At 67.4% G+C, this 113,195-nt stretch carries 100 protein-coding genes (1 of these 100 running past the window's edge); 43 read left to right on the top strand and 57 right to left on the bottom strand.

The features are described from left to right. Window positions 1-191 precede the first annotated feature (191 nt). The 3 genes from DID96_RS20955 to DID96_RS20965 form a co-directional block, all read right to left on the bottom strand. Window positions 192-1,316, bottom strand: a complete 1,125-nt coding sequence (locus DID96_RS20955) for an OpgC domain-containing protein (protein WP_124601275.1) — start codon at window positions 1,314-1,316, stop codon at window positions 192-194. A gap of 356 nt (window positions 1,317-1,672) precedes the next feature. Continuing rightward, window positions 1,673-2,575: an EamA family transporter RarD gene (gene rarD / locus DID96_RS20960; RefSeq protein WP_124601180.1), complete on the bottom strand. Its 903-nt coding sequence runs from the start codon at window positions 2,573-2,575 to the stop codon at window positions 1,673-1,675. A gap of 7 nt (window positions 2,576-2,582) precedes the next feature. Continuing rightward, complete coding sequence (locus tag DID96_RS20965; RefSeq protein WP_124601181.1) at window positions 2,583-2,879, bottom strand: acylphosphatase; 297 nt, start codon at window positions 2,877-2,879, stop codon at window positions 2,583-2,585. Between the two features lie 208 nt (window positions 2,880-3,087). On the opposite strand from DID96_RS20965, the gene hpnA reads away from it, so the two are divergent. Both hpnA and DID96_RS20975 read left to right on the top strand, forming a co-directional pair. Further along, window positions 3,088-4,095, top strand: a complete 1,008-nt coding sequence (gene hpnA / locus DID96_RS20970; protein WP_124601182.1) for a hopanoid-associated sugar epimerase — start codon at window positions 3,088-3,090, stop codon at window positions 4,093-4,095. Window positions 4,096-4,324: 229 nt separating this feature from the next. Continuing rightward, entirely contained in the window at window positions 4,325-5,494 is a 1,170-nt protein-coding gene (locus DID96_RS20975; RefSeq protein WP_124601183.1) for a phage tail protein, read from the top strand. A 138-nt stretch (window positions 5,495-5,632) separates the two neighbouring features. Here DID96_RS20975 and DID96_RS20980 read toward each other — a convergent pair whose 3' ends face one another. Continuing rightward, a complete protein-coding gene (locus DID96_RS20980) occupies window positions 5,633-6,820 on the bottom strand; it encodes a glycosyltransferase (protein ID WP_124601184.1) in 1,188 nt (395 codons plus the stop codon). 431 nt (window positions 6,821-7,251) lie between these two features. Between DID96_RS20980 and ispH the strand changes: the two genes are divergently transcribed. From ispH to DID96_RS21000, 3 genes are all read left to right on the top strand, one after another. Continuing rightward, complete coding sequence (ispH, locus tag DID96_RS20990) at window positions 7,252-8,193, top strand: 4-hydroxy-3-methylbut-2-enyl diphosphate reductase (RefSeq protein ID WP_124601185.1); 942 nt, start codon at window positions 7,252-7,254, stop codon at window positions 8,191-8,193. Window positions 8,194-8,205: 12 nt separating this feature from the next. Continuing rightward, a complete protein-coding gene (gene hpnH / locus DID96_RS20995) occupies window positions 8,206-9,366 on the top strand; it encodes an adenosyl-hopene transferase HpnH (protein WP_124601186.1) in 1,161 nt (386 codons plus the stop codon). Between the two features lie 149 nt (window positions 9,367-9,515). Beyond that, window positions 9,516-9,869 carry a DOPA 4,5-dioxygenase family protein gene (locus DID96_RS21000; protein ID WP_124601187.1) on the top strand — a complete coding sequence of 118 codons (354 nt, stop codon included), beginning with the start codon at window positions 9,516-9,518 and terminating at the stop codon, window positions 9,867-9,869. A gap of 39 nt (window positions 9,870-9,908) precedes the next feature. On the opposite strand, the gene trhA is transcribed toward DID96_RS21000, so the two are convergent. After that, window positions 9,909-10,529: a PAQR family membrane homeostasis protein TrhA gene (trhA, locus tag DID96_RS21005; protein WP_124601188.1), complete on the bottom strand. Its 621-nt coding sequence runs from the start codon at window positions 10,527-10,529 to the stop codon at window positions 9,909-9,911. A 255-nt stretch (window positions 10,530-10,784) separates the two neighbouring features. After that, the gene (locus tag DID96_RS21010; protein ID WP_124601189.1) at window positions 10,785-11,171 is read right to left on the bottom strand and encodes a helix-turn-helix transcriptional regulator; all 387 of its coding nucleotides are present in this window, start codon (window positions 11,169-11,171) and stop codon (window positions 10,785-10,787) included. 78 nt (window positions 11,172-11,249) lie between these two features. On the opposite strand from DID96_RS21010, the gene DID96_RS21015 reads away from it, so the two are divergent. Continuing rightward, window positions 11,250-12,482: an MFS transporter gene (locus DID96_RS21015; RefSeq protein WP_221624594.1), complete on the top strand. Its 1,233-nt coding sequence runs from the start codon at window positions 11,250-11,252 to the stop codon at window positions 12,480-12,482. Between the two features lie 143 nt (window positions 12,483-12,625). Here the strand turns inward: DID96_RS21015 and DID96_RS21020 are convergent, their stop codons facing one another. After that, window positions 12,626-12,832, bottom strand: a complete 207-nt coding sequence (locus tag DID96_RS21020) for a YbdD/YjiX family protein (protein ID WP_124601190.1) — start codon at window positions 12,830-12,832, stop codon at window positions 12,626-12,628. Window positions 12,833-12,844: 12 nt separating this feature from the next. Continuing rightward, window positions 12,845-14,923, bottom strand: a complete 2,079-nt coding sequence (locus DID96_RS21025) for a carbon starvation CstA family protein (protein ID WP_124601191.1) — start codon at window positions 14,921-14,923, stop codon at window positions 12,845-12,847. A 304-nt stretch (window positions 14,924-15,227) separates the two neighbouring features. Here DID96_RS21025 and DID96_RS21030 point away from each other — a divergent pair, with 304 nt between their 5' ends. Next, on the top strand, window positions 15,228-15,929 hold the full coding sequence (locus DID96_RS21030) for a hypothetical protein (RefSeq protein ID WP_124601192.1): 702 nt from the start codon (window positions 15,228-15,230) through the stop codon (window positions 15,927-15,929). Window positions 15,930-16,037: 108 nt separating this feature from the next. On the opposite strand, the gene DID96_RS21035 is transcribed toward DID96_RS21030, so the two are convergent. From DID96_RS21035 to DID96_RS21045, 3 genes are all read right to left on the bottom strand, one after another. Then, entirely contained in the window at window positions 16,038-16,466 is a 429-nt protein-coding gene (locus DID96_RS21035; protein WP_124601193.1) for a PRC-barrel domain-containing protein, read from the bottom strand. Between the two features lie 298 nt (window positions 16,467-16,764). Then, window positions 16,765-17,895 (bottom strand): 3-deoxy-7-phosphoheptulonate synthase, encoded by a 1,131-nt coding sequence (locus DID96_RS21040; protein WP_124601194.1) that lies wholly within the window; start codon window positions 17,893-17,895, stop codon window positions 16,765-16,767. Window positions 17,896-18,003: 108 nt separating this feature from the next. Then, window positions 18,004-18,711, bottom strand: a complete 708-nt coding sequence (locus DID96_RS21045) for a YceH family protein (protein WP_124601195.1) — start codon at window positions 18,709-18,711, stop codon at window positions 18,004-18,006. 376 nt (window positions 18,712-19,087) lie between these two features. On the opposite strand from DID96_RS21045, the gene DID96_RS21050 reads away from it, so the two are divergent. Together DID96_RS21050 and hutC are read left to right on the top strand one after the other, a co-directional pair. After that, a complete protein-coding gene (locus DID96_RS21050) occupies window positions 19,088-19,855 on the top strand; it encodes an SDR family oxidoreductase (RefSeq protein ID WP_124601196.1) in 768 nt (255 codons plus the stop codon). A gap of 118 nt (window positions 19,856-19,973) precedes the next feature. Next, window positions 19,974-20,711 (top strand): histidine utilization repressor, encoded by a 738-nt coding sequence (hutC, locus tag DID96_RS21055; protein ID WP_124601197.1) that lies wholly within the window; start codon window positions 19,974-19,976, stop codon window positions 20,709-20,711. Between the two features lie 28 nt (window positions 20,712-20,739). On the opposite strand, the gene DID96_RS21060 is transcribed toward hutC, so the two are convergent. Further along, on the bottom strand, window positions 20,740-21,591 hold the full coding sequence (locus DID96_RS21060) for a phytanoyl-CoA dioxygenase family protein (RefSeq protein WP_124601198.1): 852 nt from the start codon (window positions 21,589-21,591) through the stop codon (window positions 20,740-20,742). A 56-nt stretch (window positions 21,592-21,647) separates the two neighbouring features. Further along, window positions 21,648-22,433, bottom strand: coding sequence for an ABC transporter substrate-binding protein (locus DID96_RS21065; protein WP_124601199.1), 786 nt, complete (start codon window positions 22,431-22,433; stop codon window positions 21,648-21,650). A 496-nt stretch (window positions 22,434-22,929) separates the two neighbouring features. Between DID96_RS21065 and DID96_RS21070 the strand changes: the two genes are divergently transcribed. After that, window positions 22,930-23,409 (top strand): helix-turn-helix domain-containing protein, encoded by a 480-nt coding sequence (locus tag DID96_RS21070; protein ID WP_124601200.1) that lies wholly within the window; start codon window positions 22,930-22,932, stop codon window positions 23,407-23,409. Window positions 23,410-23,719: 310 nt separating this feature from the next. Then, entirely contained in the window at window positions 23,720-24,583 is an 864-nt protein-coding gene (locus DID96_RS21075; RefSeq protein WP_124601201.1) for a LysR family transcriptional regulator, read from the top strand. Between the two features lie 45 nt (window positions 24,584-24,628). Here DID96_RS21075 and DID96_RS21080 read toward each other — a convergent pair whose 3' ends face one another. Together DID96_RS21080 and DID96_RS21085 are read right to left on the bottom strand one after the other, a co-directional pair. After that, a complete protein-coding gene (locus DID96_RS21080) occupies window positions 24,629-25,813 on the bottom strand; it encodes an amidohydrolase family protein (RefSeq protein WP_124601202.1) in 1,185 nt (394 codons plus the stop codon). Between the two features lie 79 nt (window positions 25,814-25,892). Next, window positions 25,893-27,092 (bottom strand): amidohydrolase family protein, encoded by a 1,200-nt coding sequence (locus DID96_RS21085; RefSeq protein WP_124601203.1) that lies wholly within the window; start codon window positions 27,090-27,092, stop codon window positions 25,893-25,895. 340 nt (window positions 27,093-27,432) lie between these two features. Between DID96_RS21085 and DID96_RS21090 the strand changes: the two genes are divergently transcribed. Continuing rightward, complete coding sequence (locus DID96_RS21090; protein WP_124601204.1) at window positions 27,433-28,044, top strand: glycine zipper 2TM domain-containing protein; 612 nt, start codon at window positions 27,433-27,435, stop codon at window positions 28,042-28,044. Window positions 28,045-28,140: 96 nt separating this feature from the next. Here the strand turns inward: DID96_RS21090 and DID96_RS21095 are convergent, their stop codons facing one another. Together DID96_RS21095 and DID96_RS21100 are read right to left on the bottom strand one after the other, a co-directional pair. Continuing rightward, window positions 28,141-29,532 carry an amino acid permease gene (locus tag DID96_RS21095; RefSeq protein ID WP_124601205.1) on the bottom strand — a complete coding sequence of 464 codons (1,392 nt, stop codon included), beginning with the start codon at window positions 29,530-29,532 and terminating at the stop codon, window positions 28,141-28,143. A gap of 222 nt (window positions 29,533-29,754) precedes the next feature. After that, the gene (locus DID96_RS21100) at window positions 29,755-31,005 is read right to left on the bottom strand and encodes an FAD-binding oxidoreductase (RefSeq protein ID WP_124601206.1); all 1,251 of its coding nucleotides are present in this window, start codon (window positions 31,003-31,005) and stop codon (window positions 29,755-29,757) included. Window positions 31,006-31,361: 356 nt separating this feature from the next. On the opposite strand from DID96_RS21100, the gene DID96_RS21105 reads away from it, so the two are divergent. Together DID96_RS21105 and DID96_RS21110 are read left to right on the top strand one after the other, a co-directional pair. After that, window positions 31,362-32,000 carry a helix-turn-helix domain-containing protein gene (locus DID96_RS21105; RefSeq protein WP_124601207.1) on the top strand — a complete coding sequence of 213 codons (639 nt, stop codon included), beginning with the start codon at window positions 31,362-31,364 and terminating at the stop codon, window positions 31,998-32,000. Window positions 32,001-32,128: 128 nt separating this feature from the next. Beyond that, window positions 32,129-32,635, top strand: a complete 507-nt coding sequence (locus DID96_RS21110) for a GNAT family N-acetyltransferase (protein WP_124601208.1) — start codon at window positions 32,129-32,131, stop codon at window positions 32,633-32,635. A 124-nt stretch (window positions 32,636-32,759) separates the two neighbouring features. Here the strand turns inward: DID96_RS21110 and DID96_RS21115 are convergent, their stop codons facing one another. Continuing rightward, window positions 32,760-33,071: a hypothetical protein gene (locus tag DID96_RS21115; RefSeq protein WP_260463967.1), complete on the bottom strand. Its 312-nt coding sequence runs from the start codon at window positions 33,069-33,071 to the stop codon at window positions 32,760-32,762. 259 nt (window positions 33,072-33,330) lie between these two features. Here DID96_RS21115 and DID96_RS21120 point away from each other — a divergent pair, with 259 nt between their 5' ends. Next, window positions 33,331-34,689, top strand: a complete 1,359-nt coding sequence (locus DID96_RS21120) for an aspartate aminotransferase family protein (protein WP_124601210.1) — start codon at window positions 33,331-33,333, stop codon at window positions 34,687-34,689. Window positions 34,690-34,734: 45 nt separating this feature from the next. Here the strand turns inward: DID96_RS21120 and DID96_RS21125 are convergent, their stop codons facing one another. The 4 genes from DID96_RS21125 to DID96_RS21140 all read right to left on the bottom strand — a co-directional run bounded on the left by DID96_RS21125 (window position 34,735) and on the right by DID96_RS21140 (window position 39,675). Continuing rightward, the gene (locus DID96_RS21125; protein WP_124601211.1) at window positions 34,735-36,453 is read right to left on the bottom strand and encodes a tannase/feruloyl esterase family alpha/beta hydrolase; all 1,719 of its coding nucleotides are present in this window, start codon (window positions 36,451-36,453) and stop codon (window positions 34,735-34,737) included. 28 nt (window positions 36,454-36,481) lie between these two features. Then, window positions 36,482-37,627, bottom strand: a complete 1,146-nt coding sequence (locus tag DID96_RS21130; RefSeq protein ID WP_124601212.1) for a porin — start codon at window positions 37,625-37,627, stop codon at window positions 36,482-36,484. A 62-nt stretch (window positions 37,628-37,689) separates the two neighbouring features. Beyond that, window positions 37,690-38,895 (bottom strand): 3-(3-hydroxy-phenyl)propionate transporter MhpT, encoded by a 1,206-nt coding sequence (mhpT, locus tag DID96_RS21135; protein ID WP_124601213.1) that lies wholly within the window; start codon window positions 38,893-38,895, stop codon window positions 37,690-37,692. Window positions 38,896-39,180: 285 nt separating this feature from the next. Continuing rightward, complete coding sequence (locus tag DID96_RS21140) at window positions 39,181-39,675, bottom strand: MarR family winged helix-turn-helix transcriptional regulator (protein WP_185732315.1); 495 nt, start codon at window positions 39,673-39,675, stop codon at window positions 39,181-39,183. A 334-nt stretch (window positions 39,676-40,009) separates the two neighbouring features. On the opposite strand from DID96_RS21140, the gene DID96_RS21145 reads away from it, so the two are divergent. The 3 genes from DID96_RS21145 to DID96_RS21155 all read left to right on the top strand — a co-directional run bounded on the left by DID96_RS21145 (window position 40,010) and on the right by DID96_RS21155 (window position 43,007). Continuing rightward, window positions 40,010-40,780, top strand: coding sequence for a GntR family transcriptional regulator (locus tag DID96_RS21145; protein WP_124601215.1), 771 nt, complete (start codon window positions 40,010-40,012; stop codon window positions 40,778-40,780). A gap of 87 nt (window positions 40,781-40,867) precedes the next feature. Further along, entirely contained in the window at window positions 40,868-41,911 is a 1,044-nt protein-coding gene (locus DID96_RS21150; RefSeq protein WP_124601216.1) for an aromatic ring-hydroxylating dioxygenase subunit alpha, read from the top strand. 79 nt (window positions 41,912-41,990) lie between these two features. Beyond that, window positions 41,991-43,007: a PDR/VanB family oxidoreductase gene (locus tag DID96_RS21155; RefSeq protein ID WP_124601217.1), complete on the top strand. Its 1,017-nt coding sequence runs from the start codon at window positions 41,991-41,993 to the stop codon at window positions 43,005-43,007. Between the two features lie 47 nt (window positions 43,008-43,054). Here the strand turns inward: DID96_RS21155 and DID96_RS21160 are convergent, their stop codons facing one another. The 10 genes from DID96_RS21160 to DID96_RS21205 all read right to left on the bottom strand — a co-directional run bounded on the left by DID96_RS21160 (window position 43,055) and on the right by DID96_RS21205 (window position 57,187). Beyond that, on the bottom strand, window positions 43,055-44,848 hold the full coding sequence (locus DID96_RS21160; protein WP_124601218.1) for an acyl-CoA dehydrogenase family protein: 1,794 nt from the start codon (window positions 44,846-44,848) through the stop codon (window positions 43,055-43,057). 41 nt (window positions 44,849-44,889) lie between these two features. Next, window positions 44,890-46,803 carry a feruloyl-CoA synthase gene (locus DID96_RS21165; protein WP_124601219.1) on the bottom strand — a complete coding sequence of 638 codons (1,914 nt, stop codon included), beginning with the start codon at window positions 46,801-46,803 and terminating at the stop codon, window positions 44,890-44,892. 169 nt (window positions 46,804-46,972) lie between these two features. Then, window positions 46,973-48,424, bottom strand: a complete 1,452-nt coding sequence (locus tag DID96_RS21170; protein WP_124601220.1) for an aldehyde dehydrogenase — start codon at window positions 48,422-48,424, stop codon at window positions 46,973-46,975. A gap of 43 nt (window positions 48,425-48,467) precedes the next feature. Continuing rightward, window positions 48,468-49,295 carry a p-hydroxycinnamoyl CoA hydratase/lyase gene (locus DID96_RS21175; protein WP_124601221.1) on the bottom strand — a complete coding sequence of 276 codons (828 nt, stop codon included), beginning with the start codon at window positions 49,293-49,295 and terminating at the stop codon, window positions 48,468-48,470. Window positions 49,296-49,539: 244 nt separating this feature from the next. Then, entirely contained in the window at window positions 49,540-50,460 is a 921-nt protein-coding gene (locus DID96_RS21180) for an SMP-30/gluconolactonase/LRE family protein (RefSeq protein WP_124601222.1), read from the bottom strand. A 65-nt stretch (window positions 50,461-50,525) separates the two neighbouring features. Next, entirely contained in the window at window positions 50,526-51,545 is a 1,020-nt protein-coding gene (gene araH, locus DID96_RS21185; protein ID WP_124601223.1) for an L-arabinose ABC transporter permease AraH, read from the bottom strand. A gap of 138 nt (window positions 51,546-51,683) precedes the next feature. Continuing rightward, window positions 51,684-53,216 (bottom strand): L-arabinose ABC transporter ATP-binding protein AraG, encoded by a 1,533-nt coding sequence (gene araG / locus DID96_RS21190; protein WP_124601277.1) that lies wholly within the window; start codon window positions 53,214-53,216, stop codon window positions 51,684-51,686. A gap of 83 nt (window positions 53,217-53,299) precedes the next feature. Next, window positions 53,300-54,304 carry an arabinose ABC transporter substrate-binding protein gene (locus DID96_RS21195; protein ID WP_124601224.1) on the bottom strand — a complete coding sequence of 335 codons (1,005 nt, stop codon included), beginning with the start codon at window positions 54,302-54,304 and terminating at the stop codon, window positions 53,300-53,302. A gap of 155 nt (window positions 54,305-54,459) precedes the next feature. Continuing rightward, entirely contained in the window at window positions 54,460-55,389 is a 930-nt protein-coding gene (locus DID96_RS21200; RefSeq protein ID WP_124601225.1) for a dihydrodipicolinate synthase family protein, read from the bottom strand. Window positions 55,390-55,435: 46 nt separating this feature from the next. Beyond that, complete coding sequence (locus tag DID96_RS21205; RefSeq protein WP_124601226.1) at window positions 55,436-57,187, bottom strand: IlvD/Edd family dehydratase; 1,752 nt, start codon at window positions 57,185-57,187, stop codon at window positions 55,436-55,438. 116 nt (window positions 57,188-57,303) lie between these two features. Here DID96_RS21205 and DID96_RS21210 point away from each other — a divergent pair, with 116 nt between their 5' ends. Then, on the top strand, window positions 57,304-58,254 hold the full coding sequence (locus tag DID96_RS21210; RefSeq protein ID WP_124601227.1) for a LysR substrate-binding domain-containing protein: 951 nt from the start codon (window positions 57,304-57,306) through the stop codon (window positions 58,252-58,254). Between the two features lie 45 nt (window positions 58,255-58,299). On the opposite strand, the gene DID96_RS21215 is transcribed toward DID96_RS21210, so the two are convergent. Both DID96_RS21215 and glcC read right to left on the bottom strand, forming a co-directional pair. Next, window positions 58,300-59,802, bottom strand: coding sequence for a nitronate monooxygenase (locus tag DID96_RS21215; protein ID WP_124601228.1), 1,503 nt, complete (start codon window positions 59,800-59,802; stop codon window positions 58,300-58,302). Between the two features lie 197 nt (window positions 59,803-59,999). Continuing rightward, entirely contained in the window at window positions 60,000-60,770 is a 771-nt protein-coding gene (gene glcC, locus DID96_RS21220; RefSeq protein ID WP_124601229.1) for a transcriptional regulator GlcC, read from the bottom strand. Window positions 60,771-60,994: 224 nt separating this feature from the next. Here glcC and glcD point away from each other — a divergent pair, with 224 nt between their 5' ends. From glcD to DID96_RS21260, 8 genes are all read left to right on the top strand, one after another. Next, complete coding sequence (gene glcD / locus DID96_RS21225) at window positions 60,995-62,494, top strand: glycolate oxidase subunit GlcD (protein WP_124601230.1); 1,500 nt, start codon at window positions 60,995-60,997, stop codon at window positions 62,492-62,494. Then, a complete protein-coding gene (gene glcE, locus DID96_RS21230) occupies window positions 62,494-63,573 on the top strand; it encodes a glycolate oxidase subunit GlcE (protein ID WP_124601231.1) in 1,080 nt (359 codons plus the stop codon). Before glcD ends, glcE begins: the two co-directional genes overlap by 1 nt. A gap of 63 nt (window positions 63,574-63,636) precedes the next feature. After that, on the top strand, window positions 63,637-64,866 hold the full coding sequence (glcF, locus tag DID96_RS21235) for a glycolate oxidase subunit GlcF (protein ID WP_124601232.1): 1,230 nt from the start codon (window positions 63,637-63,639) through the stop codon (window positions 64,864-64,866). A gap of 23 nt (window positions 64,867-64,889) precedes the next feature. Then, window positions 64,890-65,294 carry a heme-binding protein gene (locus DID96_RS21240; protein ID WP_124601233.1) on the top strand — a complete coding sequence of 135 codons (405 nt, stop codon included), beginning with the start codon at window positions 64,890-64,892 and terminating at the stop codon, window positions 65,292-65,294. A 37-nt stretch (window positions 65,295-65,331) separates the two neighbouring features. Further along, a complete protein-coding gene (locus DID96_RS21245; protein WP_124601234.1) occupies window positions 65,332-67,506 on the top strand; it encodes a malate synthase G in 2,175 nt (724 codons plus the stop codon). A gap of 458 nt (window positions 67,507-67,964) precedes the next feature. Beyond that, on the top strand, window positions 67,965-69,521 hold the full coding sequence (locus tag DID96_RS21250; protein WP_124601235.1) for a sensor domain-containing diguanylate cyclase: 1,557 nt from the start codon (window positions 67,965-67,967) through the stop codon (window positions 69,519-69,521). 137 nt (window positions 69,522-69,658) lie between these two features. Next, window positions 69,659-71,041, top strand: coding sequence for a cache domain-containing protein (locus DID96_RS21255; protein WP_124601236.1), 1,383 nt, complete (start codon window positions 69,659-69,661; stop codon window positions 71,039-71,041). 129 nt (window positions 71,042-71,170) lie between these two features. Then, window positions 71,171-71,776: a response regulator transcription factor gene (locus tag DID96_RS21260; RefSeq protein WP_185732319.1), complete on the top strand. Its 606-nt coding sequence runs from the start codon at window positions 71,171-71,173 to the stop codon at window positions 71,774-71,776. A 99-nt stretch (window positions 71,777-71,875) separates the two neighbouring features. Here the strand turns inward: DID96_RS21260 and DID96_RS21265 are convergent, their stop codons facing one another. Further along, a complete protein-coding gene (locus tag DID96_RS21265; protein WP_124601237.1) occupies window positions 71,876-72,472 on the bottom strand; it encodes a phospholipid-binding protein MlaC in 597 nt (198 codons plus the stop codon). A gap of 366 nt (window positions 72,473-72,838) precedes the next feature. Here DID96_RS21265 and DID96_RS21270 point away from each other — a divergent pair, with 366 nt between their 5' ends. Both DID96_RS21270 and DID96_RS21275 read left to right on the top strand, forming a co-directional pair. Further along, window positions 72,839-75,472, top strand: a complete 2,634-nt coding sequence (locus DID96_RS21270; RefSeq protein ID WP_124601238.1) for an MMPL family transporter — start codon at window positions 72,839-72,841, stop codon at window positions 75,470-75,472. Further along, the gene (locus DID96_RS21275; protein WP_124601239.1) at window positions 75,465-76,394 is read left to right on the top strand and encodes a VacJ family lipoprotein; all 930 of its coding nucleotides are present in this window, start codon (window positions 75,465-75,467) and stop codon (window positions 76,392-76,394) included. Before DID96_RS21270 ends, DID96_RS21275 begins: the two co-directional genes overlap by 8 nt. 153 nt (window positions 76,395-76,547) lie before the next feature. Here the strand turns inward: DID96_RS21275 and DID96_RS21280 are convergent, their stop codons facing one another. The 5 genes from DID96_RS21280 to DID96_RS21305 all read right to left on the bottom strand — a co-directional run bounded on the left by DID96_RS21280 (window position 76,548) and on the right by DID96_RS21305 (window position 81,951). Continuing rightward, a complete protein-coding gene (locus tag DID96_RS21280; protein ID WP_124601240.1) occupies window positions 76,548-77,255 on the bottom strand; it encodes a phosphorylase in 708 nt (235 codons plus the stop codon). A 3-nt stretch (window positions 77,256-77,258) separates the two neighbouring features. Further along, window positions 77,259-79,232: a squalene--hopene cyclase gene (gene shc / locus DID96_RS21285; protein WP_124601241.1), complete on the bottom strand. Its 1,974-nt coding sequence runs from the start codon at window positions 79,230-79,232 to the stop codon at window positions 77,259-77,261. Window positions 79,233-79,243: 11 nt separating this feature from the next. After that, window positions 79,244-80,497 carry a hydroxysqualene dehydroxylase HpnE gene (hpnE, locus tag DID96_RS21290; RefSeq protein WP_124601242.1) on the bottom strand — a complete coding sequence of 418 codons (1,254 nt, stop codon included), beginning with the start codon at window positions 80,495-80,497 and terminating at the stop codon, window positions 79,244-79,246. Between the two features lie 4 nt (window positions 80,498-80,501). Continuing rightward, entirely contained in the window at window positions 80,502-81,350 is an 849-nt protein-coding gene (gene hpnD, locus DID96_RS21295; RefSeq protein WP_124601243.1) for a presqualene diphosphate synthase HpnD, read from the bottom strand. Between the two features lie 268 nt (window positions 81,351-81,618). Next, entirely contained in the window at window positions 81,619-81,951 is a 333-nt protein-coding gene (locus DID96_RS21305) for a hypothetical protein (RefSeq protein WP_124601245.1), read from the bottom strand. 182 nt (window positions 81,952-82,133) lie between these two features. Between DID96_RS21305 and DID96_RS21310 the strand changes: the two genes are divergently transcribed. Beyond that, window positions 82,134-83,030 (top strand): alpha/beta fold hydrolase, encoded by an 897-nt coding sequence (locus DID96_RS21310; protein ID WP_124601246.1) that lies wholly within the window; start codon window positions 82,134-82,136, stop codon window positions 83,028-83,030. A 4-nt stretch (window positions 83,031-83,034) separates the two neighbouring features. Here the strand turns inward: DID96_RS21310 and DID96_RS21315 are convergent, their stop codons facing one another. The 3 genes from DID96_RS21315 to DID96_RS21325 are packed head-to-tail and all read right to left on the bottom strand — an operon-like array spanning window position 83,035 to window position 85,002. Then, complete coding sequence (locus tag DID96_RS21315) at window positions 83,035-83,979, bottom strand: diguanylate cyclase (protein WP_124601247.1); 945 nt, start codon at window positions 83,977-83,979, stop codon at window positions 83,035-83,037. Next, a complete protein-coding gene (locus tag DID96_RS21320) occupies window positions 83,976-84,641 on the bottom strand; it encodes a chemotaxis protein CheC (RefSeq protein ID WP_124601248.1) in 666 nt (221 codons plus the stop codon). The genes DID96_RS21315 and DID96_RS21320 overlap by 4 nt, the downstream gene beginning before the upstream one ends. Beyond that, window positions 84,634-85,002 (bottom strand): response regulator, encoded by a 369-nt coding sequence (locus DID96_RS21325; protein WP_124601249.1) that lies wholly within the window; start codon window positions 85,000-85,002, stop codon window positions 84,634-84,636. Before DID96_RS21325 ends, DID96_RS21320 begins: the two co-directional genes overlap by 8 nt. Before the next feature lie 494 nt (window positions 85,003-85,496). Here DID96_RS21325 and DID96_RS21335 point away from each other — a divergent pair, with 494 nt between their 5' ends. Both DID96_RS21335 and DID96_RS21340 read left to right on the top strand, forming a co-directional pair. Then, the gene (locus DID96_RS21335; RefSeq protein ID WP_124601250.1) at window positions 85,497-87,743 is read left to right on the top strand and encodes a hybrid sensor histidine kinase/response regulator; all 2,247 of its coding nucleotides are present in this window, start codon (window positions 85,497-85,499) and stop codon (window positions 87,741-87,743) included. 81 nt (window positions 87,744-87,824) lie between these two features. Next, window positions 87,825-88,976, top strand: a complete 1,152-nt coding sequence (locus DID96_RS21340) for an IS110 family transposase (protein WP_124601251.1) — start codon at window positions 87,825-87,827, stop codon at window positions 88,974-88,976. A gap of 552 nt (window positions 88,977-89,528) precedes the next feature. Here the strand turns inward: DID96_RS21340 and DID96_RS21350 are convergent. Next, a complete protein-coding gene (locus DID96_RS21350; protein ID WP_124601253.1) occupies window positions 89,529-90,083 on the bottom strand; it encodes an NADPH-dependent FMN reductase in 555 nt (184 codons plus the stop codon). 351 nt (window positions 90,084-90,434) lie between these two features. Here DID96_RS21350 and DID96_RS21355 point away from each other — a divergent pair, with 351 nt between their 5' ends. Both DID96_RS21355 and DID96_RS21360 read left to right on the top strand, forming a co-directional pair. After that, a complete protein-coding gene (locus DID96_RS21355) occupies window positions 90,435-91,031 on the top strand; it encodes an RNA polymerase factor sigma-70 (protein ID WP_124601254.1) in 597 nt (198 codons plus the stop codon). Further along, window positions 91,012-91,215 (top strand): zf-HC2 domain-containing protein, encoded by a 204-nt coding sequence (locus DID96_RS21360; RefSeq protein ID WP_124601255.1) that lies wholly within the window; start codon window positions 91,012-91,014, stop codon window positions 91,213-91,215. Before DID96_RS21355 ends, DID96_RS21360 begins: the two co-directional genes overlap by 20 nt. Window positions 91,216-91,289: 74 nt before the next feature. Here the strand turns inward: DID96_RS21360 and arsC are convergent, their stop codons facing one another. Then, complete coding sequence (gene arsC / locus DID96_RS21365; RefSeq protein WP_124601279.1) at window positions 91,290-91,646, bottom strand: arsenate reductase (glutaredoxin); 357 nt, start codon at window positions 91,644-91,646, stop codon at window positions 91,290-91,292. Between the two features lie 831 nt (window positions 91,647-92,477). Here arsC and parA point away from each other — a divergent pair. Together parA and DID96_RS21375 are read left to right on the top strand one after the other, a co-directional pair. Then, a complete protein-coding gene (parA, locus tag DID96_RS21370) occupies window positions 92,478-93,140 on the top strand; it encodes a ParA family partition ATPase (protein ID WP_124601256.1) in 663 nt (220 codons plus the stop codon). Between the two features lie 23 nt (window positions 93,141-93,163). Further along, window positions 93,164-94,228, top strand: a complete 1,065-nt coding sequence (locus tag DID96_RS21375; RefSeq protein WP_124601257.1) for a ParB/RepB/Spo0J family partition protein — start codon at window positions 93,164-93,166, stop codon at window positions 94,226-94,228. A gap of 55 nt (window positions 94,229-94,283) precedes the next feature. Here DID96_RS21375 and DID96_RS21380 read toward each other — a convergent pair whose 3' ends face one another. Next, the gene (locus tag DID96_RS21380) at window positions 94,284-95,648 is read right to left on the bottom strand and encodes a replication initiation protein (protein WP_124601258.1); all 1,365 of its coding nucleotides are present in this window, start codon (window positions 95,646-95,648) and stop codon (window positions 94,284-94,286) included. 1,858 nt (window positions 95,649-97,506) lie between these two features. Here DID96_RS21380 and DID96_RS21385 point away from each other — a divergent pair. Continuing rightward, the gene (locus tag DID96_RS21385; RefSeq protein ID WP_124601280.1) at window positions 97,507-98,697 is read left to right on the top strand and encodes a DNA-binding protein; all 1,191 of its coding nucleotides are present in this window, start codon (window positions 97,507-97,509) and stop codon (window positions 98,695-98,697) included. 125 nt (window positions 98,698-98,822) lie between these two features. Here the strand turns inward: DID96_RS21385 and DID96_RS21390 are convergent, their stop codons facing one another. From DID96_RS21390 to DID96_RS21400, 3 genes are all read right to left on the bottom strand, one after another. Continuing rightward, complete coding sequence (locus DID96_RS21390; RefSeq protein WP_124601281.1) at window positions 98,823-99,845, bottom strand: tyrosine-type recombinase/integrase; 1,023 nt, start codon at window positions 99,843-99,845, stop codon at window positions 98,823-98,825. A gap of 52 nt (window positions 99,846-99,897) precedes the next feature. Then, complete coding sequence (locus DID96_RS21395) at window positions 99,898-100,275, bottom strand: DUF2471 family protein (protein ID WP_124601259.1); 378 nt, start codon at window positions 100,273-100,275, stop codon at window positions 99,898-99,900. Between the two features lie 178 nt (window positions 100,276-100,453). Then, window positions 100,454-101,065 carry a helix-turn-helix domain-containing protein gene (locus DID96_RS21400; RefSeq protein WP_124601260.1) on the bottom strand — a complete coding sequence of 204 codons (612 nt, stop codon included), beginning with the start codon at window positions 101,063-101,065 and terminating at the stop codon, window positions 100,454-100,456. A 160-nt stretch (window positions 101,066-101,225) separates the two neighbouring features. On the opposite strand from DID96_RS21400, the gene DID96_RS21405 reads away from it, so the two are divergent. Both DID96_RS21405 and tdh read left to right on the top strand, forming a co-directional pair. Continuing rightward, window positions 101,226-102,425: a glycine C-acetyltransferase gene (locus DID96_RS21405; RefSeq protein ID WP_124601261.1), complete on the top strand. Its 1,200-nt coding sequence runs from the start codon at window positions 101,226-101,228 to the stop codon at window positions 102,423-102,425. Window positions 102,426-102,438: 13 nt separating this feature from the next. Next, window positions 102,439-103,467: an L-threonine 3-dehydrogenase gene (gene tdh, locus DID96_RS21410; protein WP_124601262.1), complete on the top strand. Its 1,029-nt coding sequence runs from the start codon at window positions 102,439-102,441 to the stop codon at window positions 103,465-103,467. Between the two features lie 69 nt (window positions 103,468-103,536). Here the strand turns inward: tdh and DID96_RS21415 are convergent, their stop codons facing one another. Together DID96_RS21415 and DID96_RS39000 are read right to left on the bottom strand one after the other, a co-directional pair. Next, window positions 103,537-103,827: a hypothetical protein gene (locus tag DID96_RS21415; protein ID WP_124601263.1), complete on the bottom strand. Its 291-nt coding sequence runs from the start codon at window positions 103,825-103,827 to the stop codon at window positions 103,537-103,539. Window positions 103,828-103,879: 52 nt separating this feature from the next. Then, window positions 103,880-104,011: a hypothetical protein gene (locus DID96_RS39000; protein ID WP_260463968.1), complete on the bottom strand. Its 132-nt coding sequence runs from the start codon at window positions 104,009-104,011 to the stop codon at window positions 103,880-103,882. 91 nt (window positions 104,012-104,102) lie between these two features. Between DID96_RS39000 and DID96_RS21420 the strand changes: the two genes are divergently transcribed. Further along, window positions 104,103-104,717 carry a TetR/AcrR family transcriptional regulator gene (locus DID96_RS21420; protein WP_124601264.1) on the top strand — a complete coding sequence of 205 codons (615 nt, stop codon included), beginning with the start codon at window positions 104,103-104,105 and terminating at the stop codon, window positions 104,715-104,717. A 48-nt stretch (window positions 104,718-104,765) separates the two neighbouring features. Continuing rightward, window positions 104,766-105,245, top strand: a complete 480-nt coding sequence (locus DID96_RS21425; protein ID WP_124601265.1) for a nuclear transport factor 2 family protein — start codon at window positions 104,766-104,768, stop codon at window positions 105,243-105,245. Window positions 105,246-105,540: 295 nt separating this feature from the next. On the opposite strand, the gene DID96_RS21430 is transcribed toward DID96_RS21425, so the two are convergent. After that, window positions 105,541-106,626: a tartrate dehydrogenase gene (locus tag DID96_RS21430; protein ID WP_124601266.1), complete on the bottom strand. Its 1,086-nt coding sequence runs from the start codon at window positions 106,624-106,626 to the stop codon at window positions 105,541-105,543. Window positions 106,627-106,878: 252 nt separating this feature from the next. Here DID96_RS21430 and DID96_RS21435 point away from each other — a divergent pair, with 252 nt between their 5' ends. Next, complete coding sequence (locus tag DID96_RS21435; protein WP_185732316.1) at window positions 106,879-107,802, top strand: LysR substrate-binding domain-containing protein; 924 nt, start codon at window positions 106,879-106,881, stop codon at window positions 107,800-107,802. Window positions 107,803-108,016: 214 nt separating this feature from the next. On the opposite strand, the gene DID96_RS21440 is transcribed toward DID96_RS21435, so the two are convergent. The 5 genes from DID96_RS21440 to DID96_RS21460 all read right to left on the bottom strand — a co-directional run bounded on the left by DID96_RS21440 (window position 108,017) and on the right by DID96_RS21460 (window position 112,542). Then, window positions 108,017-108,685 (bottom strand): HAD family phosphatase, encoded by a 669-nt coding sequence (locus DID96_RS21440; protein ID WP_124601268.1) that lies wholly within the window; start codon window positions 108,683-108,685, stop codon window positions 108,017-108,019. After that, window positions 108,686-109,702: an ABC transporter ATP-binding protein gene (locus DID96_RS21445; protein WP_124601269.1), complete on the bottom strand. Its 1,017-nt coding sequence runs from the start codon at window positions 109,700-109,702 to the stop codon at window positions 108,686-108,688. Between the two features lie 8 nt (window positions 109,703-109,710). Continuing rightward, window positions 109,711-110,493: an ABC transporter permease gene (locus DID96_RS21450; protein WP_124601270.1), complete on the bottom strand. Its 783-nt coding sequence runs from the start codon at window positions 110,491-110,493 to the stop codon at window positions 109,711-109,713. After that, window positions 110,483-111,373 carry an ABC transporter permease subunit gene (locus DID96_RS21455; protein WP_260463969.1) on the bottom strand — a complete coding sequence of 297 codons (891 nt, stop codon included), beginning with the start codon at window positions 111,371-111,373 and terminating at the stop codon, window positions 110,483-110,485. The genes DID96_RS21450 and DID96_RS21455 overlap by 11 nt, the downstream gene beginning before the upstream one ends. Window positions 111,374-111,483: 110 nt before the next feature. Continuing rightward, window positions 111,484-112,542 (bottom strand): ABC transporter substrate-binding protein, encoded by a 1,059-nt coding sequence (locus tag DID96_RS21460; protein WP_124601271.1) that lies wholly within the window; start codon window positions 112,540-112,542, stop codon window positions 111,484-111,486. A gap of 215 nt (window positions 112,543-112,757) precedes the next feature. On the opposite strand from DID96_RS21460, the gene DID96_RS21465 reads away from it, so the two are divergent. Next, window positions 112,758-113,195 carry the 5' portion of a UTRA domain-containing protein gene (locus tag DID96_RS21465; RefSeq protein ID WP_124601272.1) on the top strand. Its footprint extends 309 nt past the window's final position, so 438 of the gene's 747 nt are visible here — the first part of the coding sequence; it begins with the start codon at window positions 112,758-112,760; the stop codon falls past the right edge of the window.

Here is a 113,195-nt window from a genome sequence, read left to right on the forward strand (position 1 = left end):
GTCGTATCCTGTCCACGGAGGGCTGTGTCAGGCGTATTCATATGCGTGCTCCTTCGGAGAAAACGAGTGTGCAACTCCGTTTTACTCCAGTCGGGCTTCTGTCACTGCCCTCCCACATAGCATCTAGCATTCACGCCACACGTGCGCCGGCCCCGAACGGGCCCGGCATCGCCTGCGCCGCGCCGCGCCGCTCACGCGGCCGCTCTGCGCCATCGCGCAATCCACATTCCCGAACTCGCGAGCGCCATCATCAGGCCGAGCGCACACGCATCGGCGGCGAGCCCGACGCCGACCAGATGCGCCACGCGCGCGCCTTGCGACAGCGGATGCAGCAGCGAATCGAGCACCAGCGAGATCGCGGCCCCCGCGACGAAGCACGGCAGCCCGCGCTGGCCGATCGCGACGACCGGGCGCACGGCCCGCGCGATCCGCGCGATCCAGCCGTAACGCACGCAATCCGCCATCAGCCATGCGATCGCCGCGAAGTTCACGATGCGCGCGAATGCGAGGTCACGCTTGAGCTCGCCTTCCGGTAGCGGCAAGCCCGAGAACAGCTTGTAGCTCGCGCAGGCCAGCACGATTGCGCACGCGATGCCGGTCGCCGCGGCGCTCCAGCGGCCGAGCGCGATCCGCCGGTAGACGGGCTGGCAGCGCGCGAGCACGCCGGCGACGAACATCAGCTGCCACGCGAACGGGTTGAAGCTCCAGCGGAACGTGTCGGTATACAGCAGCTCGGGGCCGAGCCAGCCGGCGGCGAGCCACGACGCTGCGCTGAACGCGACGAGCAGCCACGGGTGGCGGTGCGCGAACGGCACGATCGCCAGCGCTGCCAGCGCGAACAGCACGTACATCGGCAGCACCGACGCGAGATACGGCTGGCGCTGGAACGTCAGCAGCTCGGCGAGGCCCGTGAGCGGTGAAGCGAGCATCACGCTGACGTCGTCGAGCGCGAGGTTCGGCGCATCGATCCCGTAATGGGCGAGCACCGCGGACACGACGAGCATCAGCGTAGACGTCGCGAGAAACGCGCGATAGATCTGCATTGCGCGGCGCATGAACCGCCGCTGCGCGGCGCGCGCGCCGTGCCGCTCGGCGATCGCGACATACGCGCTCGCGGTCGCGAAGCCGCCGAGGAACACGAACACTTCGGCTGCGTCGCACAGCGCGAACGCATGCAGCGTCACGCGCGACAGCATGCTCGTGCTGATGTGATCGACGACGATCATCAGCAGCACGATCCCGCGGAAGAAATCGACTTCGATCAGGCGGCCTCCACGGGGCGGCCGCAGCGCGGCGGACGGCATGTTCACGGACATGATCGCGCCCGCGAAATGCTGGCGCAGCATTCGCCGGGGATCGTCAGGAAAGGATGGCGCGCGCAGCCGGCGGCGATACACGTATGCCTGTATCGCGCCAACCCGGCTGGCCAGGCAGGGGGATGACCGTTCATCGGAAAGCTGCATACGGAGGAAAGACTGTCCGTTCAGTCTAATGGCCGATCAGGGCATACCCTAAGTAACAAAATGCAACGGAATCTTCTGTTCGATTACACGCGCGGGATCGGCAACGCATCGCGCGCGCAATGCGGGCGGCACGGTCAGTGCACGGTCAGGTTGCCGTCAGCATGCGAGCGATGCGCAATCGCGTCGCCGTCGTCGCAACGGCCCGCACGCTACGCGCGACGCGCAGGCAAACGCCGCATCAGCATCGCGCTGTGCCACGCGGTCAACGCGACCGCGACCCAGATCGGCCCATAGGTCGCGAGCTTCGCGACCGTGAGCGTCTCGCCGAGCAGCAGCAGCGACACCGCGACGAGCAGCACCGGCTCGACATAGCCGAGAATGCCGAACAGCGCCATCGGCAGCATCCGGCTCGCCTTCAGGTAGCTCGCGAGCGCGAGCGTGCTGAGCACGCCGAGCCCCGGCAGCAGCGCCGCCCACAGTGCGGGATGGTCCGCAACCTGCGTCGCGCTCGTCGCGACCATCGCGGCCGCGACCGGACACAGCAGCGCCATCTCGAGCGCGAACGCGGCCAGCGAATCGGCGTTGATCCGGCGGCGCAGCACGAAATACGGCGGATAGCCGAGCGCGACGACGAGCGTCGGCCACGCGAACGCGCGCGTCGCCCACACCTCGTGCGCGACGCCGAGCGCCGCGCAGGCGACTGCCGCCCATTGCAGCGGATCGAGCCGCTCGTGATAGTAGAAGCGGCCGACGAGCACCATCGTCAGCGGCAGCAGGAAATAGCCGAGCGACACTTCGAGCATCCGCCCGTGCAGCGGCGCCCACAGGAACAGCCACAGCTGCAGGCCGAGCATCGCGGCGCTCGCGGGCAGCGCGATCACGAGGCGCCAGTCGCGCACGGCCCGGGCGGCGAGCTCGACGAGCGCCGGCCAGCGGCCGCGCAGCGCGATCAGCGCGAACGCGCCCGGCACGGTCCACAGAACCCGCCACGCGAAAATGTCGAGCCCCGTGAGTGGCTGCAACAGCTTTGCATACGCGGACATCAGCGCGAACAGCGTCGACGCCGTCACCGACAGCACGACGCCGCGCCCGGCCTCCGGATACCCCGTCATCGCCCGCTCACTGCTGCTGGAAGCGTTCGTAGCGCTTGTCGGTCTGCCGCTCCTCGAACGTCACCTCGGTCACGCGCGCGGCAGGCGGCCCGTGCCGCAGCCACGCGAGCATCCTGTCGATCTGTGGCCCGGGGCCCTGGATCATTGCCTCGACGCTGCCGTCGTCGAGGTTCGCGACCCAGCCGCGCAGCTTCAGTGCATGCGCCTCGCGGACCGTCGCATGGCGGAAGCCGACGCCCTGCACGACGCCGCGCACCCGTACGTGGTAAGTCTCGATCCGTTCGTCCAGTTCGTCGCGGCTCATCGTCGTCGCCCTCCAGTTGCGTCCAAGCCCGGCATTGTAGTCGTGTGGCTGCACCATGTCAGTGCCGGCCCGGCGCCGCCGCCGCACGCTGTCGCCCGAACCGTCGCCGCGTGCTGCCCCCCCTGACCGTCGCCGCTCACGCCGACCACGTACAATCTCGCACGACGCACAACTGCCGCTGCGCTCGCGCGCGGCCATGAGGACTTGCATGACTGATACATCCCGCGATCTCGTTCTGGTTACCGGCGCGTCCGGTTTCGTCGGCTCGGCCGTCGCGCGCATCGCGCAGCAGAAGGGCTATGCGGTGCGCGTGCTCGTGCGCCCGACCAGCCCGCGCACGAACGTCGCGGACCTCGACGCCGAGATCGTCACCGGCGACATGCGCGACGAGGCGTCGATGCGTACCGCGCTGCGCGGCGTGCGCTACCTGCTGCACGTCGCCGCCGACTACCGTCTGTGGGCGCCGGACCCACTCGAGATCGAGCGCGCGAACCTCGAGGGCGCGCTCGCGACGATGCGCGCGGCGCGCGCCGAAGGCGTCGAGCGGATCGTCTACACGAGCAGCGTCGCGACGCTGAAGGTCACGAGCGCCGGCGACCCGTCCGACGAGAACCGGCCGCTCACACCCGAGCAGGCGATCGGCGTGTACAAGCGCAGCAAGGTGCTCGCCGAGCGCGCGGTCGAGCGGATGATCGCCGACGAAGGGCTGCCCGCGGTGATCGTCAATCCGTCGACACCGATCGGCCCGCGCGACGTGAAGCCGACGCCGACCGGCCGCATCATCGTCGAGGCCGCGCTCGGCAAGATTCCCGCGTTCGTCGATACGGGGCTGAACCTCGTGCATGTCGACGACGTCGCGAACGGCCACTTCCTCGCGCTCGAGCACGGCCGTATCGGCGAGCGCTACATCCTCGGCGGCGAGAACCTGCCGCTGCAGCAGATGCTCGCCGACATCGCGCAGATGACGGGCCGCAAGGCGCCGACGCTCGCGCTGCCGCGCTGGCCGCTCTACCCGCTCGCGGTTGGCGCCGAAGCGGTCGCGAAGCTGACGAAGAAGGAGCCGTTCGTCACCGTGGACGGGCTGCGGATGTCGAAGAACAAGATGTACTTCACGTCCGCGAAGGCCGAGCGCGAACTCGGCTACCGCGCGCGGCCGTACCGCGAAGGGCTGCGCGACGCGCTCGACTGGTTCCGCTCCGCCGGCTACCTGAAGTGATCCGACGTGCGCGGAGCCGCGCGCGCCGCGCGTCGCGCCTGCGCAATGCGCGCGCATTTCACGCGGCGCGCGCAACACCGCGCACAACACGTCAATCTCCCCTGATACTCAAGCCCGGCGCCGGCAAAAACGCATGCGCCGGCATTGTGCCTGCACTTTGTTACACGCACGTGCGGACCGGCATCGGCGCAGCGGGTAAAATCGCGGGTCTTACGTAGAGAAAGCACGCATGAACCTGAACGATCAGATCGATGCGCTCAATGGCGGCATCGATCAGCTCCTCCATGATCACCGCGCCGCCCAGCAGGCGGCGCGCAGCGCGGATGCCTTCGCGCGCGCGGCCGCGGCCGAAGCCGAAGCGGCCGCCCAACGACATGCCGCGGCCGAGACCGAAGCGCAGGCTGCCGCGCAGCGCCATGCACAAGCCGCCGCCGAGGCCGAAGCCGCGCTGCAGCGCCACACCGAAGCGAGCGCAGAAGCCGAAGCCGCCGCGCAGCGCCACAACGACGCAACCGTGCACGCCGAAGCCGCCGTGCAACGTCACGCGGAAGCAACCGCGCTGACCGAAGCCCTCGCGCAGCGCCATGCGGATGCCGAAGCCGCATCGCAACGCCACGCGGCCGCGATCGCCGAGGCCGAAGCCGCCGCACAGCGCCATGCCGACGCGACCGCGCAAGCCGAAGCCATCACGCGGCGCCACGCCGCTGCGATCGCCGAAGCCGAAGCCGCCGCGCAACGCCATGCCGAGGCCACAGCCCAGGCCGAAGCCATCGCGCAGCGCCATGCCGAAGCGATCGCGCAAGCGCAAGCCGCCGCGCAGCGTCACGAACAGGCGATCGCCGACGCCGAAGCGCTGGTCGAAGCCGTCGTCAAGGAAGCCGTCACGAAGCAAGCCGCCGCGGCGGAAACGGTCGACGCAGCCGAGGGCGTTGAAGCGGAAGCGGTGAATACGCAGGACACAGCCGAGACCGTCGAAGCGGAAGTGGTGAATACGCAGGACGCAGCCGAGACCGTCGAAGCAGAAGCGGTGAATGTGCAGGACGCAGCGGCAGCAGACACCGACGCGCCTGCGGACAAATCGACGCTGCATGTCGCGCGCCCGTCCCAGAACGAACTGACGCTGACCGTCAACGGCGAATCGATCACGCTGCATCCGGAGCAGTTGAGCCAGCTGATCGAGGAGCTCGCGCACGTGCGCGCGTCGATGCAGCTGGAGCAACCGGCGGGCATCCCGGCGGGCTGGCGGTTCGTGTCGACGAAGAATCCGATGATGGCCGTGCAGAAGCAGCCGAACGGCGACCGCTTGCTGGTCGCGCGCCACACCGGCTACGGCTGGGTGCCGTTCACGTTCTCGCCGGACGTAGTGGTTCAAATGTACATGATGCTCACCCAACGGTAAGCACGGGGCGTCGATCCTGCGGCTATCCGCAGGCTAGCCGGCCGAAGGATGGCCAGCAGGGGCGGCGGCCTGCCGCCCCTCGGTCTGCCGCCCCTGATTTGCATCGGGCCCGCCCGCTGAGCGCGCGGGCCCCTGCGCTCAGCGGTCCACCGGCGCCTGCACGCGGGCCTTCCACTGGCCGCCCTTGCCGCGCCAGTAGCGCCACGCGGACGCGAAAGTCGCACCGACGTAGAACGCCGCGATGAGCGGCAGCGCGGGCGCCCACCACGGCGAGCGCCGGTAGTAGCGCAGCATCGGCGCGTACGCGGTGCACATCGACGCCCATGCGAGCCATGCGGGCCACGCGCGTGCACCGTAGGCGAGCGCCGCGACGGGCGGCACGAGATAGATGATCGCCATCCCGAGCAGCGTGCCGGCCAGCAGCCACGGCGAATAGTGAAGCTGCGTGAACGCGGTGCGCGCGATCATGTTCCAGATGTCGCGCCAGCTGTCGTACGGACGCAGCGACACGCTGCGGTCGGCGAGATCGAGGCGGATCGGATGGCGGCCGCTGCCGCGATGCTTGATCTGCGCGGCGAGGCTGCAGTCGTCGATCAGCGCGTTGCGGATCGACTCGATGCCACCCGCCTCATCGAGCGCCGTGCGCTTCACGAGCATGCAGCCGCCCGCGGCGCCGGCCGTCTTGTTGCGCGGATCGTTGATCCACGAGAACGGGTAGAGCTTCGCGAAGAAGAACACGAACGCCGGGATCAGCGCCTTTTCCCAGAACGAATCGCAGCGCAGCCGCACCATCAGCGACACGAGATCGCGGCTTTCGGCCTGTGCGCGCGTAACGAGCTGGGCCACGGCGTCCGGCGGATGGCCGATGTCGGCATCGGTCAGCAGCAGGTAATCGGCCGGCAGGCCGAGCGTCTGCACGGCGGCGATGCCCTGCGACTGCGCCCAGACCTTGCCCGACCAGCCGGCCGGCAGCGGCTTCGCGCCCAGCACCGTCAGGCGGTCCGCGCGATTGATCGCGAGCGCCGCCGCGCGGGCCGCGTCGGCGGTGCCGTCGTCGCTGTGGTCGTCGACAATGATCAGATGAAAGTCGCCGGGGTAATCCTGCTCGAGCAGCGACGTCGCCGCGCGGGCAATCACGTCGGCTTCGTTGCGCGCCGGCACGACCGCGACGACGGCCGGCCAGCCGGCCTCGGCGGCGGCGCCGCGCGCGGCGGGCGGCAGCGGCCGCGCCGGCTGCGCGCGCCAGAAGCCGCCGCGCGCGGCGAGCAGGACGATCCAGATCAGCAGCGACAGACAGGACAGCAGGAATGCGATCGCGAGCATCATCGACGCACCTCCCGCAATGCGCCGCCGCGGCGAGCCGCGGCACGCACGGACACCACAATTGGGGTCGGGTTGAAAGCGCCGGAAACGGCGCCTGCGGCCGGCCGCGGGCGCGGTCCGGCAGGGCAATACTCGTAGGAATCGACGGTCATCGACAGGCCTTGAAATGTGCTCGACGTCGGGCTACCGGGGGGAAGCCCGCGAAACCGCGTAGTTTACTGGGTTCCGCGCGCGCGGGCGCCGACCCGGGCCGTCCCCCGATTGCAACATGGATGAAACGGCACCAGAGCAAGGAAGGGCCGATAGAGTTAAAATGCGCGATTAATTCGGGGTGCCGGGCCGTTCCTGCATTCATAACATTAGTCGGGACGATCGAAGCAGCTGGCTTGCCGGCTCCCTCGAACCCCGCGTCTGTCGTCGGAGTTCGCTTGCCTATGCGAGTCATCCTTGCCCAGCCTCGCGGTTTTTGTGCGGGGGTTGTCCGGGCGATCGAGATCGTCGATCGCTCGCTGCAACAGCACGGTGCGCCGGTTTATGTGCGCCATGAAATCGTTCATAACCGGCACGTCGTCGAAAATCTGCGTAATAAAGGGGCACGATTCGTTGAGGAACTCGACGAGGTGCCTCATGGCGCTGTCGCGATCTTCAGCGCGCACGGTGTCGCCCAGACGGTCGAGCTTGACGCGCAAGCGCGCGGGCTCGACGTGCTCGACGCCACCTGCCCGCTCGTCACGAAAGTGCACGTGCAGGGCCGCCAGTATGTCGCGGCGGGCCGCCGGCTGATCCTGATCGGCCATGCGGGCCATCCGGAAGTCGAAGGCACGATCGGCCAGATTCCGGGCGAGGTGATCCTCGTCCAGAGCGAAGCCGAGGTCGACACGCTGACGCTGCCGGTCGATACGCCGGTCGCGTACGTCACGCAGACGACGCTGTCGGTCGACGACACGCGTGGCATCATCGAGGCACTGCAGCGCCGTTTCACCGACATCGTCGGGCCGGACACGCGCGACATCTGCTACGCGACGCAGAACCGCCAGGCGGCGGTGCGCGAGCTGAGCGCGCAGGTGGACGTGCTGCTCGTGGTCGGTGCGACCAACAGCTCGAACTCGAACCGGCTGCGCGAGATCGGCACCGAAAGCGGCGTGCCGAGCTATCTCGTCGCCGACGGCTCGGAAGTGAAGGCCGAATGGTTCGCGAACGCGCAGACGGTGGGGCTCACCGCCGGCGCGTCGGCACCCGAAGAGATGGTCGAGGATGTAATTGGCGCGCTGCGCGCGCTGGGGCCCGTCGAAGTCACGACGATGGCGGGCCGTGAGGAAAAAGTCGAATTCAAGCTGCCGGCGAAGCTTACGCAAGCTGTCGCCCGCGAAGTTTAAGGAGGACATCTCTTGTCTATTCCGCTGCTCCAGCAAGTCCGCGTCGGCGCATACATCACGCGCCAACACCTGTCCGGCAACAAACGCTATCCGCTCGCGCTGATGCTCGAGCCGCTGTTCCGCTGCAACCTCGCTTGCAACGGCTGCGGCAAGATCGATTACCCGGATCCCATCCTGAACCAGCGCCTGTCGGTCCAGGAATGCCTGGAAGCCGTCGACGAGTGCGGCGCACCGATCGTGTCGATCGCCGGCGGCGAGCCGCTGCTCCACAAGGAGATGCCGGAGATCGTCAAGGGCATCATGAAGCGCAAGAAATTCGTGTACCTGTGCACGAACGCGCTGCTGATGGAAAAGAAGATGGACGACTACCAGCCGAGCCCGTACTTCGTCTGGTCGGTCCACCTCGACGGCGACGCGCAGATGCACGACCACTCGGTGTCGCAGGAAGGCGTGTACGACAAGGCGGTCGCGGCGATCAAGGAAGCGAAGCGCCGCGGCTTCCGCGTGAACATCAACTGCACGCTGTTCAACGACGCGATCCCCGAGCGCGTCGCGAAGTTCTTCGATACGTTGAAGCCGATCGGCGTCGACGGCATCACCGTGTCGCCGGGTTACGCCTACGAGCGCGCGCCGGACCAGCAGCACTTCCTGAACCGCGACAAGACGAAGAACCTGTTCCGCGAGATCCTGAAGCGCGGCGAAGGCGGCAAGCGCTGGTCGTTCAGCCAGTCGTCGCTGTTCCTCGACTTCCTGGCCGGCAACCAGACCTACAAGTGCACGCCGTGGGGCAACCCGGCGCGTACCGTGTTCGGCTGGCAAAAGCCGTGCTATCTGGTCGGCGAAGGTTACGTGAAGACCTTCAAGGAACTGATGGAAGACACGAACTGGGACAACTACGGCGTCGGCAACTACGAGAAGTGCGCGGACTGCATGGTCCACTGCGGCTTCGAAGCGACCGCCGTGATGGACACGATGGCGCATCCGCTGAAGGCGTTCGCCGTGAGCCGCAAGGGCATCAAGACCGACGGCGCGTTCGCACCGGATATTCCGATCGACAAGCAGCGCCCGGCCGAGTACGTGTTCTCGCGTCACGTCGAGATCAAGCTCGAAGAAATCCAGCGCGCCGGCAAGGGCAAGCTGCAGAAGCCGGCGAAGCCGGCCGCGGCGGCTTAAGCCACATCGCGCTGCGACGCGATGCGCACGGCGTCAGCGCCGCGCGCATCGACCCCGACCAGTCAGCCGCACGAAAGGGTGCAACGGAATCGTTCCGTCGCACCCTTTTTCTTTGCACGACACGTGTCATCCATCCATTCGAGCACTCCATGTCTGCCATCGACATCACCACGATAGAAAGCTGGCACGCGCACGTCTACTTCGACGCCGCCAGCCGCGACACGGCCTGGGCGTTTCGTCAGATCGTCGACGAACGGTTTGGCGCGAGCATCCAGCTCGGCCGTTTCCACGAGCGCCTGGTCGGGCCGCATCCGGCGTGGTCGTATCAGATCGCGTTCGATGCCGCGCACTTTTCCGACATCGTGCCGTGGCTCGTGCTGAACCACCGCGCACTCGATATCTTCCTGCATCCAAATACCGGCGACGCGCTGCGCGATCACCGCGATGCGGCCGTGTGGATCGGGAAATCGTATGCGCTGAATCTGGCGGCGCTGGCCGAGTGACGCGCGGTGCGTCGTCACCCGTTCCGGGCCGCGATTCGATCACGCGACATACATCGCAACGCTGACGAACTGACACAGGCTGCCCGCGAGAACGAACAGGTGCCAGATACCGTGGCCATGGCGGATGCGCTCGTCGTTGATGAAGAAGTAGATCCCTGCGCTGTAAATGACGCCGCCGGCCACGAGCCAGGCCGTCCCGACCGGCGGCAACGCATGTATCAGCGGACGGATCGCAACGAGCGCAAGCCATCCCATCAGCACATACAGCACCATCGAAACCACGCGGGTGCGCCGCCCGAGCGTGAGTTCCTGCGCGATGCCCAGCGCGGCGAGCCCCCAGCTCACGCCGAATAGCGACCAGCCCCACGGCCCGCGCAACGTAACGAGGGTGAATGGCGTGTAGCTGCCGGCAATCAGCAGGTAGATCGCCGAATGGTCGCATTTCTGCAGAAGCGCTTTCAGGCGCGGCCTGCGCACGCTGTGGTACAGCGTCGAGATCGCATAGAGCACGCAGAGCATCGCGCCGTAGACGCTGAAACTCACCACCTTGTAGGGGTCGCCCTCGAGCGCGCCCATCGTCACCAGTGTTGCCAGCCCCGCCACCGATAGCACCGCGCCGACGAGATGGGTAATGCTGTTGAAACGCTCACCGACATGCACGACGTCGTCCTCCTGCGCGAGTTCATCGGGGCCAATACGTCATATGATACCGGCTCGTGAACGATGCCGGGTTGCTGACAGATCAAGCCCGACACGCGGACGACACGCGGGCGACGAAGCGATGATCCGGAGGACCGCGCGTATCCCGATCCGGGCGAGCGCGCGGCGGGGGTCAGCGTCTGGATGGGATGCGACGGCGAACGAGCGCGCTGTGCAGATGCGCGCGGTGAACCGCGGAGGGCCTCTCGCTGGCCGTCAGCCCGCGTTGCCTGCAGGCGGTTCCCACTCGGCCACGAGTTTCAGCAGGCCGGGAAATCGCAAATCGAGATCTTCCGTGCGCACGCGGCTGCGCCGCTCGAGTCCGTATTGACGCTGGCGCAGCACGCCCGCATCGCGCAGCGCCTTGAAATGGTGGGTCAGCGACGATTTCGGGCGATCGAACCCGAACCAGCCGCATGGATGATCGTAAGCGTCGGATTCCAGCATCAGCTTTCGCACGATCGTCAGCCGCAACGGATCGGCCAGCGCGCCGAGAATGGTTTCGAGGCGAAGCTCGGCGACGCCCGGCTCCGGCAACGGATCGGGCAAATCCGCAGGCACCGGCACGATGCCGGCCTCACGTTCATGGTTGGCTCGTTTCATGTCCGCAAGCATATCACCCTGTACGAGTTTTCTCGAACTAAGATATAGTTCGAGAAAACTCGTACAAGGAGAGCGTTCATGTCCGACACCGCCGTTCCCCCATCACGACACACTGCCACGCGCGCCATGCCTCGCATGGCGCACGCCGCGTGGATGGTCACCGCCGTCTTCATGCTGTCCAACTCGCCGACGCCGCTTTACGTGTCCTGGCAGCGCGCACTCGGTTTCTCGTCCGGCACGCTGACCGTCATCTTCGCGCTCTACATCGCCGGCCTGCTGGGCACGCTGCTCGTCGCCGGCCAGCTTTCGGACCGTTACGGGCGCAAGCCGGTCCTGCTGCCCGGCCTCGTCGCGGCGCTGATCGCGTGTGCGTTGTTCGCGACCGCGTCGTCTGTCGCGATGCTCGCGATCGCCCGCCTGCTGACGGGCATCGCGGTCGGCGTGATCGTGTCGGCGGGCATGGCGTCGGTGATCGATCTCGCGGGTGCCGAGCGGCGCAAGGCCGCGCTGCTCGCGTCGGTGGCCATGGTGTTCGGTGCGGGACTCGGGCCGCTGCTCGCCGGCGTCGCCGCGCAAACCGCCGCGCAAACCGCCGCGCATCCGGTCGCCATCGTCTTCGGCAGCGAGTTCGTGATCCTGCTGAGCGCGTTGGCCGTCGCCCTGTGGCTACCGCGCAATCGGCCCGCGCAGGTGCGAAGCGATGCCCCGCCGCTGCGTCTGCCGTCGGTACCGGCGCACAACCGGCGCCACGTCGCCAGCGGCATCGCCGTGTTCGGGCCGGGCATCACCGCGACCTCCTTCGTGCTCGCGTTGGGCCCGTCGTTGCTGGCTCGCCTGCTGCACGTTCGCAGCCCGCTGCTCGCGGGCGGGATGGCCTGCGCGATGTTCCTCGCCGCCACCTGCGTCCAGTTCGTTGCGCGGCGCGGCTCGATCCGTACGACGTTCGTGGCCGGCACGGTCGCCACCATGCTGTCGATGGCGATGCTGTGCATCGCCGTGCATGCGTCGTCGGCCGCTGTCCTCGTCCTTGTCGCGGCGGCACTCCTCGCGGGCGCCGGTCAAGGCCTCGGACAGCTCGGCGGCCTGACGCTGATCGGCCTGCACGTACCGGACGCACGGCGTGCCGAGGCAAACGCCGTCATGAACATCGGCGGCTACCTCCCGGCGGGACTGATGCCCGTGATGACCGGGTACGCGATCGATCGTGTCGGCTTCACGGCAGGTGCGACCGGTTTTGCAGTCGCGTTGGCGACGATCGCGATCGCCGCGGGTGCGGCGGCTGTGCTTGCGCTGCGTCACGACAACGGCTGACGGTCAGGATGACTGACCGTGGCCACGCGTGAGCGCATGGTGCATGCGTTGCGCAAGTCCGCCGGTTTGCCGTCGACAAGAAAAAGGCGTCATGGCCTGCAAGCCATGACGCCTTTTTGCTTCGTTCGTGCCGCTTCACCCGCTCAACAGCACTTCCCCGCCCCCGACCCATACCGCGCGTTCTGACGTTCGCGGAAGAATTCCTCGTACGTCATCGGCTCGCGGTCGGGGTGCGTTTCGCGCATGTGCGCAACGTAGGTGTCGTAGTCGGGCAGGCCGACCATCAGCCGCAACGCCTGCCCCAGGTAGCGGCCCGCGCTGCGCAGATCACTGCCGACATCAGAAAACATCGCGGCCTCCCCTTAACGTCCGCTGCCGAGCGCTTGCGCGGCCGGCATCGACTCGTACGGCGTCTCGCGCACGGTCGGCTTCGCTTCGCGGCGCGCGCGCTGGATCGCGAGCACACCGTACACCGCGATGCTCACTACGACGAGAATGAACAGCCCGGCAAGCGCGGCGTCGATGTAGTCGTTGACGATGATCCGCTGCATCTGCGCGATCGACTTCGCCGGCGCGAGCACCTTGCCCTCGTCCACCGCGGCCTGCAGCTTCGCGGCGTGCGCGAGGAAGCTCACCTTCGGGTTCGAGTCGAACACCTTCTGCCAGCCGGCCGTCAACGTACAGATCAGCAGCCACACGGTCGGCACGAGCGTGACCCACGCGTAGCGCTCGCGCTTCATCTTGAACAGCACGACCGTGCCGAGCACCAGCGCGATCGCCGCAAGCATCTGGTTCGAGATGCCGAACAGCGGCCACAGCGTGTTGATGCCGCCGAGCGGGTCGACTACGCCCTGATACAGGAAGTAACCCCACGCCGCGACGCACAGCCCGGTCGCGACCAGGTTCGCCGGCAGCGACTCGGTGCGCTTGAGCGCCGGATGGAACGTGCCGAGCAGGTCCTGCAGCATGAAGCGGCCCGCGCGCGTGCCCGCATCGACAGCCGTCAGGATGAACAGCGCTTCGAACAGGATTGCGAAGTGATACCAGAACGCCATCATCGCTTCGCCGCCGATCACCTGGTGCAGGATCTGCGCCATGCCGACGGCCAGCGTCGGCGCGCCGCCCGCGCGCGCGATGATCGTCGTCTCGCCGACGGCCTTCGCGGTTTGCGTCAGCATGTCCGGCGTCAGCATGAAGCCCCATTGCGAGACGGTGTTCGCGACCGCTTCCGGTGTCGAGCCGAGCACGGCGGCCGGCGCGTTCATCGCGAAGTAGATGCCCGGTTCGATCACGCACGCGGCGACGAGCGCCATGATCGCAACGAACGATTCCATCAGCATCGCGCCGTAGCCGATGAAGCGCGCGTTGGTTTCATTGTCGAGCAGCTTCGGCGTCGTGCCCGACGAGATCAGCGCGTGGAAGCCCGACACCGCGCCGCACGCGATCGTGATGAACAGGAACGGGAACAGGTTGCCCGACCACACGGGGCCCGTGCCGTCGACGAACTTCGTCAGCGCGGGCATCTTCAGTTCCGGCGCGACGATCAGGATGCCGATCGCGAGGCCGACGATCGTGCCGATCTTCAGGAACGTCGACAGGTAGTCGCGCGGTGCGAGCAGCAGCCACACCGGCAGCACCGATGCGACGAAGCCGTAGCCGATCAGGATCCACGTGAGCTGCGTGCCGTTGAACGTGAACCACGCGGCGAGCGTCGGCGAATCGTGCACGGTCTGGCCGAACGCGATCGACGCCATCAGCCCGACGAAGCCGATGATCGACACTTCGCCGATGCGGCCCGGACGGATGTAGCGCGTATAGACGCCCATGAACAGCGCGATCGGAATCGTCGCGGCGACGGTGAACGTGCCCCACGGCGAGTTGGTCAGCGCCTTCACGACGATCAGCGCGAGCACCGCGAGGATGATCACCATGATCAGGAACGCGCCGAACAGCGCGATCACGCCCGGCACGGTGCCGAGCTCCATCTTGACGAGATCGCCAAGCGAGCGGCCGTCGCGGCGCGTCGAGATGAACAGCACGATGAAGTCCTGCACCGCGCCCGCGAACACGACGCCCGCGAGAATCCACAGCATGCCGGGCGTGTAGCCCATCTGCGCGGCGAGCACCGGGCCGACGAGCGGGCCTGCGCCGGCGATCGCGGCGAAGTGATGGCCGAACAGCACGTACTTGTTGGTCGGCACGTAGTCGAGGCCGTCGTTGTGCCGGACGGCCGGCGTCATCCGCAGCCCGTCGAGCTGCACGACCTTGCTGGCGATGAAGCGGCTGTAGAAGCGATACGCGATCAGATACACGCAGACTGCGGCGATCACGATCCAGAGGGCGCTGACCCGCTCGCCGTGCGCGAGCGCGATGGTGCCGAACGCGAACGCGCCCAATAGCGCGACCGCAATCCAGATCAGGGTGCTGGAAGCCCGATTCATGGTGTCTCCTTTGGTTATCGATATCGCGCGGCCAGGCTGCCGCGCGCTCGTTTGTCGGTATTGCACGTGATACCGGCCTCGCAAAGGCCGGCATGATGGGCTACGTAGTATTCGCGTTCGGGGGACGGCTTACAAGCGGATAACTACGTATGCGACGCTACGTAGAATTACGTAGGTTGACTATCGGGAACGCAACCGGTCGCAGCGCAACGCAGTTCCGCGGAATAAAACCTAGAATGGAACGAAGCGCCGGTCGTCTTGTACAACCGGCCGGGCGCTTCTCCTTCCCTCGGAAGCAGCCGCCATGAACCTTCACGATGCGCGCGTCACCCGCCCTGCGCTGGGCGCCTTTTGCGTGGCTTCGCTGGCGGCGCTGTCCTCGTGCGGCGGCGACGCGTGCTTCGGTTTCAACGACGGATGCTTCAACGGAAACGGCAACGGCACGCAGTCCCTCACCGTCTCCGGCACGGCCGCCACCGGCCCGGCGCTGGCCAGCGCGACGGTCACCGCCCTCTGCGCGCAGGGTTCGGGCTCCGCGCTGTCGGACGGCGGAGGGAACTACAGCATGACGTTCAATGCGACGCTCCCGTGCGTGCTCACCGTGACGTCCGGCGGCAACACCCTGCATTCGCTCGCGTTCGCCGGCGGCACCTTCAATACGACGCCCGAAACCGAGCTGATGGTCGTCTACCTCGCGTCGCAGCTCGGCACGACTACGGGCGGCCTGATCGCCAACCTGCCGAACAGCACGCATGTGCAGCAGGTGCTGGAAAACCAGTCCGACGTGCAGGCCGCGCAGGCGGCGGTCGTCGCGAATCTCCAGCAGCACTATGCGCTCACGCTGACGACGCAAGCATTCCTGACGACACCGTTCGTGGTCGGCCAGCCCGGCGTCGACAGCGACCTCGTCGCGCTGGCGAAGGCAGGGGCGATCGACGCCAACGGCATGCCCGACCCGGCCGCCGTGTCGCTGTTGTCGCAGGCTGGCGCCGCTCATCCGCTATGAGCGACGACGTGATGTTCCATATGGCCGCACTGCGGCATTCGTCGCACGAAACATGACGGAAGCGGCGCACGGCGCGCCCGGACGACAGCCGTCATCCGCGGATCGGGTTCAGTGCTTGTCGTCGAGCTGCTTCGGCTTCGGCGGCGACGGCACCTTCGCGTACTGGAACGCCGGCGTCGCCTTCAGCGCTTCCTTCGTCGCGCCCGGCAGGTAGATGTTGCCGTTGCGCACGTCGAGCGACGCGATCGGCACCGCGACGTCGTGCGCGGCAACCCCGAGGAAGCCGCCGGCCGACACGATTGCCGCCGAGATCGAGCCATCCGGCGCGACGATCAGGTCGCGGATCGTGCCGACCTTCTGGTTGTCGTCGTTGTACACGCGCTTGCCGAGCACGCTCTTCTTCACGCTCCAGCCCTCGAGCAACACTTCCGATTGCTGGACGGTGACGCTGAGCTGCTGGGCGCCCGCGACCTGCGCATGCGCGCTGACGCTCGACGCGAGAACGGCGGCGACGACGACAGTCTTGTAGAAAGCCATGGTGATGACACTCCGGTTTGGTTGTCGTTGGTTCCGGGAGCGAAGCGGCGCAGGCGCCGTGGCGGATCGGTGAGCGCCGCACTTCGTCGATGGCGCGGCGGCCGGCACACGCCGCCGCTGCGTGTGCGCCCGGCCGGCTCGCATGGCCGCATCGCGTGGCGCAACACGGTTGTCATCTTAGCGACATTCGCCGCGTGCCGCCTTCAAATCCGATGCCGCTGCGGTTTGTCGAGCCGAATCAGGATCATCATCGGTGTCGACAGGCCGCAACGGCACCGTGCGGGTTGCGCGGGTGACATCACGCGTTGCGCGAATACACGCGCCGATGCCGCACCGCCTCGGCGAGCACGTCAAGCACGGGTTCGGTCTGCGTCCAGCTCAGGCATGCGTCGGTGATCGACACGCCGTACTTCAGCGGCACGCCCGGCTTCAGGTCCTGACGCCCGGCCTCGAGATGGCTCTCGACCATCACGCCGACGATCCGGTGCTCGCCCTGCGACAGTTGCCGCGCGAGATCCTGCGCGACGTCGATCTGGCGCTCGTGCGATTTGTTCGAGTTCGCGTGCGAGCAATCGACCATCACCTGCTCGCGCAAGCCCGCCGCGCGCAGCACCGCGCAGCTCGCCTCGACGTGCGCGCCGTCGTAGTTCGGGCCGCTCTTGCCGCCGCGCAGGATCACGTGCGCGTCGTCGTTGCCGCGCGTCTCGAAGATCGCGGCCATGCCCATCTTCGTCATTCCCATGAACGCATGGCTCGCGCGCGCGGCGACGATCGCGTCCGACGCGACCTGCACGCCGCCGTCCGTGCCGTTCTTGAAGCCGATCGGGCAGCTCAGCCCCGACGCGAGCTGCCGGTGGCTCTGGCTTTCGGTCGTGCGCGCACCGATCGCCCCCCACGCGATCAGGTCCGCGATGTACTGCGGGCTCAGCAGGTCGAGGAACTCGGTCGCGGCCGGCAGGCCGAGCGCGTTGACGTCGAGCAGCAACTGGCGCGCGGCGCGCAACCCTTCGTTGATGCGGAAGCTGCCGTCGAGCCGCGGGTCGTTGATGTAGCCCTTCCAGCCGACCGTCGTGCGCGGTTTCTCGAAGTACACGCGCATCGTGATCAGCAGATCGTCCTTCAGCGCGTCGGCGGCGACTTTCAGGCGGCGCGCGTAGTCGAGCGCCTGGTCGTGGTCATGGATCGAGCACGGGCCGACGACGAGCAACAGCCGGTCGTCGCGGCCATGCAGGATGTCGCCGATCGCCTTGCGGGTGTCCTCGACGAGCGTCTGCGTGGCGGCCGGCACCGGCAGTTCGTCCTGCAGCAGCGCCGGCGAAATCAGCGGACGGACGGCGCCGATCCGGACGTCGTCAATGCGCGTGGTGTCCTGCGTCGCGTCGGCTACGCCTACCTCGCGATCGTGCGAAGGATTGTCGAGGTTTTTCATGGTGATCTCCGGGGTCGTCTGGAATGACTGGCGTGACTGGCAGGCTCGATTATGGCACTCGCCCCACCCGCGGCCCAGCGGACGCATCGGCGGGGCAGCCCGTTCCGCTCAGGACGGCTCGCCCGACGATTCGACGTCGATCCCGAGTTCGGTCGCCATCCGCTGAACGAGCGCGCTGAGGCGGGTGACTTCGTCCGCGAGGCGCTTCTGTTCGGCCTTCAGCGCCTCGAATTCCGACGGCGGCACGGAATCCGCGCCGCCCGCGTCCGGCCCCGCGATGTCGCTTGCACTCACTTCGCCGCACATCAGATGCATCCAGCGGTTCTCGCGCGCGCCGGGCGCACGCGTGAGCCGGACGACGAGCGGCGGCTGGCGCGTCGCCAGCTCGTCCAGGAACGCCTCGACCGACGAGATATCGGCGAAGCCGTGCAGGCGCGCGGTGTTCAGGCGCAGCTCGGCGGCCGTTTGCGGGCCGCGCAGCAACAGGATCGTCAGCAGCGCGATCGCCTGGCTCGGGATGCCGAGGACGCGGTTCACGTTGTGCTCGAAGCGCGGCACGCGGCTGCTGCTGCCTTCCATCACGAGGCTCAGGTGCTTCAGCGCGTCGATCGCAGTCGTCACCTCGGCCTCGGTGACGTTCATCACCGGCAAGCGCGCGGTTTTCTGGTTGCAGCCAGCGGTCAGCGCATTGAGCGACAGCGGGTACGTGTCGGGCACAGTGTGCTGTTTCTCGACCAGCACACCGAGGATGCGCGCCTCGAGCGGCGTCAGTTCACGGAGTGGGCGTGGCGTAGGAGTATCCGGCGTGGTGTTCATGAGTCGGGTGGCGTCGCGGCAAGCTGCGGGTGAAGGGGATGCGGATCGCGGCCCGCCGGCTGCGCCGAGCGGGTCGAGCCATATGATAGCCGGTGCGGCGGCAGTGGAGATTGGACACGTCGACGCACGGCGTCGGCATCGGCGCCAGCACCAGCGTTTGCGCGACGCGAACGCCGGCGCTACGATACCGCTTCATTCGCATGTTTGCGGTGCGTTGCAGCAAGCATTTCCAGCAAGCCGGCTGCCACGATCGGTCCTCCGTCACGTCGCCCGCACTGCCCGACGAACACGGACGGCCGACGCTTGCCAGGATCGCCCGCATGCCGCGCCTCAAGCACGCACACCGCCGTCCACTCCCGTCCGCTTTTCCGCCGCCATGGTCAACACGCCCACACTTTCCCCGAACGTCCGCGCGATCGTCACCGGTCACACGCGCGGCCTCGGCGCCGCGCTCGCCGCGCTATTGCTGCAGCGGGGCATCGCCGTACTCGGCCTGTCGCGCAGCCGTCATCCGTCGCTCGGCACACAGGCCGGCGATCGCTTCGCCGAAGTCGAACTCGACCTGTCGGACCCGGCGCGCGTCGAAGCGTGGCTGGCCGGCGATGCGCTGCGCCGCTTCGTCGACGGCGCATCGACCGTGCTGCTCTTCAACAACGCCGGCACCGTCGAGCCGATCGGTCCGCTCGACGCGCAGGACCCGGCGGCGATCGCGCGCGCAGTCAGCCTGAACGTAGCGACGCCGCTGATGCTGTCGGCCGCGCTCGCGAAGGCCGCGGCCGATACCGCCGAGCGCCGCGTCCTGCACGTATCGAGCGGCGCGGCGCGCAATGCGTACGCGGGCTGGAGCATCTACTGCGCGACCAAGGCTGCGCTCGACCATCACGCGCGCGCGGTCGCGCTGGACGCGACACGCGGACTGCGGATCTGCAGCGTCGCGCCGGGTGTCGTGGATACGGGCATGCAGGCGACGATCCGCTCGACCAGCACCGACAATTTCCCGCTGCGCGACAAGTTCGACCAGTTGAAGGCGAGCGGCGCGCTCGCGACGCCGGACGCCGCCGCGCGACAGCTGATCGACTACGCGCTCTCCGACGCGTTCGGGGCGGTGCCGACCGCGGATGTGCGCGAATTGCCGGCAGGTTGATCCGGATGCGCGGCATACGCCCTCCTTCAGGGCTTTCAGGGGCTTCAGGACATTCAGGCGGGCGAGGATGCCAACCGATATAGAATCCCCCGATCACGTTCCCCCGAAGGATTCCCCGATGGTCAAGAAGACCACCGCGCCGTTCCAGCAGATCAAGACGCGCGTTCGCGAGAAGATCGAATCCGGCGACTGGCATCCGGGGGACCGCATTCCGTCCGAGCTCGATCTCGCCGCGCAGTTCGGCGTCGCGCGCATGACGGTAAATCGCGCGCTGCGCGAACTGACCGAGGAAGGCGCACTGAAGCGCATCGCGGGCGTCGGCACGTTCGTCGCCGAGCACAAGCCGCAATCGAACCTGCTGATGATTGCGCACATTCGCGACGAGATTCGCGCGCGCGGCCACGAATACCGTTGCCGCGTGCTCAGCAAGTCGCGCGAGCCCGCGTCGTTCGACGTCGCGGCCGCGTTCGGCCTGCCGGTCAACACGCCGGTGTTTCACGTCGTCTGCGTGCATGAGGAGAACGGCCGGCCGATCCAGCTCGAGGATCGCTACGTGAATCCCGCCGCCGCGCCCGGCTTCATCGACCAGGACTTCCAGACCGAGCCGCCGTCCGAGTACCTGTACAACAATGTGTCGCACTACGAACTGGAGATCGAGCACGTGGTCGATGCGTCGCTGCCGTCGGGCGAGCAGGCGCAGCTGCTCGACATGCGCGCCGGCGAACCGTGCCTGACGCTCACGCGCCGCACCTGGACCAACGGCCTGCCCGTCACGTTCGTGCACTTCCTGCATCCGGGCAACCGCTACCGGCTCGGTTCGCGCTTCAAGCCAGGCGCGGGGCGCCGGCAGGCGTAACGCGCACGGTGCATTCAGCGCGGTGCGTTCAGAGTGCAGCCACCTGCCCCGCGCCCTTCGACCACACGACCGGGAACAACGGATGCGCGAGCGGCCCGCCGTCCGGCAGCTCGTCGGCGAGGCCGGGGAAATCCGGCGACGTCTTCCAGCGCCGCGGCGCGTGGCGAACATCGTCGCCGACGAAGCGGATCGAAAACGCGCGCCGGCGGTGCTGCGTGCCGCCCGACGCATGCAGTGTCAGCATCCGGAAGCACACCATGTCGCCCGGCTCGAGCGCCCAGTGCCGGATCGGAAACGCGGCACGATCCCCTTCGATATCCGGAAGATCGGCGAGGCTGCCTTCCGGAAACCACTTCGCTTCCTTGTCCATGAACGTGCGCGGCATCAGCCACGGGCCGCGGTGCGACCCGGCGACGAATTCCAGCGTCGATTCGAGCGGCACCGGATCAACCGGAATCCACATGCTGACGTTGTCGTCGCCTTCGATGTTGTAGTAAGGCTGATCCTGGTGCCACGGCGTGCGTTGCCGCGTGCCGGGCTCCTTGACGAGCAGGTGGTCGTGATGGAGCCGCACCGCGTCGCCCCCCATCAGCGCCGCCGCGACGGACGGCGCGGGCGACCGGACGATGAAATCACGATACGCTTCGTTGTGCTGCCAGTTGCAGAAATCCTCGAAGAACCAGCCCGGATCGTCGGGCCGGCTCGCGACCTTCGAACGCGCGCTCGGCTGCGCGAGGTTCGTATCGATGCCGGCCTTCAGCGTCGCGATCTCGTCCGGCGAGAAAATGCCCTTGATGCATACCGCGCCTTCCGCGCGAAACGCGTCGATCAGCTCGGGCGTGACGGCCTTCGCGACGCGGTCTCGGATACTCATGGTCATGGCTTGCCTGTCGGTGGGGGGTTAAATCACGGGATACGGGATACGGGTTCGCGACATCACGGCTTCACGCCGTAGATGTCGAAATCGAAGTACCTGGCTGCGATCTTCTGATACGTGCCGTTCGCGCGGATCGCGGCGATCGCGGCGTTCAGGCGGTTCTTCAGGTCGGCGTCGCCCTTGCGCAGCCCCATCGCGACACCGTAGCCCGTGATGCGCACGTCCGTCACGTCGGGGCCGGCGAACGCGAAGCCCTTGCCGCGCGGCGTCTTGAGGAACGAATAGCCGGCCTGCGTCTTGTCCTGGAACGTCGCGTCGAGGCGGCCGTTGACGAGATCCTGGTACACCTGATCCTGGTTCTGGTACGACACGATCGTCACGCCCTTCGGCGCCCATTCGGCCTTCGCATACGCCTCCTGCGTCGTGCCCTGGTCGATGCCGATGCGCTTGCCCGCGAGCGACGCCACGGTCGGCAGCAGCTTCGAGCCGGCCGGCGCGACGAGCGCGCCCGGCGACGCGTACAGCTTGTTCGAGAAGTCGATCTGCTTGAGCCGCTCGTCGGTGGCCGTCATCGCCGACATGATCACGTCGAACTTGCGCGCGCGCAGCGCCGGAATCATCCCGTCGAAACCCTGCTCGACCCACACGCATTTCGCATGCAGCTGCTCGCAGATCGCATTGCGCAGGTCGATGTCGAAGCCGGCGAGCGCGCCGTCCGGCTGCTTCGCCTCGAACGGCGGATACGTGGGATCGATACCCCAGCGGATCGTCGTCGTGTCCTGGGCGAACGAGACGAGCGGCGCGAACGCCAGCGCGGTAACGAGAAGCTTTGCAGTCCGGTTCATCGCATTTCCTTCGAAGTCTCGACGCGGCGGGCGGCCGCCCTGGCGTCCGGTGGGGAATGCCGCACCGATTGGCCGGCGCGGCATGCGAGCATGCTTGTTTTCCGATGAAGCTGGAATGCAGTCTAGACTGCTATATTTTTGAGCGCAAGCGGTGGAGAGTCGGGGTGGACCGGGTACTGGCTCGGATGGACGCGCACCACGCGAAGGCGGCGGAAGGCAGGCCTATGTATGCGATATTTCCCGGTAATTGCAGGGAATTGTTGGCGTTTACCCCGCGCGACGCATGCACGCCACAGAGTCTCGTTTCCACCGATTTGCCGCGGACGAGGATGTCTATACCGGTCGAATTGGCGAGGTCAACGTCGCGTCCCGAGCGCGGTCCTGACCGGCAGTCTATACCGCGCGCGCGATCGGGCGGCGCAGCGCCTTGCCCTCGTTGATGTAGGATATACTTTACATTCGTGCGCCACCGAGCGTCGGCGGCCGGGAGGTCAACATGCAACTCTACGAGATTGGTCAGGCTGTCGCGAAACGGCGGACGGAGCTCGACCTCACGCAAGCCCAGCTGGCGAAGCTCGCCGGCCTGTCGCGCTTCACCGTCAACCAGCTCGAGACCGGCAAGGTCAAGGATCTCGGCATCAACAAGCTGATTCCGCTGCTGAGCGTGCTCGGCATCGAACTGACTGCCCAGCCGCGGCCGGAACAGAAAGGCCTCTACAAGGCCGCCGTGAGCGCGAATGTGAGCTACAAAGGGGATCTGACCGAGTTCATGCTGGCGGACGCAATGGCGACGGGGCGGATTCCGGAAGGCTATGAATCGCAGCTTTCGGTCGTGCTCGACGAGGTGCCGGTTCCCGTCGTGGTCAAGGCGGCCGAGGAAGCGGCCACACGCTCGGGCACGCCGCTGCGGCAAATCTGGAAGCACCTCGCAGTCTGGTCGAAGGATCTTCACCTTTATCGCGGAGTCTGGGGTTGAACGCGCCTTCGCTGTTCTCGCGCCTCCGATCCCGCTAACGCGCGCCGGCCGCCGCCGCGATCAACGTGAGCGTCATCGCAAGCGACCAGACAATTGCGCCCCGCCTAAGCAACATGCGTCTTCCTCAATCAGTGCCGATGCCGCGTCACGCGGCCAAAAACGCGTGACGCGCGCACCCTTCCACTCCGGACACGCATCGCATCCGCTTCATTCGCCCCGGCGAAACAGCAATTGCCCGTCACGTCCACGCATGTTAAAAATCGTCGCGCGCAGTGAAAAATGAAATGCCCGGATCCACAAAAGTGCAGAAATGAATAGACCCCTGTTCGACCTCGACCTGCTGCGGGCGCTCGTGATGGTCGCCGATTGCGGCAGTTTCACGACGGCGTCCGCGCGGCTGCATTCGACGCAATCGACGGTCAGCCAGAAGGTGCGGCGGCTGGAGGAGATGGCGGGCCACCGGCTGCTCGATCGCGGCACGCGCGACGTGCGGCCGACCGACGCGGGCGTGACGATGCTCAGCTATGCGCGGCGGATGCTCGCGCTCAACGACGAGATGTTCGAGGCGCTGTCGGGCGCGACCGTCGCGGTGACGATCCGGCTCGGCGTGCCCGACGATTTCGCGGCGGGCCGCACCACGCACGCACTCGCGGCATTCAAGCGCGAGCATCCGCAGGTCAAGCTCGAAGTGACATGCGGACTGAGCCGCGACATCAGCGCCGCATACGACCGCGGCGATCTCGATCTCGTGCTGATCAAGCAGCGCCGCGACAGCCGCGAAGCGGTCGCACGCTGGCCGGAGAAGCTGAAATGGATCGACAGCGCGAAGCATCCGTCGATCGATCTCGATCCGGTGCCGATCGTCACGTTTCCGCCGCGCGGGCTGTATCGCGACGACATGATCAAGGCGATCGAGGAGCGCGGCCGACGCTGGCGGATCAGCTTCACGACGTCGAGCCTGAGCGGGATCCAGGCGGCCGTCGCCGACGGGCTCGGCATCAGCGTGCTGCCCGCGCGCGTCGTCACGGCCGAGCACGTCGTGCTGACCGCGAAGCAGGGATTCGCGCCGATCGAGAACATGGACATCGCGATCCTGCACCGGCCGACCGCCGATCCGATGGTCATCGCGCTGACGAAGGCGCTCGCCGCGATGCTGGAGCGCGAGCGGCGGTAAGCCCGGGCGAGCGAGCCTGCGCGCGTCGACTCGGCCCGCCTGCGTTCAGACCAGCGCGCCTTCGCGCGCGACGATCGTCCCCGCCGACACCACGAGCTTGCGCACCGGCCGCGCGACGACCGCCTCCGCGGGCGTCAGCGCGTCGACGAGCACGAGGTCCGCACGGCAGCCGGGCGTCAGCCCGTAATCCGCGAACCCGCAGCCGCGCGCCCCGGCATGCGTCACGCAGTCGAGCGCGAGTTCGAGCGCGTCATCGCGGCGCAAGTCGTTGCGCATGCCGATCAGCATCGCGCGTTCGAGCATGTCGGGCGAACCGTACGGCGTCCACGTATCGCGAATCCCGTCGTTGCCGCCGATGACGGTCACGCCTGCCGCGCGGCATGCCGCCAGCGACGGCACCGCGACCGACGCCGGCGCGGTCGTGACGAGTGCGACGCCGAGATCGGCCATCCGCGCGAGCAGCGCATCGCGCGCGCGCTCGCCGATCTCGCCGAGACAGAACCCGTGGCTGATCGTGACTTTCCCCTGCATCCCGAGCGCGGCCGTGCGCTGCAGGATCAGGTCGAGCGAGAACGCGCCCATCGTCGACGGCTCGTGCAGGTGGAGGTCGAGCCCGCGTCCGAAACGGTCGGCAATCCCGAACAGCACGTCGACCGCCTCGGCCGGATCGCCTTCGATCGCGCACGGATCGAGCCCGCCGAGCAGGTCGGCGCCCGCGCGCAGCGCGTCGGCCAGCAATGCATCGGTGCCGGGCCGCTTGAGCACGCCCGACTGCGGAAACGCGACGATCTGGATTTCCATCTGCCCGCGCAGCGTGTCGCGCGTGGCGAGCACGCCGTGCAGATGGCGCAGCCCCGCGTCGGTGTCGATGTCGACGTGCGTGCGCAGCCGCGTCGTGCCGGCCGCGAGGAACGCGCGCGCAAGCGCGAGCGACTGCGCGCCGGCGTCATGGCCGCTCGTCGCGCGCCAGCGCCGCTCGTTCTCGATGCGGTCGACGAGGCGCGGGCCGACTTCGTTGCGATACCACGGCATCCCCCAGTGCGTCTTGTCGAGGTGCGTGTGGCCTTCGACGAGGCCCGGCAGCACGAGCGCGCCCGCGCCGTCCTCGACCGTGCAGCCGGCCGGCGCATCGAGCGACGGGCCGACTTGCGCGATGCGCTCGCCGTCGATCAGGATGTCGAGCGCGTCGCCGGCGCCCGTGCGGAGATTTCGAATCAGCAGGCTTGTCATGAGCGTGTCCCTTCGTCAGAACGATGCGGGCCGGTAACGGGTAACGGGTAACCGGCAAGCGGCGGCCAGCCTGGCCGCGTCAGCGCGCGAAATGCAGCGCCGGCGTGAGCGGCGCACCTGCGTCGCTTTCGCCGTGCCGCACGACCCAGCGTTCCGCCGGCACGCCCGCGACCGCCGCCGCCGCGTTCGGCGCACGCACCGCGACGAAGGTCGCGCCGCAGCCGACCGCGAGCCCGTAACGGTCGATGCCGATCACGCGTGCACCCGCATGCGTCGCCATGTCGAGCGCGATGCCGAGGTCATCGTCGGCGTAGAAGCCCGAGCGATAGCCGACCAGCATCGCGCGCTGCAGCATGTCGCCGTTGCCGTACGGCCACCACGCGTCGCGGATGTTGTCGTTGCCCGCGAACACGTTCACGCCCGCCGCGCGCAGCTGGCGCACCGGCGGGAACGCGCAATCGCCCGGCGCGTTCGTCAGGATCGCGACGCCGGCTTCGGCGAGCGCCGCGGCCGTGCGCGCGACGTCGTCGGCCGGCACTTCGCCGAGCGCGTACGCATGGCTCACCGCGACGCGTCCGCCGAGCCCCGCCGCGCGCGTGCGGGCCGCGATCCGCAGCAATTGCGCGATGCCGGTCTGCCCCGGCTCGTGCAGGTGGATGTCGAGCTTCGCGCCGCGCTTCTCGGCGATCCCGAACAGGATGTCGAGCTGGCCGTCCGCGTCGCCGTCGAGCGTCGTCGGGTCGATCCCGCCAACCACGTCCGCGCCCTCGCGCACGGCCGCGTCGAGGATCTCCGCGGTGCCCGGGCACGACACGACGCCCGCCTGCGGAAACGCAACCAGCTCGATGTCGACGATTCCGCGCCATTGCTCGCGCGCGGCCATCACCGCGTGCAGGTTCGCGAGGCCGGTCGTCGCGTCGACGTCGACGTGGCTACGCATCGCGACGGTGCCGAACGCGGCCGCCTGCGCGATCAGCGCGTTCGCGCGCTCGACGATCGGCGGCGCGGCCGCGAGCAGCCGCTTCTCGACCGCGAGCCGCTCGCGCAGCGTCGCGACGGTTTCGTGCGGCACCCAGCGATCGCCGACGAAGCTCTTGTCGAGATGGATGTGACCGTCGACGAAGCCGGGCAGCACGACCCGTCCGTCGAGATCGATCGTCTCGACGCCGGGCGCGGGTGCGCAGTCGGCGCCGATCGCGACGAAACGTCCGTCGCTGACGACGAGGTTCACGGGCTGGCCGTCCGCGTCGACGGCGTTGATGAAGATGCGATCAGTCATGGCACTGGGGCTGTGAGGCGGTCGCGACGCCGCGCCGGAACGGACAGGGGGGAAGAACCGCAGCGGGCGCGGGGCAACCGGGAGTGGGGAATCCGGTCACGATATCGGACGCCGGTGCGCGGCGCCAATTAAATGTCGCGATGCCGCGCATTCGATTTCGTGATGCGTGGCGGGCCGTCCGGCCGGCCTTACGGAATCCCCGATTTACGCGGCAACAGACTTTACACGTTGTTACCGGGCCGCTCCGGACGCGCCTGCAGCCATTCCTTATACTCACGCCGAGTTCGCCACCCCGTCCGATGATCCCCTCGGCGAACACGTTGCCGATGCAGGAAACACCATGAAGCGCATGCCCTCCTCGAAGACCGTTCTGTTCGCCTCGCTCGTCGCCGTGGCGGCGCTCCCGCTGACCGCCTGCGTCGCGCCGGGCTATGGCTCGTATGGCGCGCAGGGCTATCCGCAGCAGCAGTACGCGCAGCCCGCGCAGCCAGCGTATTCGCAGCCTGGTTACGTGCAGCAGCCCGCCTATCAGCAACCCGCTTATCCGAACCAGGCGCCGTCTCCGTACGATTCGCAGTACGGCAACCAGCAGTACGGGAACCAGTACGGCACGCAATACGGCACGATCTCGAACATCCGCCCGGTCAGCAGCGCGGCCGCGCCGGCGGGCGTCGCCGGCACCGTGGTCGGCGCGCTGCTCGGCGGCGTGATCGGCAACCAGTTCGGCCGCGGCCACGGCCGCGATGCGGCGACCGTGATCGGCGCACTCGGCGGCGCGGTCGCGGGCAACCAGATCGGCCAGCAGATGGGTGCGCAGCAAGCGCCGAGCAGCTACCGGATCGACGTGCAGGTCAGCGACGGCTCGATGCGCTCGTTCGACGTGCCGACGCCGGGCGACCTGCGGCCGGGCGATCGCGTGCAGATCAACGGCAGCCAGCTGTCGCGGTATTGATTCGACGCGATCGCTGCCGGGCAGCCTGAGCTTTCCCGGCTTCTTCCTGAGCTTTCCTGATCGTTCCGCCTCTCGCCGACGCCCGGCGAATCTTCGTCACACGCGCTCGGCCTCGAGCGCGATCCGCGTCGACTGCGCGGCCGCCTGCAGGTGCAGGGACCGCCGGTAGATCACCGTCAGCACGACGAGCAGCGCACAGCCGACAACCAGCGAGCCGCGCGTCGACGGATCGATGCCGAGCATCACGAACACGAACGCGACGAACGCGAGGCAGATCCACGACGTGACGCGCGCGCACGGCATGCGAAAGCGCGTCGTCACGTCGCGCGCGGCCATCACCTGCCGGAACCGCATGTGGGTCAGGATGATCATCGCCCAGATTACGACCACATCGAACGACAGCACCGACATCAGCCAGCCGAACACGCGCTCCGGAATCACGTAGTTCAGCAGCACGCCGACCGACATGCACAGCACGGTCGCGCCCACCGCACGCGACGGCGAGCCGTGCGCGCCCAGCGTCGCGAACGGCGCCGGCGCGAGGCCGTGTTCCGCGAGGCTCACGAGCATGCGCGCGCCGCTGAACACCACGCAGTTGAAGCTCGACAGCGCGGCCGTCACGACGACGAAGTTGACGACGCCCGCCGCCTGCCGGAGCCCGAGCGACTCGAAGGTCGTCACGAACGGGCTGCCACGCGTGCCGAGCTCGTTCCACGGATAGAGCGCCATGATGATGAACAGCGCGCCGACATAGAAAATCAGGATCCGCCACAGCACCGAGTTGATCGCGCGCGGGATCACCTTCTGCGGCTCGCGCGCCTCGCCTGCAGTAATGCCGATCATCTCGACGCCCGCGAACGAATACGCGACGATCGGCAGTGCACTCACGAGCCCGAGCACGCCATGCGGGAACATGCCGCCGTGGCGCCACAGGTTCGACAGGCCGACCGGCACGCCGTGATGGCCGAGCCCCGTGAACACGATCAGCGCGCCGCCAGCGATCATCAGCAGGATCGTCGCGACCTTGATGAGTGCGAACCAGAACTCCAGCTCGCCGTACACCTTCACGTTGAGCAGGTTGAAGCCGGCGATCGCGACGATCGACGACACGACCCAGAGCCACTGCGGCACGTCCGGAAACCAGAATCCCATGTAGATGCCGACCGCGGTGGTCTCCGCGACACCGACGCCGACCATGAGCATCCAGTAGATCCAGCCGACCAGGTAGCCGGCGAACGGCCCGAGGTATTCGAACGCATACGCGCCGAACGAGCCGGCCACCGGCCGGTGCACGGCCATCTCGCCGAGCGCGCGCATGATCAGGAAAATCATCGCGCCGCCGATCAGGTACGCGACGAGCGCGCCGGGCCCGGCCGTCCTGATCGCGGAAGCCGAGCCGAGGAACAGGCCGACGCCGATGGCCATGCCGAGGGCCATGAACGAGATCTGGCGCGAACTGAGGTCGCGTCGCATCGAGTGCTGTTGCATGTTGTCTCCAAACGTTGATCGTCACGGTCCGCCGGATGGGTCGGCCGTTGGATGGGCAACCGGGATCGTGTCCGCGGTTGCCCCTGCTGCATGCGCGGCGCCGGATTCGGCAACCGCGCAAACCCGCTGCACGCACGGCGCCGGATTCGGCAGCCGTGCAAATCCTCTGCACGCTCGGCGCCGGATTCGGCGGCCTTGCAAACCCGCTGCACGGCGCCGGATTCAGCGGCCGTGCAGGAAGCGCTCGACCCGGAACGGCGTCGGGTCGACGAACGGAGCTGCATCCATCATCAGGTCGGCGATCAGCCGGCCCGTCACGGGGCCGAGCGTGAAGCCGTGATGCGCGTGGCCGAACGCGAACCACAAATCCTTGTGACGCGGCGCCGCGCCAATGACGGGCAGCATGTCCGGCGTGCACGGCCGGCGGCCGAGCCACGGCGCGCCGTCGACACGCGCGCCGAGCGGAAACAGCCCGCGCGCGACCGGTTCGACCGCCGCGAGCTGCGTCGGCGTCGGCGGCGTGTCGCGATAGCCGAGCTCGACACCCGTCGTCAGCCGGATGCCGCGCGTCATCGGCGTGATCAGGAAGCCGCTGTCCGCGTCGAGCACCGGCTGGTTCAGCCGCGCGCCCGGCGCCGCCGCGTAGTGCATGTGATAGCCGCGCTTGACCGCGAGCGGCAACCGGTAGCCGAGCCGCTCGCACAGCAGGTCCGACCACGGGCCGAGCGCGACGACGGCCGCGTGCGCCTCGATCGGGCCGCGCACGGTGTCGACCCGCCAGCCGTTCCCGGCCGTGAGCGTCAGCGCGTCGCCGGTCACGATGCTGCCGCCGAGCCGCTTGAAATGCCGCGCATAGGCGGTGACGAGCGCATGCGGATCGCTGATCGAATCGGATCCCGTGTAGCGCAGCGCGCCGATCAGCGCGGGGCTCAGGAACGGCTCCGCGTCGCGCAGCGCGGCCGCCTCGAGCGCTTCGAACGTCACGCCGTATTCGGCGCGCCAGCGTTCCGCGTTGCGGGTTTCGGCATCACGCGTCGCCGCGTGGCGGAACACCTTGAGCCAGCCGCCCTCGCGCAGCAGCGCATGCGCGCCCGCCGCGTCGATCAGCGCGCGGTGCTCGGTCACGCAGTGCTCGATGAGCGGCGCGTACGCGCGCGCAATCTCCGCATGGCGCGCCGGATGGGAATTTCGCCAGTAGCGGTACAGGAACGGCATCAGCTTCGGCAGCGCGGCGACGTGATAGCGGACGTCGGGCGAGCGGTTGCACGCATACTTGAGCAGCGCGCCGAAGCCGCGTGGAAACGCGTACGGGTACACGCCTTCACGCTGGATCAGCCCGGCGTTGCCGAACGAGGTTTCGTTGCCGGGCGCCTTGCGGTCGACGAGCGCGACCGACAGGCCACGCTGTTGCAGGTGGACGGCCACGGACACGCCGATCATGCCGCCGCCCAGGACGAGCGTATCGAACTTCATGGAGGACTCCTGGATGCGCGCGGCGCCGGTGTCAGGCGAGCGCGATCACGAGCTGGCTCATGCGCGGGCCGGTCTGCAGACGTTTGATTTCACTGGACATGGATTGCACCTTCGATGATCCGGCCACGATGGGCCGGTGGAATGACGGGGGTCGGGGTGTCGTCGCGCGATCCGGCGTCTGAACGGACGGGCCGGACAGGCCGCCTTGCCGCTGGTTTCGTGCCGCCCGATGCTAGAGTTGCCATGACGCCCCACCGATGGCGATTTCGACGAAAATTATCATATACGAGAAAACGAATTCTCGTATACGACAAAACCCGTATTCACGCCGCGCGTGCCCCGCGCCGAGTTTTCGCATGCCCACATCCACCGACCCCGTTCCGCCGCCATCCGACGCCGCCCCGCCGCAGCTCGACCACCAGACGGTCGGCGCGCGGCTGCGCGACGCGCGCAAGTCGCGCGGCCTGACTCTTGCGCAGCTTTCCGAGCGCTCCGGCATTGCGGTGTCGACGATTTCGAAGGCCGAGCGCGGCGACATCGCGCTTACCTACGACAAGTTCGCGGCACTGACGCACGCGCTCGCGCTCGACTTCGACACGATGTTCGGCCGCCCGGCGCCCGCCGGCGCGATGACGCCGTCGTTCACGCCGGCGGGCCAGCAGATGGTCTACGACACGCCGAACTATGCGTACGGGATGCTCGCGAACGACCTGACCGGCAAGCGGATGGTGCCCGTGCGCGGGCGGATTCATGCGCGCAAGCTGTCCGACTTTGCCGACTACATCCGGCACAGCGGCGAGGAGTTCGTGTTCGTGTTGAGCGGCGAGCTGGAACTGCGCTTCGAGAACGGCCATGCATTCCGGCTTGCGACCGGCGATAGCCTGTATTTCGACAGCTCGGTCGGGCATGTGTACCTGAGCCTCGGCGAAACCGATGCGGAAGTGCTCGCGTGCTGCGTCGACGGCGACGCGCGGCGGCCGCACGACGCGATCTGAAGCGGGCGGCGCCGCGTCATCGCGGCGCCTTCGATCGGCAACGCAGGCATTGCCGATTCCGATTAGCATGGACGTGCCCTGCGGCGCGCCGCGCCGCAGATTCCGACGATCCACCAGACCAACGATACATGATCACGATCCGCCTGCTCGACGCCGCCGACGCGGCCCTGTTCCAGTCCCTGCGCCTCCTTGCGATCGAGACGTCCCCGACCTCGTTCCTGCCAACCCGCGACGAACAGGCCGCGCTCTCCGTCGACGAAGTGGTGTCGCGCATTCGCCCGACGCCGGAGCTCGCGGTATTCGGCGCGTTCGACGGCGACGCGCTCGTCGGCATCACCGGCGTGCGGCGCGATGCGCGTGTGCAGGTGCGCCACAAGGCGACGGTCTGGGGCGTATTCGTCGATCCGGCCTACCGTCGGCGCGGCATCGCCGAATCGCTACTCGACGCCGCCGTCGCGCACGCGGAACGCGCATGGCAGTGCGCGCAGCTGCTACTGTGCGTGAACGCGATCAACGAAGCAGCCAGGCGGCTCTACCTGTCGAAGGGATTCGCCCGGTTCGGCACCGAGCCGCGCTCGCTCTTCGTGAACGGCCAGTTCTACGACGAGGAGCATATGGTGAAGGCGCTGGCGTAGTGTGCTACCCGTGGTGTGCGCACACGCACAATTTGGCGACGTCAGTTGATATACGTTGTCGAATGTTTATGCGCAAAAACTTTGGTAAATGGATGCGCCGGACGCGCGACGCGTCCGGCGTGCATCACTTGCCGAACGGTGGTTCGCCCCGCTCCGGCAGCGTGTCGCCGCCCGCCGACGCGGCCGGCTCGAACATCAGCACCAGGCCACCGCTGTAGCTGCCGTTGGTGCTGACCGCGCCCTGCCGGATCGGCACATCGACGCTGATCTTCAGGTTGTGCACTTCGTCATAGCCATCGCTGCCCAGCTTGACCTGCGTGACCTTGCGGGGGGCGCCTTGCGCGATTTCGGCATCGCCTGCGTTGCTCGTCAGCGCAACCTTTGCATGGGTCATCTCGTAGTTGCCGTTCGACAGCTTCAGCGGTTGCATCAGCATGACATTGAAGTCGGGACGCTTCGTCCACACACGCACCGGCAGCGTCTTGATGAACTTTTGTTGCGTATAGTCTTCCGCGTCCAGCTCGACCGTCCCGTACCAGGTCGAGCCGTCCGGTTTCGATACGTAAATGCTGTCGCCGCCCTTCGCTCTCTGCCCCGCCTGCCCGCGATGCTGCCCGCTTCAGTAGTTCTTCCCCTGTTCATCCCCCCTCACGCCGCGCTATCGTGTCCATCACCTTCACAGCCAGGAGCCCAACTTGCCTTCCCGCCACGGAGTCGACCTCACCCGCGCCCGCGCGCTGTTCGACCGCGAGCGCCAAGCGTTCACCGAAGCGATGCCGACGTCCCGCACGTTGTCCGCGGAAGCGGCCGAGCATCTGCTGTTCGGTGTCCCGTTGCACTGGATGCAGGACTGGTCGACTCCGTTCTCGCTGTACGTGAAGGAAGCGCGCGGCGCGACCTTCACCGACGTAGACGGCCATCGCTACGTCGATTTCTGCCTCGGCGACACGGGCGCGATGTTCGGCCACGCGCCCGAACCCGTCGCGCGCGCGCTCGCGGAGCAGGCGACGCGCGGCTACACGACGATGCTGCCGAGCGAGGACGCGGCATGGGTGTCGCGCGACCTCGCGCGCCGATTCAAGCTGCCGGTCTGGCAGTTCGCATTGAGCGCCAGCGACGCGAACCGCTTCGTGCTCCGCTGGGCACGGGCGGCCACCGGCCGCAACACGATCGTCGTGTTCAACGGCTGCTATCACGGCACGGTCGACGACGTGTTCGTCGATCTCGTCGACGGCCGCCCCGTGCAGCGCGACAGCCTGCTCGGCCAGGCGTATGACCTGCTCGCGAACACGCGCGTCGTCGAGTTCAACGATCTCGCGGCGCTCGAAGCGGCGCTGAAGGCGGGCGACGTCGCATGCGTGCTCGCCGAGCCTGCGATGACGAACATCGGCATGGTGCTGCCCGATCCCGGTTTCTGGGATGAAGCGCGCGCGCTGACGCGCCGCTACGGCACGCTGCTCTTGATCGACGAGACGCACACGATCAGCAGCGGCCCGGGCGGCTATGCGGCCGCGCACGGGCTCGAACCGGACGCGCTGGTGGTCGGCAAGCCGATCGCCGGCGGCGTGCCGTGCGCGGTCTACGGATTCAGCGCGGCATTCGCGGAACGCGCGATACAGGCGAAGCTGAATGCGCCGCCCGGACATTCGGGCATCGGCACGACGCTCACCGCGAACATGCTCGCGATGCGAGCGACACGCGCGACGCTGGAGGAAGTCGCAACAGAAGCGGCGTACGCGCACATGTTCGAACTTGCCGCGCGGCTCGCGTCAGGTCTCGAGCAGGCGATCGCGAAACACGCGCTGCCGTGGTGCGTGACGCGCATCGGCGCGCGCACCGAGTTCCAGTTCGCACCGACACCGCCGCGCAACGGCACGATCGCGGGCCAGCAGCTCGACAGCGAGCTCGAGCACATCGTGCACCTGTATCTGCTGAACCGCGGCGTGCTGATCACGCCGTTCCACAACATGATGCTCGTGTGTCCGGACACGACCGCGGCCGACGTCGACCGCCTGGTCGCGCAGTTCGATGCGTGTCTCGGGGAGCTGATTTGAGCCGATGATACGGTTGCCGGCCGCGCGCTGCGCGGCCGGCCCCGTTCAACCGCAGCTGAAACTCGCCGCCGAATTCACATCGCCCGAGCCGTTGTAGTGCGCGGTCTTCGGATACGGACACAGCGGCCGTGTGCGGCCCGCTCCCCACGATGCCGGCACGTCCGCATTCGGCACCGCGTTCGCCGCATCGCGCGCGGCGGAGACGATCGCGTCGGGTGCGCGCCCCTGTTCGACCCACGCGACGAGCGGCGTCAACATGTCGAACTGGTCGGCGGCCGGCCCGCCCGAGCAATGGTTCATGCCCGGCACGCGGTAGAACCGCGCGAAATCCGACGCATCGCCACCGTTCGCCTGCGCGAGCCGCGCGTACCAGTCGCTCGTGTCGTTCGACGAGAACACGGGGTCGCCCGTGCCGTGATAGACGAGCAGCTTCGCGCCGCGCGTCTTCAGCGCCGACAGGTTCGTTTCGTCAGGCGGCACCATGAACGACCATGCGGACTCCGTATACACGCCGCTCGTCGCGAAGATCGCCGGCGCGTCGTTGTCCATGTCGAAGCCGAGCGCGAAACCGGGCAGGTTCGCGAGCGTCGCCGCGGTCTCCGGCGGGCTCATGAACGTGAACGCCATCGCGGCCGGATCGAGCGTGATCGCATTCGCCTGCTTCCATGCCGCCCAGCCGCTGCCGGCGATGCCCGGATCGTACGGAAAGCTCGCGTACAGCGCCGTGCCAGCACTGTTGCGCGCGCCCGTGAACACGTTCTCGAGCGCGCTCTTCTGCACGGGCGTCAGGCACGCGCCGGTGCGCGTGCCGTTCGTACAGGTCGGGATGTCGGCGTCGATGCTGAAATGCGCCTGGCACGCGGCGACGTCCTGCACCATCCCGTCCGCGACGCCGTCGAGCGCATCGCATTTCTCGAGGATCTTCGCGCCGACGAACCGGCGTTCCGCATCGGTGAAGCCGCTGCGGATGTCCGGCAGCCCGTTGGCGCCGGTCGCCGAAGCGATCTTCGCGAACTGCTGCGCACCGTACATTTCGCCGATCGCCGCTTTGGGCAGATGGAAACCCGGATCGCCCGCGATGATCCCGTCGTAGTCGGCCGCGTTGCGCGCGGCCGTCACCATTGCGTGGCGGCCACCGTTCGAGCAGCCGCCGAAATAGCTGCGGTCCGGCCCCTTCCCATACGCGATGCGAATCACCTGCTTCGCCATCGGCGTCAGCGCATCGACGGCCGCATAGCCGTAATCCCGGCGCGCCTGCGGATCGACGCCGAACAGCGGGTTCTGCGCGGCGCTGTGTCCGGAGTCCGAACTGATCACCGCGAAGCCCATGTTCAGCGCGTTCGTCAGCGGCCCGCCACCGCCGATCTCGCCGGTCGCCGTCACGACGTTGCCGTCGAGCCCGCCGTTCGCCTGGTAGAAAAAGCGGCCGTTCCACGCCTTCGGCAGGCGCATCTCGAAGCCGATCGCGTACGTTTTGCCGTCCACGGGGCTCACGCGCTCGTTCATCTTTCCTTCGATCACGCAGTGTTCGGCGATCGGCTTGCCGGCCACCGTCAGCGCGCCCGCGGCTGCGGTCGTCACCGACGTGAACGACGCGTTCGCATAGGCCAGCTGGGCGGCGAGCGCGGCGCAGGTCTGCGTCATCGTCGCCGGTGTCGCGGCCGACAGGTGCGGCGAAGCGGTCGAGATCGAGTCGTCGCCGCCGCAGCCGGCAAGGATCGCGGCGGACAGCGGCGCGATGCAAAGGAGTACGGATTTGTTCACGGTGTCTCCGGATCGTCTTGATCGTCGCTCAGAACATGTGCTTGACGCCGACCATCGCGCCGAGCTGCCCCATGCCGGCGCCGGGCGTCGTGCCGGCGCCGCCGCCGCTGACCGCGTAGCGCGCATGCGCGCTGTTCCACAGATACGACGATTGCGCGTAGACCGACGTGCGCTTCGTCAGCAGGTAGGTCGCGCGCAGCGTCGCCATCGTCGCGCGCGTGTCGTGCGCGCTGTTGACGATCCGGTAGCCCTCGCCGTCGACAATGAAGTACGGCTTGAACGTGTACGACGCGCCGACGAAGAACAGATCCGACCGCGCGCCCGCCGCGGCCGGCGAATCGGTCGTCACGTGCCGACCGATCCAGCCCGCGCCGATGCGCGCGCCTGCCGCCTGCGCATACGCGCTGACGTGCACGCGCGCATCCTTGTCCGCACTGCTCGTGAACGCGACGGGCGCGACGCCGTCGAAGAAGTTCGCGGCGGCGGACGTACCGCCGCGCTGCTCCTCGTACGACGCTGCCGCGCCGAAATACGCGCTGTCGTACTTCAGCATCACCGACCAGTCGCGGCATTCGACCGCCTTGCCGGGCACCTGCCCCGCACACGTGCCCTGTCCGGGCGAATTGCCGGTGCCCGCACCGTCGCGGCCGAACGAGTAGCCGGCGCCGAACGTGAAGCCCTTGTATGTGCCGACATAGGTCACCGCGTTGTCCGCGCGGCCGTTCGGCACGTATGCGTCGAGCGAGCCGAGGCCGTAGATGTCCGGGCCGATGATGTCCGCGCCCTGCAACGCGAGATAGGTCATCGTGTACTGGCGGCCGAACGCGAGCGTGCCGAAGCCGCTCTTCAGCCCGACGAACGCCTGCCGGCCGAACAGCCGGCCGCCCTGCCCGAGGTCGCCGCCGCGCACGTTGAAGCCGCTCTCCAGCGCGAAGATCGCCTGGTAGCCGCCGCCGAGATCCTCGGCGCCGCGCAGCCCCCAGCGCGACGGCATCTCGCCCGTCACCGCGGGCATCCGCACCACGTGGTCGCCGGCCGCGTTCGCGTGCGACACGAATTCGATGCCGGTGTCGACGATCCCGTACAGCGTCACGCTCGACTGCGCGTGCGCGCTCGATGCCGCGAGCGCGAGCGCGCACGCGCCGGCCGCCGCCAAGGCTTGGGTGTTTTTCATGAGGTATCTCCAGACCTGCGTTGATGTCGCGCTCTGCCGGCGCGCGTAATTGAAACGAGAACTCAGTCGCGCGCCTGCGGCCGCCTGATCAGCAGCAGCGCGGCCGCGGCGGCGACGAGCGTGACGGGGATGCTCGCGCCGATCACGAGCGACGCGCTGCGGCCCATCGCGAGCAGTTCGGCGGCCGCGAGCGGGCCGACGACGGAGCCGAGCCGGCCGACGGCGACCGCCGAGCCGACGCCGGTGCCACGCATCGCGGTCGGGTAGTAGATCGCGGCGAGCGCGTACAGCACCGACTGGCCGCCGACGACGAACATCCCGGCCGCGAACGCGGCGGCGGACAGCCACGCGAGGCCCGGCGCGACCGCGAGCGCGGCGAGCGACAGCACGATCCCCGCGTACATGCCGCCGACGACGCGCGACGGGGCCATCCGGTCCATCGACATGCCGATGCCGAGCGCGCCGAGGCCGCCGCCGATGTTGAAGAAGATCTGCACGATGCCGGCCTGGCCGCGCGCGAGGCCCTTCGCGGCCATCAGCGACGGCAGCCAGTTCAGCAGGAAATACAGCACGATCAGCGTGCAGAAGTAGCTGAGCCACAGCGCGAGCGTCGTGCCGGTGCGCGCGTCGCCGAACAGCGTGTGTGCGACGCCCGGGCGCGCAGCGCCCGACGCGCTGACGTCGAGGAACGCGCGCGATTCCGGCAACATCCCGATCAGCAACGGCACGAGCAGCAACGGCCCGGCGCCGCCGACGTAGAAGATGTGTCGCCATTCGGTGTCACCCGCGAGCAGCACGCCGATCAGCGACGCGATCACGCCGCCGAACGGAATGCCGCAGTACATCGCGGCGACCGCGCTGCTGCGCGAGCGCGCGCCGACGGCCTCGGACGACAGCGCGATCAGGTTCGGCATCGCGCCGCCGAGGCCGATGCCGGTCAGCGCGCGCACGACGACCAGCATCGCGAAGCTCGACACCTGCGCGGTGGCGATCGACAGCAGTCCGAACAGGCAGACCGACGCGATCAGCACGCGCTTGCGGCCGATCCGGTCGGCGAGCCGTCCGCCGAGAATCGCGCCGGGCAGCAGGCCGAACGTGCCTGCGCTGAATGCGATCCCCATCTGCGATACGGTCAGCCCGAATTCATGGGCCATGCGCGGCGCGGCGACGCCGACCGACTGCAGGTCGAGCCCCTCGAGCAGCGCGATCGCGAAACACAAGCCGAGCGTCGTCGCGACGGCCGGCCTCTCGGCAACGTAGGTGTCCATCTCGTCTCCTAACCTGCGCGGCATGCCGCAATGCATGCGCGGTGTGCTTGTCATGACCGGATCATGCATCAGGTTTTATCAGGAAACCTGATTCAAAGTCCGAAATAAGATCCGCTCGACCTGCCGGTCGCGCGGACCGTCATCCCATCGAAGGACGGGATGATTTAATAACAGGTAACCTGATATTTCAAGTACGACGTGCGCCGGTGTTAACCCGCAACGGCCGCGGGAACCGGCGCAGTCGTGTCATGCAGAGACAGGGAGAAAGCGCGTGAACAGGCCCTTCTAGTCGCGCAAGTTGCGCACGAACAGTTCGAGCGTGCGCTGGACCTGCGCAACGTCGTCGGCCGTCAGGCCGTCGCCGAGCATCCGGAGTTCGAGCGGCCGCAGCACGCTTTCGCATTCGCGCAGGATCGCCGAGCCTTCGTCGGTCAGCCGCAGCAGGATCACGCGGCCATGATTCGGATCGGCTTCGCGCGTGACGAAGCCGCGGCCCGCCATCGCGATCATCACCTCGTTCGCCGACTGCGGCGTGATGAACGAGCGCACCGCGAGCTGCGCATTCGACAACGCACCGCGCGCCTCGAGCACCGACAGCGCCGTGTACTGCGCGAGCGTGACGCCTAGCGGCGCGAGTGCATCGCTCATCTGGCGGCGCAGCAGCCGGTCGAGATTGCCGATCAGGTAGGTCAGCCGCTGCTGCGGGCGCGTGCGCGGCTTGTCTTCGGTGGCGCGGGCCGCGCGTTTCGCGCCGGCCGGCTTGACGGGTGTCGAACTCATGAAGGTGTCGGAATGGATGTCGCGGGCCATCTTACCTCACGCGCGACACGCACCGGCATGGCCGGCTCCCGCGTTGCCGCACGGCGCCGGTCGCGCGGCGCGGGCTGCGATGCAGCGCGCCGCGCCGACATGCGCGACGGCGTTCGCGACCATCGGCAAGTTGTATACAACGCGACCTCCAGAAGCCGTATCGATGTGCTCGTTGATGCTCGTATACCCGGAAATTTCAACAATTCCGCTTGATCTCCGAGCGTCGATGTATACACTTTGCATCAGGCAACCTGACAACTTCGGTCGCACCGCTCCAGCGGCACGACACCTCACCCGACACACGATGACCCGCCTCGACGCACCGCCACCCGACACGCGCACCGCCGCGCCCCCGTCGCAGACCGTCCGCGCACTGCTCGGCCTGCGCGAACTCATCGTCGGCGGCGAGCTGGGCCCCGGCGCGCGGATCTCCGAGCTGTGGGTCGTCGAGCGGCTCGGCGTATCCCGCACGCCGGTGCGCGCGGCGCTGATCCGGCTCCAGGAAGAAGGGCTGATCGAACCGATCCCGACCGGCGGCTTCGCCGTGCGCGCGTTTTCGGCACGCGAGATCGGCGACGCGATCGAACTGCGCGGCACGCTCGAAGGGCTCGCCGCGCGGTTTGCGGCCGAGCGCGGCGTCCCGCCGCCGACGCTGCGCGACCTGCACGCGTGCGCCGACGAAATCGACACGCTGCTCGCCGGCCCGCTGACCGACGACACGTTCTCGCGCTACGTCGATGCGAACGCGCGCTTCCACCGGCTGCTCGCGGGCGCCGCGGGCAGCGACGTCGTCGCGCGGCAGATCGACAAGGTCGCGACGCTGCCGTTCGCGTCCGCGAGCGCGTTCGTCGTCGTGCAGTCGCTCGATCCGCGCGCGCGGGAAACGCTCGTCGTTGCCCAGGCGCAGCATCGCGCGGTGCTCGACGCGATCGAGCGCCGCCAGGGCGCGCGCGCGGAAGCGCTGATGCGCGAACACGCGCAGATCGCCCACGACAACCTGAAGCGCGTGCTCGACAACCAGCGCGCGATCACGAAGCTCGCGGGTGGCAACCTGATCCGCCGCGACGCCGGCTGACGCGGCGCGCGGCCCTTCTCGCGGCGCGTGCCGCGCCGCCTTTCCGACCTGAACACTCGGCGTGTCCGCACGCCCTGGAGGAGACGCATGTTCCTGAAAAACGCATGGTATGTCGCGTGCACACCCGACGAATTCGCGGGCAAGCCGCTCGGCCGGCAGATCTGCGGCGAGCGCATGGTGTTCTTTCGCGATGCGGACGACAAGGTCGCCGCACTCGAGGATTTCTGCCCGCATCGCGGCGCGCCGCTGTCGCTCGGCACCGTCCGCGACGGCCGGCTCGTGTGCGGCTATCACGGGCTGACGATGGGCGCGAACGGCAAATGCACGAGCATGCCGTGCCAGCGCGTCGGCGGCATTCCGGCGATCCGCACCTATCCGGCCGTCGAGCGGTACGGCTTCGTGTGGGTGTGGCCCGGCGATCCGGAACGGGCCGATCCGGCGACGATCCACCGGCTCGACTGGGCCGACGATCCGGGCTGGGCCTACGGTGGCGGCCTGTATCACATCGGCTGCGACTACCGGCTGATGATCGACAACCTGATGGACCTCACGCACGAGACCTACGTGCACGCGTCGAGCATCGGGCAGCCGGAGATCGAGGAGGCGCCGCCCGCGACGAAGGTGAACGGCGACACGGTCACGACCAGCCGCTTCATGGAAGGCATCCTGCCGCCGCCGTTCTGGGCGGCCGCGCTGCGCGGCAACGGCCTCGCCGACGACGTCCTCTGCGACCGCTGGCAGATCTGCCACTTCACGCCGCCGAGCCACGTGATGATCGAAGTCGGCGTCGCGCACGCAGGCAACGGCGGTTACCACGCCGATCCGCGCGACAAGGTGTCGAGCATCGTCGTCGATTTCATCACGCCGGAAACGGACACGTCGATCTGGTACTTCTGGGGGATGGCGCGCAGCTTCGCGGTCGACGATCCCGCGCTGACGGAGACCATCCGCGCCGGACAGGGCAGGATCTTCGCCGAGGATCTCGGCATGCTCGAAGCACAGCAGCGCAACCTGCTGACCTGGCCGGACCGGCCGCTCCTCAAGCTCAACATCGACGCGGGCGGCGTGCAGTCGCGGCGCGTGCTCGACCGGCTGATCGACCAGGAGCGCGCCGCCGCGCTGTCGTGCTGACCACGTGCCGCGCCGCCACGCCGCCGAGGTGCAGCGGTGCCGAGGTGCAGCGGCGCGGCACGCTCAACCCATCGTTCCCATGAAACTCACACTCACCCGCAAGCTCCCCGCCGCGACCGACATCTGCATGTTCGAACTGGCCTCGGCCGACGGCGCCGCGCTGCCGCCATTCACGGCTGGCGCGCACATCGACGTCCATGTCGGCGGCTTCGTCCGCCAGTATTCGCTGTGCAACAGCCCGTCCGAAGCGGGCGTCTACCGGCTCGGCGTGCTGCGCGAACCCGCATCGCGCGGCGGCTCGCTCGCGATGCATGCATGCGAGCCCGGCGCGACGCTCGACGTCAGCGCGCCGCGCAATCACTTCCCGCTCGACCCGCACGCCGCGCACAGCGTGCTGCTGGCCGGCGGCATCGGCATCACGCCGCTCCTCAGCATGGCCGCTTACCTGATCGAGACCGGCCAGTCGTTCGAGCTGCATTACTGCGCGCGCGAGCCGGCGCGCGCCGCGTTTCTCGACCGGCTCGGCACGCCGGGGCTCAAGGCCCGCACGCGGCTCTGGTTCGACGACGATCCGGCCGGCCGCCGCATCGATTTCGCGCAGGTGCTCGCGAACCCGGAGCCGCGCACGCACCTGTACGTGTGCGGTCCCGGCGGGTTCATCAGCGCCGCGCTTGCGGCAGCCGCGCAGGCCGGGTGGAGCGCGGCGAACGTGCATCGGGAGTATTTCGGCGCGGCCGGCGTAGGTGCGGCCGGCGTAGGCGCGGCCGGCGCAGCGGCGGCCGGCGTTGGCACTGCCGTCGCGGGTGCGGCGGCGTCGGCAGACGGCGACCGCGCGTTCCAGGTATCGCTCGCGCAGTCGGCACGCATCGTCGACGTGCCGGCCGGCACGACAATCGTCGAAGCGTTGCGCGGCTGCGGGATCGACGTGCCCGTGTCGTGCGAACAGGGCGTGTGCGGCACCTGCGTCACACGCGTGCTGTCCGGCACGCCCGATCATCGCGACGTGTACCTGACCGACGACGAGCGCGCGGCCAACGACCAGATCCTGCCGTGCTGTTCGCGCGCGGTCACGCCGGTGCTGGTGCTCGATATCTGACGGAAAGGAAGAAGAAGAAGAAGAAGAAGAAGTCTCGCGCCGCGCCGCTAGCGCGCGACGGCGAGACCCGGTCCGGCCGGCAACCGCGCCCGGCATCCCGTTTCGACAAGCGCGAGCCGATGCGCGAATGCCGCAAGCGGATAGTCGAAGAAATACGCGCCGAGCTCACGCTTGTCCGCATAAAACGGATCGTCGTGCGGCGCATCGGCAGCGATCCGCAGCGTGCGCGCCCACGCGAACGCGAGCAGCAGCCACCCGACCAGCGCGAGATAGTCGTCCGCGACGCGATACGGCAACTCGGGATCGTCCGCGCTCGCGTGCATCACGTCCGATGTCGCGCGCTCGACATCCGCACACAGTGCGGCCACGCGCACGCCCGCTTCCTTCACGGTGCCGCCGCCGGATTCGCCGCAACGCTCGGCCTCCGCCCGCACGAGATCGAGCAGCGCACGCAGCCCCTCGCCGCGATCCGCGAGCACCTTGCGCGTCAGCAGATCGATCGCCTGGATCTCGTTTGTCCCTTCGTACAGCATCGACACGCGGCTGTCGCGCACCGTCTGCTCGATCCCGTATTCGTGGATATAGCCGTAGCCGCCGAACACCTGCAGCGCGTTCGACGCAGCCGCGAAGCCGTTCGCGGTGAAGAACGCCTTCGCGACCGGCGTCAGCAGCGACACGAGCCGCGACGCGGCCTGCCGCGCGGCCGGATCGGGATCGTGCGCGGCGACGTCGAGCCCGTGCCCGATCCAGTAGCCGATCGCGCGCTCGGCCTCGACGATCGCCCGTCCGTCGAGCAGGTTGCGCCGGATCGCCGGGTGCAGCGCGATCGGCGCCGCCGCGCCCGACGCGCACGTGCCGCCGGCCGCGCGCCCCTGTTCGCGGTCGCGCGCATACGCTGACGCGGCCTGCGATGCGCTTTGCGCATGCCCGACACCCTGCATCGCGACCTGCAGCCGCGCCGCGTTCATCATCACGAACATCGACGCGAGGCCGCGATGCGGTTCGCCGACGAGCCAGCCGGCCGCCGCGTCGAAGCGCATCGCGCAGGTCGGGCTCGCCTTCAGCCCCATCTTCTTCTCGATGCCGTCGCACCAGACGCCGTTGCGCACGCGCCCGGCCGGCCCGTCGTGCCACTTCGGCACGACGAACAGCGACAGGCCCTTCGTGCCGGGTGGCGCATCCGGCAGCCGCGCGAGCACGAGATGCACGATGTTGTCGGTCAGGTCGTGCTCGCCGCCCGTGATGAACATCTTGCTGCCGCTGATCCGGTAGCCGTCGACGGCCGGATCGGGCACCGCCTGCGTGCGCAGCAGGCCGAGGTCGCTGCCGGCCTGCGGCTCGGTCACGCACATCGTCGTCAGCCATTCGCCGCTCGCGATCTTCGGCAGCACGTCGCGCCGAAGCCGATCCGAGCCATGCGCGCGCAGGCACGCAACCGCGCCGTGCGTGAGCCCCGGCGACATCAGCCACGCGTGGTTCGCGGCCGCGAGCATCTCCTGCAGCGCAACGTCGAGCAGATGCGGCAGCCCCTGCCCGCCGCAGTCCGGATCGAGCGCGAGCGTCGGCCAGCCGGCATCGACGTAGTCGCGATACGCGTCGCGGAACCCGTCCGGCAGCGTCACGCCGCCGCCGTCGAAGCGGCAGCCCTGCAGGTCGCCGCTCGCGTTGAGCGGCGCGAGCCGCCCGGCCACGAAGCGCGCGGCTTCGTCGAGCACCTGCTGCGCGGTCGGCGCGTCGAGATCCGCCCATTCGGGCACGCGGCCCCACAACGCCGGCGCATCGAGCCATTCGTCGATCACGAAACGCATGTCGCGCAGCGGTGCGCGATACGGGTCAGTCATCGTTTGCACTCCTGATACGGCTCAGTCATCGTTCGCATTCCTCACGCACGACGCGCCGAGCCGGCGAAGATCACGCCGGTTTCCGCTGCATCGGCCGCGTCCGCCGCATACATCGCGTCGACCAGCGCCGCGCGCTGCGCGAGCACCGCGCGCTGGTTGATCGAGCCTTTGTCGGTGATCTCGCCGAGATCGAGCGACGGCGGCTCGTCGAGCACGCGCAGCCGCGAGATGAAGGTCGCGCTGCCGGTCGCGTCGCGGTTCAGGCGCGCCAGCAAGTCCGCGAAGAACGCGCGCACGGCCGGCGCGCGCAGCACGGCGCGCGGATCGGCGTCGGGCCCCGCGCCGGCGAGGCGCCGGCAATCGTCGACACGCGGAAAGATCATCGCGCCGACGTCGTCGCGGTTCATCCCCGTGACGACCGCGTCCTGCACGTACGGCGCGCCGTTCGAGATGATCCTCGCGCGCATCGGCCCGACGCTCACGAACGTGCCCGACGACAGCTTGAAATCCTCGGCGATCCGGCCGTCGAACATCAGGCCGATGTCCGGTCGCTGCGGATCGGCGAAACGCACCGCGTCGCCGCTGCGGTAATAGCCTTCGTCGTCGAACACGTGCTGCGCGTCCGCGCCGCTCGCGCGCCAGTAGCCGGCCATCACGTTCGGCCCGCGAAAGCGCGCCTCGAGCTTGCCGTCGACCGGCACGAGCTTCGCCTCGCAGCCGGGCGCGGGCAGGCCGATGTAGCCGGCACCGGACAGCGGCCCGGTCGTGAACAGGCACGACGGCGCGGCCTCGGTCATGCCGAGCCCCGCCATGATGCGGATGCGCTCGCCGCAGTGCGCAAGCGTCACGCGCTCGAGCCGCTCCCACGCAGCCTGCGACAGCCCCGCGCCCGCGAAGAAGTACATCTTCACGCGCGAGAAGAAGGTCGCGCGCAACTCGGCGTCCGTTTCGAGCGCGGCCGTCAGCTCTTCCCAACCCTTCGGCACGTTGAAGTACAGCGTCGGCGCGATCTCGCGCAGGTTGCGCAGCGTCTCGTCGAACTTGCCGGGCACCGGCTTGCCGTCGTCGATATACAGCGTGCCGCCGTTGTAGAGCGCGATGCCGACGTTGTGGCTGCCGCCGAACGTGTGGTTCCACGGCAGCCAGTCGACCAGCACCGGCGGCTCGAGGCCGAACTGCGGGAACGTCTCGAGCAGCATCTGCTGGTTGCTGCACAGCATCCGGTGCGTGGTCGGCACCGCCTTCGGCAGCCGGGTCGAGCCGGACGTGAACAGGAACTTCGCGATGCCGTCGCCGGTGAGCGCGTCGTGGGCCGCATCGACGCTGCCCGGCACCGTGTCGAGCAGCGACGCGAAGCGCGTGACGCCGCGCATTTCGTCCGGTGCCGACACGACCACGCGTTCGACGTCGGGCGGCACGGCCGCATCGAGCGCGGCCTGGAACGCATGGCCGTCGGCCGCGAACACGAGGCCGGGCGTCAGCAGCGACAGCGCATGGCGAAGCTTGCCGAAATCGGTCGACACGAGCGAATACGCGGGCGACAGCGGCGCATACGGAATGCCGGCCCACATCGCGCCGAACGCGACCTGCAGGTGTTCGAGATCGTTGCCGGACAGGATCGCGACCGGCCGCTCGGCCGACAGCCCGCGATCGAGCAGCGCCTGGCCGATCGCGCGCGCGCGGTCGAGCATCTGCGCGTACGTGATGCCGATCCACGCGCCGTCCGGGCCGCGCCGTGCGACCAGCCAGCGGTCCGGGTGCGCGTGCGCGCCGCTGACGAGCCGGTCGGTCAACCGGCGCGGATACGCGCCGAGCGGCGTGTCGGCGCGCAGGTACCAGCAGCCGTCGCGCTGCACGATGTGCGGCGGCGCCGCGCCGATCGCGACGGGCCGGTAGCCGGCGGACGCGGGCGGCGCGGCGGCGGCGCCGCGCGGTTGGGTCGGATCCGCAATCAAGGTGTGTCTCCTGTGTCGGCCGAACCTGGCGCTTCGGCGTCCGGTTCGGTCCCATGCTTCGCACTCTGAGCCCATCCAGCCGGGCCGGACTCACCGGACGCACTCATTGCGTCCGGCGGGCACTTCATTGTGTCGCTGTTGTAGTTATTGCCGCGCTGTCGCGGCCCGCTCAGATCGGGTAGTGGCGCGGCCCGGTCTGCACGGTGATCCAGCGCAGGTCGGTGAACTCGGCAATCGACGCCTTGCTGCCGAAGCGGCCGTAGCCGCTCGCCTTCACGCCGCCGAACGGCATCTGCGCCTCGTCGTGCACGGTCGGGCCGTTGATGTGGCAGATACCCGACTCGACACGTTTCGCGAGATTCATCGCGCGCGCGATGTCGCGGCTGAACACCGCCGCCGACAGCCCGTATTCGCTGTCGTTCGCGGCCGCGAGCGCGGCTTCGTCGCCGTCGACGCGCTGCACGGTCACGACCGGCCCGAACGATTCGTCTGCGTAGAGTTTCATGTCGCGCGTGATGCCGTCGACGATCGTCGGCTGCATCACCGCGCCGTCGACGTCGCAGCCGAGCGGCAACGCGGCGCCATGCTCGCGCGCATCGGCAACGAGCGCCGCGATGCGCTGCGCGGCCGCCGCGCTCTCGAGCGTACCGAGCACCACGCCCGGCGCCGCCGGGTTGCCGGCCTTCAGCGTGCGCGCCTTCGCGACGAGCTTGTCGACGAAGGCATCGGCGACCTTGCTGTCGACGATCACGCGCTCGGTCGACATGCAGATCTGCCCCTGGTTGAAGAACGCGCCGAACGCGACCGCATCGACCGCCGCGTCGAGATCCGCGTCGTCGAGCACGAGCACCGGCGCCTTGCCGCCGAGTTCGAGCAGCGCGGGCTTCAGGTGCCGCGCCGCCAGCTCGGCGACGATCCGGCCGACGCGCGTCGAGCCCGTGAAGTTCACGCGCCGCACGGCCGGGTTCGCGATCAGCCGCTCGACGAGCGCGGGCGCGTCTTGCGGCGCATGCGTGATCACGTTGACGACGCCGTCGCCGAGGCCCGCGTCGTGCAGCACGCTGCCGATCAGCCGATGCACGCCCGGGCAGCCTTCCGACGCCTTCAGCACGACCGTGTTGCCGCACGCGAGCGGCATCGCGAGCGCGCGGGTCGCGAGGATCACCGGCGCATTCCACGGCGCGATGCCGAGCACGACGCCGCATGGCTGGCGCACGGCCATCGCAAGACTGCCCGGCACGTCAGACGGGATCACTGCGCCGTCGATCTGGGTCGTCATCGCGGCCGCCTCGCGCAGCATGTTCGCGGCGAGCATCACGTTGAAGCCGTACCAGTTCGCCATCGCGCCGGTTTCCGCGCGGCCCGTCTCGATGAATTCGCCGGCGCGCGCATCCATCCGGTCGGCGGCGGCCATCAGACGCCGGCGCCGCTCGGTCGGCGCGAGCGCCGCCCACGCGGGAAACGCGCGCGCAGCCGCCGCGACCGCCGCATCGGCGTCGGCGAGCGTCGCCGCGGCCGCGCGCGATGCCACCTGCCCCGTCGCCGGATCGATCCGGTCGAACGTGCCGCCGTCCGACGCGCCGCGCGACACGCCGTCGATCAACAAACTCACTTCGTGCATTTCGCTGTCTCCGCTCAGGTCCGGTTGCGTGCGGTGCGCCCGCTCAGCGCTTGTACGCCTGCAGGCCCGGCTTGATGCTCTTGTCGTCGAGGAACTGCTTGAGCCCCTGCTCGCGGCCGCCTTCCGGATCGCGATGGTTCGCCTGGTCGAGCTTCGCGTACAGGTAGTCCTCGTTCTGCTCCCACGTCAGTTCGCGGCAGCGCTTGAAGCCGTGCTTCGCGTTGCGGATCACGACCGGGTTCTTGTCGAGCAGCTTCGCGGCAAGCGCGCGCACTTCGTCGCGCAACTGCGCGCGCGGCACGCTCTTGTTGACGAGCCCCATCTTCGCGGCCTGCTGTCCCGTGAACGTGTCGCCGGTCATGATGTAGTACAGCGCCTCGCGGTGGCCGACCGTGTCCGCCATCGCCTTGCTGACGAGGTTGCCGGGCGGGATGCCCCAGTTGATCTCCGACAGGCCGAACACCGCTTCGTCGGCCGCGATCGCGAGATCGCATGCGACGAGCGGCGAGAACCCGCCGCCGAAGCACCAGCCGTTGACCATCGCGATCGTCGGCTTCGCGTACATGCGCAGCAGTTGCCACTGCCAGCGGCTCGCATCGCGGCGGATCTTCTCCTGCAGGATCTCCGGGCCCGCATCCACTTCGCGGAAATACTCCTTCAGGTCCATCCCGGCCGTCCACGCGTCGCCTTCGCCCGTCAGCACGAGCACCTGCGCTTCCTGGTCGAGCTCGAGCGTTTCCAGCACGTCGATCATCTCCGCGTTCAGCGTCGGGCTCATCGCATTGCGCTTCTCCGGACGGTTCAGCGCAACCCACGCGATCCCGCCCTCGACCGTGACTTTCACGGTATTCCAGCGACCTTCGTAACTCATCTTCGTTCTCCAATGACAGTGCCGCCCCTCGCGACTCGCTGCCAATTTACTATCAGGTAGCCTGATATGTAAAGCGGAATGGAACGGGCTCAGGACAAACCCCTAATCGGGCGTGAACGTGTGGTTTAGCGAGAGGTATGTCGCCGGGCGGCGACTGTGTGATGGTGGGCGGTGGGCGGTGGGCGGTGGGCGGTGGGCGGTGGTGCGATCATGCGCGATAGCCACGCCGACCGCACCGTCACGCTCACCTTGTGCGCTTCAACGCAAAGCGCGCCGTCGGCATTCCCGCGTACCGCGTCTGCGCAACGAACACACCGCCGGCGTGCGCGTCGTTCGCGAGCGCCGCATCGTCCAGCCCGACCCGCGCGCTCGTCACGTACAGGCGCCCGGCTTCGTCGAGCGCCACGCAGCTCGGCTGCGCGGTCGGCACTGCGATGCGATCGGTCTCGACGCCATCCGCGCCGTAACGGACGACACGCCGTGCGCCCCACTGCGCATTCCACACACCGCCGTCGCGATCGACCGTCGAGCCGTCCGGTTCGCCGTCTGTATCCGTCAGGCGTGCAAACGTTCGCACGCGATCGACGCTGCCCTCCGCGCGGTAATCGCAGACGAGAATTTCACGTGTGGGCGAATCGCAGAACACCATCCGCGAGCCATCCGGCGAGAACCCGATGCTGTTCGCGATCGCGGCCGGCGGCAGCGCGAGCCGTTCGAGCGTCAAATCCGGGTTGAGGCGGTAGAACCCGCCGATCGCGCGCGGCGCCGCGCCGCCGCCTTCGTCCTTCATCCCGAACACGAATGCGCCGTGCGGATCGCAGCGGCCGTCGTTGAGCCGCGTCGGCAGCTCGGGCTCGACGTCGACGATGTGCGTGAAGCTCGCCGTGCGGACATCGAAGCACGCGAGACGCGTCGCGAGCCCGACGAGCAGCACGTCGGGCTCGTCGGTCAACGCGAAACACGCGAGCCGTTCGGGCATCGGCCAGCTCGTCGCGCCCGTGCCGTCCGCGCGGCAGCGCCACAGCCGCGCGCCTTCGATGTCCGTCCAGTACAGCGCGTGCGTTGCATCGCACCATGTCGCGCCTTCGCCGAGCGTATTGCGGCAGTCCACGAGCAACGTCGCCGATGCATTCGCCGCCGATGCCGCCTGATTCTCCTGATGCATGCTGTCTCCGGAATCCCTGTTTGCATTCGCGCGCCGCGATGGTTTGCAGGATCCCGGCCCGGCCGTCAGATCCGCATCGCGCGGCGCTGATTGCGACGATACTGGTCGAACAGCACGGCGAGCAACAGAATCCCGCCGCGTATCAGATATTGGTAAAACGTCGGCACGTTCAGCAGGCTCATTGCATCCTGCACGGCGCCCATGATCAGCACGCCGACGAGCACGCCGGAAATCGTCGCGACACCGCCCGTCAACGACACGCCGCCGAGCACGCACGCGGAGATCACGCCGAGTTCGAGGCCGACCGACGTCTTCGGGTCGCCGAGGCTCATCCGCGACGCGAGCATCACGCCGGCAAAACCGGTCACGAGCCCCTGCAGCACGAACACGGTGATCCGGATGCGCATCACCGGCAGTCCCGCGAGCAGTGCCGCGTCGCCGTTGCCGCCGACCGCCAGCACGTTCTTGCCGAACACCGTCTTGCGCAGCAGGAAGCCGAACACGACGAAGCCGACGATGTTGCTCCAGATCGGATACGAGATGCCGAGGAACGACCCCGAGCCGAGTTCGAAGAAGCGCTCCTCGGAGATCATCACCGCGTCGCCGTTCGACGTGATGAACGCGAGCCCGCGCACGACCTCCATCATCGCGAGCGTGACGATCAGCGAATTGATCCGCCAGCGCGCGATCAGCACGCCGTTGACGAGCCCGACCGCGCCGCCCGCGAGCACGCCGGCAACCGTGCCGAGCAGCACGCTGTGCGTCGCGGTGATCAGCGTCGACGCGACGACGCCCGAGAACGCGACGATCGACGCGACCGACAGGTCGACCTCGCCAAGCGCGAGCACGAACATCATCGTCACCGCGATCGAACCGATCAGCGTGACCGACAGCAGCAGGCCCTGGATGTTGCGGGGCGTGAGGAAATCCGGCACGGTCAGCGACAGCGTCGCGAACAGCACGACGAACACCATCACGATGCCGGAGCGGTTGATCAGGTCCCACATGCCGCCGCGCGCGTGTGCCGCTGGTGCGGGCGTGTCGGTGGAAGAGGAAGTGCCTTGAGGTTGCATGGTTTGGCTCATGTCGTTACGTCGTTTCCATTCCGGTTTCGCTTCGGTCCTGCCGCGGCGCGCGTTCGGGCGCCGCGCGTCGGCTTCCGTCCTGTTTCGCTGCCGTTTCGTTGCAGTTTCGTTGCAGTTTCGTTGCGCCGGCGTGCGCCGCTAGCGCGGCAACGCAAGCTTGATCAGCGCATCGGGGCTCGCCTGCGCCTTCGTCATGCAGCCCGCGATCCGCCCCTCCTTCATCACGACGATGCGGTCCGACACGCCGATCACCTCGGCGAGATCGCTCGACACGAGGATCACGGTGCGGCCCGCGTCCGCGAGCTCGTAGAACAGGTTGTAGATTTCCGCGCGCGCGCCGACGTCGATGCCGCGTGTCGGTTCGTCCATCAGGAACACGTCGATGCGCTCGGCGAGCCAGCGCGCGAGGACGACCTTCTGCTGGTTGCCGCCCGACAGCGCGCCGATCGGCGTGTCGCCGTCGCGGGTCTTGATCGCGAGCCGCTCGATGTAGCGCTGCGCGAGTTCGCGTTCGCGCCGCGGCGCAAGCAGCATGCGCGCGGGGCTGAAATGCCGGCGTGCGCTGATGTTCAGGTTGTCGGCCACCGATGCGATCGCGACGATGCCTTCCTGCTTGCGGTCTTCCGGGCACAGCGCGATGCCGGCACGCACCGCGTCGCGCGGGCTCGCGAACGCGACGCGCCGCCCGTTCAGCTCGACGTGTCCGGCGCTCGGGCGCTCGGCGCCGTACAGCAGCTTCATCAGCTCCGAGCGCCCGGCGCCGACGAGCCCGAAGAATCCGACGATCTCGCCTCGGCATGCGCTGAACGACACGGGTTCGGACAAGCCTGGCCCGGCCAGCCCTTTCGCCTCGATCAGCACGTCGCCGGCCGTGCGCGGCCGGTAGCCGTATACGTCCGCGATCGGGCGGCCGACCATGCAGCCGATCAGCCGGTCGCGATCGAGGTCGGCAACCGCTTCGAAGGTCTCGATGCGCCGGCCGTCGCGAAACACCGTCACGCGGTCGCACAGCGCGTAGACCTCCTCCATCCGGTGCGTGACGTAGATGATCGCGCGGCCATCCGCGCGCAGCGCCTGGATGATCCGGAACAGTTGCGCAGTCTCTCGCGCGGACAGCGAGCTGGTCGGCTCGTCGAACGCGATCACGCGCGCGTCGCGCATCAGCGCCTTGCCGATCTCGATCATCTGGCGCTGCCCGATCGACAGGTGCTTGACCGGCGTGTGCGGGTCGATGCGTTCGCCGAGCCGTTCGAGCTCCCGCATCGCCCGCGCGACCAGCGCGCGCTCGTCGACCACGCCGAGCCGGTTCGGCAGCTGCCCGAGCATCAGGTTCTCCGCGACGGTCAGCTCGGGCACCAGGTGCAGCTCCTGGTAGATGATCGCGATGCCGGCCTCGAGCGCTGCGCGCGTCGACGCAAAGCGCTGCGCGACGCCGTTCAGCGTCAGCGTGCCGGCCTGCGGCTGGTTCACGCCGGACAGCACTTTCAACAGCGTCGACTTCCCCGCGCCGTTTTCGCCCATCAGCCCGTGCACCTCGCCCGCGCGCACCGACAGCGACACGGCATCGAGCGCACGCACGCCCGGAAAACTCACCGTGATGCCGTCGAGTTCGAGCAGCGCGCCGTGCGCGCCCGCGGCGGCCGCGGCGGCTGGGTAGCCGGGCACTGCCATGCTGCCCGCCTGCTTGCTCGTGTCCGTCGTCGTCATCGTGTCCTCGCCAGCCGTCGTCGTCATTGCGTCCTCGCCGCCGTTGCTCAGATGCCCAGCTCGGCGCGCACGGCCTGCCAGTTGCCGCGCGTCATCAGCTTGCCGCTCGTCTGCGTGTCGGCGGGCGGCACCTTGCCGTTGCGGATCCAGTCGACGAGGTTCTGCGTGCTGTCCTTGCCGTGGTTCGTCGAGCTGACCGCGATCGTGCCGAAGAAGCCGGTCGGCTCCTTCTTCTGGAACTCGGCGAACGCCTCGCCCGCGCCGTTGATGCCAACGCCGATCACGTCGGCGGCCGGAATGTGCAGTTGCTCGGTCGCGCGCACCGCGCCGAGCACGGTCTCCTCGTTCAGCGCGAAGATCACCCACTTCTTCACGTTCGGATGCCGCGCGAGCACCGGCGCGGCGGCGCTGAACCCGCCTTCGTCATCGGTCGTCTTCTGCGGCGCGTCGTAGATGTTCTCGTTGCGGAAGCCGTTCGCGAGCAACGCCTGAGTCGCGCCGTCGGTGCGCAGCTTCGCAGTCGGCAATTCGTAGTTCGTCACGCGCAGCGCGCCGACTTCCTCGGGCTTCCAGCCGCGCTTCTTCATCTCGTCGGCGATCGCCTGCCCGACCTGGTTGCCGATCTTCGTCGCCGACATCCCGAGATGCGGCACGTTCGCGAGCGGCTTGCCCGACGAATCGACGAGCTGGTCGTCGACGGTCACGAACTTCATGTCGTAGCGCTTCGCACGCGCGGCGATCGCGGGCCCGAGCCGCACGTCGGGCGCACAGATCACGAAGCCCTGCACGCCCTGCGCGCCGAGGTTGTCGATCGCCGCGAGCGTCTTCTCGCCGTCGGGCGTGCCGATCTTCACGACCGAGAAGCGCTCCTTCTGGCCGAGCGCGGTGGCCGCGTTCTGCTCGTTGATGAACCACGCCTGCTCGGGCATCTTCACGAGAAAGCCGATCTTCAGCGGTGTGTCGGCGCGGGCAGCGCCCTGCATGCCGAGAGGCGCGAGGATCAGCGCCGCAAGCGCGGCGCGCAGGGTCAGTCGTCGGATCGTGCGGGTCATGTCATGTCTCCTCTGGGTGCGGGTCGTTGTCGACCGTGGTGTAGGTGTCGCTGTCTCTGTCGTTGTCTTTGTCGCTTTCGTTGCCGTGCTCGACGGCGATGCAGCGTTTCCGGCAAGCGCGGCGTTCGCGGCTGCTCGCTGCCGCCTGCCAGCGGTCAGCGTGCCCAGCGCAGCACGAGCGGATCGAGCCGGCGCGCGATCGCGACCAGTTCGGCGCGCGTGTCCGGATGCAGGTCCGGCAGCGGATGGCGCGGCCGCTCGCACGCGATCACGCCGCCTTCGCGCATCAGCGCCTTCGCGGCCAGCAACCCGGCCTGGCGGTTCTCGTGATTGATCAGCGGCAGCCATCGCGCGTAATCCGCATAGGCATCGTCGATGCGCCCTTCACGGTGCGCGACGAGGATCGGCCGCAGCCCGTCCGGATACGCGCCGCCCGTCATCGCGCCGGTCGCGCCCGCGTTCAGGTCGGCCAGCAGCGTGATCGCCTCCTCGCCGTCCCACGGCCCTTCGACCGCGTCGCCGCCGAGCCGGATCAGCTCGCGCAGCTTGTTTGCGGCGCCCGGCGTCTCGATCTTGAAATACGCGACCCGCTCGATCTCGCGTGCCATCCGCGCGAGGAACGGCGCGGACAGCGCGGTGCCGCTCGCCGGCGCGTCCTGGATCATGATCGGGATGTCGAGCGCATCCGACACGCGCGCATAGAATTCGAAGACCTGCGGCTCGGGCACGCGGAACGTCGCGCCGTGGTACGGCGGCATCGCCATCACCATCGACGCGCCGAGATCCTGTGCGCGGCGGCTGCGCGCGGCGCAGACGTCCGAGCTGTAGTGCGACGTCGTCACGATCACCGGCACGCGGCCGGCGACGTGTTCGAGGATCGTGCGCGCGAGCACGTCGCGCTCGTCGTCGGCGAGCGCGAACTGCTCGGAGAAGTTCGCGAGGATGCACAGCCCGTCGGCGCCGGCGTCGATCATAAAATCGACCGCGCGCTTCTGGCTCGCGAGATCGAGTGCGCCGGTCTCGGCGAACGTCGTCGGCACGACGGGAAAGATGCCGCGGTAACGCGGGGAACGGCTGGATGTCATGGTTCGGATCCTGTGCGGAAAGACGCAGCGACCGGGCCGGCCCGCGTCAATGCGAATGGCTCGGCACCGCGGCGCCGCGCTGGCCGACCAGGAAATCGAGGTCGCACCCTTCGTCGGCCTGCAGCACGTGGTCGATGTACAGCCGCGCGTAGCCGCCCTTGCCGAGCTGCGCGGCAACGCCGGGCGCGGCGGCCGGGTCGACGTCCGACAGCCGGCGCGCCAGCTCCTCGTCGTCGATGTCGAGCCGCAGCGTGCCCGCATCGCAGTCGAGCTCGATCCAGTCGCCGGTGCGCACCGCCGCGAGCGGGCCGCCCGCCGCCGCCTCCGGCGCGACGTGCAGCACCACCGTGCCGTAGGCGGTGCCGCTCATCCGCGCGTCGGAGATCCGCACCATGTCCTTCACGCCCTGCCGCAGCAGCTTCGGCGGCAGGCCCATGTTGCCGACCTCGGCCATTCCCGGATAGCCGCGCGGCCCGCAGTTCTTCAGCACGAGCACCGAGTTCGCATCGACCTCGAGCGCCTCGTCGTTGATCGCCGTCTTGTAGTGGTCGAAGTTCTCGAACACCACTGCGCGGCCGCGATGCCTGAGCAGCTCGGGGCTCGCCGCCGACGGTTTGAGCACCGCGCCACGCGGCGCGAGATTGCCGCGCAGGACGCGGATTCCGCCATCCGCGATCAGCGGCCGGTCGAGCGGGCGGATCACCTCGTCGTCGTGGTTGGGCGCGTTGCGCACGTTGTCCCACAGCGTCTTGCCGTTGACGGTCAGCGCGCCGGGGTGCGGCAGCAGCCCGGCTTCACCGAGCCGGCGCAGCACCGCCGGCAGGCCGCCCGCGTAGTAGAACTCCTCCATCAGGAAGCGGCCGGACGGCATCAGATCGACGATCGTCGGCGTGTCGCGGCCGATCCGCATCCAGTCTTCGAGTTCGAGCGGCACGCCGATGCGCCCCGCGATCGCCTTCAGGTGGATCACCGCGTTGGTCGAGCCGCCGATCGCTGCGTTCGCGCGAATCGCGTTCTCGAACGCTTCGCGCGTGAGCACCTTCGACAGCGTGAGCCCGTCGAGCGCCATCTCGACGATGCGGATGCCCGACATGTGCGCGAGCACGTAGCGCCGCGCATCGACGGCCGGAATCGCCGCGTTGTGCGGCAGCGTGACGCCGAGCGCCTCCGCGAGGCACGCCATCGTCGATGCGGTGCCCATCGTGTTGCAGGTGCCGGCCGAGCGCGACATCCCCGCTTCGGCGGACAGGAAGCGATGCAGGTCGATCTCGCCTGCCTTCAGCGCTTCGTGCAGTTGCCACACGGCGGTGCCGGAGCCGATGTCCTTGCCGTCGAGCTTGCCGTTCAGCATCGGCCCGCCGGACACGACGATCGCCGGCACATCGCAGCTCGCCGCGCCCATCAGCAGCGCGGGCGTAGTCTTGTCGCAGCCGGCGAGCAGCACGACCGCGTCGATCGGGTTGCCGCGGATCGCCTCCTCGACGTCCATCGACGCGAGATTGCGCGTCAGCATCGCGGACGGCCGCAGGTTCGATTCGCCGTTCGAGAACACCGGAAACTCGACCGGGAAGCCCCCGGCCTCGTAGATGCCGCGTTTCACGTGCTCGGCGAGCTTGCGGAAATGCGCGTTGCACGGCGTCAGTTCGGACCACGTATTGCAGATGCCGACGATCGGCCGGCCATCGAATTCATGATCGGGGATGCCCTGGTTCTTCATCCAGCTCCGGTACATGAAGCCGTTCTTGTCCGTCGTGCCGAACCATTGGGCGGAGCGCAGCTTGGGTTTTGTCGCCGACATCGTCTGTCCTGTGTGAGACGGGGATATCGGCGCAGTCTAGAAAGAATTCTGATAACGTACCAATGATGTTTTCGACGTCTCCGATACCTCTTTCAACATCGATATAAACCCGTACGATGCCCGATGCCAGCCCGTGGGAAATCCGCACCCGCCTGAAGACGCGCCAGTTGCTGCTGGTCGTCGCGCTCGCCGACGAAGGCGGCATCCATCGCGCGGCGGCCGTGCTGAACATGACGCAGCCGGCCGCGTCGAAGCTGCTGCGCGAACTCGAGGATTCGATCGGCGCGGTGCTGTTCGAGCGCCTGCCGCGCGGGATGCGGCCGACGCTGTACGGCGACGCGCTGATCCGCCACGCGCGCGCGGCGCTCGGCAGCCTCGACCAGGCCCGCGACGAGCTCGCCGCGCTGAAGGCCGGGCACCTCGGGCACGTCGCGGTCGGCGCGATCACGTCACCGGGCCTGCGCGTCGTGCCGCCGGCCGTCGCCGCGGTGAAGGGGACGCATGCGGGCATCCACGTGTCCGTCGAGATCGACACGAGCAACGTGCTGCTCGAACGCCTCGCGCAGGACAAGCTCGACATCGTGCTCGGCCGTCTCTCCGCGGAGCACGACAAGCTGCACCTGCGCTATGAGCCGCTGACCGGCGAGCCGGTCGCCGCCGTGGTGCGTCCCGGGCATCCGCTGCTCGCGCGCGCGCCGCTCGCGCTCGCCGACGTGCAGCGCGCCGCGTGGGTCGTGCCGCCGGCCGGCAGCGTGCTGCGTCACCGCTTCGAGCTGATGTTCCAGCGCGCGAGCCTCGCGCCGCCCGCGAACGTCGTGGAAACGGCCGCGCTGCTGTTCATCACGCGCGTGCTGGAGCAGAGCGACATGATCGCGGTGCTCGCGGAAGAGGTCGCGCGCTATTACGCAGGGCACGGCATCGTCGCGATGCTGCCGCTGGAGATGGATTGCCGGATGGACGACTTCGGGCTCATCACGCGGACGGACCGGCTGTACTCGCCGGCCGTGTCGGTGATGGTCGACGCGCTTCGAACGGCGGCGCGTGAGGTCTACGACGTGACGATCTGACGGAGCGGCTGCGCGCGCGGGCTGCCGCCTGTCATGCCCCGCCCGCTACTCGCCACCCGCATCGTCTGCCCGCAGCCGCGCGTCGACATGCCCGATGTTCTTTTCGTGCGACACGAGCATCAGCGTCAGCGCGTGATGGATCTCCGGCTGGTCGAGCGTCGGCAGCAGCGCCTGCAGCTTGCGCACGACCCAGCGCTGGCCGCGATTTAGAAACGCCATCCGCTCGGCCAGGTCATCAATCGCCATCGCCTTTTCGTAGAACGCGCCGGTGGCCCGCGTCGGCATCGCGTTCAGCGACCTGATCGCGTCGACGAGCACCGCGCACCAATGCGCTTCGTCGTGGCGAATGTCCGTCATCAGCTTCCGCAGTTCGGGATCGTCGATCTCGGCAACCGTCTCCGACGCAACGCGCGCGCCGGCGCGCTCCGCTTCCAGCAATTCGTCGAGCACGGCGAGCAGCGCGGCGCGGCGTTCGTCCGTCGCAGCCGGATTGCGTGCTCCGGTGGTTTGCGCGGCGGCGGCAGCGGCCTGGTTCCCGAGAATCGCCGCCGCGTCAGCAACGATGCGGCGCAGCACATCGCCCGCACTCGCGATTTCGCCGATCCGGCCCGCGCCGGTGCCGGCGTACAGCGCCATCGCCTCGAAATCGCCGGTCATCGAACGCAGCGGCGAATCGGTGCTGAACAGGTAGATCGGGCGCCCTTCCTCGTCGCCGATCACGACCCGCTCGGGGCCGAACGGATCGCCGCGCTCGCCGCGCGTCACGCTCGACGGCAGCACGCGCACCTTCGCGCCGCGCGGCCAGTTGATGTGGAAGATGTCGGTCAGCAGCGTGTCGCCTTCGCGGGCGTCGACGATGCGCTGCTTGTGATACGGGTGTGCGAACGATTCGTGGGTCGCGAGAAACGCGGTGCCCATCACCGCGCCCTGCGCGCCGAGCGCCATGGCGGCCGCGACGCCTGCGCCGTCGACGATCCCGCCGGCCGCGAGCACCGGCAAGCGCGTCGCGCCGATCACGTCGCGCAACAGCGCGGACAGCGGCCGGTCGCCGCGCACGTGGCCGCCCGCTTCGTGCCCCTGGACGATCAGCGCGTGCGCGCCGGCCGCCTCGGCCGCGCGCGCGTCGTCGAGCGAGCCGACCTGGTGGACAACCCGCACGCCCGCGTCGCGCAGCCGCCGCACGGCGGCCGGCACGACGTCCCAGAACAGCGCGACGACGGGTACGCCGAGTTCGATGCAGGTGTCGAGTTGCGCGTCGAGCAGGTCGGGCGGCGTCGACGCGGGAATCAGGTTGATGCCGAACGGACGGCTGGTCGCGGCGCGCACCTGCTGCACTTCGCGCCGGATCAGCGCGACCGGCTCGCGTACCATGCCGAGAAAACCGAACCCGCCGGCCACGGTCACGGCGCTCACGAGTTCCGCGCGGGCGACGCCGCCCATGCCCGCCAGCACGATCGGCCAGGTACAGCCGAGCAGATCGCAGACGGGGCGGTGCAAGGTTCGGACGGCGCGGGCATCGTGCCCGTCGCCACTCGTCGGATTCGACATGCGGCGTCCTCCTTTCAGGATCGGCGGCACGTCAGGCGGGCGGCAAAGGGAATCACCGCGATCGACGGAGCGCGCACGCGACGCGCGCCAGAGTGACGGGCCGGAAAGCGAAATAGATCACATTGTGACATATCTTAACGAAAGCAGCCGACGTGAACGCAGCGTGTTTGACGCACGTCACGGCCGGCCTCCGCCGCTCACGTCCACCCTTCGAGCCTGAGCGTCGAGCGCACGAGCCGCTGCTCTTCCTGTTCGATTTCCCGCAGATAGTCGACGCACTGGCGGATATGCTCGCTCGCCGCCTTGCGCGCCTGCTCGGGCAAGCGCCCGGTCACCGCGTTGAAGAGCCGCGCGTGCTGGCGGTCGATCTGCTTTTTCAGCGGCTCGCGGTGATACAGGTTGTTCACCGACGCGAACACCGAGCTGAGCAGCAGGTCGGTCAGCGACTGCAGCGTGTTGACGAGCACCGGGTTGTGCGACGCCTCGCAGATCGCGAGATGGAACGCGTGATCGAGCTTCGCGCGCGCAGCCGGATCGAGATCCTGCGCATCGGCCGCGACCATCTCGTCGTAACGGCGCGTGATCAGGATGAAATCGGCCGGCGTGCCGCGCAGCGCCGCAAGCCGCGCGGCCTCGGCCTCGAGCATCCCGCGCACCTCGAACAGGTCGTACAGCGTGCGCGGCTGCGAGCCGAGCAGATGCATCATCGGCGTGATCTCGCGCTGCGGGGTCAGACTCGCGACGAACGAACCCTTTCCATGCGTCGTGTCGATGATGCCGCGCGCGCGCAGCAGCTTCATCCCTTCGCGCACCGCCGTGCGCGACACGCCGAGCTTCTCGGTCAGCCGCCGTTCGGACGGCAACGCCTGTCCCGCCTTCAGCACGCCGTCGACGATCAGCTTCTCGATCCGCTCGGCGACCACGTCGGCCACGTGCCGCGCACGGCCTTCCCGATCCTGCGTTTCCATACTGGTATGACCACTTTCCTGAGATGCCGGTGATTCTGCCACAAACCCTTGTTTCTGTTGGGTTTCGACGGACATCCCTACGCTCGCGCAAAGCCGCCGTAGAAAAACTGGTATGACCACGTTCCCAAGGTCTGGACACGCCCGCCCGCCCCCTCAAGAATCCGTCCTTCCGGCGGACCGCGCAGCACGCAGCGCGCGGCCGCCAGCATGGCGGAGACCCCTCAATGAGTTTCATCTACGACGAACGGATTGACGGCGCCCTGCCGCCGGTCGACCGGCCCGCGCTCGTCGCCGCGTTGCGCGCGGCGGCGCCGGGCCTCGACGTGCTGCACGAGCGCGAGGCGCTGAAGCCGTTTGAATGCGACGGCCTCGCCGCGTACCGCACGGTGCCGCTTGTCGTCGTGCTGCCGGCCACGGTCGACGAAGTGCGCGCGGTGTTGCGCGTCGCGGCCGCGCACGGCGTGCCGGTCGTCGCGCGCGGCGCCGGCACGGGCCTGTCGGGCGGCGCGATGCCGCTCGAGAAAGGCATCCTGCTCGTGATGGCGAAGTTCAACCGGATCCTGTCGATCGACCCGGACGCCGGCACCGCGCGCGTGCAGCCCGGCGTGCGCAACCTCGCGATCTCGCAGGCCGCCGCGCCGCACGGCCTCTACTACGCGCCGGACCCGTCGTCGCAGATCGCGTGCTCGATCGGCGGCAACGTCGCGGAAAACGCGGGCGGCGTGCACTGCCTCAAATACGGCCTCACGGTGCACAACCTGCTCAAGGTCGAGATCCTGAACATCGACGGCGAGCTGCTGACGCTCGGCGCCGACGCGCTCGACGGCCCCGGCTTCGACCTGCTCGCGCTGTTCACGGGCTCGGAAGGGATGCTCGGCATCGTCGTCGAAGTGACGGTGAAGCTGCTGCCAAAGCCGCCGAGCGTGAAGGTGCTGATGGCGAGCTTCGACGACGTCGGCAAGGCCGGCGCCGCGGTCGCGCAGATCATCGGCGCGGGCGTGATTCCCGGCGGGCTCGAGATGATGGACAACCTCGCGATCCGCGCGGCCGAGGATTTCATTCATGCCGGCTATCCGGTCGACGCGCAGGCGATCCTGCTGTGCGAACTCGACGGCGCGGCGAGCGACGTCGAAGAAGACGCCGGGCGCGTGGCCGCGCTGCTGCGCGACGCGGGCGCATCGGAGATCCGCGTCGCGCGCGACGAAGCCGAGCGCCAGCGCTTCTGGGCCGGCCGCAAGAACGCGTTCCCGGCGGTCGGCCGCATCTCGCCCGACTACTACTGCATGGACGGCACGATTCCGCGCCGCGAACTGCCGCGCGTGCTCGAAGCGATCGCGGCGCTGTCGGCCGAATTCGGGCTGCCGGTCGCGAACGTGTTCCACGCGGGCGACGGCAACATGCATCCGCTGATCCTGTTCGACGCGAACCGGCCCGGCGAACTCGACCGCGCGGAAGCGCTCGGCGGCCGGATCCTCGAGCTGTGCGTCGCGGTCGGCGGCAGCATCACCGGCGAACACGGCGTCGGCCGCGAGAAGATCAACCAGATGTGCGTGCAGTTCAACGCCGACGAAATCACGTTCTTCCACGCGGTGAAGGCCGCATTCGATCCGCAGGGCCTGCTGAACCCCGGCAAGAACATCCCGACGCTGCACCGGTGCGCCGAATTCGGCGCGATGCACGTCCACCACGGCCAGCTGCCGTTTCCCGAACTGGAGCGTTTCTGATGCGTCGCGAATTCGAAGCAACCGACGACAGCGCAACGCTGGTCGCACACGTCGAGGCCGCGCTGCACGACCGGCAGCCGCTGCGCATCCGCGGCGGCGACACGAAGGCCCACCTCGGCCGCCTGGTCGCCGCGCGCGAGATCGACACGCGCACGCATCGCGGCATCGTCAGCTACGACCCGACCGAACTCGTCGTCACCGCGCGGGCGGGCACGCCGCTCGCCGAGCTGAACGCCGCGCTCGACGCGGCCGGCCAGATGCTGCCGTGCGAGCCGCCTGAGTTCGGCGGCGCGGCAACGGTCGGCGGGATGTTCGCGGCGGCGCTGTCCGGGCCGCGCCGCCCGTGGGCCGGCGCGGTGCGCGACTTCGTGCTCGGCTGCCGCGTGATCACCGGCCACGCGAAGCATCTGCGCTTCGGCGGCGAAGTGATGAAGAACGTCGCCGGCTACGATGTATCGCGGCTGCTCGCGGGCAGCTTCGGCTGCCTCGGCATCGTGACCGAGGTGTCGTTGAAGGTGCTGCCGAAGCCGCGCGCGACGCGCGACCTGGCGCTCGCGCTCGACGCCGCCGACGCGCTGCAGCGCGTTGCCGCATGGCGACGTGCAGGCCTGCCGCTCGCGGGCGCGTGCCATGCGGACGGCGTGCTGCGCGTGCGGCTCGAAGGCGGCACCGGCTCGGTGAACGCGGCGCGCGCGACGATCGGCGGCGACGACATGGATCACGCGTTCTGGACGCAGCTGCGCGAATGCGCGCTGCCGTTCTTCGACGATCCGCGCCCGCTGTGGCGCCTGTCGGTGCCGGCCGCTGCGCCGCTCGAGTCGCCACCCCGTGCGCTGCCGGGCGCGACGCTGCTCGACTGGGGCGGCGCGCAGCGCTGGCTGAAGAGCGACGCAGATCCGGCCGAGCTGCAGCGCATCGCCGCGCAATGGGGCGGCCATGCGAGCTGCTTCACGCCGGGCGTCACGCAGGCGCCGTTCCAGCCGCTGCCGCCCGCGCTGCTGCGCGTGCACCGCGCGCTGAAGGCCCAGCTCGATCCGCACGCAATCTTCAATCCCGGGCGCATGTACGCCGATTTCTAGACCCAACTTCCAGGCCCGACTTCGAAGCCCGACTTCCAGGCCCGACTTTCCAGCGATCTGCCGATGCAAACCAATCTCAGCGAAGCAAGCAAGGCCCTTGCGCGGGCCGACGAAGCGGAAGCGATCCTGCGCTCGTGCGTGCACTGCGGCTTCTGCAACGCGACCTGCCCGACCTACCAGGTGCTCGGCGACGAACTCGACGGGCCGCGCGGCCGCATCTACCTGATCAAGCAGATGCTCGAGGGCGAGCCCGTCGGCGATACGACGCAGCAGCATCTGGACCGCTGCCTGACCTGCCGCAACTGCGAGACGACATGCCCGTCGGGCGTGCGCTATCACACGCTGCTCGACATCGGCCGCGCCGAAGCCGAAAAGCGTGCGCGGCGTCCCGCGCGCGAGCGCCTGCTGCGCGCGGGCCTGCGGCACGTCGTGCCGCGCCCGGCGACGTTCGCCGCGCTGCTGAAGGCCGGACGCGCGCTGCGCCCGCTGCTGCCGGGCCCGCTGCAGGACAAGATCCCGGCCGCCGTGCCCGCCGCCGCACCGCGCCCGCCCGCGCGCCACGCGCGGCGCGTGCTGATGCTCGAAGGCTGCGTGCAGCCGGCGCTGTCGCCGAACACCAACGCGGCGGCCGCGCGCGTGCTCGACCGGCTCGGCATCAGCGTGACGCCGGCGCGCGAGGCCGGCTGCTGCGGCGCGACCGAATACCACCTGAACGCGCAGGACGCGGGCCTCGCGCGCGCGCGCCGCAACATCGACGCGTGGTGGCCCGCGATCGAGGCCGGCGCCGAGGCGATCGTGCTGACGGCGAGCGGCTGCGGCGCGTTCGTGAAGGAATACGGCGAGCTGCTGCGCCGGGACCCCGCGTATGCGGACAAGGCGCGCCGCGTGAGCGCGCTCGCGCGCGACCTCGCCGAAGTGATCGCGGCCGAGCCGCCTGATGCACTCGCGGCACTCGCCACGTCCGGCGCGCCGCGCGTCGCGTTCCACTGCCCGTGCACGCTGCAGCATGCGCAGCGGCTCGGCGGCGCGGTCGAAAGCATCCTGACGCGGCTCGGCTTCGATCTGACGAATGTCGCCGACGCGCACCTGTGCTGCGGCTCGGCCGGCACCTATGCGCTGACGCAGCCCGAACTCGCGACGAAGCTGCGCGACAACAAGCTCGACGCGCTCGAAGCGGCGCGGCCGGACCTGATTGTCACCGCCAACATCGGCTGCCAGACTCATCTGAATGGCGCGGGCCGTACGCGCGTGCGTCACTGGATCGAACTCATCGACACGCCCCGCGTCATCTGACCCACTGAATCCGGAGAACCGCCATGCAGACCCGACCCGTACTCGACCGCGCCGACGCCGAACGCATGATCGCCGCCGCCCGCGCGGAAGCCGAACGCCACGGCTGGGCCGTGACGATCGCCATCGTCGACGACGGCGGCCACCCGCTCGCGCTGATGCGGCTCGACGGCGCGTCGCCCGCGAGCGCGTACGTTGCGCAGGAAAAGGCGCGCGCCGCCGCGCTCGGCCGGCGCGAAACGAAAGCGTATGAGGATATGATCAACGGTGGCCGCACCGCCTTCCTGAGTGCGCCGCTGTCGGGCTTGCTCGAAGGCGGCGTGCCCGTGACGGTCGGCGGCCAGATTGCGGGCGCGATCGGCGTGTCTGGCGTAAAGTCCGAACAGGACGCGCAGATCGCCCGCGCCGGCATACAAAGCGTCGCGGCGTGATCCGCGCGCGCCCCACCTTTCCCCGGGAGGATTCACGATGATCGACCATGACGGACTGCAAGTCGCGCCAGCGCTGAGCCAGTTCATCGAAAACGAAGCGCTGCCGGGCACCGGCATCGACAAGGCCACGTTCTGGCGCGGCTTTTCGGCGCTGGTGCACGACCTCGCGCCGCGCAACCGCGAGCTGCTCGCGGAACGCGATCGCCTGCAGCAGGAACTCGACACGTGGCACCGCGCGCACCCCGGCCCGGTGCGCGACCATGCCGCGTATCGCGCGTTCCTCGAGCAGATCGGCTATCTGGTGCCCGCGCCCGCGAACGTCGCGGCCGCCACCACGAACGTCGACAGCGAAATCGCCGAGCAAGCCGGCCCGCAGCTCGTCGTGCCGCTGTCGAATGCGCGCTATGCGCTGAACGCGGCGAACGCGCGCTGGGGCAGCCTGTACGACGCGCTGTACGGCACCGATGTGCTGCCCGAGGACAACGGCGCGGAACGCACCGCGGCCTACAACCCGACGCGCGGCCAGCACGTGATCGACTATGCGCGCGGCGTGCTCGACAACGCGGCGCCGCTCGCGCGCGGCTCGCACCGCGACGCGCTGCGCTACCGCGTGCAGGACGGCCAGCTCGCCGTCGACACGAACGCGGGCGTCACCACGCTCGCGCAGCCCGCGCAGTTCGCCGGCTACCAGGGTACGGCCGACGCGCCGTCGGCGATCCTGCTGAAGCACAACGGGCTGCACATCGAGATCCAGATCGACGCGTCGTCGCCGATCGGGCGCACCGACGTCGCGAACGTGAAGGACGTCGTGCTCGAGGCGGCGGTCAGTACGATCATCGACTGCGAGGATTCGGTCGCCGCCGTCGATGCGGAAGACAAGGTGCAGCTCTATCGCAACTGGCTCGGCCTGATGCAAGGCACGCTCGTCGAGGAAATGTCGAAAGGTGGCAAGACCTTCACGCGCCGCCTGAACGCCGACCGCGACTACACGACGCCCGCCGGCGGCACGCTGACGCTGCACGGCCGCTCGCTGCTGTTCATCCGCAACGTCGGCCACCTGATGACCAACGGCGCGGTGCTCGACCGCGACGGCCACGAGATTCCGGAAGGCATCCTCGACGGCGTCGTCACGACACTGTGCGCGCTGCACGACCTGAAGTCGAAGCGCAACTCGCGCACGGGCTCGATCTACATCGTGAAGCCGAAGATGCACGGCCCGGTCGAAGTCGCGTTCTCCGACACGCTGTTCGCGCGCGTCGAGGACCTGTACGGCCTGCCGCGCAACACGTTGAAGATGGGCATCATGGACGAGGAGCGCCGCACCAGCGTGAACCTGTCCGCATGCATCGCGGCCACCGCCGCGCGCGTCGCGTTCATCAACACGGGCTTCCTCGACCGCACCGGCGACGAGATGCACTCGTCGATGGAAGCGGGTCCGATGATCCGCAAGGGCGACATGAAATCGTCCGCGTGGATCACCGCGTACGAGCGCAACAACGTGCTCGCCGGCCTCGCCGCCGGCCTGCGCGGCCGCGCGCAGATCGGCAAGGGCATGTGGGCGATGCCGGACCTGATGCATGCGATGCTCGAGCAGAAGATCGCGCATCCGCGCGCGGGCGCGAACACCGCGTGGGTGCCGTCGCCGACCGCCGCGACGCTGCATGCGCTGCACTATCATCTCGTCGACGTGCAGGCCGTCCAGCAGGAACTCGAGAAGATCGCCTACGCGAGCGAGCGCGACACGCTGCTCGAAGGGCTGCTGACGATCCCGGTCGTCGAGCGTGCCGAATGGAGCGAAGACGAGATCCTGCACGAAGTCGAGAACAATGCGCAGGGCATCCTCGGCTACGTCGTGCGCTGGGTCGAACAGGGCGTCGGCTGCTCGAAGGTGCCCGACATCAACAACGTCGGCCTGATGGAAGACCGCGCGACGCTGCGCATCTCGAGCCAGCACATCGCGAACTGGCTGCGCCACGGCGTGATCACCGAAGACTTCGTGCTCGGCGTGTTCAAGCGGATGGCGCGCGTCGTCGACCAGCAGAACGCCGGCGACGCGAACTACCGGCCGATGGCGCCCAACTTCGATTCGTCGTACGCGTTCAAGGCCGCGTGCGCGCTCGCGCTGCAGGGCACCGCGCAGCCGAGCGGCTATACCGAGCCGCTGCTGCATCAGTTCCGGCTCGCGTTCAAGCAGCACCAGCGCGCAGGCTGAGTGGCGCATGCGGGTTCGCACCCGCATGGGTTCCCGCCGAAACGGGCGGCCATCGTGGCCGCCCGTTTTCATATGGCGTGCGGTCTGACAAGGCTCGAGCGCGTATTCGCGCACGTTGGAATCAAGCGTAATTTGATTCGCGCCGGCGATTCTCAACATTTATCGCGCGCACAAACGCGCGCGTTATACTGCGTCCGATACCGCTGAGGAATCGGATTTCGGTAGACGCCGACAGCGAAAGCGCGATTGTCATCCGCGCAAGCCGCCGACAAGCCGCGGATTTTTTTCTCCACTATCGGGGGGACACACATCAGGATGGCCGCGGCGCCCGCCCAGCGCCTGCCCGTCATCCGGCATGAACGGCCGTACCGGATCGCCGCCAATATCGTCATACGAACAATCGCATCGGCCCGAGGCGCCCGTCGTGCGCCGCGGCGATGCCCACCGATCTTTGGACCATGGCAGAAACCGACTACGCGGTGCCCAGCGAGCCCGGCCTGACACGCCGCGCTGCCGCTCGGCTGCGCCGGCTGTTCGCCCCGCACCTGATCTTCTATTCGGGGCTGGCGATCGCGCTGATCCTGTTGCTGCTGTGCGGCAGCCTGCTCTACGAAGGCCGGATCGACGCGCGCGAGCGCGCGCGCACCACGCTGCAGAACCTCGCGCTGATGGCCGCCTGGGACATCGAGCGCAACGTCGAGATCTATTCGCTGTCGCTGCAGGCTGTCGTCGAAGGCGTGAACCAGCCCGAAGTCATGCGCCTGCCGATGTCGCTGCGCCGCCAGGTGCTGTTCGACCGCTCGACGACCGCCCGCTATCTCGGCGGCATCTACGTGATGGACGCCAACGGCAATATCACGGTCGACGGCGAGAGCGACGTGCCGCGCGCCGGCAATTTCAGCGATGCACGGTACTTCACCATACACCGCGACCGGCCGGACATCGGCCTGTACGTCAGCGATCCTTACCATTCGAGGCTGCGCAACGGCTCGCCGAGCGTCGCGCTCAGCCGACGCATCTCGCGCCCGGACGGCTCGTTCGGCGGCATCGCCGTGATGTCGATCCGGCTCGAATATTTCCAGGACCTGTTCGCGCGCCTCGCACTCGGCAAACGCGGCTCGATCTCGCTGATCGCGACGGATGGCCTGATGCTGATGCGCCAGCCGTACGACCCGAAGATCATCGGCCGCGACATCAGCAAGGCGAGCACGTTCAAGCGCTTCATGACCGCGAACGACGGCAGCTTCAGCGACACCGCGTCGATCGATGGCGTGCGGCGGCTGTACGTGTTCCGGCACCTGAACAACCTGCCGCTGATCATCATGGTCGCGGAAGCCGAATCGGACATCTACGCGGCGTGGTACAACCGCGCGATCCCGGTCGGCTCGGCGATGGCGGCCCTCGCGCTCGGCTTCGTCGCGCTGTCGCGGCTGCTCGACGTGCAATTGCGCAAGCGCCATCGCGCGGAAGCCGAACTGCAGGCGCTCGCGCGCACTGACGGTCTCACGGGCCTCGACAACCGCCGCATGCTCGACGACACGCTCGAGCGCGAATGGCGCCGTGCCGCACGCTCGCAGCATGTGCTGTCGCTATTGTTCATCGACGTCGACCACTTCAAGCGCTACAACGACACGCAAGGCCACCAGGCGGGCGACGACGCACTCGCGGCGGTCGGTCGCTGCATCGCCGGCTGCCTGCGCCGGCCGGCCGACTACGCGGCGCGCTACGGCGGCGAGGAATTCGTCGTGATCCTGCCCGACGTCGGCCCGGAAGGCGCGGCGGCGATCGCCGAGACGATCCGCGTGAGCATCCAGGACCTCGGGATCAAGCATGCGGCGAGCGAGTTCGGCCGGCTGACCGCGAGCATCGGCGTGACCACCTGCTACCCCGAATGGGACGGCGGCGTCCAGGCCGCGCTGAAACTTGCCGACGATGCGCTGTACTGCGCAAAAGCGGGCGGCCGCAACAAGGTGGTCGTGCAGGCCGCCACGCACCTCGAACGCCGGCGCGCGTGACGCCGGGCGCGCCGTGCCGGCCCGACCGGCGCGCGCGCCCGTAAAATCGCCGACAATACCGACTCGTTGCGCGGCCGTACCGCGCATCCGGCACGGCCCACCGGCCGGCATCCGCCGCGCGGCCGGCCCCTACCGTCATGAAACTCAAGGCAAAGATCTTCCTTCTGGCCATCGTGCCGTTTCTCCTCGCGATCGCCGGCATCGGCTTCGGGGTGCGCCAGCAGGCGACGGCGCTCGCGCGCACGCAGCACGCGACGATCCAGGCCGCGTACCTGTCGAGCAAGGAAGTCGAGCTCAGGCATTACGTCGACCTCGCGACGAGCTCGATCATGCCGCTGTACGAAGCGAGTGGCCGCAACGCGCGCGACGACGCGCTGCTGCGCATGCAGGCGCTCGCGATGCTGCAGAAAATGGATTTCGGCCCCGACGGCTACTTCTTCGTGTACGACCTGCACGGCAATTCGCTGATGCATCCGCGCGAGCCCGAGCGGGTCGGCCACAATTTCTGGTCGATGCGCGACCCGCAAGGCGGCCTGACGATCCAGCAACTGATCAGCGCCGCGTCGCACGGCGGCGGCTATGTGCGCTATATCTGGCAGCGTCCGTCGACGGGGCGCCCGGCGCCGAAGCTCGGCTACGTGGTCGCGCTCGAGCACTGGGGCTGGATGGTCGGCACCGGCATCTATCTCGACGACGTCGACAATGCGTTGCAGCGCATCGATGCACGCGCGTCCGCGAACATCGAGCGCACGATGAGCTGGCTCACCGCGATCGCGCTGGCGGGCGCGGCGGCAATCTCCGTCTGCGCGCTGGTGCTGAACGTCAGCGAATCGCGCAGCGCGGACGCGAAGCTCAAGCAGCTCGCGCAGCGCGTGGTCGAATCGCAGGAACAGGAGCGCGCACGGCTGTCGCGCGAGTTGCATGACGGCATCAGCCAGATGATGGTGTCCGCGAAGCTGATGCTCGAATCGGCGCTCGCGCGCTTCGAGCGCGGCACCGCGCGCATGCCGGCGGCCGAGCAGGCGCTCGCGTCCGGCGTCGTGCGGCTCGGCGACACGCTGCGCGAAGTGCGGCGCATCTCGCATGCGCTGCGTCCCGCCATGCTCGACGATCTCGGCCTTGCGGCCGCGCTCGAGCAGCTCGTTCGCGAACTCGGCGCGGAAAGCGGCATCGACATCGGCTACACGCAGGTCGCGCACAGCGGCACGCGGCCGCTGCCCGCCGCCGTCAACACCGCGCTGTTCCGGATCGCGCAGGAAGCGCTGAGCAACATCGTGCATCACGCGCACGCGTCGCGCGCCGCCGTCACGCTCGACCTCGGCGCTCACGCGATCACGCTGACCATCGCCGACAACGGCTGTGGCTTCGACGCCGAGCGCTCGCAGGCCGACGCACGCGGCGGCATCGGCCTGCGCAACATGCGCGAACGCCTCGACGCGCTCGGCGGTACGCTGTCGATCACGTCGCAGGTCGGCCACACCGTGGTGGCCGCGCGCGTGCCGCTGACGTCGGCGGCCTGACCTCACGCGCCGCCAACGATTTCCAGGAGACCTTCGCCCATGCGTGCCACCGACAACGACAACGACCACGCCAACCTGCCAGCCACCGAGCCCGTCGCCGAGCCCGTCGCCGAGCCGGTCGCCCGCCTGCTGCTCGTCGACGACCATCCGCTCGTGCGCGACGGCCTGCGGATGCGGCTCGAAGCCGCCGACCTGTCCGTCGTCGGCGAGGCCGGCAACGCCGACGAGGCGCTCGCGCTCGCCGAGACGCTCGAGCCCGATCTCGCGCTGATGGACGTCGGCATGAACGGGATGAACGGCATCGCGCTCGCCGGCGTCTTCCACGAACGCCATCCGGGCATCCGCGTGCTGATGCTGTCGATGCACGACAACGTCGAATACGTGACGCAGGCGGTGCGGGCGGGCGCGAGCGGCTATCTGCTGAAGGATTCGCCGGCGAGCGAGATCGTCCGCGCGATCGGCGCGGTGCTCGCGGGCCACACATTCTTCAGCGAGGGGCTCGCCGCGCGGATGATCCACGCGCACGCGGCGGCGTCGCCGCTCGATCGGCTGACGCCGCGCGAACGCGACATCCTCGACACGCTCGCGCAAGGCCTGTCGAGCAAGCAGATCGCGCAGCAGACAGGGCTGTCGGTGCGCACGGTCGAGACGCACCGGCTCAACCTGAAGCGCAAGCTCGACATCGAAGGCCAGGCCGAGCTGATCAAGTTCGCGGTCGAGCATCGGCGGCGGTGAGCGCGCGGCGGCGCATGTGCAATCGCATGTGCAACAAGCGCGCAACAAAAAAGGGCGCCTGAGTAAGGCGCCCTTCGTGCATCGGAACCGCGTTGCCGCTCAGTTCGTCCGTGCGTTGTGCTTCTGCAGGTAGGCGATCAGCCCGTCGACGCCGCCCGACGCGAGCTGGCTCTTGAACTGGCCCTGGTAGACCTGGATCAGCCACGCGCCCGACATGTCGATGTCGTAGATCTTCCAGTCGTTGCCGACCTTGCCGAGCCGGTAGCCCACCGACTGGCTGTCGCCCGGCGTCGTCACCGTCGACTGCACGAGCGCATCGGTGCCCGATGCGCTACCGGCCTTGAACGAGAACTTCGCGTCCTGGCTGCCGAGCTGCGCGAGCGACGCGGCATAGGTGCGCGTCATCAGCAGCTTGAATTGCTTGTACAGCTCCTGCTGCTGTTGCGGCGTCGCCTGCTTCCAGGCGTCGCCGACCGCGATGCGGGTCGTGCGCTCGAAATTCGTCGCCGGCAGGAAGCGCTGCTCGACGACCTGCGTGACCTTCGCCATGTCGCCGCCACGGGCGGCCGGATCCGCCTTCATCGCAGTAACGGTGCCCTCGACCGCGTTGCGGACGATGTCGACCGGCGCGCTTTGCGCGAACGCGGAAATCGACACGGTGGCGGCGGCGAGGAAAGCAAACAGATGACGTTTCATACGGATATCGCACTCGGTAAGGAAAGACGGCCGGCGCGGCAGGCCGCCCGGTCGACGCAAGTATAGCGGGCCTGACGCGCGGCTGCCGCGCGGTGACCGACTGTTACCTTTGGCGCCGGATTGTCACAAGAGCGCCGAACGCCGGGCCGATTCATGTAAGCACCTCCTTACATCCGGCCCCGTTGCCGGGCCCCCTTATGTGGTTCCATTATGCGGCCCGGCCCGCCTCAACGGCCGCCGGCCCCGATTCCCCCGCTGCGGGACAAATCTCCTTCCGTTCCCGAAATGCCCGAACGTCACGACTCACGCCACGATGCGCCGGTATACTTGGCTACTTTGCCTTTTCGAGCCACACCCCACCGCCACATGGTGACCTCTCTCATCATTCGACTCGTTGCGTGGTCGGTGCGACGCCCGATCTGGGTCGTCGCACTGTCGCTGATCATTGGCGCCGCGAGCGGCGTCTACGTTGCCGGCCACTTCAGGATCAACACGGACATCAGCAAGCTCGTCGACGCCGAACCGCAATGGGCCGCGCTCGGCCAGTCGATCGACCGCGCATTCCCGCAACGCAACGGTACGATCCTCGCGGTCGTCGAAGCACCCGCCCCCGAATTCGCGACGGCCGCCGCACACGCGCTGACGGGCGCGCTGCAGAAACAGGCCGACGCCGGCCGCCTCGGCCAGGTCGCCGAGCCGGGCGGCGGCCCGTTCTTCGAGCACAACGGGCTGCTGTTCCTGTCGCCGCAGGAAGTTGCGGATACGACGTCGCAGCTCGCGAGCGCGCGCCCGCTCGTCAACGAGCTCGCGAAGAACCCGAGCCTGACCGGGCTCGCAACCACGCTGTCGACGACGCTCGGCCAGCCGCTCCTGACCGGCCAGGTCAAGCTGCCGGGGATGGCCAAGCTGCTCGCGCGCAGCGCCGCGACGGTCGACGACGTGCTGGCCGGCAAGCCTGCCGCGTTCTCGTGGCGCGCGCTCGTCGACAGCGACGCGGCGCACCAGCCGGCGCGCGCATTCGTCACCGTGCAGCCGCTCGTCAACTACGGCGCGCTGAAGGCGGGCGCCGCCGCGAGCCAGACGATCCGCGACACCGCGCGCACGCTCGATCTCGAGAAACGCTTCGGCGCAGTCGTACAGCTGACCGGCGAGCAGCCGCTCGCCGACGACGAATTCGCATCGGTGCAGGACGGCGCGGCGCTCAACGGCGCGCTCACGCTGTTCGCCGTGCTCGTCATCCTGTGGCTTGCGCTGCGCTCGAAGCGGATGATCGGCTCGGTGATCGTCACGCTGTTCGTCGGCCTCGCCGTCACCGCGGCGCTCGGCCTGATGCTGGTCGGCTCGCTGAACATGATCTCGGTCGCGTTCATGGTGCTGTTCGTCGGCCTCGGCGTCGATTTCTCGATCCAGTACGGCGTGAAGTACCGCGAGGAGCGCTTCCGCGACTCGCGCATCGATCACGCGCTGATCGGCGCCGCGCACTCGATGGGCCTGCCGCTCGCGCTCGCGACCGCGGCGGTCGCGGCGAGCTTCTTCTCGTTCATCCCGACCGCGTATCGCGGCGTGTCCGAACTCGGCCTGATCGCCGGCGTCGGCATGTTCGTCGCGCTGCTGACCACGCTCACGCTGCTGCCCGCGCTACTGCGCCTGTTCGCGCCGCCGGGCGAATCGAAGACGCCTGGCTTCCCGGCGCTCGCGCCGGTCGACGATTTTCTCGACCGGCACCGCAAGCCGATCCTGATCGGCACGCTCGCGGTCGTGATCGGCGGGCTGCCGCTGCTCGCGTTCCTGCGCTTCGACTTCAACCCGCTGCACCTGAAGGATCCGCACAGCGAATCGATGGCGACGCTGATCGCACTGAAGGATTCGCCGGAGGCATCGGTCAACGACGTCACGCTGCTCGCGCCGTCGCTCGCCGCGGCCGACGCGGCCGCGAAGCGCCTCGGCGCGCTGCCCGAAGTCGGCCGCACGACGACGCTGTCGACGTTCATCCCCGCCGGCCAGCCGGAAAAACGCGCGGCGATCGCCGCCGCCGCGAGCGAGCTGGTGCCCGCGCTGACCCAGCCCGCCGCGCCGCCCGCGACCGACGCGCAGCGCGTCGCCGCGCTCAAGCGCGTGTCGGACCTGCTCGGCTACGCGGCCGAGGATCACCCCGGACCCGGCGCGGCGGCCGCGCAACATCTGTCCGCGTCGCTCGCAAAGCTCGCCGCCGCCGACGCCGCGACGCGCGACCGCGCCGAACGCGCGTTCTCCGACACGCTGCACGTCGCGCTCAATCAACTCGCGACGCTGCTGCAGCCGCAGGACATCACGCGCGACACGCTGCCGCCGTCGATCGTGCGCGACTGGGTCGCGCCGGACGGCCAGGCGCTCGTGCAGATCTCGCCGAAGGTGCCGAACGGCGTCGATCCGGGCGACGACGCGATGCTGCGCCGCTTCGTGACTGCCGTGAAGGCCGTCGAGCCGAACGCGATCGGCGGGCCGATCTCGATCCTGCATTCGGCCGATACGATCATCAACGCGTTCCTGCATGCAGCGCTGTGGTCGATCGTGTCGATCACGATCCTGCTGTGGATCACGCTGCGCCGGTTCGGCGACGTGTTGCGCACGCTCGTGCCGCTGCTCGTGTCGGGCATCGTCACGCTCGAGATCTGCGTGTTGATCGGCATGCCGCTCAACTTCGCGAACATCATCGCGCTGCCGCTGATGCTCGGCGTCGGCGTCGCATTCAAGGTGTATTTCGTGATGGCTTGGCGCGCGGGTCAGACTGGCCTGCTGCATTCCAGCCTCACGCATGCGGTGCTGTTCAGCGCCGCGACGACCGCGACCGCGTTCGGCAGCCTGTGGCTGTCGCATCACCCGGGAACGTCGAGCATGGGCAAGCTGCTGGCGCTGGCGCTGACTTGCACGCTGATCGGCGCCGTGGTGTTTCAGCCGGTACTCATGGGCAAACCGCGCGTGAAGCGCGCGAAGAACCAATCGCAAGGAATCAATGAATAAGGTGCGAATCATTGCGGCGAGCGTCGCCGCAGGCGCGATGCTGAGCGGCTGCGCGACCGGCCCCGACCGCAATCCGGCCGACCCGCTCGAGCCGATGAACCGCGCGGTGTACAAGTTCAACGACACCGTCGACCAGAACATCGCGGTGCCGATCGCGAAGGGCTACCAGAAGATCACGCCGACGCCGATGCGCACGGCAATCAGCAACTTCTTCTCGAACCTCGGCGACCTCGGCAACATCGCGAACAACCTGCTGCAGTTGCGCATCACCGACGCGACGGAAGACCTGATGCGGGTTGCGATGAACTCGTTGTTCGGCGTCGGCGGCCTGATCGACATCGCGACGCCCGCCGGCCTGCCGAAGCATCACCAGGATTTCGGGCTCACGATGGCCCGCTGGGGCATGCCGTCCGGCCCGTATCTCGTGCTGCCGGTGTTCGGGCCGAGCACGTTCCGCGACGGCGTCGGCCGCGCGGTCGACGTGCGCTTCAACCTGCTCAACTACATCGAGCCGGCCGCGCGCAATCCGATGTACGTGATGCAGTTCGTGAGCGCCCGCTCGGACCTGCTCGGCGCGACCGACCTGCTGAAGCAGGCCGCGCTCGACCCGTACTCGTTCGTGCGCGACGCGTACCTGCAGCAGCGCAAGTCGCTGACCTACAAGAGCGAGTCCGCGCCGAGCGCGCTGCCGAACTACAACGAGCCCGGCGAGTCGGACGGCGCGCCGGCGAACACGCCGGCCGCGCCCGGGTTGCCGAATTATCAGGATCCGGGCGAATCGGGTGGGGCGCCGGCGAACGCACCGGCTGCACCGGCCGCACCGGCCGCGCCAGGGATGCCGCAATACAACGATCCGGGTGCGGACAATACGATGCCGGCGAGTGCGCCGGTTGTGCCGGCAAGCGGAGCTGCTGCGCAGTAACGTCGAATCGGTCGGGAAATGCTCAGGGGCGCTGCACGATGCAGCGCGCCTGATTGCTGACGAACCCCTCGTTTTTCGGAACGAGGGGTTTTGTCTTTCAGGCGCAGGCGGAGTGGAACGGAAGAGGGGAAGAAGGGCCGCGCTTGCGCCGGCTCAGACGATCCGCAGCGCCCCCGCGCGCCCGAACGCATGCCGCGCCTGGATCAGCGTCGTGCGCGCCGCGCGCGCATCGCCCGCGACCTGCAGCAGCGGGCCGAGCTGCGAAGGCTGCTTCAACAGCTCGCGCAGGATCGGCAGGATCGCCGTGCTGCCGTCGTCGCGCAGCCCGGCTGTCGCCGCGCGCGGCAGCGTGCGCCACGCCGGATCGACGATCGCGCGGCACACCGCGAACGGCACGCCGCGCGCGGCCGCGAACGCCGCCGCGATGTGCGACTCCATGTCGACGGCCTGCGCGCCCTTCGCGCGATACAGCGAAGCCTTGTCCTCTTCACTGACGACCGGCGCGCCGACAGCCGCCATCACGCCGCGCTTCACGCGCGGCCACACCGGCGTGTCGTGCAGCGCGCCGACGAGCCGCGCGCTCCACGCGACGTCGGTCTGCACGCGTCCGAACGGCCCGTCGATTGCATCCGGGATCACGAGCGCGCCCGGCTCCAGGTCGGGTGCGAGCCCGCCGGCCGTGCCGAAGCTGATGATGCCCGCGCAGCCGTGCGCGGTCGCTTCGGTCAGCGCGCGCTCGAGACGATCGGCGCGCGCGGCGAATACGGCCTCGACACCGTCGCCGCGCGCGATGCGTGCCTCGAACGCCATCCCCGTCACCGCGATGACGGGCAGCGTGCCGTTATGCGTCGATGCCGCCACGCGTCACATCCCGACCGTCACGCGCGTCGCGTTGTCGCGCTTCAGGTTGCGGTAGCGCGCGAGCGCCCACAGCGGGAAGAACTTGCGATAGCCGTGGTAACGCAGGTAGAACACGCGCGGGAAGCCGGTCGCCGTAAAGCGCGTCTCGTCCCACAGCCCATGTTCGTTCTGCTCGGCGATCAGGTAGTCGATCCCGCGCGCAACGGCCGGATGGTTCACCTCGCCGGCCGCCATCAGGCCGAGCAGCGCCCAGGCCGTCTGCGACGCCGTGCTCGGCGCCTGCTCGTAGCCGCGATAGTTGAGCTTGTAGCTGTCGCCGTCCTCGCCCCAGCCGCCATCCTTGTTCTGCACCGACAGCAGCCACTGCGCGCCGCGCTTCACGCGCGGATCGTCCGGGCCGAGGCCGGCCGCGTTCAGCGAGCACAGCGCGGTCCACGTGCCGTACACGAAGTTCATCCCCCAGCGGCCGTACCAGCTGCCGTCCGGCTCCTGTTCCTTCAGCATGTAGTCGAGCGAGCGGCGCGCCGCTTCGCTGTTCGCGGCCGTCTCGCCGAGCTGCGACAGCATCGACAGGCAGCGGCCCGACACGTCCGCGGTCGGCGGATCGAGCAGCGCGCCGTGATCGGAGAACGGGATGTTGTTCAGGTAGTACTGCGTGTTTTCCGGCTCGAACGCACCCCAGCCGCCGTCGCTGCTCTGCATGCCGACGACCCACTCGCGCGCGCGCGCGATCGACTCGCGGTACGCGTCCGAATGCCGGAGCTTCTCGACGCGGTCCATCGCCATCACGACCACGGCCGTATCGTCGACGTCCGGGTAATGCGGGTTCGCGTACTGGAACGCCCAGCCGCCGGGCCGCACGTTCGGGCGGCGCGAGATCCAGTCGCCGCGCACGTCGAGGATCTGCAGCGGACGCAGCCATTCGAGGCCGCGCACCACGGCGTCTTCCGCGCGCGGGTCGCCCGTCTCGAGCAGCGCGTGCGCCGCGAGCGACGTATCCCACACCGGCGACAGGCACGGCTGGCAATACGCTTCGTCGCCGTGCACAACGAGCAGCTTCTCGACCGACTGGCGCGCGATCGCGCGGTTCGGATGGTCTTCAGGATAGCCAAGCGCGGCGTACATCATCACCGAGTTGGCCATCGCCGGATAGATCGCGCCGAGGCCGTCCTCGCCGTTCAGGCGCTCGTCGACGAACGCGACCGCCTGCCGGATCGCGCGTTCGCGCGTGTAGCTCGGGAACAGCCCGTCGACCGCGCGCAGCGCGTGATCGACGACGCGGAAGAACGCGAACCAGCCCGCGCTCTGGTGGCCCTGGCGCGGCAGCAGCCCGGCGTTGACGGGCGGATCGATGAACAGCTCGTCGATGCGCACGCCGCGCGGGTTCTTCGCGATCGGCCGCTTCGCATTCAGCACGAGCAGCGGCACGATCACCGTGCGCGCCCAGTACGACACCTTCGACAGGTGGAACGGAAACCACTGCGGCAGCAGCATGATCTCGACCGGCATCATCGGCACCGCGCGCCACGGAATCGCACCGTACAGCGCGAGCTGGATGCGCGTGAACACGTTCGACATCTCGGCGCCGCCCATCGCGTGGATCGCTTTGCGCGCACGCTGCATGTGCTCGGCGTTCTCGTCGTCGCCGATCACCTTCAGCGCGAAGTACGCCTTCACGCTCGCGCTGATGTTCGGCGCGCCGTCGGTGAACAGCGGCCAGCCGCCGTCCGGCTGCTGGATGCGGCGCAGATAGCGGCCGATCTTCTGTTCGAGCTCGAGGTTCGGCGTTTCGCCGAGGTAGTGGACGAGCAGGATGTACTCGGCCGGAATCGTCGAATCCGCTTCGAGTTCGTAGACCCAGTGTCCGTCCGCGTTCTGCGCGGCAAGCAACGCGTCGGTCGCACGGGCGACGGCGGCGTCGAGGCCGGCCGACTGCGTGTCGGCGGTCAAGGTCGGCATATCGGTGAGATCGTTCATCGGTCCCTCTCTTATTGTGTCTGGAGCACGTCCGCGGCCTTCTGGCCGGAACGGAGCGCGCCCTCGATCGATGCGGGCAGGCCGGTGGCAATCCAGTCGCCCGCCAGCACGAGATTGGTCCAGCGCGTACGCGCAGCCGGACGTTTCATTTCCTGCGACGGCACCGCCGCAAAACCCGCGCGCGGCTCGACGACGAGCTGCCACGGGGGCAAGGTTTCCGCGCGTGCGCCCGTCACGCGCGCGATGTCCTGCCAGATCGTCTGCGCGAGCGTGTCGCGCGGCAGCTCGAGCCAGCCGGCTGCGTCGCGGATCGTCGCGGCGAGCTGGCCATCGGCCGCCCGCACCGCGTCGACGGCACCGTTGACGACCGTCGTGTACAGCGCGCAGCCCGGCGCCGGTTCGGCCGCGAAATACGCGGTGACGACCGCGCTGTACGTATCCGGCGCGCTCAGGTCGGGCACGAGCGGCTGCGCGACGTCGGGCGGGACGGCCAGCACGACCGCATCGCCCGGCGCGAGATCGACGCGCTCGCCGTCGATCACCAGCGCGTCGACCGCGTGGCCGCGCGCGCCGAATTCGAGCGCGTCGAGACGCGAACGCAGCCGGATCGTCGCGCCGCCATGCTGCAGCATCCGCAGCGCGGGCTCGACGAACGCGCTGCCGAGCCCGTGACGCGCGAACAGCGGGCGGCACGCAGGCCCGCCCGCGGCGAATGTGCCGCACACCACCGCGCGCGCCAGTTCGGCCGTCGCGTGGCGCGGCTCGACATTCAGCGCGCCGAGGAAAAACGGCCGCAGCCAACGATCCCACAGCACGCCGTCGCATCGCATCGTCTGTGCGAGTGAGCGGCCCGTGCGCGCGAACGCGAGCGGCGCGAGCGACAGATAATCGAGCGGCGTCGTGCCCGGCGCCCGCGACGCGGCGTCGAACAGCCAGGACGGCCAGTGGCCGTTGCCGAAACGCAGCGTCCAGCGCTGCTGCGACGTGACGTCGGCCACCGGAAATTCAGGCAGCGCGGGCCCGGACAGCTGATCGGCCGCGCCGATCGCGCGCAGATAGCGCTGCGTCGACGGCTGTCCTGCGAACACCAGATGCAGCCCGCTGTCGATCGTCGCGTTCAGCGTGCCGTCGAACCACGAGCGGCAGCGTCCGCCCGGCTGCGCGTGCGCATCGTGCAGCACGATGCGGCGCCCGCGGCGTTGCAGCTCGACGGCGGCCGACAGGCCCGCGAGTCCTGCCCCGACCACGTGGACGGTTCTGGGCATCGGCTCAGAACAGCGCGTAGCGCGCGGCGATCATCAGCATGCGCGCCTTCGGCTTGCGGATCGGCTCGCGCGGCGCGTCGAAGCCGCGGGCGATCGCGGCCTCGAGAATGCAGCGGTATGCGCCCGACATGATGCGCGGCGCCTTCACCTGCGCGCGAGCGCAGGTATCCATCACCGCGTCCGCCTGCCGGAAATGCTCGAGCGCGCGCTCGACGAGCGTCGCGCACACGCGCGGCAGCGCCGGCGCGCGCGCGATCGTCACCGGATCGGTGATCGCGATGCCTTCGCGCGCAAGCAGTTCGCGCGGCAGGTAGCAGCGGTTGATCCCGGCATCCTCGTCGATGTCGCGCAGGATGTTGGTCAGTTGCAGCGCGCGGCCGAGATGGTGCGACAGCGTGATCCCTTCGGCCTCCGGCATCCCGAAAATCCTCACCGACAGACGGCCGGCCGCGCTCGCGACGCGGTCGCAATAGAGGTCGAGCGTCGGTTCGTCGGGCGCGCAGATGTCTTCGGCGGCGTCCATCGCCATCCCGTCGATCATCGCGTGGAAATCGTCGCGCTTCAGGTCGAACGCGCGGATCTCGCGCGTGAGCGCCGCGAGATGGCGCGGCGGCTGGCCGGCGAAGCACGCGTCGATGTCCGCGCGCCAGCGCTCGAGGCCGGCGGCGCGCTCGGCGCGCGGCAGGTCGCTGTCGGCGATGTCGTCGACCGCGCGGCAGAACGCATACACCTGGAACATCGCGTCGCGTTGCGCGGCCGGCAGGATGCGCATCGCGAGATAAAAAGAACTGCCCGATGTGACGGCAGCGGCGTCGGTTTCTTGTTCGTCCACGACGAGATTGGAAACGGCCAAGACGAGCTCCACGGAGACGCCCACGCGGGGCGATTGAAGAAGCCATGCCCGGCTGGGATGGTAAAGGCGTCAATTACGTGCGAGATGTGCGAACGTTCGACGCAGACAGGCACAAATTACCGGCCGGAAGCCGGAATTGGCCGAAAGTATAGCAATCTTTGAAGGTCGATGGCGGGTTGGCCACCGCGCCGCGCCGCGGCGCTAGCGGCCGCGCAAGCCGCGCGCAGCGGGCCGCTGCGGGTGACGGGCTATGCGTTGCAGCCCGCACCTAGCCGTACACGACGTCACGCTGCAGGTCGAGCGCAATCAGCCCCATTTCGCGTGTCAGCAGCAGCATCGCGCGGCGCTCGAGCCGCGAACCCATGAAACTCGTCACGCGGCCGTCGGGTTCCGCGGTGAACTGGAACAACGGGCCGCCGGTGCCGAACCAGGCGCCGGGCACGTCGGGGGATTCCTGCCAGTCGATCTGCTCGAACACGCGCGTGATGCCCGCGCGTACCGCGGCACTTGCGCCGATCGGCGGCGCGACGTCGCCGAGGTCGTCGAGCGAATAGGGGCCCGGCTTGTCGGGTTTCCGGTAGAAGAGATAGTCGACGTTCATGGGGCGCGATCGGTTCAAAACATCAAATTAACGCGATCCGATGCGAATTCAAATCAGATCAGAACGAAATGTGGCCTGTGCGACACATTGAGGGCCATATTGCCGCAGGCCGCCGCCGCTTGGCCCGCGCGGGTTCGTCTAAGATGATGCCTTATCTGAAAATCATAACCCCCCGAGAACCGATGGAGACGAACTTGACCGCCGCTTCGCCCGCATCCCAGCAGTCCGCCCACCCCGTCTTCGTGCTCGTGCATGGCGCATGGCAAGGTGCGTGGTGCTACGCGCACGTCGCGGCCGCGCTCGCCGCGCGCGGCCACCTGTCGATCGCGCGCGACCTGCCCGCGCACGGGATCAACGCGCGCTTTCCCGCGTCGTACTTCAAGCGTCCGCTCGACAAGGAAGCGTTCGGCGCCGAGCCGTCGCCGGTTGCGAACACGACGCTCGACGACTATGCGTCGCAGGTGATGCAGGCCGTCGACGACGCGTATGCGCTCGGCCATGGCAAGGTCGTCCTCGTCGGCCACAGCATGGGCGGCCTCGCGATCACCGCGGCCGCCGAGCGGATGCCCGAGAAGATTGCGAAGATCGTCTATCTCGCGGCGTTCATGCCCGCATCGGGCGTGCCGGGCCTCGACTACGTGCGCGCGCCGGAAAACCGGGGCGAGATGCTCGGCCAGCTGATGCTCGCAAGCCCGCGCACGGCCGGTGCGCTGCGCATCGATCCGCGCAGCGACGACGCCGCGTATCACGCGACGGCCAGGCAAGCGCTGTTCGACGACGTGTCGCAGGCGGAATACGAGGCGGTGGCGAACCTGATGAGCTGCGACGTGCCGGCCGCGCCGTTCGCGACCGCGATCCCGACCACCGCCGCGCGCTGGGGCGCGATCGACCGGCACTACATCAAGTGCCTGCAGGACCGCGTGATCCTGCCCGCGCTGCAGCAGCGCTTCATCGACGAAGCCGACGCGTTCGCACCGGACAACCCGACGCACGTGCACCAGCTCGACAGCAGCCACTCGCCGTACATCTCGCAGCCGGCGGTGCTCGCTGGCGTGCTGGCCGACATCGCGAAGAGCTGAAAATCTATGCGTAGGCCACCGAACGATCGCGGCCGAGCCGCTTCGCGCGATAGAGCGCGGCGTCGGCCTCGTTGACGATGATGTCGTAAGTCAACGCGCCCGGCCGCGCGCACGCGGCGCCGACGCTCGCCGTCACCGGCACGCTCACGCCTTCGGCCTCGACCGGCGCACGACTGATCTCGCAACGCACCTTCTCCGCGACCAGCATCGCTTCGTCGAGATCCGTGCACGGCAGCAGCAGCGCGAATTCCTCGCCGCCGAAGCGGCCGAACGTGTCCTGCGCGCGCACGATCGCGGTAACGCGCTGCGCCATCTCGCGCAACACCGTGTCGCCGACCGCGTGGCCGAAGCGGTCGTTGATCGTCTTGAAGTGGTCGAGGTCGAACAGCAGCACCGACAGGTTGCCGCCGTAGCGCTGCCAGCGCGCGTACTCGTCGTGCAGCCGCGCCTCGAAATAGCGCCGGTTCGCGATGCCGGTCAGGCCGTCGAGGTTCGCATGCTCGCGCAGCTTCGCGACCGCCTCTTCGCGCTCGCGCTGCATCACGCTGACGTGCGTGACATCCGAGATCGTCACGCACACCGCCTCGACTTCGCGCCCGCGCGTGAGCGGCATGAACGTGCAGTCCTGCTGCATGAAGTCGACGCCCCCCGTGATCGGCCGGTCGTGCTCGAAGCGGAACAGGTACGGGCGCTGCTCCCACGAGCTGAACGCAAAGCTGCCGAGCTGAAACACGCTCTCGAGCTTGCGCGCGAGCCACGCGCGCGGCAGGTCCGGAAAGCTGTCGAACAGGTTGCGGCCGATCACGTCGGCCGCGGCGACGCCGCTGTGGTCCTGCATGAAGCGATTCCACATCAGCACGTTCATCGCGCGATCGAGCACGAACAGGCCGAACCCGACCCGTTCGATCACGAGATCGCTCAGCGAAGCGGAAGAGGTGGTGACAGTCATAGCGCGGACAGCAACGCGTCGAGCGCGTCGCCCATCAACCGGATCGAATCCTCGGCCATCAGCATCACGAAATGCGCGCGGAAGCCGTCGCCCTCGAGCCCGAAGTTCACCTCGAGCAGCAGCGCAACGCTCCATGCGAGCACGGTCGGCTGGAATACGTCGTCGAACGACATGTCGGCACCGAGCAGGCCCGGCGGAAAGAACACCGGCGTGCGGCCGAGCTCGTCGAGGATCGACGCGACGCACGCGCCAATCAGCACGTTCGCGACGTCGAACACGAGTTCGTCGTGGCTCGCAACCTCGCCGCGCGCGGCCGGGTCGCCGTCGTCCGCCGCACGCGCGCCCCATGCGCCGTCGCCGAACGTGCGGTCGACGAGCGACACGAGTCGCGGGACGCCCGCGCTGCGGCACAGCACGAGCGCTTCACCCTTGATGTCGGACCTGAACCCCTGGCGCACGGCGGTCACGTTCTCGTGTATGCCCGTCATCTCGCGCAGCGCATTGCCCGCATTGACCGCATGCACGATGCGCACGCGCGGCACCGACAGCTCGATGAAGCGGCCGAGCAGCAACGCGAGGCGCGCCGCGGCGCGGCCCATCGCGAGATTGGCGATTTCCTGCAACGCGTCGCGTTGCTCCGCCGTGAACACCGATTCAGGCATACAACCCATACTCCTTGAGAATGGGCAGCAACGCCTCCAACGTCACGGGCTTCGCGACGAACGCGATCGCGCCGAGCTCGAGCACGCGCTCGCGCGCCTGCGGCTGGATATCGGCGGATACCACGATCACGAACGTGTTCAAATCCTCGTGGCGCAACGTCTCCAGCACCTGATAGCCGCTCATGTCGGGCATCGTCAGGTCGAGAAACATCACGGAAGCCTTGCCGTCACGATAGAGCGCCAGTGCCTCGCGGCCGTTCGCGGCATACGCGACGTCGACGTCCCAGTCCCCCGGTAAGGCCTTCGTCAACAACTTGCGAGCGAGCAGCGAATCGTCGGCAATCACAATCGGCAAAGGCATGGCGGGCGGAGCGGTATGCGGAATGGTCTCTCTCGCGTTAACGGCCGCGTCGCGCACTTCTTGAGGCCTCGCACGAACCGGCTCAGGCATTCCGCCGGACGGCCGGGCGGCGGGCGCCGCCGCGCGATTCGCGTGCGACGCGGGCCGCGAGCGGTGCTCGGCGGGCGCGTATCTGTCAGGGAAAGCAAGGCGCGATTCTCTGAGTAAAACCGGTGCGGTGCAACTCTCCATATTCACGGTTTCGGACAAAATCCATCCGATCACGCGGCATTCGGAAAACAGGTGCAACCAATTTCGCGATCGAGACGCAAAATTTTCCTTTGTGTACGTTTGCGCTTCCGGATTCGTCGCGTTTTCAATCTGACGAATTCACCCTGTAGGAACCGTCAGGGTCGCGCGGGCCTCGCGCGTCGAGGAGGCGTCGAGTGGGCGGCGGGGGGCGGGCGCAACTCGTTTATGATGGCAGGCACCTTCGTTTCACCCTTTTCCCTCCGATGACGTCCGAACGGCCCGCCGACTCCCGCGACCACGCTTCCGCCGACGATTGGCAGGAGGACGACGGGACCTACGCGTCCGGCGCTCCCGAACACGATTTCGCGGTCCGCCGCGTGACGCTGATCGTGCTGCTGATCGCGGCGATCGTGCTGCCGTGCATCTATGTGTCGGTGATGGCCTACAACGATCTGAAGGCGCGCGAGGCCGCCGCGAGCGACGTGACGATGCGCACCGTGCGCGTCGCCGAGGAGCACGCGCTCAAGGTGTTCGACCTGAGCGAAACGCTCGATGCGCGCATCGTCGATCTCGTGCAGGACCTGGACGACTCGACGGTGCGGCAGCACGAATCCGACATTCACGATGCGCTCAACACGGTCGGCGGCGGCTACCCGCAGGTCGCGGCCGTGTCGATCTTCGGTGCGAGCGGGATGCTGCTCGCGAACAGCCTCTACTACCCGGCGCCGTACGCGTCGATCGCGAAACGCGACGACTTCATCGGCATCCGCGACGGCAAGGTCATCGAACACATCTCGCGCCTGATGATGGGGCCGCTCAAGCTCGAGAACATTCCCGTGTTCAATACGGGTGTCGCGCGGCGCCACAGCGACGGGACGTTCGCCGGCATGGTGTCGATCGCGCTGAAGTCGTCGTATTTCAACGCGTTCTACCGCGACCTGCTCGGCGGCGCGAAAACGCCGATGACGATGGCGCTCACGCGGACCGACGGCGCCGTGCTCGCGTCGTATCCGCCGCAGCCGGCCGCCGCGCTTGCCGAACAGGTGCTGCTGCCGGACGGCGAGCGGACCGACCCGCGCGCGGGCGTCGTGCGCGTGCGTCACGACGCGGGCAGCGAGATCGTCGCGTACCGGCAGGTCGGCAGCTATCCGGTGTACGTGTCGTGCGCCTACCGGACCTCGGCGATCTGGCGTGAATGGTACGAACACCTGAGCGTACTGTTCGCGTCGATGTTCGCGCCGTCGTTCGCGCTGTGGTGCGTGATCTGGCTGTCGCTCAAGCGCCTCAAGGCGGAAGAGGAGGCGTGGGATCGCTGGCAGGCCGAAGCGTCGATGCGGCGCTCGATCGAATCGGCATACCGGCAGTCGCGCAAGATGCAGGCGCTCGGCAATCTGGTCGGCAGCGTCGCGCACGACTTCAACAACCTGCTGATGATCATCTCGAGCAACGTGCAGATCGTGCGGCGTCGCGGCGTTCAGCATCTCGACATCGAGCTCGGCGCGATCGAGCGCGCGCTGAAGAACGGACAGTCGCTGACGCGCCAGCTGCTCGGCGTTGCGCGCAAGCAGCCGCTGCACAACGAGACGATCGACGTCGGGCAGTGGGTCGGCACCTGCCGCGAACTGCTGAAGACGTCGCTCGGCTCGAAATCGTCGCTGATCGTCGCGATCGCCCCCGGCGTGTGGCCGATCCGCGTGGACGTGGCCGAGCTCGAGCTCGCGGTCATCAACCTGGCCGTCAATGCGCGCGACGCGATGCCGACCGGCGGCCGCTTCACCGTCGACGCGCGCAACGTGACGTTCCGCCGCGAAGACGGCTTTCCGCTGACCGGCGATTTCGTGCAGATCTCGCTCGACGATACGGGCGCCGGCATGGCGCCCGACGTGCTCGCGCGCGCATTCGAGCCGCTGTTCACGACGAAGACCCAGGGGATGGGCACCGGGCTCGGGCTGCCGCAGGTGTTCGCGTTCTGCGAACGCTCGGGCGGCCTGGCGACGATCGACAGCGCGGTGGGCGCAGGCACGTCCGTGCGGCTCTACCTGCCGCGCGCGAGCGCGGCGGACCTGGTCGCGCGGCCAGCGCTTGCCGCCGCGCATGCGCACGATGCGAGCCCGGCGGCCGGCCTGAACGTGCTGCTCGTCGAGGACAACAGCGAAGTCGCCGCCGGCACGGAGGCGCTGCTCACGCTACTCGGACACCGTGTCACCTACGCGGCATCCGCCGACGACGCGCTGCGGCTGGTCGAAGACGCGTCGGCGCACGAGCGCTTCGACCTCGTGATTTCGGACATCCACATGCCGGGCCGCCTCAACGGCATCGATCTCGCGGAAGCGATCGGATGCCGCCCGGAAAAACTGCCCGTCATCCTCGTGACGGGCTATGCGGAGGAGCTCGACCGCACGCGCGGCGTCAACCTGCGCGTGTTGTCGAAGCCGTTCGACATCGCGCTGCTCGACGAAATCCTGCAGGGCGTACGCGACGCGCGCGACGCGAAGCACGCGGGGATCTAGATACTATGGAAGGGCCGTGAAAGTAAGCCCCCTGGAGTAAAACGAGGATTCGGAGACTCGTTTCTCGAAAGGAGCACGCAAATGGATGCGCCCGACATGGCCCTTCAAGGGCAGGATACGACGGTAGCTGGCCAGCTGTACATGGCTTTGGAACTGGGCGAGAAGAACTGGAAGCTGTCCCTGGGGAGCGGCGCGCAGGCACCCAGCCGTTGCACGGTCGCCGCCGGGGATACCGGGGCAGTACTGATCGCGATCGCAAAGGCGCGGCTGCGCTGCCGCCTACGCGCCGATGCATCGGTATTCAGCTGCTACGAGGCAGGCCGCGACGGCTTCTGGTTGCATCGCTGGCTGGCTCAACAGGGAATCGTCAATGTTGTGGTGGACTCCGCAAGCATCGAAGTAAACCGCCGGGCCCGTCGCGCGAAGACGGACCGACTCGACAGCGACAAGCTGCTGTCGATGCTGATGCGTTATCACGCTGGCGAGAAGCGCGTATGGGCGGTCGCGCGCATCCCCACGCCCGAGCAGGAGGATGACCGGCGGCTGCACCGCGAAGTCGAGCGTCTGCGACGGGAACGTACCGCCCACTGCAACCGGATCCGCTCCCTGCTGGTATTGCACAACCTGCGGGTCGAGCGCATTGGCGGCCGGCTATGGGTGCGCTGGTGGGCTTATCAGGCCGCGCGGCTGTTGCCAGGCGTGCGCGCCGAAATCGAACGAGAGCTTGAGCGACTCACGCTCGTTCTCACGCAGATCAAGACGCTCGAAGCGCAGCAGGAGCAACAGGTTCGCAGTGGCATGCAGCCTGCGGTCGCGCGGTTGTCGCAGCTTGCGGGGATCGGGATCGGCAGCGCATGGACTTTGACGAAGGAACTCTTTGGCTGGCGGCAGTTTCACAATCGCCGGGAAGTTGCCGGCTGCCTGGGTCTTGCGCCGACCCCTTACGCAAGCGGCACCAGCGAAGTCGAGCAGGGAATCAGCAAGGCGGGCAACAAGCGAGCCCGATGGCTGATGGTCGAACTCGCGTGGAGCTGGCTGCGCTACCAGCCCAACAGCCAGCTCACTCGCTGGTTCAGTGAGCGCTTTGCCGGCGCAGGCAAGCGGCTGCGGCGCATTGGTATCGTGGCGCTCGCACGGCGTCTGGCGATTGCCCTGTGGCGCTACTTTGAACAGGGTGAAATTCCCGCCGGCGCGAGACTCAAGCCGGGTGACATCAACCTTGCGAGGGCGTAAGCGGTACAGGAAGGCAGGCGATGCTCAACGGTCAACGCGCCCGTAACACGCTCGGGCTACCCATCCGGGTGGCCGTTGCGCTAGATGGGGCGCGTCGGTAACAGAGTGGTTCCAGCGCTTTGCGCATGCGGTATGAGGTGCTCGGCTTCGCAGGCCGGCACGGATAGAAGGTAGAGCCGGCACTGGCCGGTCCATCAGACACTCTGACCTGAATACGACGTGGAGAGGCTTGCTTGCCCATGGCCGTTGCCATCTCAACGCTGAGTGGAAAAGGACGCATATCGTTTGACACTGCATTCCCATCAATCAGGGCTTGACTTCCAATGCCCCATAGAAGGGCCTGTTCACGCTAATAACGGGCTTGCGCTGGCCACCAGAAGGGCCGAGCGCGAGGATTGCGACGAAGCGAATACTCGACGTATTCGCGAGGAGCATGACGCGGCGATCGGCCCTTCTGGTGGCCAGCCCCACGAATGATTTCTTTAATCAGGGGAACGTGCCCTAGGAAACGTCGAAGAGGGGTCCGGCAGGCGCCGGACCGGCACCGCGAGTTCAGGCCGCGTTGTGGGTGCGCACCCAAGCCGCGTAGCGGTCGACGAAGCCTTGCAGGAACTTGCGCGTATCTTCGTTGACGATCTCGCCGTGATCGTCGATACGCGTCGCGTCGTGCTTGATGAACATCTCCGGCTGGCCGAGCGTCGCGACGTCGAGATACGCGAGCACGTTGCGCAGATGCTGCTGCGCGAGCGCTGTGCCCGTCGCGCCCGGCGACGTGCCGAGCACCGCACCGGGCTTGCGTGCCCACGAATTGGCGCCCCACGGACGCGAGCCCCAGTCGAGCGCATTCTTCAGCACGCCCGGCATCGAGCGGTTGTACTCCGGCGTGACGAACAGCAGCCCGTCGGCCGCTTCGATCGCCTGCTTGAAACGCCGCGCGACTTCCGGAAAGTCCGCATCGTAATCCTGGCTGTATAGCGGCAACTCGCCGATCTCGACGAACTCGAAAGCGAGATCGGCCGGCGCGAGCGAGATCACTGCCTTGGCGAGTGCCCGGTTCCACGATTCGCGACGCAGGCTGCCGACGATGACCGCAATACGATGAGCCATGACTTTCTCCTTCCGGTGGGTGAGGAATCGAATCGATTACATCTGGATAGGCGGCAAAGGTCTGTTTATAGGCAGGCCAGCCCGCGAGCCGCCCCACGGGGCGATCCGGCGGACTTTCCACAAGGTTTTCCACAGAAACTGTGGATAACTTTGCCGGAATGTGACGCTGTGACAAACGACGTATTGCTGTTGGATAACTGTGCACAGCGCAAACCTGTGGGCAAGCATAGCGCAGCCTGGCGGCGGTGATTGCGAAAGCCGCGACGGAACATGCGTTGCGAGCCCGCCCGTGGGCCAGTAAGCTGCTCGCACCGTGCGACGCGCGCGGATTCCTTCGAGAGAATGCCATTGATGCCGTCCGCGTACGACAATCCCGCCTATCTCGCGCAATTGCGGCGCGACCTGCTGCGTTTTGCGCGCCTGCAGCTGCGCGATGCGGATGCGGCCGAGGACGCTGTGCAGGAAGCACTGGCCGCCGCGTGGACGCGCGAGTGCGACTTCGCGGGCCTGTCCGCGCACAAGACCTGGGTGTTCGGCATCCTGCGCAACAAGCTGATCGACGTGCTGCGCGCGCGGCAGCGGATGGTGAGCCTGTCCGCGCTCGACGCCGAACTCGACGGCGAATCGGTCCTCGACCGCGAACTCTTCAAGAGCAACGGTCACTGGAGCGCGCACGCGAAACCGCGCCCGTGGCCGCAACCGGAAACGCTGCTGCAGCAACAGCAGTTCTGGATGCTGTTCGAGGCATGCCTGAACCATCTTCCGGAACAGATCGGACGCGTGTTCATGATGCGCGAGTTCCTCGATTTCGAGATCGCCGACATCTGTACCGAGCTGACGTTGACGACGAACCACTGCAGCGTGCTGCTGTACCGCGCGCGTACGCGCCTGCGCACCTGCCTGAGCGAGAAGGGGCTGACGACCGAAGATGCTACTGGGGAAATGTAAGGACGTGACGCGCCTGCTGTCGGATGCGCTCGACCGGCATCTGACGGCACACGAGCGTGTACAGGTGCGCGTGCACCTGCCGGCTTGCAGCGGTTGCCGGCAGTATCGCCGGCAGATCGCGTTGCTGCGTGCGGCCGCGAGAACTGCCACCGGCCGTGACGGCGGCGGCGCGGGAGAGACGTGACGGCGCGGCGTTCGGGGATCATCCGGCGCGCATGCGCCGGATTCCTGCAATAAGAAAAATTCGAGTAATTAGAATTATTCGAACAATTCACGCACCGATTCCGGCGGTCGCCCGATAGCCGCTTTGCCTTTGTACACGACGATGGGTCGCTGCAGCAGGATCGGGTGCGCGGCAATCGCCTCGTACGCCTGCGCGTCGGTCAGATCCGCGCGGGCCAGATCGAGTGTCTTGTACAGCTCTTCATTGTCACGGAGCATGTCGCGCACCGGACGCCCGAGCTGACGATGCAGCGCTTCCAGCTCCTGGACCGTCGGCGGCGTCTTCAGATACTCGACGACCGCGACGGGCGCGCCGCTCGGATTCAGCGACTCGACAAGCGCCAGCGTTTCGCGCGATTTCGAGCATCGGGGGTTGTGGTAGATCGTGATCATCATTCGGGACTGGATTGTGGATCCCGTATTGTAGCCAGTCCGGGCGCACGCTCGAATGGGTGTACTGGCGGGAACTGCTGCGTGCCGAACAGGGGCATGCGTTGTGCCGTGAGTTCGTAGCGCCGGCTGGCAGCAAGAATGGCGGCGGCGAATCGTTGAACGGTGGTCGGCATCGGTTTATGCGCATAAACCGACCGATGCAGGTTGAAGTCTGAGCGCCGTCGATGGCTCACGGACGGATGCGATCCCTGGCATCCCGACCGGGGGAGGGTGCCCAGCGACCAGCGACCGCAATGCTCCCGTTCTTTAGCGTGTTCGATTGCGATGCAACGGTGCGCCTTCGGATCGTGACGCGCCTGGTTTATGCGCATAAATCAGGCGCGGCGATACCAGACCGCACTCACGACAGCCCAAGCGAATTTGTCGTCGGCTCAGCGCACCTCTCCTCCGGTTTTCCTACGGCATTTCCGGGAGCCGCTCGCTGGCTCCGAGTCGGTTTATGCGCATAAACCGGACTGCATTTTGCCGCTTGCCGTCGCTCCCGACATTTCGACGACTGGGCTTGGGCTCGTGAGAACGAGTGTCCAGAGAATGACTCAATCCCGCACGTCTCGGCGTGCGTGTCACGTGTGCCGACGGACCGCACGCAAAGACGTTCTGCGCGGATACCCGAACTGGTCGCTCACCGCACGAGGACGCTACCGCTACCACACTGGTTTATGCGCATAAACGACTCGTCCGATTGGCCAATGCGTAGTTGATGAACAACAATTTCATTGAATTATGAATATCGTCCTGTAGAATTCCATCGACCAAAAACAGGAGTGAAAATTGGCCGCGGAAATCATAGCTGTCACTCAACAAAAAGGCGGCGTCGGTAAGAGCACGATCGCCATGCACCTCGGCGCCGCATTCCATGAGAAAGGGAAGCGCGTCCTCGTCGTCGACGCGGACGGTCAAAACACACTGGTTCACTGGTCGAGCGCATCGGGCGACAGCGACACCGGCATCCCTTTCCCGGTAGTCAATCTTGCGGAAGCCGGCAGCCAGATCCACCGCGAGATCAAGAAGTTCATCAACGACTACGACATCATCGTGGTGGATTGCCCGCCGTCGATCACGGAGAAAGTGTCCGGCGTCGTTCTGCTGGCGGCATCGATCGCCGTCATCCCGACTTCCTCGTCACCGGCCGATTACTGGTCGAGTGTCGGGCTGGTCAAGCTCATCCAGCAGGCGCAAGTGATGAACGAAGACCTGCGTGCGGTATTCCTGCTGAACAAGACCGAAGAGAAGCGCATGCTGACCCGCGAATTGAAGCGGGCGCTCGAAGAGCTCGGCTTCCCGCTGCTCAGAACGCAGATCCCGACGCGGGAAGCGTACAAGCAGGCAATGGCGCTCGGTCAAACCGTCCTGCAGATGAACGATCGCGGCGCCAGGCTCGCGGCTGCCGAAATTCGTGCATGCGCCGACGAGATCGTCGCGATGCTGCCCTGACTTTATGCGCATAAAGGAGTCGCATGAAACCCTCCCAATTTGCCAAAGGATTCCAAGCGCGCCCGGATACGACGACGAGTGAAAAGCGCACTGCCCTCGATCGACTCAACGCGATCGACGGACTCGTCAAGCCGGAAACGTCCGCTCCCGCCGCTGCGAAAGCGGCCAGGAAAGACATCGCGCCGTCTCCCGTTATCCCGGACATCGTCGCCGACGTGTCGACCGATGAGTCCGCGCAGTATCGCGCGTGGCGCCTCGAGAACCGCTACGCACCCGGGCAAGTGATCGAGCTTTCGCTGAAAGCGATCAAGCACAGCCCGTTCAACCCGCGACACTTCTATCTGAAATCGTCGATCGCAGAACTCGCGGTCAACCTCGCGAAGCAAGGGCAGCAGCAGGCGATTCACGTGATCCCCGATTACGACAACCCGGGCACGTACTTCGTCAGCGACGGTGGACGCCGCGTGCGCGCACTGAAGGAAGCGAACAAGGAAACCGTCAAGGCAATCGTGATCGATCTGCCGATCGGCCTCGAGAGCTACAAACTCGGGTATGACCTGAACGTTCAGCGCGATTCGCAAACCGTATTCGACAACGCCGTCGTATGGCGGCGCTTCCTCGACGACAAGCATTTCCAGAGCCAGAAGGAGTTGGCCGAGCATCTCGGTCTCGACGAGTCGACGGTCGCTGTCGCACTGTCGATCGGCAAGCTGCCGGAAACGGTCATGCAGGAAATGGTCGCCCGCCCCGATCGCTTCGGTTCCAACATGGCGTATCAGGTTGGCCGCTATCACAGCGCGCGCGGCACGGATGCGACGCTTCGCCTGATCAACAAGATCGTGTCCGACGACCTGAGCACGCGCCAGGTGTCCGACATCGTGAAGGGTCGCGCGGCCGCGCAAGAAACGCCGAAGCCGGCCAGCCGCCAGCGCTACGCGCAACGGCTCGAGATCAAGCTCGGCGGCGTATCGGTCGGTGATCTGAAGTCGTATGGGGACGATCGCATCGAATTGCGCCTGCGCGGATTGTCGAAAGACAAGCGCGACGCGATTCTCGAGCAGCTCGAGCGAATGTTGTTGTCGAAGTGATCAGAGGCGGCCGGCGCCGGGCGATGCCGGGGCCGCCGCAGGCAGGACAGGCGGCTCAGGCCGCCCGCGATTGATTCAGCGTAAAGGAGAGCAGATCGCCGTCGGTCGGCTCGCCCCAGGTCTTCTGGGCCAACCAGTCGAAGAAGGCCGTCTCGGCCAGTTTGGAGTCGAGGCCGCGCTTGCGCCAGTCCTCGCGCAGATGCGAGCCCAACGTCGGCAGCGCTTCCGACTCGAACGACTCGCGCGCCACTTCGCGTTCCACCTCACCCTGCTCGTCGTACAGTGCCTTGGCTTCCTTGCGACGGTAGGCCGTGTATTCGCTCAACAGACGCGCCTTCAGATCGTCCGGCTGGGCCGCTGCAGCCTTGCCGGACGGTGCACCGGCAGGCAGGGCGTCGACGGCCTCTACAGGCGGCGCATAGCCCTTCTTCAGCGCATCCTTGAACAGGGCCGCGGCGCTGCGCACCGGCGGCAACGACGTGCTGCGCATCCGCTGCTCGGTCATCTGCAGCGCGGCACGGATCCGGTTCTCCTCGCTGTCCGCGTACAGCGTCTGCGCTTCCTTCAGCGGGATACCGAGCTTCACCATCCGGTCGACCAGCGTGCTGTCGAACACGTTCGGATGTTCGTCGAGTGCCAGCATCGGCTGCTTGCGCTCGGTAACACGGAACTGGATCTCGGCCACCCGCCGCCCTTCGCGATGCTCGATCAGCTCGACGAAGATGTTGGTGACCGCGTTGACCTCGGCGATCGCCGGACGCAGATAGTCCCGCTTGAAGTACTTGTATTCGCGTTTCGCCTCGTCGCCAGCCTCGGTGTCAGGCGTACCGGACAGGATCGGCCGCCACCATTCCCATGGCTCGCGCATCGTCAGATGGCTCGGGTTCGTCAGGTAGCGCACGCAGATCTCGTACAGCGCGAGACCGGCACTGCTGCGCAGCTGGCTCTGGAACTGAAGGCTCAGGCGCGCATACTGGACCGGATCGAGCAGCTTCTTCTTGATCTTCGGCGCGAACGAAAATTCGACCCACACGCGGCGCGTTGCCGGGTCTTCGAGAATTTCCGCGTCCGCGATCAGCGTCGAGATCCCCCACTTGCGGCCAGGCTTCTGGCTCGACGTGCCCGTGCTCCATTCAACCTGCACCGACACCATCCGGCGCAGGTGTTCCTTCACCAGCGCGGTGTCGTTCGAGTCGAATGCGGAGTTGGCGACGATGTCCGACAACAGCGCGCGATAGGTATCGCCCGAATCGTCGGCCTGCTGCGCCACGGCCAACAGGACATTGAACAGCTTGCGAGTCAGGAGCGTGATCTTGCCGCTTTTCGGCTGAATTGCGATCGCCTCGACGGCCTTACGCAATTCGGCTGAACTGGCACTCACCACATCCACATCGGTTTTTTTGGCGCGCTTCGTGGCCATGCTTCGGGTCGGAGGAGAAGTTTCCCGGAAGGATAGCGTCTGTGGTGAAGCTCGTCCAGAACGACATACTCACCATATCCGGTGAAGCGCGCTTGCGAAACGGCGCTCACCCCAACCGGCTCCCGCAAAGGCTCACCGGTCTAGAATCACTGTGTTTCGGACTCACCTTTACGCGTCGGGGCAGACGCGGATTCACAGTTTTTTGCCTGTGCCGAACACGTGCGCGATGCACTCCCGTATCGGCTCACCTTTCATGATGTCGCAATTTTACGACTGGCTTTATGCGGTGCCCGCACAGTATCCACACTGCACCTAACTGATCACTGTGACCGCCGGCGCGGCCGCCTGTATGCATGTACAGGCGGTTCACGACGGGGCATCGCCAGGCGGCCCTGGTATCCCGAAAAGGCGCGGACGTGGCAACCCGAACGGCTCGATCCGTTGCGCCAAGCGTACGGTTTGACGCGTCCCGGCCGACGCTTCGGCAGCCGGGGCGCGCATTGTACAGTGCCCAATCACCAAAGGCTCCCGAAAAATCTCACCTCACGACCACACAGGCCGGACATTCGATTGCCGCCGGATCCCCGACACAGGCGGGATCGCCTAACTGTGGCTCCTGTATTTCCTCACCTTATCGACAAAAAGCGCTGTGAAAACCGCAGCCAGCAAGACTCCCGAAAAGTCTCACCGTAACCTCCGCGGTTTCAAAAATCCCAATGTCCTCCGATACTTATGTGCAATTGTCGAATGCGCAGGCCAGCACAGCGATCTCCCGAATAGCCTCACCTTTCCCGGGCAGTCATTCGTACGACGACAACGTGTCGGCTCCCGAAAAGCTTCACCTTTGCCGAAAAAGCGCTCGCCAAAACAGCCTCACCATGTAGCTCTGGCGGCCTTTTCCACGGAAGTAACCACCCACATCTCCCGAAAAGCCTCACCTTTGACCATTTCTCGAGCAAATAGCGTTCCCGAAAAAGCTCACCTTTGGACTGTGCATATCGATCTCGAGCCGGGTCCTGAAAACGCTCACCTTATGCAGCGTGGACCAGGAAAACCCGGATTTCGCCCCCGAAAAGTCTCACCTTTACGGTTCCACCGGCCCACAGACGGCCTTTTGCTGTGCAAAATCACGTTCGCCTCCCGCAAATCCTCACATCAAATCGGCCGCGAATCCCGTGAAATCTCACCTTTCGCCCGAATTGCCTAAAAGAAGGGCAGAAACGGCGGTAAACGAAGGTCCTGAAAAGCCTCACCTATGTCTGCACAGGCAGAAAACTGTACGCTCAGACACAGCGGGCGTTTCGCGGCTGTGCCGTCCCGAAAACGCTCACCTGTGGAAAATCCGTTGATTTGCTGTGCTCCTGAATCCGCTCACGACCTTTCCCGCAACGGCTCACGCAGCTCCCCGAACCCCATCACGTCGGCTCCCGCAGAAGATCACCTTGATTCCCGTAAAGCTTCACCTTGTCGGCCGGAAACCCTTGCTACGTAAGGCTGTGCCGTGGCGTTAACGTTTTTAACTAAGGGTTCAAAGGTGTTTACTTCTAATACTCTCAACACGTCCCCCCGACGAGTTTTCCACAGATACCCCAACCCCAACACCCAGCGTCCTGCCCACAGTGCATCCTGTGAAACAACCCTGTTTTTTCGTGGACTGACGAAAAACGCCGCGAATACAATCGCTTAGGGTCGTTTCTTCGCTTTGTTTCACGGAATCTGTCGCTGTGATTGACGACAAGCGCTCACAGCAACGCTTCCTGTGCACAGCGACGCAAAATTACAACGTCTGGCAGAAAAAGGTATTGAAAAATACGTATTTCGTTATGATCGCGACATTCGAATCTCAGTGAGCTACGTCATGACCCTCGACGAGATGCGCCAGGTCATCCGGGAAGAGCTGGAGTCATTGCGCGCAACCGGTGCCCGACGCCAGGAGCTGTCGCTGCATGCGTGCAAGCGCTTGTTCTTCGATCTTGGAATCCGGCCGTCGGCCGCCAACGTCCGCGATCTTACGCAGACAGGCAGCGCCAGCGACATTCCGAAGGACATCGATCACTTCTGGGAACGGATCCGTTCCGCGTCAAAGGTTCGCCTCGAAGGCGCAACCATTCCGAAAGCGGTCGAGGAGAAAGCCGGCGCCCTGCTCGGCGCACTCTATGAAGAAGCGCTGAAAGCTGCGCGGGACAGTCTTGATGCCGACCGCGAGCAGGTTCGCGCGAATGTCGCACAGGCCGAACAGCAATTGCGCGACGCAACCGTTCGCCAGGAAACGCTCGAGGCTGCCCTCGCGCGCAGCGAAACCCGCAATGAGCAGTTGCAGGCACGTGTTACCGAACTCGAGGTTCAGCTTGCGTCACAGACAACGCACGGTTCGGCAAACGAAGCGACACTGCTCACCACAGTCGGCCGCCTGGAACAGGAAGTGGTCACGGCCAAGAGCCGCATCGATGCCGAGCAAACGCAGAATGCCGCGCTGCGCGACCGCATCGACGTACTGCAAGCCGAGCTGCAGCAGCGCACCGAGCATTACGCGCAGCAGATCAAGGATGCCGTGGCGGAAGCGGAGCGTCGCGTGAAGCCGATGCTGGTCGAACTGGATTCGTTGCGCAGCATGGCGTCGACCTACCAGTCCGGATTGCGCGATGTGCAACGCAAGGAATTCGATTTTCTGCAGCAGCTGAGTGCGGCCAAGGCTCGTGCGGACCGTCTCGACGAACAATTGCGCAGCCAGGGCGATGAATTGGAAACGGCGACGCGCGAGCGGAATGCGCTGCGCGCGAATCAACGGATGAATCCGGAGATCGCCACACTGATCCGGCGCCTGGCCGAAACCGGCAAGCTCGATGCCGATGCATTCTCCGTGATCGGTACCACGCTGGACCACGAAACGCCGGTGCCGAACCAATGCCCGCATTGCGACGGCGAGCCCGAACTGTCACATGACGAAGCGGGTTTCGAAGTGTCGTGCCCGGAGTGCGAACACGCGTCGGGTTCGTGGCCGTCCCGCTTCGAAGCAGTCACGCGCTTTGCCACGACGGATCGGCATTGATCAGGACCGCGGGCACAGGTGAGACACTGCGGGAAGCAAAAGGTGAGGATATTCGGGGGCGCTGTAAGGGTGAGGTCGTGCCGGGCAAGGCTGCTCACGCATCGTTAGCGTGAGCAGCACGGAGGTCAACCGTGAGATTCGCGGTCGGGCGCCATCTCACCTTCGCGTTCAGCCAGATCGTCACGCCAGTTTTTCCACGCGCGATGCAGGCGATTCGAGGAAATCGGCTGCATGAAGCCCAGCCACTGGCCGACCCGCTCGAGTGGCACGTCGTTCTCGAACAGCTCCGCGGCATAGGTGTTGCGCAGGGTCTGCGGGCTTGCGCGCGCGGTGCGTGACGACGCAATGTCGGCCGCTTCGACGATCGCGTCGACCGCGCGCAACATCGTTGCCTTGTGCATCGGGCGTCCGGCATGCGAGGCCGGGAAGACGAGTTCGCCCGGAATCTCCTGACGCTTGCGTTCCGCGAGCCACGCGTCGAACAGCGCGATCGCGAATGACGCCAGATGCGTTTCCCGTGCGAAATCGGGATGCGTCGACGGAATCTGCAGCGTCGTGCCGCTCGTATTGATGCAACTAATCGTAAGAACGCGTGCTTCGCCGGTCTTCACGCCGGCGCCGAGAAATGCGGCGACGAGCGCCCGGTCGCGACGCTCTTTCCATAACGCGGCGCCGGATTCGACGATCGGCGAAAACAGATAAGTGAGCAACTTCGCACGCTCGGACGGCGCGAGAAAGCCGGTCGGTTCATTGTCGCGTGCCTTGCGCCAGATCGCTTCGCCATCCTGAGCGATGAAGCGGGCCGGGTTGGTCGATGCAAATTCGCTGCGCCGGATGTGGTCGAGGACACGCTCGATCAACCGCAAATAGCGCATGCGCTGCGTTTTCCTGATCGGCAGTTCGCCGACGAAATACGCGATCGATGCGGTGTCGACGGTCGCGAGATCCTTTTGATGGGCGCGCAGCCACGTGAGAAAGGCGCCCCATTGCGCGCGATAGACATCGGCAGACGACTGTCGATAGTCCTGCATCGCAAGCCATGCATCGAAGGCCGCTTCGGGGGATGCGATCCAGTCCGACGCACCGCGGTCGAACAGATCCTTTTCCGAGTCGGGCGAGCGAGCTTCAGCAGATGAAGGAAGGGACATGTTATTTATTCCGTTAGTTGCGCATATGGTAGTCCTTTCCGCAACGTCGTAGTCAATCGCCCCAGGCCTTGGCGACGCGGGCGGCTCGCGGTGCGGGTTGCGCATCGTGTTGGCGTGCCGCGGCCTCGTATGCTTTGAGCGCGAACGAGAACGCGGCGGGCAGTGCGTTCGAGCGCCCGAAATCGATCGGATCGTCCGTTTCGGGAAACGTCATGTCCGACGGCCGTTCGAACAGTTGACGCATGCCGGCCTCGTGCCGGCTGGCGAAACCGAGGTCTGCCAATGCCTCGGCTTCGATTGCGTGCAGCAGGCGCCAGGTCAGCGGCACCTGCTGGCGGGTATAACGTTCGGCAATGTGGCGAACGATCTTTTCCAGGTCGTGCGCAGCAGCCTTGAAACTGAGCGCGGCCAAGTCTTGTTCTTCGGTCATCGCAGGCTCCTGTCGACCAGAGTTGGCGCTTCAGCGCCTGCTCTGGTCCCGTGCTTCGCGGTCGACCAGCGTTGGCACTTCGGCGCTCACGCCGGTCACGTGCAAAGCGGAATGTCCGTATACTGTACAAACATACAGTATTTTGCGCAACTGGCCGATCGGATGACTCGGCAGCCCGTCAGCGATGAATCACGATCAACAACGCTCTCGCTTCGCTCTTGCCGGGGTTGCGGATCGCGTGCGGCGCGTCGGCCGCGTAGCGTGCGGTGTCGCCGGCTTTCAGGCGACGTGCGGCCCCCGCCGCCTCGATTTCCATCGCGCCCTGCAGCACCGTGAGGTGCTCGCGTGTGCCCGGTTCATGAGCGTTCGACGCGAGCGCGCCGCCGCCGGGCAAGGTCAGTTCGTACCACTCGAACTTGCCGGCGAGGTCGATCGGGCCCCACACACGCAACTGATACTGGCCGTCGTGGCCGGCCAGCGTCGGGATGTCGTGCGGGCCGTCGACACGAATCGTCTCCGCTGCTTTCGGCTGCGAGAACAGTTCGTCGAGCGTGATGCCGAGCGCATTCGTCAGGCGCCACGCGACTGCGATCGTCGGGTTCGCCTTGTCCCGCTCGATCTCGGAGAGCATCGATTTCGACACGCCTGCCGCGCGCGACAGGTCGTCGAGCGTCAGCTTGCGCTCGTTGCGCAGGCGCTGGATCTGTTCGCCAACGCGCGGGGGCGTCGCGGCGGCCGGCGGCTGGGCGGCGCTCGCGGGCGCGCGCCGAGATCCGGAGGAACTTGCCATTTGAATTCCGTTCGCTTAGAGTTGTTCGGTATTTCGAATTTTAGTTCGGAATAACGGAAAAGAGCGGTCAACCGAACGACCGACTATAACAGTAGCAGGCCGCTGCGCCGCCACCACGAATGGCGCGCGGCGGATTGCGAATCCAGTCAGGAGCTTTGCGATGCGTGATGCCTTTCTCGCCCAGGTGCGCGGGACGCTCGACCAGATCCGCGCGGACGGTTTCTACAAGACCGAGCGCGAGATCGCGAGCCCGCAAGCGGCGGCCGTGCGGCTCGCCGGCGGTGCCGGCGTGCTGAATTTCTGCGCGAACAACTATCTCGGCCTTGCGAACGATCCGCGCCTGATCGCGGCGGCCAAGGCCGGCCTCGATCAGGACGGGTTCGGCATGGCATCGGTGCGCTTCATCTGCGGCACGCAAACCGTGCACAAGCAGCTGGAAAGCGCGATTGCCACATTCCTCGGCACCGAGGACAGCATCCTCTATTCGAGCTGCTTCGACGCGAACGGCGGGCTGTTCGAAACGCTGCTCGACGAGAACGATGCGGTGATCAGCGACGAACTGAACCACGCGAGCATCATCGACGGTGTTCGTCTGTGCAAGGCGAAGCGGTACCGCTACCGGAACAACGATCTCGCCGATCTCGAAGCGAAGCTCAAGGAAGCCGATGCGGCGGGTGCACGGCACAAGCTGATCGCGACCGACGGTGTGTTCTCGATGGACGGCATCATCGCCGACCTGAAGGGCATCTGCGATCTCGCCGACCGCTACGGCGCGCTCGTGATGGTCGACGATTCGCATGCGGTCGGCTTCATCGGCGAACATGGCCGCGGCACGCCGGAACATTGCGGCGTCGACGGGCGCGTCGACATCATCACGGGCACGCTCGGCAAGGCGCTCGGCGGCGCATCCGGCGGCTACGTCGCCGCGCGCCGCGAGATCGTCGAACTGCTGCGCCAGCGCTCGCGCCCGTATCTGTTCTCGAACACGCTCACGCCGAGCATTGCCGCCGCGTCGCTCGAAGTGCTCGAGCTGCTTGGCAGCGACGAGGGCGCGAAGCTGCGCGAGCGCGTGCGCGAGAACGGCGCGCGCTTCCGCGAGCAGATGACCGAAGCGGGTTTCACGCTCGTGCCCGGCGCGCACCCGATCATTCCGGTGATGCTCGGCGACGCTCAGCTCGCGACGAAGATGGCCGATGCGCTGCTCGGCGAAGGCGTCTACGTGATCGGCTTCTCGTTCCCGGTCGTGCCGCGCGGGCGCGCGCGGATCCGCACGCAGATGAGCGCGGCGCACACACCGGAACAGATCGACCAGGCTGTCGCGGCATTCGTGCGCGTCGGCAAGTCGCTCGGCATCGTCTGACGGAGAGCCGACCATGAAAGCACTGGCAAAGCTCGAGCGCGGCCCCGGCCTGACGCTGACCCGCGTGAAGCGGCCCGAAGTCGGACACAACGACGTGCTGATCAAGATCCGCCGCACGGCGATCTGCGGCACCGACATCCATATCTGGAAGTGGGACGACTGGGCGCAAAAGACGATTCCCGTGCCGATGCACGTCGGTCACGAGTACGTCGGCGAGATCGTCGAGATGGGGCAAGAGGTGCGCGGCTTCGCGATCGGCGACCGCGTATCGGGCGAAGGGCACATCACGTGCGGCTTCTGCCGGAACTGCCGCGCGGGACGCCGCCACCTGTGCCGCAACACGGTCGGCGTCGGCGTCAATCGCGAAGGCGCGTTTGCCGAATATCTCGCGATTCCCGCGTTCAACGCGTTCAAGATTCCGCCGGAGATCCCGGACGATCTTGCGTCGATCTTCGATCCGTTCGGCAACGCGACGCATACGGCGCTGTCGTTCAATCTCGTCGGCGAAGACGTGCTGATCACTGGCGCCGGCCCGATCGGCATCATGGCCGTCGCGATCGCGAAGCATGTCGGCGCGCGCAACGTCGTGATTACCGACATCAACGACTACCGGCTCGAACTGGCGCGCAAGATGGGCGCGACGCGTGCGGTCAACGTCGCACGCGAGTCATTGCGCGACGTGATGGCCGACCTGCACATGACCGAAGGATTCGACGTCGGGCTCGAGATGTCCGGCGTGCCGAGCGCATTCACGGGCATGCTCGAGGCGATGAATCACGGCGGCAAGGTCGCGCTGCTCGGCATTCCGCCCGCGCAGACGGCGATCGACTGGAACCAGGTGATCTTCAAGGGGCTCGAGATCAAGGGCATTTACGGCCGCGAGATGTTCGAGACCTGGTACAAGATGGTCGCGATGCTGCAAAGCGGGCTCGACCTGTCGCCGATCATCACGCACCGCTTCGCCGTCGACGATTACGAGCAAGGCTTCGCGGCAATGCTGTCGGGCGAGAGCGGCAAGGTGATCCTGGACTGGACTGTGTGACGGTGACGCACGACGGCACGTAGCGATTGCCGTTTGCTGCGTGCCGCGCGCCGCTTCTCAAGGTCAGTGTCAATACAACGTCAGTTTCAAAGCGCGGCGCGCCCGGCTCTTCGGCCGGGCGCGTTTGCCGCCAGCACGTCGTTGACCGCATTCGTCGGTGATGTCCGGGACATCTCCCGACTCACTGTCGCGCACGCCATCTCCGCTCGCGATCTCACGCCCGCCGTCGCGCATCTCACCCGTCACGTCATTCGTCGCGAAAGGTGAGGAGATTCGGGAGCACATTTTCGGATCGCAGATGCGCACCTCGACGCGCGTCGCCAGGTTGATCGGTGAGGCTCGCGCAAAAACTGCGATCACGGTTGGCTCCTCGCCATTCACATCTTCGGCGCACGAACACAGTCGTTCTGGTTCACGCCGCCATCCGCTTCCCTGCTTCGCCCGCTTTCCAGCAAGCCGAGTTGAACCCCAGCGCACCGAGCGGCTCGGGATACTGCGTGCCGAGCGCGAACCCGCGCGCGGCGGCGATCGCGGTGCGCGGCATTCGATCGGCAACGCCCGCAACGCCCTTGTCCCGGCGTGGTCTTTCACCCGAGATCCTTGACGGCGGAGAACGATCGTTCTACCGTATACGCATGAACACACATGACGACATTGCTGCCGAGCCGGGCGTGCGCGAGCGGCTGCTCGATGCGGCGGAAGCGCTGATCTATTCGGGCGGCATCCGCGCGACGGGCGTCGACGCGATCGTGAAGCGCTCGGGCGCCGCGCGCAAAAGCTTTTATTCGCACTTCGAATCGAAAGAGGCATTGGTGGTCGCTGCGCTCGAGCGGCGCGACGCACGCTGGATGCAGTGGTTCGTCGATGCAACGCTCGCCCGAGGCAAGACGCCGCGCGCGCAACTGCTCGGGATGTTCGACGTGTTGCGCGACTGGTTCCGGCAGCCCGATTTTCACGGCTGCGCGTTCCTGAACACAGCCGGCGAGATTGCCGACGCCAATGATCCGGTGCGTGTGGTCGCACGTGCGCACAAGGCGCGATTGCTCGCGTTCGTGCGCGAGCGGCTCGACGCGCTGGCCGGTGATGACGGGATCGACCGGCGCGCGGTTGCACGCGTCGCACGTCAGTGGCTGGTCCTGATCGATGGCGCGATCGGCGTGGCGCTCGTGAGCGGCGACGCGACTGCCGCGCGCGATGCGCGCGCCACCGCCGAACTGTTGCTCGACGCCGCGTCGCGGTCGCCGACGTAGCAAAGCTGCCGCGCTTTCGCGCGGCCAAACCCTGAACTGGAGAATGCGATGTCCGAATCAGCCGAAGTCCGTCCGCCCGTCCCGCCGTTTACGCTCGATACCGCGCGCCAGAAAGTCCGCGCAGCCGAGGACGGGTGGAATACGCGCGATCCGCAGCGCGTGTCGCTCGCCTATACGCCGCAAAGCCGTTGGCGCAATCGCGCGGAGTTCGTGACCGGCCGCGACGAAATCGTCGGGCTGTTGCAGCGGAAATGGGCGCGCGAGCTCGATTACCGGTTGATCAAGGAACTGTGGGCGTTCGGTGGCAACCGCATCGCGGTGCGCTTTGCGTACGAATGGCATGACGATGCCGGCAACTGGTTTCGCTCGTACGGCAACGAGAACTGGGAGTTCGACGAAAACGGCCTGATGGCGCATCGCCACGCGAGCATCAACGACCTGCCGATCCGCGAGGCGGACCGGCTCTTTCACTGGCCGCTCGGCCGTCGTCCGGACGATCACCCCGGGCTGTCCGATCTCGGTCTGTAAGCGCATCGATCCGACGACGGCGACGGCATCCAGGTGCCGTCGCGCACCGTGCAGGAATCCAGGCCGGAAGCAGCGCCGCAACCGAACGGTGAGGAAATTCGGGAGCGTGGATTCGAGCACGGTGAGCTTTTTCGGGAACCCCCAGAGCGTTGCCACGGTGCGCATCGACATGTCGTGCACTTCACCGATGAGCATCGCCTGCGCGTCGTCGCACGTGCCGTGCGATTCGACACGTAGATCGCGTCACCTCACGCGCAACGGAACGCGTTGCGCGCCCCGTCGCTGACGAACGAGCTCACCCCGCAATGCGCTTCGCGATCGCCTCACCCACTTCCACGGTGCCTGCGCTGCCGCCGAGATCGCGCGTCCGTGGCCCCGTGCGTAGCACGTCCTCGATCGCGGCGACGATCGCATCGTGCGCTTCGCGCTCGCGGCCCGCACCGTTGCCGACGAAGTCGAGCATCATCGCGGCCGACCAGACCATCGCGATCGGGTTCGCGATGAATTGCCCGGTGATGTCGGGCGCGGAGCCGTGCACAGGCTCGAACAGCGACGGAAACGTGCGGTCAGGATTGAGGTTCGCCGATGGCGCGATACCGATCGTGCCGGTACATGCCGGGCCGAGATCCGACAGGATGTCGCCGAACAGGTTCGACGCGACGACGACGTCGAAGCGGTCCGGCTGCAGCACGAAGCGTGCGCACAGGATGTCGATGTGCTGCTTGTCCCAGACGATGTCCGGATAGCGCTCGGCCATCTCGGCGGCACGCGCATCCCACCACGGCATGCTGATCGCGATGCCGTTGCTCTTCGTCGCGACGGTCAGGCGTTTCGCGCGCCGCTGCGCGAGCTCGAACGCGAACTTCAGCACGCGCTCGGTGCCGTGCCGCGTGAAGATCGATTGCTGCATCACCACTTCGCGGTCGGTGCCCTCGAACATCGTGCCGCCGACCGACGAGTATTCGCCCTCGGTGTTCTCGCGCACGATCATGAAGTCGATGTCGCCCGCGCGGCGGCCGGCGAGCGGCGACGGCACGCCGTCGAACAGGCGCGCGGGACGGAGGTTGATGTACTGGTCGAATTCGCGGCGGAATTTCAGCAGCGAACCCCACAGCGAGATGTGATCCGGCACCGTGGCGGGCCAGCCGACTGCGCCGAACAGGATCGCGTCCACGCCGGCAAGCTGCGCCTTCCAGTCGTCGGGCATCATCCGGCCGTGCTGCGCGTAGTAGTCGCAGCTCGCCCAGTCGATGTGTTTGTATTCGAAGCGGATGCCGAAGCGGGCCGTCACGGCGTCGAGCGCGCGCAGGCCTTCCGGCATCACTTCACGGCCGATGCCGTCGCCGGGGATGACGGCGATGGTGTAGATCTTGTCGGTCATGCGAGTGCTCCTCTCTATCAGATGTCGGCCAGCGCTAGCGCTCCGGCGCTTACGCATGGTCCCATGCTTCGCGGTCGGCCAGACTTGGCGCTCTGGCGCTTGTTTCGGCCCCGTGCTTCGCGCGCTGATTCGATGCGAAGTTTCAGGGCGGGTCTCGCCGTCGCGGCCCGCGCCCGGCGGCGTTCGATGGCATTTTATTTATTTCCATCCGGATTAAAATCGCCTGAAACGTTAATCGACTTTCCACGAATCGTGAACAAATCGCCGAACCTGGACGACCTGCGCGTGTTCAGCATCGTCGTCCGCCTGACGAGCTTCAGCGCGGCGGCCGAGCAGCTTGCCGTGTCGCCGGCGTACGTCAGCAAGCGTATCGCGTTGCTCGAGGCGCAACTCGGCACGCGGCTGCTGCATCGCTCGACGCGCCGCATCACGGTGACGGAAGCCGGCGAACGCGTGCTTGCGCGCGCCGAGAAGATACTCGACGACGTCGATCATCTCGTCGATGACGTGTCGACAGCGCGCACGGTGCCGCGCGGCACGCTGCGCATCTCGAGCAGCTTCGGTTTCGGCCGGCACGTCGTCGCGCCCGCGCTGCTCGACTTCACTGAACGCCATCCGCAGCTGAACGTCCGGCTCGATCTGTTCGACCGGCTCGTCGACGTCGCGGGCGAAGGGTTCGACCTCGACATCCGGATCGGCGACGAGATCGCCGATCACCTGATCGCGCGCCGGCTCGCGGCAAATTACCGGGTGCTGTGCGCGTCGCCCGACTATCTCGCGCGGCGCGGCACACCCCGCTCGCTTGCGGAACTGTCGTCGCACGAATGCCTCGCGATCAAGGAGCGCGATCATCCGCTCGGCGTGTGGCGGCTGAACGTGCGCGGCGAGACGTCAACCGTGAAGGTTGGCGGCGCGCTGTCGACGAATCACGGCGAAGTCGCGGTGCAATGGGCGCTTGCCGGGCGCGGGATCGTGCTGCGTTCGATCTGGGAAGCCGGGCCGTTGATCGCGAGCGGCGCACTGTGTCGCGTGCTGCCGGACGCGACGCAGCCGGCGAACATCTGGGCCGTCTATCCTGAACGCGTCGCGACGTCGGCGAAAGTACGCGTGTGTGTCGACTTTTTCGTGGATGCGTTCGCGCGTCTGGATGAGGCGGCACGCGACGGCGCCGCGTGATGCGGCGCAAAGGTGAGCTTTTTCGGGGGCATGTGCAGGCACCGGCAGGCGCGCCGTTCCGGTCCGCGGAATAGGGCGAAACGGAACGAGGCGGAACGAGGCAGGACGAAAAAGGACGAAAAAGGACGAAAAAGGACGCTCCGATCGTTTTCGGCGGGCATGCCGAGCAAAGCGGCGATGCAGGCTTCGTCATGCATTGCGCCGCCCGGCAGCGTCAGGACTCCGTCAACACCTGCCGCCAGGCAAGTTCGGTCCATTGCCTGCGCTGGGCCTCCCGGCGCAGCGTGTCGTCCGGATTCACGACGCTCGGATGATGCACGGCTTGCAGCAGTGGAATGTCGTTGAGCGAATCGCTATAGCCATAGCTCCCGTCCAGTGTTTCGCCGTGCCGCTCGAGCCATGCGTGCAGTCGCGTGACCTTGCCCTCGCGATAACTCAGCACGCCGCGGGTCCGGCCGCTATAGACGCCATCCGCCACCTCCAGTTCGATGCCGATGGTGTCGGCCACGCCCAGCCGCCGCGCGATCGGCGCGACCAGATGCTCGCCCGACGCCGAAATGACCAGCACGCGGTCGCCGCGCGCGCGATGGTGTGCGAGCTGACGCAGCGCGAGCGGGAAGACGCGCGGCACGATCACAGCCTCGATGAAGCGGTCGACCCACGGTTCGACGTCGTCACGCGTGAGGCCGCGCAGCGGCGTCAGCGTGTAATCCATATAGTCTTCCATTGCCAGTGTGCCAGCATAGTAAGCACGCAGCAGTTCGGCTTCGCGCGGCAGCATGTCGGCCGGCGCCAGGCCGTGCTCGACCTGGAAACGCAGCCAGAGATGCGAACTGTCGCCGTCGACCAGCGTGTCGTCCATGTCGAAGATCGCGAGCGCCATTTAATGCACCTCGCGAACTTGCTGGCGGTCGATCGACAGCGCGACCGCACGTCCGGCCGGCAGCAGATCGTCGACGCCGCGGTTCAGGTGGTCGACCTGCAAGCTGACGCCGTCGGCCTCGACCTGGTAGCGGATGATGTTGCCGAGCAGTTGATGGCTGCGGATGACCGCCGGCAACGGCGCGTCCGGATGGGCGGGATGGCGTGCATCCGGCTCGCAAAGGTGGATCGATTCCGGCCGGATCGCGAGATGGCCGGTCAGTTCGATCCCGAGCAGCCGGGCCGCTTCAGACGGCGACAACAGGTTGTAGCTGCCCATGAAGCGAGCGACGAACGCGTTGGCAGGACGCGTATAGACGGTCTCGGCCGTGCCTTCCTGCACGATGCGTCCGTGGTTCATCACGAAGATGCGGTCCGATAGCGTGAGCGCTTCTTCCTGATCGTGCGTGACGAATACCGTGGTCAGGCCCAGCCGCTGCTGAATGTCGCGGATCTGTTCGCGCAGGTTGCGGCGGATGCGCGCGTCGAGCGCCGAAAGCGGCTCGTCGAGCAGCAGGATGCGCGGCTCCACCACGAGCGCGCGCGCAAGTGCCACACGTTGGCGCTGTCCCCCGGACAGCTCGTGCGGATAGCGGGCCTCCATGCCGCCCAGTTCGACGAGCCGGATCGCATCGGCCACGCGCCGCGCGGTTTCGTCGGCCGGGCGCTTGCGCATCTTGAGACCGAACGCGATGTTCTCCGCGACTGTCATATTCGGAAACAGCGCGTAGCTCTGGAACACCATCCCGATGCCGCGCCGTTGCGGCGCCAGTGCCGTGATGTCCTGGCCGTCGACGCGGATGCAGCCGGCGTCCGCGTCGGTCAGGCCTGCCAGACAGCGCAGCAGCGTGGATTTGCCGCAGCCGCTCGGCCCGAGCAGCGTGACGAATTCGCCTTGCCGGAGACCGAGCCGGATGTCCTCGAATACGGTTGTCGCGCCATAGCGCTTGGTCAGACCGTCAATTTCCACAAAATCCATAAGGAAACCTATTTGTTGTTTGAGCGGCCGAGCCGATTGGCCAGCCAGGTCAACACGAGTGTGCACAGGAAGTAATTCATCACCAGCGCGCTGGTGAAGTGGCCACTGCGCGCATTCAGGCTGTACAGATAGACCTGCAGCGTTTCGTAGCGTGCACCGACCAGCATGTTGGCGAACACGAATTCGCCGAACAGAAGCGAGAACGACAGGAACAGCGACGCCATCAGCGCTTTGCGCAGATTCGGCAGAATCACCTGCATGAACGCGCGCGGCGTGCTCGCGCCGAGCAGGCAGGCGGCGTCCATCAGGCCGGCGACATCGAGTCCGCGCAGGCTGTCGGCGAGTGCGCGGTACATGAAAGGCAACGCGATCGTGAAGTAGCTGCCGATCAGGATCCACGGCGTGCCGACGATCTGCACCGATCCGTCGGCGAACAGCTGCAGCAGACCGACCGACGCGACGACCGGCGGCATCGAGAACGGCGTCAGGATCAGCACGTTCATCCAGCGGTCGGCGCGCGGGAAGCGGTAGAACACGACGAATGCCGCGGGCACGATCACGAGCGTGGCGAGCAACAGCGTGCCCGCGCAAATCAGCAACGAATGGGCAAACGCAGTCAGGAATCTCGCGTCGTGCCAGAGCTGCAGGTGCCAGTCGAGCGTCAGTCCTTCGGGCAGGATCGACGCTTCCCATCGCGTCGACAGCGAGTAGAGCAGTGTCGCCAGGATCGGCAACGTGAGCAGGAGGCTCAGCAGCGCAACGACACAGCGATGGAGGCGATCAGCGCGCATGGTAGCTCCTCTTCAATAGCCATTGGTTGACGGCGGCGATGAGCGCGAGCAACGCAACGAGCAGCACCGACAGCGCGGCGGCCAGGTCCGGCTGCAGATCGAGGTTGCCGGACACGAGGCTCGCAATGCGCACGGTCACGAGGTTGACGTTGCCCGAGGTCAGCGCAAAGGCGGTCGCATATGCGCCCATTGCATTGGCTAGCAGCAGGATGAAGGTGCCCAGCAACGCCGGCGCGAGCACCGGCAGCGCGATGTGCCGCCAGTACGCCCAGCGCGTTGCACCGAGCAGCGCGGCGGCCTCCTGCCACTGATCGTCGAGCGCATCGAGCGCCGGATACAGGAGGAGCAAGCCGAGCGGCAACTGGAAATACGTGTAAAGCAGGATCAGTCCGTTGCGCGAATACAGATGAAAGTCCTGCAGCAAGCCCCACTCGCGCAATAGAAGCGTGAGCGCGCCGTTGGTGCCGATCAGGATGATGAACGCGAACGCCAGCGGCACGCCGGACAGGTTGCTCGTCATATTGGTGAGCGCGATCACCACGTTTCTCAGCCGGCTGTCGACGCGGCGCAGCGACACGGCGCCGAGCAGTGTGATCAGCAGCGCAATGACGCTCGAATGGAGCGAGAGGCGCAGGCTGTTGTCGAACGCCTGGCGGTAGAACGGTGAGCCCAGAATGGCCCGGAAATGCTCGAGCGACAGGCCATGCTCGCCCGTCACGCTGTGCGCGAGCACCCAGCCCATCGGCGCGACGCAGAACAGGCCCAGCAGCGCGAGCGTCGGCATGAGCAGGAGTGCCGAGCGCCAGTAGCGCAGGCGACGTGAACGGGCAGGCGGGGCGCCGACGCGCATCGTTAGCGGCGAAGAGAGGGAAGTTTTCATTGGATCGGTGGTGTCGAGAGGCCACACGAACGCCGAGGCGAGCGGGCCGTCTGCCGCGTCGGGGCGGCGTCGCCGTCGGGCAGCGACGCCCCCTGACATGCGGCGCGTGCTTATTGCATGTTGACGATCACCTGCTCCTGCCACTGGCGCGGCAGCTGCTTCTGCGTGTTTTCCCAGGCGGCGATATCGCCGATCGGCCTCGCGACGCGGTATTGCGCAGCCGGCAGCAGCTTGGCGGCGATATCCTGCGGAATCCTGACTTCCGCGCGGATCGGACGCGCATAGCCACGCGCCAGGTTGACCTGGCCGGCATCGCTCAGGATGTACTCACGCGCGAGCATCGCTGCGTTCGGGTGCTTCGCGTACTTGTTGATGATCGTCGAGTAACCGTAGGTTAGCGAACCGTCCTGCGGAATCGACACGTCGAAGCGCGAACGATCGATCTTGTCGCGGTAGGCGAGCGCATTGAAGTCCCACTGGATGCCGACTTCCACTTCGCCCTTTTCCAGGTTCGCGATGTTCGGGTCGTTCAGCGTCAGGCGGCCCTGCTTCGCCAGTTGCGCGAACAGGTCGAGCGCCGGTTTCAGGTTCTTCTCGTTGCCGCCCAGCGCATATGCGGCGGCGAGCACCGCGCTGCTCGCGCGCGCGGAGGTGCTCACGTCACCGAGCGCGACCTTGTACTTGCCCTTGAGCAGGTCGGCCCAGGTCTTCGGCGGGTTCTTCACGAGCTTGTTGTTGACGATGAACGCAATGGTGCCGGTATACGACACCAGCCATTGGCCGTCCTTGTCTTTCGCCCACGCGGGGATCTGATTCCACGTCGTCGGCTTGTACGGCTGCGTGACGCCCTTTTGCACCGCCACCGGCGCAAAGGTATAGCCGACGTCGCCGATGTCGCCGCTCGCGTTGTTCTTCTCGGTTTCAAACTTGGCGATTTCCTCGGCCGAGCTCAGGTCGGTGTCCTGGTGCTTCAGGCCGTATTTCTGGGTCAGTTGCGCCCACGTGTCCTGCCAGTTGGCCCAGTCGGCAGGCATGCCGAGGCTGTTGACCGCACCTTCCTTCTTCGCGGCGACGATCAGGTTGTCGGTGTTCTGCGCAAACGCGGTAGCGACGGTCAGTGTCAAGGCGCCAGCCATGCAGCCGGCAATCAGGGTTCGCACGGTAATCATCCTCTGGACTAGTCAAAAAAACAGCGCGAATAGTAGAGGCCGAATGTGTCAGTTTTGCGTCCGGGCGGTCGCGCTCCGGTTTGGAGTCCGGAAGATCGAGTATTTCATCGGTCTTTATGCGGTAAATTTGCGCGATTTCGCGGATGTCACACGGCCGTCATCATGCTTTGGCAAAAAGACTGGTCTCGAAGAACGACAATTGGACTAGTCCTGAGATGAGCGATCGTCCTCCTACCCAGATCACGCAGATCCGCCAGGCGCTGGCCGGCCAGATCGACAGCGGCCTGCTCACGCCCGGCATGAAGTTGCCGTCCGAGCGCGAGCTGTGCGAGCTGTTCGACACCACCCGAATCACGCTGAAGGATGCGCTGCTGGCTCTCGAGGCGGAAGGACTGATCTATCGCGAGGAGCGGCGCGGCTGGTTCGTGGCTTACCCGCGGCTGAACTACAACCCGCTCTATCGCACCTATTTCCAGCGGATGGTCACGCTGCAGAAGCGCGAGGTGGAAACCCGCGTGGTTGCGACCAGCCAGGTGGTCGCGAGCCCGGTGCTGTGCAGGGAAATGGAATTGGCGCCGCTGACTCGCCTATACCAGATCTGCCGCCTGCGCTACCTCGACGGCCGGGCGGTGTCGTATGTCGAGCATTTCCTG

It is taken from the genome of Burkholderia sp. Bp8963 (assembly GCF_003854275.1).
Classification (GTDB): domain Bacteria; phylum Pseudomonadota; class Gammaproteobacteria; order Burkholderiales; family Burkholderiaceae; genus Burkholderia.

What these genes read in the sequence shown, in the direction of transcription:
- DID96_RS21450 (WP_124601270.1), bottom strand. Translation starts at nt 110,493, where the DNA reads ATGCGCGCTGATCGCCTCCATCGCTGTGTCGTTGCGCTGCTGAGCCTC.
- DID96_RS21405 (WP_124601261.1), top strand. Translation starts at nt 101,226, where the DNA reads ATGCGTGATGCCTTTCTCGCCCAGGTGCGCGGGACGCTCGACCAGATC.
- DID96_RS21270 (WP_124601238.1), top strand. Translation starts at nt 72,839, where the DNA reads ATGGTGACCTCTCTCATCATTCGACTCGTTGCGTGGTCGGTGCGACGC.
- glcD (WP_124601230.1), top strand. Translation starts at nt 60,995, where the DNA reads ATGAGTTTCATCTACGACGAACGGATTGACGGCGCCCTGCCGCCGGTC.
- DID96_RS21455 (WP_260463969.1), bottom strand. Translation starts at nt 111,373, where the DNA reads ATGAAAACTTCCCTCTCTTCGCCGCTAACGATGCGCGTCGGCGCCCCG.
- DID96_RS21130 (WP_124601212.1), bottom strand. Translation starts at nt 37,627, where the DNA reads ATGAAAAACACCCAAGCCTTGGCGGCGGCCGGCGCGTGCGCGCTCGCG.
- DID96_RS21020 (WP_124601190.1), bottom strand. Translation starts at nt 12,832, where the DNA reads ATGTTTTCTGATGTCGGCAGTGATCTGCGCAGCGCGGGCCGCTACCTG.
- DID96_RS21025 (WP_124601191.1), bottom strand. Translation starts at nt 14,923, where the DNA reads ATGAATCGGGCTTCCAGCACCCTGATCTGGATTGCGGTCGCGCTATTG.
- glcE (WP_124601231.1), top strand. Translation starts at nt 62,494, where the DNA reads ATGCGTCGCGAATTCGAAGCAACCGACGACAGCGCAACGCTGGTCGCA.
- DID96_RS21430 (WP_124601266.1), bottom strand. Translation starts at nt 106,626, where the DNA reads ATGACCGACAAGATCTACACCATCGCCGTCATCCCCGGCGACGGCATC.
- DID96_RS39000 (WP_260463968.1), bottom strand. Translation starts at nt 104,011, where the DNA reads ATGCCGCGCACCGCGATCGCCGCCGCGCGCGGGTTCGCGCTCGGCACG.
- DID96_RS21445 (WP_124601269.1), bottom strand. Translation starts at nt 109,702, where the DNA reads ATGGATTTTGTGGAAATTGACGGTCTGACCAAGCGCTATGGCGCGACA.
- DID96_RS20980 (WP_124601184.1), bottom strand. Translation starts at nt 6,820, where the DNA reads ATGATGCTCGCGATCGCATTCCTGCTGTCCTGTCTGTCGCTGCTGATC.
- DID96_RS21030 (WP_124601192.1), top strand. Translation starts at nt 15,228, where the DNA reads ATGAACCTTCACGATGCGCGCGTCACCCGCCCTGCGCTGGGCGCCTTT.
- shc (WP_124601241.1), bottom strand. Translation starts at nt 79,232, where the DNA reads ATGAACGATCTCACCGATATGCCGACCTTGACCGCCGACACGCAGTCG.
- DID96_RS21170 (WP_124601220.1), bottom strand. Translation starts at nt 48,424, where the DNA reads ATGCACGAAGTGAGTTTGTTGATCGACGGCGTGTCGCGCGGCGCGTCG.
- DID96_RS21215 (WP_124601228.1), bottom strand. Translation starts at nt 59,802, where the DNA reads ATGTCGAATCCGACGAGTGGCGACGGGCACGATGCCCGCGCCGTCCGA.
- DID96_RS21310 (WP_124601246.1), top strand. Translation starts at nt 82,134, where the DNA reads ATGGAGACGAACTTGACCGCCGCTTCGCCCGCATCCCAGCAGTCCGCC.
- DID96_RS21080 (WP_124601202.1), bottom strand. Translation starts at nt 25,813, where the DNA reads ATGACAAGCCTGCTGATTCGAAATCTCCGCACGGGCGCCGGCGACGCG.
- DID96_RS21460 (WP_124601271.1), bottom strand. Translation starts at nt 112,542, where the DNA reads ATGATTACCGTGCGAACCCTGATTGCCGGCTGCATGGCTGGCGCCTTG.
- DID96_RS21010 (WP_124601189.1), bottom strand. Translation starts at nt 11,171, where the DNA reads ATGAAACGAGCCAACCATGAACGTGAGGCCGGCATCGTGCCGGTGCCT.
- DID96_RS21255 (WP_124601236.1), top strand. Translation starts at nt 69,659, where the DNA reads ATGAAACTCAAGGCAAAGATCTTCCTTCTGGCCATCGTGCCGTTTCTC.
- DID96_RS20965 (WP_124601181.1), bottom strand. Translation starts at nt 2,879, where the DNA reads ATGAGCCGCGACGAACTGGACGAACGGATCGAGACTTACCACGTACGG.
- DID96_RS21350 (WP_124601253.1), bottom strand. Translation starts at nt 90,083, where the DNA reads ATGGCTCATCGTATTGCGGTCATCGTCGGCAGCCTGCGTCGCGAATCG.
- DID96_RS21325 (WP_124601249.1), bottom strand. Translation starts at nt 85,002, where the DNA reads ATGCCTTTGCCGATTGTGATTGCCGACGATTCGCTGCTCGCTCGCAAG.
- DID96_RS21100 (WP_124601206.1), bottom strand. Translation starts at nt 31,005, where the DNA reads ATGAAGTTCGATACGCTCGTCCTGGGCGGCGGCATGATCGGCGTGTCC.
- araH (WP_124601223.1), bottom strand. Translation starts at nt 51,545, where the DNA reads ATGAGCCAAACCATGCAACCTCAAGGCACTTCCTCTTCCACCGACACG.
- mhpT (WP_124601213.1), bottom strand. Translation starts at nt 38,895, where the DNA reads ATGGACACCTACGTTGCCGAGAGGCCGGCCGTCGCGACGACGCTCGGC.
- DID96_RS21155 (WP_124601217.1), top strand. Translation starts at nt 41,991, where the DNA reads ATGAAACTCACACTCACCCGCAAGCTCCCCGCCGCGACCGACATCTGC.
- DID96_RS21390 (WP_124601281.1), bottom strand. Translation starts at nt 99,845, where the DNA reads ATGTCCCTTCCTTCATCTGCTGAAGCTCGCTCGCCCGACTCGGAAAAG.
- DID96_RS21180 (WP_124601222.1), bottom strand. Translation starts at nt 50,460, where the DNA reads ATGCATCAGGAGAATCAGGCGGCATCGGCGGCGAATGCATCGGCGACG.
- DID96_RS21360 (WP_124601255.1), top strand. Translation starts at nt 91,012, where the DNA reads ATGCTACTGGGGAAATGTAAGGACGTGACGCGCCTGCTGTCGGATGCG.
- DID96_RS21380 (WP_124601258.1), bottom strand. Translation starts at nt 95,648, where the DNA reads ATGGCCACGAAGCGCGCCAAAAAAACCGATGTGGATGTGGTGAGTGCC.
- DID96_RS21145 (WP_124601215.1), top strand. Translation starts at nt 40,010, where the DNA reads ATGACCCGCCTCGACGCACCGCCACCCGACACGCGCACCGCCGCGCCC.
- DID96_RS21140 (WP_185732315.1), bottom strand. Translation starts at nt 39,675, where the DNA reads ATGAGTTCGACACCCGTCAAGCCGGCCGGCGCGAAACGCGCGGCCCGC.
- glcF (WP_124601232.1), top strand. Translation starts at nt 63,637, where the DNA reads ATGCAAACCAATCTCAGCGAAGCAAGCAAGGCCCTTGCGCGGGCCGAC.
- DID96_RS21210 (WP_124601227.1), top strand. Translation starts at nt 57,304, where the DNA reads ATGCCCGATGCCAGCCCGTGGGAAATCCGCACCCGCCTGAAGACGCGC.
- DID96_RS21105 (WP_124601207.1), top strand. Translation starts at nt 31,362, where the DNA reads ATGCCCACATCCACCGACCCCGTTCCGCCGCCATCCGACGCCGCCCCG.
- DID96_RS21200 (WP_124601225.1), bottom strand. Translation starts at nt 55,389, where the DNA reads ATGACATCCAGCCGTTCCCCGCGTTACCGCGGCATCTTTCCCGTCGTG.
- DID96_RS21075 (WP_124601201.1), top strand. Translation starts at nt 23,720, where the DNA reads ATGAATAGACCCCTGTTCGACCTCGACCTGCTGCGGGCGCTCGTGATG.
- hpnA (WP_124601182.1), top strand. Translation starts at nt 3,088, where the DNA reads ATGACTGATACATCCCGCGATCTCGTTCTGGTTACCGGCGCGTCCGGT.
- araG (WP_124601277.1), bottom strand. Translation starts at nt 53,216, where the DNA reads ATGGCAGTGCCCGGCTACCCAGCCGCCGCGGCCGCCGCGGGCGCGCAC.
- DID96_RS21150 (WP_124601216.1), top strand. Translation starts at nt 40,868, where the DNA reads ATGTTCCTGAAAAACGCATGGTATGTCGCGTGCACACCCGACGAATTC.
- DID96_RS21035 (WP_124601193.1), bottom strand. Translation starts at nt 16,466, where the DNA reads ATGGCTTTCTACAAGACTGTCGTCGTCGCCGCCGTTCTCGCGTCGAGC.
- DID96_RS21250 (WP_124601235.1), top strand. Translation starts at nt 67,965, where the DNA reads ATGGCAGAAACCGACTACGCGGTGCCCAGCGAGCCCGGCCTGACACGC.
- DID96_RS21050 (WP_124601196.1), top strand. Translation starts at nt 19,088, where the DNA reads ATGGTCAACACGCCCACACTTTCCCCGAACGTCCGCGCGATCGTCACC.
- DID96_RS21395 (WP_124601259.1), bottom strand. Translation starts at nt 100,275, where the DNA reads ATGACCGAAGAACAAGACTTGGCCGCGCTCAGTTTCAAGGCTGCTGCG.
- DID96_RS21375 (WP_124601257.1), top strand. Translation starts at nt 93,164, where the DNA reads ATGAAACCCTCCCAATTTGCCAAAGGATTCCAAGCGCGCCCGGATACG.
- DID96_RS21440 (WP_124601268.1), bottom strand. Translation starts at nt 108,685, where the DNA reads ATGGCGCTCGCGATCTTCGACATGGACGACACGCTGGTCGACGGCGAC.
- DID96_RS21085 (WP_124601203.1), bottom strand. Translation starts at nt 27,092, where the DNA reads ATGACTGATCGCATCTTCATCAACGCCGTCGACGCGGACGGCCAGCCC.
- DID96_RS21275 (WP_124601239.1), top strand. Translation starts at nt 75,465, where the DNA reads ATGAATAAGGTGCGAATCATTGCGGCGAGCGTCGCCGCAGGCGCGATG.
- DID96_RS21160 (WP_124601218.1), bottom strand. Translation starts at nt 44,848, where the DNA reads ATGACTGACCCGTATCGCGCACCGCTGCGCGACATGCGTTTCGTGATC.
- DID96_RS20955 (WP_124601275.1), bottom strand. Translation starts at nt 1,316, where the DNA reads ATGTCCGTGAACATGCCGTCCGCCGCGCTGCGGCCGCCCCGTGGAGGC.
- DID96_RS21040 (WP_124601194.1), bottom strand. Translation starts at nt 17,895, where the DNA reads ATGAAAAACCTCGACAATCCTTCGCACGATCGCGAGGTAGGCGTAGCC.
- DID96_RS21000 (WP_124601187.1), top strand. Translation starts at nt 9,516, where the DNA reads ATGTCTGCCATCGACATCACCACGATAGAAAGCTGGCACGCGCACGTC.
- rarD (WP_124601180.1), bottom strand. Translation starts at nt 2,575, where the DNA reads ATGACGGGGTATCCGGAGGCCGGGCGCGGCGTCGTGCTGTCGGTGACG.
- arsC (WP_124601279.1), bottom strand. Translation starts at nt 91,646, where the DNA reads ATGATCACGATCTACCACAACCCCCGATGCTCGAAATCGCGCGAAACG.
- DID96_RS21095 (WP_124601205.1), bottom strand. Translation starts at nt 29,532, where the DNA reads ATGCAACAGCACTCGATGCGACGCGACCTCAGTTCGCGCCAGATCTCG.
- DID96_RS21195 (WP_124601224.1), bottom strand. Translation starts at nt 54,304, where the DNA reads ATGACCCGCACGATCCGACGACTGACCCTGCGCGCCGCGCTTGCGGCG.
- DID96_RS21070 (WP_124601200.1), top strand. Translation starts at nt 22,930, where the DNA reads ATGCAACTCTACGAGATTGGTCAGGCTGTCGCGAAACGGCGGACGGAG.
- ispH (WP_124601185.1), top strand. Translation starts at nt 7,252, where the DNA reads ATGCGAGTCATCCTTGCCCAGCCTCGCGGTTTTTGTGCGGGGGTTGTC.
- DID96_RS21115 (WP_260463967.1), bottom strand. Translation starts at nt 33,071, where the DNA reads ATGCTGATGCAACCGCTGAAGCTGTCGAACGGCAACTACGAGATGACC.
- DID96_RS21205 (WP_124601226.1), bottom strand. Translation starts at nt 57,187, where the DNA reads ATGTCGGCGACAAAACCCAAGCTGCGCTCCGCCCAATGGTTCGGCACG.
- DID96_RS21305 (WP_124601245.1), bottom strand. Translation starts at nt 81,951, where the DNA reads ATGAACGTCGACTATCTCTTCTACCGGAAACCCGACAAGCCGGGCCCC.
- DID96_RS21340 (WP_124601251.1), top strand. Translation starts at nt 87,825, where the DNA reads ATGGATGCGCCCGACATGGCCCTTCAAGGGCAGGATACGACGGTAGCT.
- hpnE (WP_124601242.1), bottom strand. Translation starts at nt 80,497, where the DNA reads ATGCCCAGAACCGTCCACGTGGTCGGGGCAGGACTCGCGGGCCTGTCG.
- tdh (WP_124601262.1), top strand. Translation starts at nt 102,439, where the DNA reads ATGAAAGCACTGGCAAAGCTCGAGCGCGGCCCCGGCCTGACGCTGACC.
- DID96_RS21090 (WP_124601204.1), top strand. Translation starts at nt 27,433, where the DNA reads ATGAAGCGCATGCCCTCCTCGAAGACCGTTCTGTTCGCCTCGCTCGTC.
- DID96_RS21015 (WP_221624594.1), top strand. Translation starts at nt 11,250, where the DNA reads ATGTCCGACACCGCCGTTCCCCCATCACGACACACTGCCACGCGCGCC.
- DID96_RS21385 (WP_124601280.1), top strand. Translation starts at nt 97,507, where the DNA reads ATGACCCTCGACGAGATGCGCCAGGTCATCCGGGAAGAGCTGGAGTCA.
- DID96_RS21245 (WP_124601234.1), top strand. Translation starts at nt 65,332, where the DNA reads ATGATCGACCATGACGGACTGCAAGTCGCGCCAGCGCTGAGCCAGTTC.
- DID96_RS21110 (WP_124601208.1), top strand. Translation starts at nt 32,129, where the DNA reads ATGATCACGATCCGCCTGCTCGACGCCGCCGACGCGGCCCTGTTCCAG.
- DID96_RS21335 (WP_124601250.1), top strand. Translation starts at nt 85,497, where the DNA reads ATGACGTCCGAACGGCCCGCCGACTCCCGCGACCACGCTTCCGCCGAC.
- DID96_RS21240 (WP_124601233.1), top strand. Translation starts at nt 64,890, where the DNA reads ATGCAGACCCGACCCGTACTCGACCGCGCCGACGCCGAACGCATGATC.
- DID96_RS21175 (WP_124601221.1), bottom strand. Translation starts at nt 49,295, where the DNA reads ATGAGTTACGAAGGTCGCTGGAATACCGTGAAAGTCACGGTCGAGGGC.
- DID96_RS21065 (WP_124601199.1), bottom strand. Translation starts at nt 22,433, where the DNA reads ATGAACCGGACTGCAAAGCTTCTCGTTACCGCGCTGGCGTTCGCGCCG.
- DID96_RS21045 (WP_124601195.1), bottom strand. Translation starts at nt 18,711, where the DNA reads ATGAACACCACGCCGGATACTCCTACGCCACGCCCACTCCGTGAACTG.
- DID96_RS21060 (WP_124601198.1), bottom strand. Translation starts at nt 21,591, where the DNA reads ATGACCATGAGTATCCGAGACCGCGTCGCGAAGGCCGTCACGCCCGAG.
- hutC (WP_124601197.1), top strand. Translation starts at nt 19,974, where the DNA reads ATGGTCAAGAAGACCACCGCGCCGTTCCAGCAGATCAAGACGCGCGTT.
- DID96_RS21355 (WP_124601254.1), top strand. Translation starts at nt 90,435, where the DNA reads ATGCCGTCCGCGTACGACAATCCCGCCTATCTCGCGCAATTGCGGCGC.
- DID96_RS20975 (WP_124601183.1), top strand. Translation starts at nt 4,325, where the DNA reads ATGAACCTGAACGATCAGATCGATGCGCTCAATGGCGGCATCGATCAG.
- DID96_RS21315 (WP_124601247.1), bottom strand. Translation starts at nt 83,979, where the DNA reads ATGACTGTCACCACCTCTTCCGCTTCGCTGAGCGATCTCGTGATCGAA.
- DID96_RS21265 (WP_124601237.1), bottom strand. Translation starts at nt 72,472, where the DNA reads ATGAAACGTCATCTGTTTGCTTTCCTCGCCGCCGCCACCGTGTCGATT.
- DID96_RS21400 (WP_124601260.1), bottom strand. Translation starts at nt 101,065, where the DNA reads ATGGCAAGTTCCTCCGGATCTCGGCGCGCGCCCGCGAGCGCCGCCCAG.
- glcC (WP_124601229.1), bottom strand. Translation starts at nt 60,770, where the DNA reads ATGGAAACGCAGGATCGGGAAGGCCGTGCGCGGCACGTGGCCGACGTG.
- DID96_RS21425 (WP_124601265.1), top strand. Translation starts at nt 104,766, where the DNA reads ATGTCCGAATCAGCCGAAGTCCGTCCGCCCGTCCCGCCGTTTACGCTC.
- DID96_RS21420 (WP_124601264.1), top strand. Translation starts at nt 104,103, where the DNA reads ATGAACACACATGACGACATTGCTGCCGAGCCGGGCGTGCGCGAGCGG.
- DID96_RS21320 (WP_124601248.1), bottom strand. Translation starts at nt 84,641, where the DNA reads ATGCCTGAATCGGTGTTCACGGCGGAGCAACGCGACGCGTTGCAGGAA.